Origin of the sequence: Paraburkholderia sp. RL17-337-BIB-A (assembly GCF_046025895.1) — a bacterium.
Classification (GTDB): Bacteria; Pseudomonadota; Gammaproteobacteria; order Burkholderiales; family Burkholderiaceae; genus Paraburkholderia; species Paraburkholderia fungorum_C.
In genome coordinates, this window is the sequence record NZ_JARESY010000004.1 from 749,176 (window position 1) to 859,067 (window position 109,892).

At 61.2% G+C, this 109,892-nt stretch carries 103 protein-coding genes and 21 pseudogenes (1 of these 124 running past the window's edge); 60 read left to right on the forward strand and 64 right to left on the reverse strand.

Annotated elements, in window-relative coordinates:
• Together P0D84_RS48420 and P0D84_RS48425 are read left to right on the forward strand one after the other, a co-directional pair.
• Positions 1–551 carry the 3' portion of a fumarylacetoacetate hydrolase family protein gene (locus P0D84_RS48420; protein ID WP_408351616.1) on the forward strand. 637 nt of this gene lie to the left of the window's left edge, so 551 of the gene's 1,188 nt are visible here — the last part of the coding sequence; its start codon lies beyond the left edge, outside the window; the stop codon is at positions 549–551.
• A 51-nt stretch (positions 552–602) separates the two neighbouring features.
• On the forward strand, positions 603–2,045 hold the full coding sequence (locus P0D84_RS48425; protein ID WP_408351619.1) for an aldehyde dehydrogenase family protein: 1,443 nt from the start codon (positions 603–605) through the stop codon (positions 2,043–2,045).
• Positions 2,046–2,112: 67 nt separating this feature from the next.
• On the opposite strand, the pseudogene P0D84_RS48430 reads toward P0D84_RS48425, so the two are convergent.
• The 4 genes and pseudogenes from P0D84_RS48430 to P0D84_RS48445 form a co-directional block, all read right to left on the reverse strand.
• Positions 2,113–2,540 (reverse strand): annotated as a pseudogene (locus P0D84_RS48430) (transposase); the annotation flags it as partial.
• Between the two features lie 105 nt (positions 2,541–2,645).
• Positions 2,646–3,104 (reverse strand): annotated as a pseudogene (locus tag P0D84_RS48435) (IS5 family transposase); the annotation flags it as partial.
• 960 nt (positions 3,105–4,064) lie between these two features.
• A pseudogene (locus P0D84_RS48440) lies at positions 4,065–4,226 on the reverse strand (transposase); the annotation flags it as partial.
• A gap of 826 nt (positions 4,227–5,052) precedes the next feature.
• Positions 5,053–6,426 (reverse strand): IS4 family transposase, encoded by a 1,374-nt coding sequence (locus P0D84_RS48445; protein ID WP_408343210.1) that lies wholly within the window; start codon positions 6,424–6,426, stop codon positions 5,053–5,055.
• Between the two features lie 483 nt (positions 6,427–6,909).
• Between P0D84_RS48445 and P0D84_RS48450 the strand changes: the two genes are divergently transcribed.
• The 3 genes and pseudogenes from P0D84_RS48450 to P0D84_RS48460 form a co-directional block, all read left to right on the forward strand.
• Positions 6,910–8,007, forward strand: a complete 1,098-nt coding sequence (locus P0D84_RS48450) for a TIGR03118 family protein (RefSeq protein ID WP_408351625.1) — start codon at positions 6,910–6,912, stop codon at positions 8,005–8,007.
• Positions 8,008–8,336: 329 nt separating this feature from the next.
• On the forward strand, positions 8,337–9,503 hold the full coding sequence (locus P0D84_RS48455) for a porin (protein ID WP_408351628.1): 1,167 nt from the start codon (positions 8,337–8,339) through the stop codon (positions 9,501–9,503).
• A gap of 350 nt (positions 9,504–9,853) precedes the next feature.
• Positions 9,854–10,213, forward strand: a pseudogene (locus P0D84_RS48460) (RuBisCO large subunit C-terminal-like domain-containing protein); the annotation flags it as partial.
• 44 nt (positions 10,214–10,257) lie between these two features.
• Here the strand turns inward: P0D84_RS48460 and P0D84_RS48465 are convergent.
• Positions 10,258–10,453 (reverse strand): annotated as a pseudogene (locus P0D84_RS48465) (MFS transporter); the annotation flags it as partial.
• Positions 10,454–10,702: 249 nt separating this feature from the next.
• Between P0D84_RS48465 and P0D84_RS49220 the strand changes: the two are divergent.
• From P0D84_RS49220 to P0D84_RS49165, 3 genes and pseudogenes are all read left to right on the forward strand, one after another.
• Positions 10,703–11,373: pseudogene (locus P0D84_RS49220) on the forward strand (aldehyde dehydrogenase family protein); the annotation flags it as partial.
• A 28-nt stretch (positions 11,374–11,401) separates the two neighbouring features.
• On the forward strand, positions 11,402–11,758 hold the full coding sequence (locus P0D84_RS49225; protein ID WP_494478253.1) for an aldehyde dehydrogenase family protein: 357 nt from the start codon (positions 11,402–11,404) through the stop codon (positions 11,756–11,758).
• A gap of 100 nt (positions 11,759–11,858) precedes the next feature.
• Positions 11,859–12,275, forward strand: a pseudogene (locus P0D84_RS49165) (Tn3 family transposase); the annotation flags it as partial.
• A gap of 550 nt (positions 12,276–12,825) precedes the next feature.
• Here the strand turns inward: P0D84_RS49165 and P0D84_RS48480 are convergent.
• The 4 genes from P0D84_RS48480 to P0D84_RS48495 all read right to left on the reverse strand — a co-directional run bounded on the left by P0D84_RS48480 (position 12,826) and on the right by P0D84_RS48495 (position 16,370).
• Positions 12,826–14,511, reverse strand: coding sequence for a putative bifunctional diguanylate cyclase/phosphodiesterase (locus tag P0D84_RS48480; protein WP_408351634.1), 1,686 nt, complete (start codon positions 14,509–14,511; stop codon positions 12,826–12,828).
• 614 nt (positions 14,512–15,125) lie between these two features.
• Complete coding sequence (locus P0D84_RS48485; protein ID WP_408351637.1) at positions 15,126–15,488, reverse strand: putative quinol monooxygenase; 363 nt, start codon at positions 15,486–15,488, stop codon at positions 15,126–15,128.
• A gap of 64 nt (positions 15,489–15,552) precedes the next feature.
• On the reverse strand, positions 15,553–15,741 hold the full coding sequence (locus P0D84_RS48490; protein WP_408351640.1) for an SDR family oxidoreductase: 189 nt from the start codon (positions 15,739–15,741) through the stop codon (positions 15,553–15,555).
• Between the two features lie 275 nt (positions 15,742–16,016).
• On the reverse strand, positions 16,017–16,370 hold the full coding sequence (locus P0D84_RS48495; RefSeq protein ID WP_408351643.1) for a hypothetical protein: 354 nt from the start codon (positions 16,368–16,370) through the stop codon (positions 16,017–16,019).
• Between the two features lie 111 nt (positions 16,371–16,481).
• Between P0D84_RS48495 and P0D84_RS48500 the strand changes: the two are divergent.
• Positions 16,482–17,060 (forward strand): annotated as a pseudogene (locus tag P0D84_RS48500) (IS6 family transposase); the annotation flags it as partial.
• Positions 17,061–17,601: 541 nt separating this feature from the next.
• Positions 17,602–18,870, forward strand: a complete 1,269-nt coding sequence (gene ltrA / locus P0D84_RS48505) for a group II intron reverse transcriptase/maturase (protein ID WP_459252241.1) — start codon at positions 17,602–17,604, stop codon at positions 18,868–18,870.
• Here the strand turns inward: ltrA (P0D84_RS48505) and P0D84_RS48510 are convergent.
• Positions 18,857–19,852 (reverse strand): IS5 family transposase, encoded by a 996-nt coding sequence (locus P0D84_RS48510; RefSeq protein WP_408351649.1) that lies wholly within the window; start codon positions 19,850–19,852, stop codon positions 18,857–18,859. The genes ltrA (P0D84_RS48505) and P0D84_RS48510 overlap by 14 nt on opposite strands.
• Positions 19,853–19,975: 123 nt before the next feature.
• Positions 19,976–21,325 carry an IS4 family transposase gene (locus P0D84_RS48515; protein WP_459252212.1) on the reverse strand — a complete coding sequence of 450 codons (1,350 nt, stop codon included), beginning with the start codon at positions 21,323–21,325 and terminating at the stop codon, positions 19,976–19,978.
• A 389-nt stretch (positions 21,326–21,714) separates the two neighbouring features.
• Between P0D84_RS48515 and P0D84_RS48520 the strand changes: the two genes are divergently transcribed.
• The 6 genes from P0D84_RS48520 (at position 21,715) to P0D84_RS48545 (ending at position 29,647) form a co-directional block, all read left to right on the forward strand.
• A complete protein-coding gene (locus P0D84_RS48520) occupies positions 21,715–22,554 on the forward strand; it encodes a hypothetical protein (protein ID WP_408351652.1) in 840 nt (279 codons plus the stop codon).
• A 1,384-nt stretch (positions 22,555–23,938) separates the two neighbouring features.
• Positions 23,939–25,111 (forward strand): NHL repeat-containing protein, encoded by a 1,173-nt coding sequence (locus P0D84_RS48525; protein WP_408351655.1) that lies wholly within the window; start codon positions 23,939–23,941, stop codon positions 25,109–25,111.
• An 867-nt stretch (positions 25,112–25,978) separates the two neighbouring features.
• Positions 25,979–27,289 carry a group II intron reverse transcriptase/maturase gene (gene ltrA, locus P0D84_RS48530; protein ID WP_408340808.1) on the forward strand — a complete coding sequence of 437 codons (1,311 nt, stop codon included), beginning with the start codon at positions 25,979–25,981 and terminating at the stop codon, positions 27,287–27,289.
• A 402-nt stretch (positions 27,290–27,691) separates the two neighbouring features.
• Positions 27,692–28,651 (forward strand): reverse transcriptase domain-containing protein, encoded by a 960-nt coding sequence (locus P0D84_RS48535; RefSeq protein WP_408351658.1) that lies wholly within the window; start codon positions 27,692–27,694, stop codon positions 28,649–28,651.
• Entirely contained in the window at positions 28,648–29,370 is a 723-nt protein-coding gene (locus tag P0D84_RS48540) for an IS6 family transposase (protein ID WP_408351661.1), read from the forward strand. Before P0D84_RS48535 ends, P0D84_RS48540 begins: the two co-directional genes overlap by 4 nt.
• Positions 29,318–29,647 (forward strand): response regulator transcription factor, encoded by a 330-nt coding sequence (locus tag P0D84_RS48545; protein WP_408351664.1) that lies wholly within the window; start codon positions 29,318–29,320, stop codon positions 29,645–29,647. The genes P0D84_RS48540 and P0D84_RS48545 overlap by 53 nt, the downstream gene beginning before the upstream one ends.
• 1,191 nt (positions 29,648–30,838) lie before the next feature.
• On the opposite strand, the pseudogene P0D84_RS48550 reads toward P0D84_RS48545, so the two are convergent.
• Positions 30,839–30,961: pseudogene (locus tag P0D84_RS48550) on the reverse strand (LemA family protein); the annotation flags it as partial.
• Between the two features lie 311 nt (positions 30,962–31,272).
• On the opposite strand from P0D84_RS48550, the gene P0D84_RS48555 reads away from it, so the two are divergent.
• Together P0D84_RS48555 and P0D84_RS48560 are read left to right on the forward strand one after the other, a co-directional pair.
• The gene (locus P0D84_RS48555) at positions 31,273–32,124 is read left to right on the forward strand and encodes a hypothetical protein (protein ID WP_408351667.1); all 852 of its coding nucleotides are present in this window, start codon (positions 31,273–31,275) and stop codon (positions 32,122–32,124) included.
• A 246-nt stretch (positions 32,125–32,370) separates the two neighbouring features.
• Positions 32,371–33,029 (forward strand): annotated as a pseudogene (locus P0D84_RS48560) (nitroreductase family protein).
• A gap of 21 nt (positions 33,030–33,050) precedes the next feature.
• Here P0D84_RS48560 and P0D84_RS48565 read toward each other — a convergent pair.
• From P0D84_RS48565 to P0D84_RS48585, 5 genes are all read right to left on the reverse strand, one after another.
• Positions 33,051–33,731, reverse strand: a complete 681-nt coding sequence (locus P0D84_RS48565; protein ID WP_408351669.1) for a universal stress protein — start codon at positions 33,729–33,731, stop codon at positions 33,051–33,053.
• A gap of 180 nt (positions 33,732–33,911) precedes the next feature.
• Entirely contained in the window at positions 33,912–34,136 is a 225-nt protein-coding gene (locus P0D84_RS48570) for a LemA family protein (RefSeq protein WP_408351973.1), read from the reverse strand.
• Complete coding sequence (locus P0D84_RS48575; protein ID WP_408351672.1) at positions 34,046–34,525, reverse strand: hypothetical protein; 480 nt, start codon at positions 34,523–34,525, stop codon at positions 34,046–34,048. The genes P0D84_RS48570 and P0D84_RS48575 overlap by 91 nt, the downstream gene beginning before the upstream one ends.
• 107 nt (positions 34,526–34,632) lie before the next feature.
• Positions 34,633–35,142, reverse strand: a complete 510-nt coding sequence (gene phaP, locus P0D84_RS48580) for a TIGR01841 family phasin (RefSeq protein WP_408351675.1) — start codon at positions 35,140–35,142, stop codon at positions 34,633–34,635.
• Positions 35,143–35,186: 44 nt separating this feature from the next.
• On the reverse strand, positions 35,187–35,876 hold the full coding sequence (locus P0D84_RS48585) for a CBS domain-containing protein (protein ID WP_408351678.1): 690 nt from the start codon (positions 35,874–35,876) through the stop codon (positions 35,187–35,189).
• Positions 35,877–36,222: 346 nt separating this feature from the next.
• On the opposite strand from P0D84_RS48585, the gene adhP reads away from it, so the two are divergent.
• Entirely contained in the window at positions 36,223–37,248 is a 1,026-nt protein-coding gene (gene adhP / locus P0D84_RS48590) for an alcohol dehydrogenase AdhP (RefSeq protein ID WP_408351680.1), read from the forward strand.
• Positions 37,249–37,383: 135 nt separating this feature from the next.
• Here the strand turns inward: adhP and P0D84_RS48595 are convergent, their stop codons facing one another.
• From P0D84_RS48595 to P0D84_RS48610, 4 genes are all read right to left on the reverse strand, one after another.
• A complete protein-coding gene (locus tag P0D84_RS48595; RefSeq protein ID WP_408351683.1) occupies positions 37,384–37,650 on the reverse strand; it encodes a UDP-glucose 4-epimerase in 267 nt (88 codons plus the stop codon).
• A gap of 88 nt (positions 37,651–37,738) precedes the next feature.
• Positions 37,739–38,389 carry a BON domain-containing protein gene (locus P0D84_RS48600; RefSeq protein WP_408351686.1) on the reverse strand — a complete coding sequence of 217 codons (651 nt, stop codon included), beginning with the start codon at positions 38,387–38,389 and terminating at the stop codon, positions 37,739–37,741.
• Positions 38,390–38,464: 75 nt separating this feature from the next.
• Positions 38,465–38,896 carry an Hsp20/alpha crystallin family protein gene (locus P0D84_RS48605; RefSeq protein WP_408351689.1) on the reverse strand — a complete coding sequence of 144 codons (432 nt, stop codon included), beginning with the start codon at positions 38,894–38,896 and terminating at the stop codon, positions 38,465–38,467.
• A 125-nt stretch (positions 38,897–39,021) separates the two neighbouring features.
• Positions 39,022–40,062, reverse strand: a complete 1,041-nt coding sequence (locus P0D84_RS48610) for a zinc-dependent alcohol dehydrogenase family protein (RefSeq protein ID WP_408351692.1) — start codon at positions 40,060–40,062, stop codon at positions 39,022–39,024.
• A gap of 75 nt (positions 40,063–40,137) precedes the next feature.
• On the opposite strand from P0D84_RS48610, the gene P0D84_RS48615 reads away from it, so the two are divergent.
• A complete protein-coding gene (locus P0D84_RS48615) occupies positions 40,138–41,907 on the forward strand; it encodes a bifunctional aminoglycoside phosphotransferase/ATP-binding protein (RefSeq protein WP_408351695.1) in 1,770 nt (589 codons plus the stop codon).
• 109 nt (positions 41,908–42,016) lie between these two features.
• On the opposite strand, the gene P0D84_RS48620 is transcribed toward P0D84_RS48615, so the two are convergent.
• The 4 genes from P0D84_RS48620 to P0D84_RS48635 form a co-directional block, all read right to left on the reverse strand.
• Positions 42,017–42,763: a beta-ketoacyl-ACP reductase gene (locus P0D84_RS48620; RefSeq protein ID WP_408351698.1), complete on the reverse strand. Its 747-nt coding sequence runs from the start codon at positions 42,761–42,763 to the stop codon at positions 42,017–42,019.
• Entirely contained in the window at positions 42,753–43,181 is a 429-nt protein-coding gene (locus tag P0D84_RS48625) for a hypothetical protein (RefSeq protein WP_408351701.1), read from the reverse strand. Before P0D84_RS48625 ends, P0D84_RS48620 begins: the two co-directional genes overlap by 11 nt.
• A gap of 174 nt (positions 43,182–43,355) precedes the next feature.
• The gene (locus P0D84_RS48630) at positions 43,356–43,814 is read right to left on the reverse strand and encodes a universal stress protein (protein WP_408351704.1); all 459 of its coding nucleotides are present in this window, start codon (positions 43,812–43,814) and stop codon (positions 43,356–43,358) included.
• Positions 43,815–43,876: 62 nt separating this feature from the next.
• On the reverse strand, positions 43,877–44,212 hold the full coding sequence (locus P0D84_RS48635; protein WP_408351707.1) for a hypothetical protein: 336 nt from the start codon (positions 44,210–44,212) through the stop codon (positions 43,877–43,879).
• A 411-nt stretch (positions 44,213–44,623) separates the two neighbouring features.
• Here P0D84_RS48635 and P0D84_RS48640 point away from each other — a divergent pair, with 411 nt between their 5' ends.
• Positions 44,624–44,998, forward strand: coding sequence for a TraR/DksA family transcriptional regulator (locus P0D84_RS48640; protein WP_408351710.1), 375 nt, complete (start codon positions 44,624–44,626; stop codon positions 44,996–44,998).
• A 140-nt stretch (positions 44,999–45,138) separates the two neighbouring features.
• Positions 45,139–46,257: a PAS domain-containing sensor histidine kinase gene (locus tag P0D84_RS48645; RefSeq protein ID WP_408351713.1), complete on the forward strand. Its 1,119-nt coding sequence runs from the start codon at positions 45,139–45,141 to the stop codon at positions 46,255–46,257.
• Here the strand turns inward: P0D84_RS48645 and P0D84_RS48650 are convergent.
• Positions 46,223–47,053, reverse strand: coding sequence for a potassium channel family protein (locus P0D84_RS48650; protein WP_408351717.1), 831 nt, complete (start codon positions 47,051–47,053; stop codon positions 46,223–46,225). The two genes, P0D84_RS48645 and P0D84_RS48650, sit on opposite strands and share 35 nt — an antisense overlap.
• A gap of 358 nt (positions 47,054–47,411) precedes the next feature.
• Between P0D84_RS48650 and P0D84_RS48655 the strand changes: the two are divergent.
• Positions 47,412–49,000: pseudogene (locus tag P0D84_RS48655) on the forward strand (oleate hydratase).
• A 69-nt stretch (positions 49,001–49,069) separates the two neighbouring features.
• On the forward strand, positions 49,070–49,249 hold the full coding sequence (locus P0D84_RS48660) for a hypothetical protein (RefSeq protein ID WP_408351720.1): 180 nt from the start codon (positions 49,070–49,072) through the stop codon (positions 49,247–49,249).
• 53 nt (positions 49,250–49,302) lie between these two features.
• Here P0D84_RS48660 and P0D84_RS48665 read toward each other — a convergent pair whose 3' ends face one another.
• The 11 genes from P0D84_RS48665 to P0D84_RS48715 form a co-directional block, all read right to left on the reverse strand.
• Positions 49,303–50,148, reverse strand: coding sequence for a F0F1 ATP synthase subunit gamma (locus P0D84_RS48665; RefSeq protein WP_408351723.1), 846 nt, complete (start codon positions 50,146–50,148; stop codon positions 49,303–49,305).
• Entirely contained in the window at positions 50,145–51,722 is a 1,578-nt protein-coding gene (locus P0D84_RS48670; protein WP_408351726.1) for a F0F1 ATP synthase subunit alpha, read from the reverse strand. The genes P0D84_RS48665 and P0D84_RS48670 overlap by 4 nt, the downstream gene beginning before the upstream one ends.
• Complete coding sequence (locus P0D84_RS48675) at positions 51,700–52,449, reverse strand: F0F1 ATP synthase subunit delta (RefSeq protein ID WP_408351728.1); 750 nt, start codon at positions 52,447–52,449, stop codon at positions 51,700–51,702. The genes P0D84_RS48670 and P0D84_RS48675 overlap by 23 nt, the downstream gene beginning before the upstream one ends.
• 9 nt (positions 52,450–52,458) lie before the next feature.
• Positions 52,459–52,707, reverse strand: a complete 249-nt coding sequence (locus P0D84_RS48680) for a F0F1 ATP synthase subunit C (protein ID WP_012427417.1) — start codon at positions 52,705–52,707, stop codon at positions 52,459–52,461.
• Complete coding sequence (locus tag P0D84_RS48685) at positions 52,704–53,402, reverse strand: F0F1 ATP synthase subunit A (RefSeq protein WP_408351733.1); 699 nt, start codon at positions 53,400–53,402, stop codon at positions 52,704–52,706. The genes P0D84_RS48680 and P0D84_RS48685 overlap by 4 nt, the downstream gene beginning before the upstream one ends.
• Positions 53,399–53,677 (reverse strand): N-ATPase subunit AtpR, encoded by a 279-nt coding sequence (locus P0D84_RS48690; RefSeq protein ID WP_408351736.1) that lies wholly within the window; start codon positions 53,675–53,677, stop codon positions 53,399–53,401. The genes P0D84_RS48685 and P0D84_RS48690 overlap by 4 nt, the downstream gene beginning before the upstream one ends.
• Complete coding sequence (locus P0D84_RS48695; RefSeq protein WP_408351739.1) at positions 53,670–53,987, reverse strand: AtpZ/AtpI family protein; 318 nt, start codon at positions 53,985–53,987, stop codon at positions 53,670–53,672. The genes P0D84_RS48690 and P0D84_RS48695 overlap by 8 nt, the downstream gene beginning before the upstream one ends.
• Positions 53,984–54,442, reverse strand: coding sequence for a F0F1 ATP synthase subunit epsilon (locus tag P0D84_RS48700; protein ID WP_408351742.1), 459 nt, complete (start codon positions 54,440–54,442; stop codon positions 53,984–53,986). The genes P0D84_RS48695 and P0D84_RS48700 overlap by 4 nt, the downstream gene beginning before the upstream one ends.
• Complete coding sequence (gene atpD, locus P0D84_RS48705) at positions 54,439–55,926, reverse strand: F0F1 ATP synthase subunit beta (RefSeq protein WP_408351745.1); 1,488 nt, start codon at positions 55,924–55,926, stop codon at positions 54,439–54,441. The genes P0D84_RS48700 and atpD overlap by 4 nt, the downstream gene beginning before the upstream one ends.
• 149 nt (positions 55,927–56,075) lie before the next feature.
• Complete coding sequence (locus P0D84_RS48710) at positions 56,076–56,513, reverse strand: hypothetical protein (RefSeq protein WP_408351748.1); 438 nt, start codon at positions 56,511–56,513, stop codon at positions 56,076–56,078.
• Between the two features lie 22 nt (positions 56,514–56,535).
• Positions 56,536–57,048, reverse strand: a complete 513-nt coding sequence (locus tag P0D84_RS48715; RefSeq protein ID WP_408351751.1) for a flavodoxin family protein — start codon at positions 57,046–57,048, stop codon at positions 56,536–56,538.
• Positions 57,049–57,354: 306 nt separating this feature from the next.
• Here P0D84_RS48715 and P0D84_RS48720 point away from each other — a divergent pair, with 306 nt between their 5' ends.
• The 5 genes and pseudogenes from P0D84_RS48720 to arcC all read left to right on the forward strand — a co-directional run bounded on the left by P0D84_RS48720 (position 57,355) and on the right by arcC (position 60,872).
• Positions 57,355–57,594, forward strand: a complete 240-nt coding sequence (locus P0D84_RS48720; RefSeq protein WP_408351754.1) for a hypothetical protein — start codon at positions 57,355–57,357, stop codon at positions 57,592–57,594.
• 36 nt (positions 57,595–57,630) lie between these two features.
• Positions 57,631–59,091, forward strand: a complete 1,461-nt coding sequence (locus P0D84_RS48725) for an MBL fold metallo-hydrolase RNA specificity domain-containing protein (RefSeq protein WP_408351757.1) — start codon at positions 57,631–57,633, stop codon at positions 59,089–59,091.
• 78 nt (positions 59,092–59,169) lie between these two features.
• A pseudogene (locus P0D84_RS48730) lies at positions 59,170–59,837 on the forward strand (amino acid permease); the annotation flags it as partial.
• 7 nt (positions 59,838–59,844) lie between these two features.
• Positions 59,845–59,949, forward strand: a pseudogene (locus tag P0D84_RS48735) (ornithine carbamoyltransferase); the annotation flags it as partial.
• Between the two features lie 9 nt (positions 59,950–59,958).
• Positions 59,959–60,872 (forward strand): annotated as a pseudogene (gene arcC / locus P0D84_RS48740) (carbamate kinase).
• 77 nt (positions 60,873–60,949) lie between these two features.
• On the opposite strand, the gene P0D84_RS48745 reads toward arcC, so the two are convergent.
• Positions 60,950–61,429 (reverse strand): hypothetical protein, encoded by a 480-nt coding sequence (locus P0D84_RS48745; protein WP_408351760.1) that lies wholly within the window; start codon positions 61,427–61,429, stop codon positions 60,950–60,952.
• 947 nt (positions 61,430–62,376) lie between these two features.
• On the opposite strand from P0D84_RS48745, the gene P0D84_RS48750 reads away from it, so the two are divergent.
• The 5 genes from P0D84_RS48750 (at position 62,377) to P0D84_RS48770 (ending at position 66,420) form a co-directional block, all read left to right on the forward strand.
• Positions 62,377–63,780 carry a bifunctional enoyl-CoA hydratase/phosphate acetyltransferase gene (locus tag P0D84_RS48750; protein WP_408351976.1) on the forward strand — a complete coding sequence of 468 codons (1,404 nt, stop codon included), beginning with the start codon at positions 62,377–62,379 and terminating at the stop codon, positions 63,778–63,780.
• A gap of 177 nt (positions 63,781–63,957) precedes the next feature.
• Positions 63,958–64,074 (forward strand): SDR family oxidoreductase, encoded by a 117-nt coding sequence (locus tag P0D84_RS48755; protein WP_408351763.1) that lies wholly within the window; start codon positions 63,958–63,960, stop codon positions 64,072–64,074.
• Between the two features lie 139 nt (positions 64,075–64,213).
• The gene (locus tag P0D84_RS48760; RefSeq protein WP_408351766.1) at positions 64,214–65,050 is read left to right on the forward strand and encodes a universal stress protein; all 837 of its coding nucleotides are present in this window, start codon (positions 64,214–64,216) and stop codon (positions 65,048–65,050) included.
• A 42-nt stretch (positions 65,051–65,092) separates the two neighbouring features.
• Entirely contained in the window at positions 65,093–65,596 is a 504-nt protein-coding gene (locus tag P0D84_RS48765; RefSeq protein ID WP_408351769.1) for a universal stress protein, read from the forward strand.
• Entirely contained in the window at positions 65,593–66,420 is an 828-nt protein-coding gene (locus P0D84_RS48770) for a universal stress protein (RefSeq protein WP_408351772.1), read from the forward strand. The genes P0D84_RS48765 and P0D84_RS48770 overlap by 4 nt, the downstream gene beginning before the upstream one ends.
• 107 nt (positions 66,421–66,527) lie before the next feature.
• Here the strand turns inward: P0D84_RS48770 and P0D84_RS48775 are convergent.
• A pseudogene (locus P0D84_RS48775) lies at positions 66,528–67,003 on the reverse strand (universal stress protein).
• 322 nt (positions 67,004–67,325) lie between these two features.
• Here P0D84_RS48775 and P0D84_RS48780 point away from each other — a divergent pair.
• The 4 genes from P0D84_RS48780 to P0D84_RS48795 all read left to right on the forward strand — a co-directional run bounded on the left by P0D84_RS48780 (position 67,326) and on the right by P0D84_RS48795 (position 71,512).
• Positions 67,326–69,470: a sensor histidine kinase gene (locus P0D84_RS48780; protein WP_408351775.1), complete on the forward strand. Its 2,145-nt coding sequence runs from the start codon at positions 67,326–67,328 to the stop codon at positions 69,468–69,470.
• Positions 69,467–70,114: a response regulator gene (locus P0D84_RS48785; RefSeq protein ID WP_408351778.1), complete on the forward strand. Its 648-nt coding sequence runs from the start codon at positions 69,467–69,469 to the stop codon at positions 70,112–70,114. The genes P0D84_RS48780 and P0D84_RS48785 overlap by 4 nt, the downstream gene beginning before the upstream one ends.
• 191 nt (positions 70,115–70,305) lie before the next feature.
• A complete protein-coding gene (locus P0D84_RS48790; protein WP_408351780.1) occupies positions 70,306–70,737 on the forward strand; it encodes a response regulator in 432 nt (143 codons plus the stop codon).
• Complete coding sequence (locus P0D84_RS48795) at positions 70,730–71,512, forward strand: helix-turn-helix domain-containing protein (protein ID WP_408351783.1); 783 nt, start codon at positions 70,730–70,732, stop codon at positions 71,510–71,512. Before P0D84_RS48790 ends, P0D84_RS48795 begins: the two co-directional genes overlap by 8 nt.
• Positions 71,513–71,647: 135 nt before the next feature.
• Here the strand turns inward: P0D84_RS48795 and P0D84_RS48800 are convergent, their stop codons facing one another.
• Positions 71,648–72,634, reverse strand: a complete 987-nt coding sequence (locus P0D84_RS48800; protein WP_408351786.1) for a zinc-dependent alcohol dehydrogenase family protein — start codon at positions 72,632–72,634, stop codon at positions 71,648–71,650.
• Positions 72,635–72,851: 217 nt separating this feature from the next.
• Between P0D84_RS48800 and P0D84_RS48805 the strand changes: the two genes are divergently transcribed.
• Positions 72,852–73,883, forward strand: coding sequence for an Acg family FMN-binding oxidoreductase (locus P0D84_RS48805; RefSeq protein ID WP_408351789.1), 1,032 nt, complete (start codon positions 72,852–72,854; stop codon positions 73,881–73,883).
• Positions 73,884–73,910: 27 nt separating this feature from the next.
• Here P0D84_RS48805 and P0D84_RS48810 read toward each other — a convergent pair whose 3' ends face one another.
• On the reverse strand, positions 73,911–74,186 hold the full coding sequence (locus P0D84_RS48810; RefSeq protein ID WP_408351792.1) for a DUF1488 family protein: 276 nt from the start codon (positions 74,184–74,186) through the stop codon (positions 73,911–73,913).
• A 334-nt stretch (positions 74,187–74,520) separates the two neighbouring features.
• Here P0D84_RS48810 and P0D84_RS48815 point away from each other — a divergent pair, with 334 nt between their 5' ends.
• The 3 genes and pseudogenes from P0D84_RS48815 (at position 74,521) to P0D84_RS48825 (ending at position 75,749) form a co-directional block, all read left to right on the forward strand.
• Positions 74,521–74,814: a c-type cytochrome gene (locus P0D84_RS48815; protein WP_408351979.1), complete on the forward strand. Its 294-nt coding sequence runs from the start codon at positions 74,521–74,523 to the stop codon at positions 74,812–74,814.
• Positions 74,815–74,860: 46 nt separating this feature from the next.
• A complete protein-coding gene (locus tag P0D84_RS48820; RefSeq protein WP_408351795.1) occupies positions 74,861–75,235 on the forward strand; it encodes a DUF3564 domain-containing protein in 375 nt (124 codons plus the stop codon).
• 43 nt (positions 75,236–75,278) lie between these two features.
• A pseudogene (locus P0D84_RS48825) lies at positions 75,279–75,749 on the forward strand (hypothetical protein).
• Between the two features lie 37 nt (positions 75,750–75,786).
• Here P0D84_RS48825 and P0D84_RS48830 read toward each other — a convergent pair.
• Positions 75,787–75,999 (reverse strand): annotated as a pseudogene (locus P0D84_RS48830) (TolC family protein); the annotation flags it as partial.
• Between P0D84_RS48830 and P0D84_RS48835 the strand changes: the two are divergent.
• Positions 76,000–76,155 carry a hypothetical protein gene (locus tag P0D84_RS48835; protein ID WP_408351798.1) on the forward strand — a complete coding sequence of 52 codons (156 nt, stop codon included), beginning with the start codon at positions 76,000–76,002 and terminating at the stop codon, positions 76,153–76,155.
• Here P0D84_RS48835 and P0D84_RS48840 read toward each other — a convergent pair.
• Positions 76,152–76,343, reverse strand: coding sequence for a DUF2964 family protein (locus P0D84_RS48840; RefSeq protein WP_408351801.1), 192 nt, complete (start codon positions 76,341–76,343; stop codon positions 76,152–76,154). The genes P0D84_RS48835 and P0D84_RS48840 overlap by 4 nt on opposite strands.
• Before the next feature lie 373 nt (positions 76,344–76,716).
• Here P0D84_RS48840 and acs point away from each other — a divergent pair, with 373 nt between their 5' ends.
• The 3 genes from acs to P0D84_RS48855 all read left to right on the forward strand — a co-directional run bounded on the left by acs (position 76,717) and on the right by P0D84_RS48855 (position 80,199).
• Positions 76,717–78,693, forward strand: coding sequence for an acetate--CoA ligase (gene acs / locus P0D84_RS48845; protein WP_408351804.1), 1,977 nt, complete (start codon positions 76,717–76,719; stop codon positions 78,691–78,693).
• Between the two features lie 107 nt (positions 78,694–78,800).
• The gene (locus tag P0D84_RS48850) at positions 78,801–79,406 is read left to right on the forward strand and encodes an acetate uptake transporter (protein WP_408351807.1); all 606 of its coding nucleotides are present in this window, start codon (positions 78,801–78,803) and stop codon (positions 79,404–79,406) included.
• Positions 79,407–79,455: 49 nt separating this feature from the next.
• Positions 79,456–80,199, forward strand: a complete 744-nt coding sequence (locus P0D84_RS48855) for a YoaK family protein (protein ID WP_408351810.1) — start codon at positions 79,456–79,458, stop codon at positions 80,197–80,199.
• A 375-nt stretch (positions 80,200–80,574) separates the two neighbouring features.
• Here P0D84_RS48855 and P0D84_RS48860 read toward each other — a convergent pair whose 3' ends face one another.
• Entirely contained in the window at positions 80,575–80,823 is a 249-nt protein-coding gene (locus P0D84_RS48860) for a hypothetical protein (protein WP_408351813.1), read from the reverse strand.
• 329 nt (positions 80,824–81,152) lie between these two features.
• On the opposite strand from P0D84_RS48860, the gene P0D84_RS48865 reads away from it, so the two are divergent.
• The 6 genes from P0D84_RS48865 to P0D84_RS48890 all read left to right on the forward strand — a co-directional run bounded on the left by P0D84_RS48865 (position 81,153) and on the right by P0D84_RS48890 (position 87,493).
• Positions 81,153–81,956: a hypothetical protein gene (locus P0D84_RS48865; protein WP_408351816.1), complete on the forward strand. Its 804-nt coding sequence runs from the start codon at positions 81,153–81,155 to the stop codon at positions 81,954–81,956.
• Between the two features lie 208 nt (positions 81,957–82,164).
• A complete protein-coding gene (locus tag P0D84_RS48870) occupies positions 82,165–82,923 on the forward strand; it encodes a hypothetical protein (protein WP_408351818.1) in 759 nt (252 codons plus the stop codon).
• Positions 82,924–82,989: 66 nt separating this feature from the next.
• A complete protein-coding gene (locus tag P0D84_RS48875; RefSeq protein WP_408351821.1) occupies positions 82,990–83,256 on the forward strand; it encodes a hypothetical protein in 267 nt (88 codons plus the stop codon).
• 373 nt (positions 83,257–83,629) lie between these two features.
• Positions 83,630–84,886 (forward strand): cation:proton antiporter, encoded by a 1,257-nt coding sequence (locus tag P0D84_RS48880; protein WP_408351824.1) that lies wholly within the window; start codon positions 83,630–83,632, stop codon positions 84,884–84,886.
• 115 nt (positions 84,887–85,001) lie between these two features.
• Complete coding sequence (locus tag P0D84_RS48885; protein WP_408351827.1) at positions 85,002–85,706, forward strand: potassium channel family protein; 705 nt, start codon at positions 85,002–85,004, stop codon at positions 85,704–85,706.
• Positions 85,707–85,789: 83 nt separating this feature from the next.
• Positions 85,790–87,493, forward strand: a complete 1,704-nt coding sequence (locus P0D84_RS48890) for a SulP family inorganic anion transporter (protein WP_408351830.1) — start codon at positions 85,790–85,792, stop codon at positions 87,491–87,493.
• Between the two features lie 221 nt (positions 87,494–87,714).
• On the opposite strand, the gene P0D84_RS48895 is transcribed toward P0D84_RS48890, so the two are convergent.
• The 3 genes from P0D84_RS48895 to P0D84_RS48905 are packed head-to-tail and all read right to left on the reverse strand — an operon-like array spanning position 87,715 to position 88,845.
• A complete protein-coding gene (locus P0D84_RS48895) occupies positions 87,715–87,936 on the reverse strand; it encodes a hypothetical protein (RefSeq protein ID WP_408351833.1) in 222 nt (73 codons plus the stop codon).
• Positions 87,933–88,700, reverse strand: coding sequence for an IS21-like element helper ATPase IstB (gene istB / locus P0D84_RS48900; protein WP_187620143.1), 768 nt, complete (start codon positions 88,698–88,700; stop codon positions 87,933–87,935). The genes P0D84_RS48895 and istB overlap by 4 nt, the downstream gene beginning before the upstream one ends.
• A complete protein-coding gene (locus tag P0D84_RS48905) occupies positions 88,687–88,845 on the reverse strand; it encodes a hypothetical protein (RefSeq protein ID WP_408351836.1) in 159 nt (52 codons plus the stop codon). Before P0D84_RS48905 ends, istB begins: the two co-directional genes overlap by 14 nt.
• Positions 88,846–88,985: 140 nt before the next feature.
• Between P0D84_RS48905 and P0D84_RS48910 the strand changes: the two genes are divergently transcribed.
• From P0D84_RS48910 to P0D84_RS48920, 3 genes are read left to right on the forward strand one after another with little or no spacing between them, the layout of a single operon-like run.
• Positions 88,986–89,327 carry a helix-turn-helix domain-containing protein gene (locus P0D84_RS48910; RefSeq protein WP_408351982.1) on the forward strand — a complete coding sequence of 114 codons (342 nt, stop codon included), beginning with the start codon at positions 88,986–88,988 and terminating at the stop codon, positions 89,325–89,327.
• 53 nt (positions 89,328–89,380) lie between these two features.
• The gene (locus P0D84_RS48915) at positions 89,381–89,614 is read left to right on the forward strand and encodes a hypothetical protein (RefSeq protein ID WP_408335305.1); all 234 of its coding nucleotides are present in this window, start codon (positions 89,381–89,383) and stop codon (positions 89,612–89,614) included.
• On the forward strand, positions 89,611–91,665 hold the full coding sequence (locus P0D84_RS48920) for a recombinase family protein (RefSeq protein ID WP_408351839.1): 2,055 nt from the start codon (positions 89,611–89,613) through the stop codon (positions 91,663–91,665). Before P0D84_RS48915 ends, P0D84_RS48920 begins: the two co-directional genes overlap by 4 nt.
• 29 nt (positions 91,666–91,694) lie before the next feature.
• On the opposite strand, the gene istA is transcribed toward P0D84_RS48920, so the two are convergent.
• The 5 genes from istA to P0D84_RS48945 form a co-directional block, all read right to left on the reverse strand.
• Positions 91,695–92,399, reverse strand: coding sequence for an IS21 family transposase (istA, locus tag P0D84_RS48925; RefSeq protein WP_459252226.1), 705 nt, complete (start codon positions 92,397–92,399; stop codon positions 91,695–91,697).
• An 825-nt stretch (positions 92,400–93,224) separates the two neighbouring features.
• Positions 93,225–94,244, reverse strand: coding sequence for a hypothetical protein (locus P0D84_RS48930; RefSeq protein WP_408351842.1), 1,020 nt, complete (start codon positions 94,242–94,244; stop codon positions 93,225–93,227).
• Between the two features lie 24 nt (positions 94,245–94,268).
• Positions 94,269–94,523 carry an RNA recognition motif domain-containing protein gene (locus P0D84_RS48935; protein WP_408351845.1) on the reverse strand — a complete coding sequence of 85 codons (255 nt, stop codon included), beginning with the start codon at positions 94,521–94,523 and terminating at the stop codon, positions 94,269–94,271.
• 218 nt (positions 94,524–94,741) lie between these two features.
• The gene (gene ppk2 / locus P0D84_RS48940) at positions 94,742–95,557 is read right to left on the reverse strand and encodes a polyphosphate kinase 2 (protein WP_408351985.1); all 816 of its coding nucleotides are present in this window, start codon (positions 95,555–95,557) and stop codon (positions 94,742–94,744) included.
• Between the two features lie 403 nt (positions 95,558–95,960).
• Entirely contained in the window at positions 95,961–96,542 is a 582-nt protein-coding gene (locus P0D84_RS48945) for a hemerythrin domain-containing protein (RefSeq protein ID WP_408351848.1), read from the reverse strand.
• Positions 96,543–97,156: 614 nt separating this feature from the next.
• Between P0D84_RS48945 and P0D84_RS48950 the strand changes: the two are divergent.
• The 5 genes and pseudogenes from P0D84_RS48950 to P0D84_RS48970 all read left to right on the forward strand — a co-directional run.
• Positions 97,157–97,735, forward strand: a pseudogene (locus tag P0D84_RS48950) (IS6 family transposase); the annotation flags it as partial.
• 541 nt (positions 97,736–98,276) lie between these two features.
• The gene (ltrA, locus tag P0D84_RS48955; RefSeq protein WP_459252242.1) at positions 98,277–99,557 is read left to right on the forward strand and encodes a group II intron reverse transcriptase/maturase; all 1,281 of its coding nucleotides are present in this window, start codon (positions 98,277–98,279) and stop codon (positions 99,555–99,557) included.
• A gap of 74 nt (positions 99,558–99,631) precedes the next feature.
• Positions 99,632–100,729 carry an IS5 family transposase gene (locus tag P0D84_RS48960; protein ID WP_408351854.1) on the forward strand — a complete coding sequence of 366 codons (1,098 nt, stop codon included), beginning with the start codon at positions 99,632–99,634 and terminating at the stop codon, positions 100,727–100,729.
• A gap of 137 nt (positions 100,730–100,866) precedes the next feature.
• Positions 100,867–101,271: an HNH endonuclease gene (locus P0D84_RS48965; RefSeq protein WP_408351857.1), complete on the forward strand. Its 405-nt coding sequence runs from the start codon at positions 100,867–100,869 to the stop codon at positions 101,269–101,271.
• A gap of 114 nt (positions 101,272–101,385) precedes the next feature.
• Positions 101,386–101,583 (forward strand): annotated as a pseudogene (locus tag P0D84_RS48970) (DDE-type integrase/transposase/recombinase); the annotation flags it as partial.
• 187 nt (positions 101,584–101,770) lie between these two features.
• Here P0D84_RS48970 and P0D84_RS48975 read toward each other — a convergent pair.
• The 12 genes and pseudogenes from P0D84_RS48975 to P0D84_RS49030 all read right to left on the reverse strand — a co-directional run bounded on the left by P0D84_RS48975 (position 101,771) and on the right by P0D84_RS49030 (position 109,585).
• A complete protein-coding gene (locus P0D84_RS48975; protein ID WP_408351860.1) occupies positions 101,771–102,103 on the reverse strand; it encodes a hypothetical protein in 333 nt (110 codons plus the stop codon).
• Between the two features lie 113 nt (positions 102,104–102,216).
• Positions 102,217–102,354: pseudogene (locus P0D84_RS48980) on the reverse strand (ATP-binding protein); the annotation flags it as partial.
• Between the two features lie 38 nt (positions 102,355–102,392).
• Positions 102,393–102,653 (reverse strand): site-specific integrase, encoded by a 261-nt coding sequence (locus P0D84_RS48985; RefSeq protein ID WP_408351863.1) that lies wholly within the window; start codon positions 102,651–102,653, stop codon positions 102,393–102,395.
• 474 nt (positions 102,654–103,127) lie between these two features.
• A pseudogene (locus tag P0D84_RS48990) lies at positions 103,128–103,924 on the reverse strand (IS5 family transposase).
• Positions 103,872–104,141 carry a type II toxin-antitoxin system RelB family antitoxin gene (gene relB, locus P0D84_RS48995; RefSeq protein WP_408351866.1) on the reverse strand — a complete coding sequence of 90 codons (270 nt, stop codon included), beginning with the start codon at positions 104,139–104,141 and terminating at the stop codon, positions 103,872–103,874. Before relB ends, P0D84_RS48990 begins: the two are co-directional and overlap by 53 nt.
• Before the next feature lie 701 nt (positions 104,142–104,842).
• A complete protein-coding gene (locus tag P0D84_RS49000) occupies positions 104,843–105,091 on the reverse strand; it encodes a hypothetical protein (RefSeq protein ID WP_408351869.1) in 249 nt (82 codons plus the stop codon).
• A 445-nt stretch (positions 105,092–105,536) separates the two neighbouring features.
• On the reverse strand, positions 105,537–105,920 hold the full coding sequence (locus P0D84_RS49005; protein ID WP_408351872.1) for a hypothetical protein: 384 nt from the start codon (positions 105,918–105,920) through the stop codon (positions 105,537–105,539).
• Positions 105,921–106,111: 191 nt separating this feature from the next.
• Positions 106,112–107,329 carry a hypothetical protein gene (locus P0D84_RS49010; protein ID WP_408351874.1) on the reverse strand — a complete coding sequence of 406 codons (1,218 nt, stop codon included), beginning with the start codon at positions 107,327–107,329 and terminating at the stop codon, positions 106,112–106,114.
• Between the two features lie 16 nt (positions 107,330–107,345).
• Complete coding sequence (locus P0D84_RS49015; RefSeq protein WP_408351877.1) at positions 107,346–108,218, reverse strand: hypothetical protein; 873 nt, start codon at positions 108,216–108,218, stop codon at positions 107,346–107,348.
• Positions 108,219–108,362: 144 nt separating this feature from the next.
• Complete coding sequence (locus tag P0D84_RS49020) at positions 108,363–108,683, reverse strand: type II toxin-antitoxin system RelE/ParE family toxin (protein WP_408351880.1); 321 nt, start codon at positions 108,681–108,683, stop codon at positions 108,363–108,365.
• On the reverse strand, positions 108,680–108,949 hold the full coding sequence (locus P0D84_RS49025; protein ID WP_088176933.1) for a type II toxin-antitoxin system ParD family antitoxin: 270 nt from the start codon (positions 108,947–108,949) through the stop codon (positions 108,680–108,682). The genes P0D84_RS49020 and P0D84_RS49025 overlap by 4 nt, the downstream gene beginning before the upstream one ends.
• A 186-nt stretch (positions 108,950–109,135) precedes the next feature.
• Positions 109,136–109,585 carry an SET domain-containing protein gene (locus P0D84_RS49030; protein WP_408351883.1) on the reverse strand — a complete coding sequence of 150 codons (450 nt, stop codon included), beginning with the start codon at positions 109,583–109,585 and terminating at the stop codon, positions 109,136–109,138.
• Between the last annotated feature and the right edge of the window lie 307 nt (positions 109,586–109,892).

A 109,892-nucleotide genomic window follows, 5' to 3' on the forward strand; every position in this document is an offset into this window, starting at 1 on the left:
AAATCGTGCTGGCCGTCAACGGCCGCGGCGAGATTGTCGGCGCGACGCTTGGCAACGACGTCAATCTCCGCGACATCGAAGGCCGTTCTGCACTGCTGCTCGGAAAGTGCAAGGACAACAACGCGTCGTGCTCGATCGGCCCGTTCGTGCGCCTGTTCGACGGCCGCTTCACGTTCGACTCGGTGCGCAACGCGAGCGTGTCGCTGCGCGTCGAGGGCGCGGACGACGACTTTGTCCTCGACGCCGTGAGCCACATGCGCGAAATCAGCCGCGACCCGGTCGACCTCGTTGCGCAGACCTGGGGCAAGCACCATCAGTATCCGGACGGATTCATGCTGTTTCTCGGCACGATGTTTTCGCCGATTCTCGATCGCGATGCGCCCGGTGCCGGCTTTACGCATCATCTCGGCGACATCGTGACGATCTCGGCGCCGCAACTCGGCGCGCTGGTCAACACCGTGCGGTTGTCCACGGAAACGACGCCGTGGACGTTCGGCGTGCGTGCGCTGTACGCGAACCTTGTCGCACGCGGGCTGATGCACGCGCACTGAGCGCCGCATCACGATACGACTGAATCCGATTTATTTATTCGAAACAACGCTATGAGCCAGTTTGCAAACTACATCGACGGACAATGGGTTGAGAGCGACAAGGTTTCACGCAACGTGAATCCGTCGAACCTCGACGACGTGATCGGCGAGTTCGCACAAGCCGACGCCGGCCAGACGCATCACGCGATCGCCGCCGCCCGCGCCGCCTTTCCGGCGTGGTCGCAGTCCACGCCCCAGCAGCGCTTCGATCTGCTCGACCGGGTCGGCACCGTCATCCTCGAACGCAAGGCCGAACTCGGCCAATTGCTGGCACGCGAGGAAGGCAAGACGCTGCCCGAGGCGATCGGCGAAGTCGGGCGCGCCGCGCAGATCTTCAAGTTCTTCGCCGGAGAGACGCTGCGCGCCGGCGGTGAGATTCTGCCATCCGTGCGCCCGGGCATGACCGTCGAGATCACGCGCGAGCCGGTCGGCGTGATCGGGCTGATTACGCCATGGAATTTCCCGATCGCGATTCCGGCATGGAAGATGGCGCCGGCCCTCGCTTACGGCAACTGCGTGGTGATCAAGCCTGCGGATCTCGTGCCGGCATCGACGTGGGAACTCGTGCGCATCATCTCGGAAGCGGGCGCGCCGCCTGGTGTCGTCAACCTCGTGATGGGCCGTGGCTCGGTGGTCGGCGAGGTGCTGGTCGAGTCCGACGGCATCGATGCGATCAGCTTCACCGGCTCGGTGGTCACCGGCCGCGCGATCGGCGCGAAATGCGTACAGCGCGGCAAGAAGTTTCAACTCGAAATGGGCGGCAAAAACCCGATGGTGATCCTCGACGACGCTGATCTCGATGTCGCGGTCGAAGCGTGCATCAACGGCTCGTTCTACTCAACGGGTCAGCGCTGCACCGCGTCGAGCCGGCTGATCGTGACGGAAGGCATCCATGACCGTTTCGTCGACGCGATGAAGGCTCGACTGGAGAAGCTGCGCATCGGCGACGCGCTGGACCACGCGACGCATATCGGCCCCGTTGTCGACGAGCGGCAACTGGAGCAGGACGAGCGTTACATCGGGATTGCGCGCGAAGAAGGCGGCACCGTATTCGGCGGTGCTCGGGTGGAATGCGCGACGCGTGGCTTCTTCCTCGCGCCGGCGCTGGTGACAGGCACAACACCGGAGATGACGATCAACCGGGAAGAAGTGTTCGGGCCGGTCGCATCGGTCATCAAGGTGAAGGACTACGACGCGGCGCTGGCGGTAGCAAACGATACGCTGTTCGGACTGTCGGCTGGGATCTGCACGACGTCGCTGAAGTACGCGAACCACTTCAAGCGCAACGTGCAGGCGGGGATGGTCATGGTGAACACGGCGACGGCCGGCGTCGACTACCATGTGCCGTTCGGCGGCCGCAAGGGATCGAGCTACGGTCCTCGCGAGCAGGGTAGCTATGCGCGCGAGTTCTACACGACGGTGAAGACGTCATACGTGAATCCGGGCGCGGTGTAGCAGCCTGGGCGGCGGACCTGCCGGCCGTCGCTACAGCCTCGCCATACGTTAGTCGGACCTGCAAAATTCAATTTGCGTAGCGAGCTAAGCCGAGGGTGTGTCCTGTCGGCGAACGAGAATCAGCCCATGGAAAGCGGTTGTGGCGAGCAAGCGCTGGCTTCAACGTGAAATTGGCGAGCCGGTGCAGCAACGCGAGGATAAAAAATACGGGCCTCATGCCCGGGCGGACGATGGCGCGCAGCAACCAGCGCAGGTTGTAGCCGGCAGCACACAGTACCGCGTGCTGCGCATCGCCGGTTTGCCCTTTGAGCCAACAACGCCGCATGCCGTGGTCGTGCTTCACATGGCCGATGATCGGCTCGATCGCCTGCCGTCGCTTGAGCCAACGTCGCTGCGTGCTGGTTAGGGTTTGTATTTGCCGCGATGAATAAGTTCTACTGATGACACTTCGGCGTCAACGCCACGAAACCCGAGATCGACCAAGACGGTCTTCGGTTGCGGTGTACCGGGCAGATCCTGCAACAGAATGGCGTAGTCCGCATTAAAAGCGTCACTAGAGGGTGTTAGGCACTTGGACAGTCGGCGCAACATGTACAAGCCGTTGGCCGGCGTGATGTGCACCGCCAGCAGCAGACCTAACGTGTCGACAGCCATATGGACTTTGCTGCCTCGCTTGCGCTTGTGACCGTCGTAACCCGCGCGCGGTCCGCTCTCGCAGGTGGACTGCAGGGTGCGCCCATCCAGGATCACCGCACTGGGCTGACCCTGACGCTCCTGCGCGACCCGAATTACGGATCGCAGATCACTGACCATTGCCTCGAAGCAGCCCGCGTTCAACCAGCGTTGCGTTTGCTGGTAGACCAACTCCCATGGCGAAAAATTGGTCGGCAGCATACGCCACGACGCACCCGCCCGCGCCATCCAGCGCAACGCATTGAACATCTCGCGCAGTTCATACCGCCGCTGTGGCGCATCTTCATTCATCAACGTTAGATAGGGAGCCGCAAAGCTCCACTCTTCATCCGAGACATCTGTAGGGTATGGCTTGCGTTCTGTCATTCCGCCAGGGTACCAGGTCTGGCGAAAAGTGCCTAACACCCTCTAGTCCGCAAGTAAAAATGTCACTTGCCGCGAGCGAAGTCTCCCGCCGAGAGAATCTGCTGGAAATTCAATGGACTTGCCCGTGCGAAGTAAAAGTGTCACTGCCACTGTTCAGAGACTGCTTTGCTTCGAGTCACCTAAGCGACCGTCTACGGTAAAGCCGAAGCAACCGGGGCTGTAACAGCCTCTCTACGGACCGAGGCAGTCGAAACGCCTAGAATATCCAACTGACACCGAAGGCATTCATCACGAAGGCTGAAGCGGTCCCGAATCGTTTCCATAGAGGCGTGGCGTACCGCGTCCATCGTGGCGCCGCTTTCGCATACTTGCGCTATTCGAGTCGATGAGTTGCGCCTGCGAAAAGAAATCGACCAGCAATCCATTCTGACCATCCCGCTGCGACGCGCATCCCCAAATTGGCCACGGAGCCGCCATCACATGACCACCGCCACGCATTCGATTGACCACCATACCGTCCACGCAAACGGCATCTTCGGAGGCGAAGATATGAGTTTTTCGACCAGCTATTCCCGCGTTTTGATCAAGCGTCCAGAAACAACATATATCGTTTTGCCCGGCCGAGACATTGCATGTTTATGTAATCCGAGGAACGTCCACGTGCCTGGCCTCGTTGCTCAACAAGCGTCGAGCGCCGATACCCTCGCTGTACTGGTTCCAGATTCATGTAATAGCCGTCCTTCGCCCCGCCAACTATCATCAGAAACCTGGCACTATGAACGGTTCAATTCAGACACTACGGCTTGGCGATTGCGGCGGAAGCTTTTAGCGCCGACCGTTGGTCTTCCGATCCCTTCGCGATGATCGGCAAGACCAATTACCTGGTTTTCCGAACCTTCGAAATCCGGCGTCCGATCAAGTTTCGATTGTGTTGAAAAAGTCGTGTTTTGGATCAGGACGCAGGATGCGGATCATGAGCTCCGGATCAATCGCTGGCCGCCCCATCGGACTGTAGAACGGCGCGAGATGCTGGCGTAGATCGCGCAAATCAAGGAAGTGATCGATATCTCTCAACAGGTGTTCGCGAGGGGCGTGATTATCGAGGTTATCCCTCACACTCAATACGGCCCGCGATAACTTCGAACCTGCGCACCTTTTCCGGCGGAACCGCCGTGACGACTGTGCCGTCAATTGCAAGACGCAGGTGCTTCGCTCCACCACGGTGTTGGGTTCCCGCGAACCACCCAGCGTGGAACTGGCACATTTTCAATGTGCTCACCGCAGTCGATCGTCTCCTTCCGAACAGTGGCGTGAGACAGGGTGTGCAAGCCGGTGAGATCGGCGACATTGCGTGCAGCAGATCGGTAGGAGACGGGAGCGCCTTGCTTCGCACACGGGCATGCAAGCTCCGGCGTACGCCTTCCCGGTAGCAAAATTTCTATCGGGCCCTCGGGAATCGAAGATCCGCCGATTCATCATTCTCGTCGAGCGGTTCGGGGGTGCACAAGCACGATATCCCACGGCACTCGAACTTTGACGCTGCCCAACGCGGTTGCAAACACCCGAGGGCGCCAGTCTTTTATGCGGCGGTATCGCCCGCAATGTCAGCAGCGGCGCCGTCGAGCATCGTAGGCGCGGATCTGATCTTGAACCACCACTTGTTGAAGACTGGAAAGCAGGCTTCTTGCCTCAGACATCGACAATCCAAAGTCAGACGGGGTAGCTCCTTCGAGCGGGCGCTGAAACCTGGGTAACGGCACTTTCTCGTCGGTACCTTCCCGCTGCAGGTAAATCGTCCAGTGCATATCCATTCTTCACCTCGCCGAACGGGTGTCGAAGGTAGCTTTGGGCAAAAACTTCGTGCTCCCCCGGTTTTTGTCCGGTCCAAAAATTAACGATCTCCAACAGCTGCCGTACCCCACTCGTGGAGCTGAGCTTTACCCACAAGTTACGGACCTGAAGCAAAGATGCGGAACATCTCGGTGATTTCGTGCAAGACGAGGAAGCCTCGCCAGATGACCGTGGCGCCGGGTGGTGGATCGTGGCGGCGATTCAGGTAGCCGCCCAAGGCGGCAATCCATCGTATCGCCTGGTGCAGCGACGGCACCGTGTCCGGTGGCCGGGTGGTTCGATGCATGCGGCAATACAGGGCTTGCCATTCGACGGGCTGGAGGACCGCCTCACAAGGCAGGTCACCGTCCAGCCGCGCCAGCAGCGTGGTGTAGAGGATGCGCCAGGCAATGACCGCGAACAGGGAGGTAGCCCGAACAAAGCGTTCGAGCGTGCCGAACTGGCGGGCCTCGATGCGGCAGCCGCTCTTGAGTACCCGGTGCCAGGTCTCAATCGTCCAGCGCCGTGCGTACCATTGCAGCCGCTCAAGTGCCTGCCCGGGCGAGTGCGTGGGCACCGAGGTGAGCAGCATCCATTCGAGTGGCTCGATACCGGCAGGCGGTTCGTCCTCGATGACGTGCACGGCGAAGACGTCCAGCTCGGGCAAGCGGGTCCGTGTCTGAGGCGGTCGCAGACGTACGCATGCGTATCGCAATGTCAGGCATGCGGTGCGCTGGGGACGACTCCCTTTGGCTGGCACCAGCAACTCGGTGTGACCTGCTGCGGGAGCGTCCAGTACCGCCTGCCAAAGATAGCGCTGGGGATGGCGGGCGCAGCGATTCCATGCCGCGCGCACCAGCCAGTCCACCCCGTCCGGGCGTTGCGCAGCAAACAGTTCATAGACATCGCTTTCGCGATCGCCGATGCCAATGAGTTGCGTGTGCTCACAACGCGACTTCAGTGCCGACAGGTGCGCAAGTCCCTCGATCCACTTGATGCTTTCCTTCTCATGGATGGGGCGGGATTTGCGCTGCGCGGCGCTGCCCTGGGTTCCTTCACGACGTGCCCACGTCTTCATGCCCAGTACCCCGAGCGGCAAACCTTCCGGACTGACCGCCAGCAGGCTGTGCATCAAGAACCCGCGCTCATTGCCACCGGTACAGCGCCCCAAACCATCTGTGGCAGGCAGATGCGTCAGGTTAAATTCGGTGGTGTCCTGTATGGCCAGCACCACCGGGATCTGCTCCATACGGTCCAGCGTCTGCGCGATATGCGGCGCCAGTACACCGTCAGTGTCGACCTGGTCGTTGTCAAAGAACCGGTAGGCCGCCTTCAGTTCAGCAGGCGACAGCGCCTGCGGCAGCGATGTGTGAGGACTAGCGGACAATTGTCGGGCCAACGCCACCAGTCGGGACGATAGACGTGCGTCACCGAGATTCGCCGATGCGAATTCGTCGCTCGCCCAGTCCGTCGTATCGTCGTCGATCGCCAATCCGCTGCCACCGCTTCAACAGATTGGACGAAAGTTAACATCGTTCGATCCAGTTTACAACCGGACTTGTGGGTAAAGCTCAGCTCGTGGAGCGGGGGTAACCATCTTGCTAAGCCGTCTGCCTTCTGAGGATGTGCGTGCTCGCACGGTGAGCCAGTCAAGGCGATCTGCAGCTGCCGCTGAAAGTCAATTGCCATGTGGGCGCCGCGAGTGAAGATCAACGTCCGTGCGCACCACCGCCCACAAGTTGAATCTCAGGTGGTTCAAATACGGATCGCACGGAATAAACACGCGTGCTTGATCGTTCAATCCGCAATGACGCCGCACCGCCGACGCGAAGGTCGCGGGGCAAGGATGCCATCGACGACATCGACGCCGTCGCGGGTTGGTGCGCTCGTTCAGAACAGAAAAGGGTCGACGCGCGTGGCAGTGGTCGTGCCGCGTGGAGACTATGCGCAAATCATTTAGAGTTCAGGAGGTGACATGCATAAGCATAAGCTTGCAACCGTGTTCTCGCTTGCTGGAGCGGCCACGCTCGCACTTGCTGCGTGCGGCGGCAATTCGAACAACAACATGCCCACACCGACCGCCGGTACCTTCAAGTCGACCGTTCTCGTGTCCGACGGCAGCGTCGCCGCGCCGCACGTCGACCCCAATCTGCAAAACGGCTGGGGCATCGCGTTCGGTCCGACTACCCCCGTTTGGGTATCGGACAACAATACACAGAAGTCGTCGCTGTATGACGGCAATGGCGTGGTGCAGTCGCTCGTCGTCACACTGCCGCCGGCTGCAAGCGGTCAACCCGCGAGTCCGACCGGCATCGTTTTCAACGGTACGACGGACTTCGCCGTCACGGCGAATGGCGCAACCGGCAACGCGGCGTTCATTTTCGCCACCCTCGCCGGAACGATCGCGGCCTGGTCGCCTAAGGTACTGGCGATGCAGGCTGTCACAGTTCACGATGACGGCGCGGGCGCAGCCGAATACACAGGCCTTGCGATCGCCAGCAACGCCGGCGCAAGCACGCTGTACGCCGCCGATTTCCATAACGGAAAAGTCGATATGTTCGACAAGACTTTCACGAAAATCTCGGCTGCGGGTGCCTTCAGCGATCCGAACGTACCGGCGGGTTTTAATCCGTTCGGCATCCAGGCCGTCGGCAATACGATTTATGTGGCGTATGCGAAGCTCGGGCCGGATGGTCACAGAGATCAAAGCGGTGCTGGCAACGGCGTGGTGGATGCATTCGATACCGCCGGCCACCTGGTCAGGCGCATCGCCTCAAACGGGCCGCTCAATTCGCCGTGGGGGATCGCCATGGCGCCGGCCAATTTCGGCGCGTTCAGCAACGACCTACTGATCGGCAACTTCGGCGACGGCACCATCAATGCGTTCGATCCTGCGACTGGCGCGTCGAAAGGGCCGCTCACGCAGGCCGATGGTGCGAAGGTGACGCAGCCCGGACTCTGGGGCCTGGCGTTCGGCAACAACGTCGACAACCAGCCTTCCAACACGCTGTTTTTCGCGGCAGGTCCGACGGCGACGACGGGTGTATATGGACGCATAGATTCGTCGATGTAGCCGGCTGAAAGTCCAGGCGCTCGGTGCGGGTTCGTCACGCGTGGCGCGAGAGACCGCGAAGTGATACGCCGCGAAACGCGCCAGAGCGCCCATCAATATCCTCCCGATAACTGATCTCGGCTAACGCTTGTTCAGCCGCAGTCGCCCACGTTGTGCGGAGCTGCGAGAACTCTCGCGGACTCGTTTTCAGAAAGTCAGAGGAATAAATCGGGCCGGCGTTCGTTTCGTCCATTGGCTTTGATTTCCCTTCTTCTTCCGCTTCGGCATCGTCGGACCTGCTCGCGCTTTCCACGCGCTGCGGGCGACGCCGGCATCCTGCGAGTTTGCTTATGAAAAAAGTCATAGTGACATGTGCTTTTGTTGTGTCTGTCCCTGCCGCGCACGCGCAAAGCAGCATTACCTTATACGGCATCATTGACGAGGGCTTCGAAGCAATCAGCAACGCACCTGTTGCCGGCAGCAAAAGCGGCCGCAGACTGTTCCGACTCGATGCCAACAACGGGCTGAATGGGTCCCGTTGGGGACTCAAGGGATCCGAAGATCTCGGCGGCGGCCTCAAGGCGATCTTTACGCTCGAGAGCGGCTTTGAACTCAACACGGGAAATCTCGCGCAAGGCGGCGATGAATTTGGCCGTCAGGCCTTTGTTGGGTTGTCGAGCGACCGGTATGGCGCCGTGACTCTCGGGCGGCAATATGATCCCATCATCGACTACGTCGGCATTTACGAGTTCGGTGATTCAAATCTTGGCTCGGACCACGCGGCACATCCCGGCGACCTCGACAATTTCAACTTCACACGTCGCCAGAACAATTCAGTCAAGTACCAGAGCCCCAACTACGGCGGTTTGAGTTTCGAAAGTCTCTATAGCTTCGGCGGCGTGCCAGGCTCGCTTGCAACCAACCAGGCGTACTCTTTCGGAGCCCATTTCGTGAGAGGCCCGCTTGGGATGTCCGTGGCATATTCACACGTCAACAATCCGGCGGCGTCCTTGTTCGGGAGCAACCCAAGCGATACCGCGACTTCGAACGGGCTGACCGCGAGCCCGATCTACAGCGGCTATGCGTCGGCAAGAACTTACCAGGTAGTGGCGGCCGGCGGTTCTTACAGGTTCGGACACGTCGTCGTGGGCGCGACCTATTCAAACATTCGCTATTCGAACATTACCGCGCTTAGTGGCAGCAGTGCGGATTTCAACGACGCGGAAGTCAGCCTGCAGTACCTGATTGCCCCGGATTGGTCGGTTGGAGCGGCCTATAACTTCCTGAAAGGGAACGCCGTGACTCAGGCCATTGGGGGCGCCAAATACAATCAGCTCTCCGCCGGTGTGAATCACGCGCTCTCCAAGCGCACCGATGTCTATATTTCAGGTGCATGGCAGACGGTTAGCGGAGACGACTCGACCGGGCACGCGGCGGTCGCGAACATCGCCGATTTGCCACCTTCTTCGAATCGTCATCAAGCGGTCGCTCGGGTCGGAATCCGGCATAAGTTCTAGACTTACTGTGTGATCCGCCAATGCGGCCCGCCGAAAGCCGTTAAGTACCGGGCAAGAATGTCGGTATCGCCGACGCTATCGACGCTACACGACCGGCGAAAACGCCACGCCCATGGAAAAGTTGACCGCGACGGCCGTCATAATACGGACCGCGCGGTTTTCTTGGGCTCTGTCGCATTAACGCAGGCGAGGTAAAAATTTCGAGGCGCACGAAAATGCTCTGGCCACACTATGAAGAAGGCAATGACGCCTCGAACGACGCTTGCTCTCGGATATCGCCAAGGTTCCGAAGCGGCGGCACTATCCGCTTGAAGTGATCCTGCTATGCGCGCGATGGGAAGCTCGCGCGTCTCGCCGGCGTCGACCATCTGCATGTCGGCGGAATCGACAGCAAGTTTTATCAGGCGAACGAAGAGGTGACGCAGTCAATCAAGGACTACCTCACGCCGATGTTCGGCGGCTATACGGTGATGCCGGCGGTGTCGTCCGCGCAGTGGGCCGGCTCGGCCATCACCACCTATGCGGCAACCGGCACCATCGATTTTCTGCATATGGCGGGAGGCGGCATCATGGCGCATCCGCATGGCGTCACGGCGGGGGTGCGCAGCATGCAGCAGGGGTGGGAAGCGGCGCTTGCGGGCGCCGACCTCATCGAGTACGCGAGCTCGCGGCCTGAATTGCGGGCGGCGGTCGATAAATTCGGCAAGTAGGCTGCAGGCGCCGCTAACAGATACCGGCGTCGACACCACAATCAGCAAAACCGCAGCCAGCGAGAGCATGGCGTGTTCGGACGGAAAGAACAATCGTCCAACTACCGGGGCGACGAACAGCAAGACGAACAGATCGAACAAATCCAGTGCCCAACCGAGGCACGAGGCCACTACTGCACCCATCACTTGCCGCTGGTTTACCGCGGGCAAGGCGGCGCCATTCTGCGCTGCTACGGACATCGTCATCTCCTTGAATTTCAGCGGGACGTCTTTTGATCGTCCCTGTTTTAAGGCACGTTCTGGATTGCGTGCTGGTAGTGTGCTAAAAAAGCTTTATCGACCGGCCACCGGGAGCGCCGTCGTGCTCGACGCTGAGCTCGGGTAACCTCGCGCGAGCATCGCGTCGGCGATCTTTTCGGCCATCCAGGTGCTGAACGCCGCGCCGTTCGATGCAACGAAGGACACCACTACCCCGACCAGGAAAGCTTGATGAACGCACAACACTGGATCGCCGGCACGTGGACCGGCACGCCGACGCAGCCCGCAATCGACCCGGCCATCGGCGAGCCGATCGGACTGTATGCCGATGGAGGCGCGGCAGAGGCGGACGCGGCGATTGCCGCCGCGCGCGCTGTGTTCGATCGCACCACGTGGGCACAGGACGCGCGGCTGCGGCAAAACGTGCTGCTCGACTGGGCCACGGCGCTGGATGCAAAGCGGGCAGAACTGGCGACGCTGATGGCGCGCGAGAACGGCAAAGCGATCGCGCAGGCGCACGGCGAAATCGGCGCGGCGATCTCGGAGGTCCGCTATTACGCGGGGCTTGCGCGCCATTTGCCCGGCATGGCCGCGGCCGCCGACAGCATGAAAAAGCTTTCGCTCGAACTGGGCGGCAAATCATGCTGCGTGGTGTTCGATGATGCCGATGTCGCCGCGATCGCGCCGCGCGCCGCGTGCTCGTGCATGCCTCGAAAGTGCAGCAGATGCGCGAGCAATTGGCAGCCGCGCTGGCCGCGCTGAAGGTCGGTCCGGGAAGCGACGCGGCGACCGATATCGGCGCGCTGATCGACCACCGCACCCGCGATGCGGTCAATGCGACGATCGAGCGGGCGTGCGAAAGCGCGGACCGTGTGCTGCTACGCGGCGTGAGCCGCGGCAACGCGTTCCTGGCGCCGACGCTGGTCGAGCATGGCGATCCGAAAGCGTTTTTCTGTCAGGACGATCTTCGGGCCGTTCGTCACGCTGGAGACCTTCGAAGACGAAGCCGAGGCGCTCAGCAAGGCCAACGATACGGTGTTCGGTCTCTCCGCGAGCGTATGGACCCACGACGTCGCGCGTGCCTATCGGATCGCTCGGGCACTGCGCAACGGCACCGTGTGGATCAACGACCACAACCGGTTATTCGCCGAAGCGGAGACCGGCGGGTATCGGCAAAGTGGCCTCGGCCGTCTGCACGGGTACGATGCACTGGCGGACTTCACCGAACTGAAAGACTTCTGCTTGAATGCGGGCGTGCCGGAGCAGTTGGAAACGGTGGGCCCGTAGGCGATGCCGCGCGAGCCGCACGGCCGGAAACGTGCGTCGCGGGCCTTTTATCAAAGCAGCCGTCACGGAAACGCACTTAATGCATGCCGATTCTGTCCTCTCTGCCCAGCACGGGACCTCCGGCATGAGAGTTCTCGAATGGCTGAAGACGCCGCCGGCGCGACACAGCCCGACGACGCTTACCGAAACCGTCGTGAAGGTTCGGTTCCTCAAGAACTCGGTGCGCACACGTGGGTACTCGACGCCGTGCCGATCGAAAAGCAGCGTGCATACGCGCAGCGCATCCACGCTCGCCGTCCTGCGAAGGTTCGTGAACTCAAGGAATCGACCCGCACATTGAGCTAATTTTTTTTCCTGGGGGTCACGCTGTTCGAGTTGACGGACGCCCTCCTCCCTCCTCTGTCAGGCAGGACGCAGGGTCTCGGACCTTGTGCGGCAGGCCTACGACCGTACGGTCCGGCAGGCACGCTCGGCTGTCGAATACCGGCAACAACTGCTCGCGATCAAGGCGTTGGTTTTAGCACGAAAAGGACGAATGCCCCTTCTCAGGGTCTTCGGGCACGACGTCTAACACGCAGTTAAGGGGCGCTGTTTCGTCAGGTTCGATGATGGCAGCGAGACCAGCATATGAGCCGGCATGGCGCTCAAATAACGCTAGAAGTTCAGGGCGTAGTCCGTCACCGCTTTGGGCTGCGAGAGCGTGAAGCGAGAGAAATGGCAACATGGTTAAACTCCAGTCAGTGAAAGACGGGGACGCGGTGTCGATGAAAGAATTGACGTATCGCGGGCCTGCGAGTTTGAGCATGGTTCGAGCGTACCGTGCGGTGTTCGCCGACCTCGGCAACTGCCGGACCGAATCTTCAGGTTATGGCAGCAGTCCGGTACCAGCACTCCGTTTCTTGCTATCTAATCCCTTGTGAAGGCCCAATTGGGCCGCTTCGGTTGCAGCGCATCGCAGTTAGATATCGGGTTGCTGGCTTTCGCACGCGTGAAGACGCGCGGAGGCAGATGCCGGTTCATCGGGCGTAACCAGAAGCAACGCGAACCGGGCGCCTATGCGTCGACCGCTAGCGCGATCCGCTTCGTGTGCCCTGCGACGACGAAAGCGCAGTCGGCGCCGGGCCAAACCGCGCCTCAGCATAAGGCTCGATGCGCGCTGCCGACACCGGCTTGCCGATGAAGTATCCCTGCGCGGCATCACACCCGAGTTCCCTGACGAGAACGAGTTGCGTTTCGGTCTCGATGCCTTCCGCGACCGTTCCCATGCCGAGCGCGCGCGCGAGCGCCACCATCGCTTCGACCATCGCGCGTGCCTGGTGACAGGTCTCCTCGACGGTGAGCCCCTGCACGAACGACTTGTCGATCTTGATGCGATCGACGGGCAGCTGTGTAAGGTACGCGAGGCTCGAGTAGCCGGTGCCGAAGTCGTCGAGCGAGACGGTCACGCCGAGCCTTCGCACGGCCGAAAGCGAGCGCGACGCCGCGACGAAGTCGCTCATGATCGCAGTCTCCGTCACTTCGATGTCGAGTACGGAAGCGCACACGCCCGACGCCTCGGCCGCCTCCGAAACCAGTGCGACGAGATCGCAATTCTCGATCGTCGTGGCCGAGAGATTGACGGCGATCTTGAACGGCATGTGGTCCGTTGCCTGCCATTGCGCCGCCTGACGGAACGCGAGGCGAATTAACCATTCGCCCGTCGCCTCATAGGCTGGCGATTCAAGCAGCACGTCGAGGAAGTGGGCCGGCATGAGCAGGCCCAGTTGGGGATGGTTCCATCGCAGAAGCGCCTCGGCGCCGTAGATACGGCCCGTGCCCAGGTCCAGTTGTGGCTGGTAATGCAGTTCGAACTGATGCGCAGCGCTCGCGCGTTCCAGATCCGCGCGCAGCCGCAGGCGATGCGAGAGGCGCTGCGCATCCTCCTTGCCGAACGACCACACGTGCGAGCCGCCTACGCGCTTCGCGTGATACATCGCAGTGTCCGCGTTGCGTAGCAACTCGCCCGCATCCGACGCCGACACGGGGTAGCGCGCCACGCCGATGCTCGCGCCCACCGATGCCCGCACTGAAGGTGTCTGGATAGGTTCGCGCATGCGTAATATGACGTCGCGCGCAACACGCGCGGCCTCGCCCTCGGGCGCGTCGACGAGGAAAATCACGAATTCGTCGCCGCCGATACGCGATGCATGGGAGCGTTCGGTGAGCAAGTCCGAAAGACGCTCGCCGACGACACGCAGCACTTCATCGCCCGCCGCGTGGCCGAACGAATCGTTGATGTCCTTGAAGCGGTCGAGGTCGATGAAGAGCAGATCGACGGAATCGGCCGCGCCTTCGTCGACGAGACGGTTCAGGCGCATCAGCAGTTCGCGCCGGTTGATGAGCCCGGTCAGTTCATCGTGCGTGGCTTGGCGCGACAAGAGTTCGGAGGTCGCGTGCGCTTCGGTGACGTCGCGAACCAGCACGGTGACGCCGTCCTCGCATGGAAACGCCCGCACTTCGAACCAGGTACCGAGCGGCGCGTAGAAGTCAGTCGCGGTGCTGGGCAAACCGGTCTCGGCCGCCTGCCGATAGGCCGTTTCGTAGCTCGACCCAATGAGGTCCGGGTATTCGGCCCAGATCTCGTGACCCAGCAGGTCCGTCGACCGGCGCTTCAGCAGTCGCGCCGCGGTGCGGTTAATGTTTCGAAACTTCCACTCCCGGTCGAGCGACATCACCCCGTCCGTGATGTGGTCGAGCACTTGAAAATCTTCCATGCCTTTGTCCCCCTTGATGGACCGGTGCCACGGTCCCACGCTATGTCTGAAGTCGCCAACATTGCGTATCGTAGGAGGATGGACAGTGTTTGTGAACTGAAAAGCTTCGCCGAGCAGGGACGCCACCTGATCAGATCTGCCTGCTCCGTCGCGTCGGCAAGACGCCACTGCTCGATGCTGAGCGAATGCAACAGGCCCGCACGAAGTCCGGCGATCTTCTACGACTCGGCCGCGACTGCTTTCCTGTAGCTGCCCGGCGCCCACTTCCCAAGATCGGGTGGGCCACGTGAAGCTCCACTGGTGTGACACATATCGGACAGGGCATCGCATCAAGCGCTGCGAAGTGCGCTACGCCCTCATCGAGCGCACCGAGGCGTTCGAGATCGCTCCAATACTTCCGGTCAAGCATCGCCGGGGAATGGCTGGCTCGCGTCGCATCCTTGCGCAGTGCACCCGTTGATTCGACAATCTGACCGCGAACGTCACGCAACTGAGAGGCAGCCACCGGTTGAATCCGCCAGGCGAAAGCGGTCATCAGCTGCTTCCTCGGTTCGTACGCTTGCTTAAAAAATCGAGCAACAATCAAGTCGTTCAGCGGTCGAGCCCTTCGTCGCTCATTCCCATCGTCTGAAGCCATCAAACAGCGTCATGTACACAGCGCCCATTCCATCGAGCTTGCCCCGGGCCTCTTCGTCCGGTGTGCCGTAGACAACAAAGCCAGCCGGCGTTACGAGTGACATGAACCTATCTGCGAAGCGTCCGAATGTCTGGTCGATGTGCGTCACGACAGCCGCCGAGTCGCGGTAACGCTCAAAAACGTGAACCGTGCTCTGATCGGAACTTACGCTGTACTCGTATGCGAGAGCGCCCGCTTCCTTCCTGGTTTCAGCCACGATTTCCACGACCAGCTTCTTAAACTCGTCAAATCGTCCAGGCTTAACGGAAACTGTGAAGATCCAGTAAATTTCTTGATGCATTAAATTCCCTCCTTGCAAAACGATCCGTGCCGGTCTGCGCTAGCGCAAACCAGCGGCGGAATGTTCAGTGAATATGACTGCCGCCATTCACGTCGATCGTGGCACCTGTCACATATCCGGAAAGGTCGGATGCGAGGAAAAGACATGCACCCGCAATCTCGACCGGTTTCCCAGCGCGCTGCAACGGGATACTCGTTTCGATCTCTTTCTGCCTCTCCGCAGACATCCCATCCAGCATGGCCGTCTCGGTCACTCGTCGCGATCGTGCCACTGCGTTTCAATGATCCGGACGTGTTGTTAGCGAACGCGTGCCCTGACCAAACTCCCGTCTGCCACTGGGCGGCAGCAAGGTTGCGACGAGCTTCGTCAGAAAGCGCTTGATCAGGCGTTACCTGACCGCCTGATCTGACCGTTTTCGCCGCAGCGTTAAGCGCCGGGAAACGATTGAGCGGGCTCGTTGACTCCGACCAAGACGTCATCGGTGAAATTAACAAGATAGCAGTCATGGCGATCGCGAGCGTTATTTTTTTACTTTGTGAATTCGTAATTTTTAAAATCTGACATCATGTCGTCAAGCGCCTCCAATGCAGCTTTATTCGCAAGGGCGTTTGTGCAACCAAGAGTTGTGCAATTCGAATCCGTTACCGTGTGCATGTATCGGTCTCTTTGCTGAATTTTTGAACCAATAGGCCGCATGGTGGCAACCGCCCATCCCACGCCGATTGTGGAACCGGCGCCCCTTGACACTGCCGCATTTGTTTCAAGCACTATTTCATATTTGTTTGAATATTTGCAAAATCCATCGGGTACATGGTCACCGATTTCGGTGTCAATAATATTTTTACGTTGGCCTCTCCATAGTGCTGCCAGTGAAATTCGCAAGCATCAACTCGTTGAACTCCGGAAAGAAGCAATGCTGATAGAGTAAGTAAGCGAAGAGTGGGAATGGCAAAGGTAGGCGAGAGTTCGATCCAATCAATCTGGTGGGCGGCGATGAGCAAGAGGAAGGGTCTGGAGGGGTTGTTCGATGGCCGGCATTTTGATCGGGAGATCATTGTTCTGTGTGTGCGCTGGTATCTTCGCTACAAGCTCAGCCTGCGCGATCTGGTCGAGATGATGGCCGAGCGGGGATTGTCGCTGGCACACACCACGATCATGCGTTGGGTAAAGCGCTTTACGCCGGAGTTCGTCAAGCGCTGGAACCGGTTTGGCATACCCACTGGCCGGTCATGGCGTGTTGACGAGACCTATCTGAAGACTCGTGGCAAGTGGGTCAATCTCTACCGGGCGGTAGATCGGGTCGGCCAGACAGTGGACTTCATGCTCAGGGCAAAACGCGATGTGAGCGCGGCCAAGGCCTTTTTCAGCAAGGCCATCAAACATCAGGGCCAGCCACCGGAGACGATCACGCTCGATGGGTATGCCGCCTCGCACCGGGCCGTGCGCGAGATGATCGCTGACGCTCTGCTGCCTGAGGGAACGCAAGTGCGCTCCTCGAAGTATCTGAATAACGTGATCGAAGTGCGACACGAGGTCGCTTACAGAAGTTGTTCTCCCTTCTCGCCATATCGAAGGAGAGAACCACCGGTGTCACCCGGTGAATCCAGGGGCCTGAATCAAGAGCGGCTCTGACAACGTAACGAAGCGCCGCAAGGCGCGGGGTATCAATCGCGAGAGGCGTACCCTTCTGGCAGCCATACGCCGGATGAGTGCCAGATAGTCGGTATGGTGAAAACATTTGAATCTGCAGTAGGGTCGTTACGTTGAACGAGCGGAAATGGCTATTGCGCTCGAACCAAAACGGTACTGGAGGTGGGAACAGCGTCTTTCGATTACGCGTTCGTGACCCGCATACCTCCCGGCCCAGAGCAGGCACCTAACCCGACGTACTTCCATAAGCGGAACGTGGAAACCCCGTATCGCTCCCTTCGGGACAGCAGGCTGCGAGGTCTGCCCATGGCGGTGCGGGCACAGGATCGGGGAAAAAGCGAATGCCCGGCTGTAATGGACGGGATACGGGTTGCAACATCACCCGACGCGAAAGCGGGCAGACTTCCTCGTGGTCTCTCCTCACCAGAGAGTTTGCAGAACCATCTAAACGGAAGGAAAGCAAATGAGCGCAGCAACACGGGCGCGTGCACCTTCGGGCGTGGCGTGGAACGGCATCAATTGGGCCGATGTTCAACGTCAGGTAAGGAGGCTGCAATCGCGTATGGTGAAGGCGGTACAGGCCGGCCGCCATAACAGGGTAAAAGCACTGCAATGGCTGCTGACCCATTCGTTCAGCGGCCGTGCATTAGCCGTGAAGCGGGTGACTGAAAACAAAGGCAGGAACACCCCCGGTGTGGACAAGGTAACGTGGAAAACACCGGTGGCAAAGGCCAACGCGATTGCGTCGTTGAAGAGGCGGGATTATTCGCCCCTTCCACTTCGGAGAGTTTTTATTCTGAAGAAAAACGGTAAGACGAGGCCGCTCGGCATACCCGTGATGAAATGCCGCGCCATGCAGGCGTTACATCTGCTGGCGTTGGAACCCGTTTCGGAAACCACCGCCGATCTGAATTCTTATGGGTTCAGACCGGAACGCTCTACTGCTGACGCTGGAGGACAATGCTTCATTTCTCTGGCAAAAAAGGCGAGTGCGGAATGGGTGCTGGAGGCCGACATCCAAGGCTGTTTCGACAAAATTTCCCACGACTGGATGATCGCCAATATCCCCACGGACAAGGTGATTCTAAAGAAGTGGCTCAAAGCGGGATACGTGTATCAAAACGAACTCTTCCCCACTGACGCCGGCACCCCGCAAGGGGGAATTATTTCCCCGGTGGCAGCCAACATGACGCTCGATGGCCTCGAAGCTATGCTCGCGGAAAAATTCCCGCGAGCGAAGCAGAGAGGACTGAAAATGAACATGGTGCGTTACGCGGACGACTTCATTATTACCGGCCACTCGAAGGAGTGGCTGGAACATGAAGTCAGGCCGGCAGTAGCTGAATTCCTGGCGGAACGCGGGCTGGTCCTATCACCAGAAAAGACCAGGATAACGCACATCAAGGATGGGTTTGATTTCCTCGGATGGAGCATTCGCAAGTACAACGGCAAGCTACTGATGAAGCCGTCGAAAGCGAACGTCAAGGCACATCTTGACAAAATTCGTGAAATCATCAAGGCCAACAAGACGGCTAAACAGGCGAACCTGGTAAAGCTGCTCAATCCTGTTTTACGAGGATGGGCGAATTACCATAGCCATGTCGTCGCCAAGAAAGCCTTCGATCGGGTTGATCACGAGGTCTGGTCAATGCTATGGCGATGGGCGGCCAGAAGGGGCTTTGTTCGGATAGGTATGAGTTCCCATGCTGCGGACGCAACTATAGATTTTTGACGGAAACGGGCCTCCCAAAGGAATTCCACAGGTTAATGATGTTGGCGATGATCACGCCTTCGCTCTCCTGCGACGCGATCTTCTGCGTCAGGAGGGTGGCACCAATGCATCGCTTGATGCGTGAGATCTGCGCTTCGACCAGCGCGCGTACGCCATATCCATATTTCTTGTGGAACGCATAGATGCCTTTCTCATCGATGTATTTGACGATCTGATCATGCCAGCGGGTCTGGTCGTTGCCGTGCACGACGGCGTGAGCCGGCGGTGGAATGACGGGCGTCACGCCCGCGCTTGAGAGCGCTTCGGTGCGCTCGATGCTGTAGTACGCGCCGTCCGCGATCACCCGGTCGACTGGCAGATCCGCCGGCAGGACCGCGTCCATTCCTTCGCTGTCCGATACTTCTGTCGTGGTAATGCTGATCGCGTGAATTTTCATCTCCCCGTCGATCGACAGATGCATCTTGCGCCACGGTGTTTGCGTCGCCTTCCTGCCGTACTTCTGTTCGTACCACTCACTCGCGCGCCCGAAGCTCAGCCCCGTGCTGTCGACGATCATGCTCACTGCTTCGCCGCGCGCGAGCCGTCTGGCCAATTGCTCGCAGCGCTGCGTGACACTCACCTCGAGCGCCGCGAACCGGTCGCATAGCTGGCCCGAACTGGGCACCGGAATGTCCAGACCCCGGGTCGCCCAGTAGTCTTCCATATACCCCGTGATCTGCCGCATGCCCCAGCCAAACAGCCGGTAGAACGTATAGATCAGCTCGATGTACGCGGTGGTGTAGGTCGGCTCGCGCCCCGACACGCCGGGCGCACGGACTTTCGCGTTAATGAACTGCGCCTTCAGATCGCCATCGGCAACATAGAGGCTGATCATGCCGCGCTTTCTCAGACTCTGGTTGTACGCGCGCGCATTCGTCACCCGGTACCCGGGCTTCTTGCGCTTGCGCGCTTCACCCTGTTTCAGCCTGGCTTTGTATGGCATGATCTGGACTGACTTTATGATGGTGTGCTTCTACACAATCCGCCCAAACTTCGCAATACCCCCCATCCGAACAAAGCCCATGGGCAGGTGCTCTAACAGGCATAGCCAGTTAGGCGCATCGGCTTATACACAATTTCCAGCGTGACCGCCGGCACGTAACTTCTGCAATGTCTTGGCAGCGACATGAACCTCTTTGAGTCCCAGCCAAATAGCTTTCGTGCCGGGTTCGCCATCGCCCTTGCGGCCGAGGAATCCGCCCAGGCGCGCGATCAGGCGCAGCACCTCGTTGAGCTTGGGCTTGTCCGGCTGCTTGACGTCGGTCAGCAAATACGCGCCACGAATTTCATCGACATCGAAGAACAGTTCGGCATCCAGATCGGGGCAACTGCGACCCATGTGCATCAGACGGACGATTCGCCAAGCCACGACCAGAAACAGCGCCAGCGCGCGTTCGAGCCGTTCGATCGCGCCCAGTTGCAGCGCCTCGACCCGGCAACCGTTCTTCAGCACGTTGAACAAGATCTCGATTTCCCAGCGCGCCCGATACCAGTCGATCAGTTCAATCGCTTCCTGCAACGTCGTGGCTTCGCGGTTGGTCAGCAAGCGCCATTCGATCGGCTTGACGCCGCCTGGTGCATCAAACTCACGCGCCACCAGACACGTGGCCGCAACGCTCTGACCAACGCCTGCCGGCAGTTCGATGCGCCGCAACCATACGTGCTGACGCACCTGGCGCGCCTTCACGCCGTGACGCGAGCCCATCGTGAAGGCAATCTCGCCCAGCGGTGTGCCTTCTGTCGTCGCTGTCCATAGCTTGGCTCCCTCGGGCAGCGCGCGGTCGTGGGTCGAGCGAATCAGCCAATCCGCCGGCGTGCCCAACTCCTGCGCCCGCACCATCAGCGCGAGCATGTCTGCCTCGCGATCAGCGACGTACACCAGTCGCGTGTGTGGCAGGCTCGATGCCGTTTCCGCTACGCGCTCGTAACCCTCGATCCAGCGCAGGCTTTCCTTGAGGCCGCCGCGCTGGCCCTGCGCGTCCTTGGGCTCACGCGCCCACATCCATGCGTCGAGTACACCCAGCGGCACCCGCTCAGGCGTCACCGCATAGGTCGGATGCAAATACATCCCGCGCTGCATCTCATAAGACAGTGGCCCAAGGCCCGCGGCCTGCCGGCCGTTGAAATCCAGTTCCGTGGTGTCCTGCAGGCACAACACGACCGACTGAGCGGCCATTCGTTGCTCGGTCTGCCGCCAGTGCGGTTCCAGAATCGCACTCCACTCGACCTCGCCGTTGTCGAAGAAGCGGTACGCCGCCATCGTCTCGCCCCAGCCCCGACACGCCTGCGGCACGCCAGCCGTCGGCTTGGCCGCCAATCGTTCCATCAATGTCCTCGCTCGCTTGTTCAAGCGCGCGTCGCCAAGGTCGAGGTCAGCAAATTCGGTTTGCGTCCAGCACGGTGCTTCCAGGGCCAAGGCGTTCACGCAAAAAGCGAGAGTAAACGCGATGCGCCGAAAGTTTACAAGCCCCCGTCGATCTCATTGCCCGACGACGGTTTGTTCCGGCCTACGGTTGCGGAGGGCTGACTTGTGTATAAGACGATGAGTTAGGCGATGACCACGCCCATAGGGCGTGGATTTCGATTTGTCATTAAAAAGAATATCGCTTTCAGCTATCAAAAGCACAGCTTCATCTCCGCTCCTTTTCCGCGATAATAGGGCGCTATCTAACCTGTGCTATTTCCATGACATATTACATACCGCTCCGTCGCTCATTCGGTCTCGCCGCTCTCGCGTTCGTTTTGCATGGTTCCACTGCGCTCGCGGACACGACGGTGCCCTCACTATCCGGCGTACGCGGCGCCATGCATACTAGTGACGCCCAAAAGATGTTCGATCAATCGATGAACGGTGCACCACAACCCGACGGCTTCGACGCAAAGCTTCCCGCCGGCTTCACCACCGCATTTCTCGTCGAACAGCTGGCGCCGGGTCAGGACGCGCGGAGCGTCGTGTTGTCGGGCGCGAAGCCCTGGCCGCTGCGGCCGAACAGCTACGTCGCCATGATCTGTCTTGCCAACAACCCGGAACTCGCCGCCTCCGCCCTGAAGTACGCACCTCCCTCGTGCGACACCCTCGGCAGCGACGATACAGACCCGCGGCGGGTCTGGTTCGGCGTCTTCGAAAGCAATGGCTCCGGCGCACCGCGGCTCGTGGCGCGAACTGAGGCGCCCGTCGCCACACCGACCGACTGGCGCGACACGAACATCGACCGGCCGGACAAGCTCGACGCGAGCGACACAGGAAGCGAACAGGAGGCCATGCCGTCCAGCTGGTCCCGTTTCGATCTCGCTGCGTACCAGCTCCGCACGGGCGAATACGCGTTCGGCGTGCGCGCAGGATGGAACGAGGGTTACGCCGGGGGCGGTGCGGATTTCGAAGCGCTGTATCTGTTCGTGATCGACGGGAAGTCACTGCGCGTGGTCTTCGCCCAGCCGATGGCTTTCGACAAAATGCTCGCAGGCGATTGGCATAAGGACGGCACACGGAGCCACGATGTGTCGGACGCAGCGGATGCGCTCACCATTCTTCCCGCCATGACCGGCGGCTATCACGATCTCCAGCTTCGGGAAAAAGCCGGTGGAAAGTGGCGGCGCACGTTCAAATGGTCCGCAGCGCAACAGCGATATGCGCCTAATCCCTGAGGGCAGCCGATCTGGGACGACCTGTGTTGTGGGGCAAGCGAGCTTAAGCGGGGTCGCCAGACCACAAATGTTGAAGAACGCCGGCTAGCTTGCTTCCGACGATTCGTCGCTTGTGACAGGAAACAGCTTCATTGGCCGACACTGAGACTTCGATTCCGCGGACTTGAGCGTTTTGGAAGCCATGTCTGCAGGTATGCGGATTTCGCCTGCTGCGTGAAAACGCATCGGCCCACGCCTTGACGAGGTCGGCCAATTCCAGACCGTTATCCGCTGCATCGCCGACATCGGCGCGTTCCGACGTGGGCACTGACCAATGTCTGCAGATGGCCGCGAACTGCTCGTCGTCGCCGACAAAGCCCCACGCCAGTCAGCGATCTATGCTGACTGCAGCATCTACCACTGAGTTACCCCCTCCGGGGAGGTTCGCTCCGAACCGACAGGCAAAGCAACACAGCTCCTACCGTGACCAGTTCGTCTCGGTCGTCAGATGAGAGTTTCTCCCACTCGCGAGCGGCCCAGTCTGCAAGCGCGCCGCACGTACCGCGCAGTGTCTGGGTAAGTGACAGGCCTGCAGCAATCCTATCCTCAAACAGTTGCGTGACTTCCCACTCGGTCATGGTGCCCTCCCTTGGTCAGGTCGACGATAGACGAAGAGCGAACGCCCGTGGACCTACCAGACTGGGTAGGTTGCGGGCTCATGCGTCATCCCGCCTGCTTGCCGTGGAAGGCTTCCACTTGCGCATTCTCGCCGCAGAGCGTCCGCGTATGATCGAGAGGTATTTCAACATGGAGTCGCGTGCGCCTGAATGCCTGCAGTCGACCCCTTCGAGTCGTTCAGTCCACATCGACGAATGTCTCCTTGCTGTCTCACAGGAGCACATCGTGAGTGACGCGACGTGTTTCCGCCGCATCACTTAGCCAACGGCCGAACTGGGACCTTTGCTCTGCGGGCGACGCTTCTAACGTCGATCTGTTCGCTTGCGAGGGCTTTCAAGTCAAGGCCGAGTGTAGCGCCAAGTCAGCACTTAATGCAGACCTGTCGGACCTTTGTCGGATTGAACGGCGTCTGGCGAGCCGTCAAGAAACTTCCATGCGTTAGTCGGACCAAATGGACTATATATATACGACGGTCGGGGTGAATGGTCGTACGGCGCAACGGTAACAGCCGTTGATTCCGGCTCACGAGCACCGCAGTAACGTCGCACGGAAAGGTGCGGCGCCGAATGGTCGCAACCGGTCTCTTCCTCGATAGACCAGCTGGGGATACGAAGCATTAGCATCATTTCCCGGGACGACACATTCCCGACGGATCCATGCCTTCTCGATGCTCCCTGTTTGACCTCCTCGGCCACTGATTGCAGTCAACGCCACAAGGAGTGAAGTCATGAAAAAGGCAGCGAAGTGGGTAACGCACTTGCAGGCTTGCATTGCGGGCGCAGGTCGGACATCACTATTTCGACATTCGTGTTGGCGCTTCTTTTTAGGTTGCGTCTCATTGGTCGGCGGACTGCTGTTGGCCGGGAGCCCACCTCAGGCTATGTCGATCACAGGGGGCGATATCCTCGTCGTCGACACGGGCGCCAACAAACTGTTCCGGGTGGACCCGGTGACCGGCGTGCGCTCGGTCATCAGCGATTTCTCTAATCCGGCGCAGGGCCCCCTAGGTCAACAGGCCCTTACCGGCGTTGCAATCGGCCGGGGGCAGATTTTCGTCACTGATTTGTTTACTGGTATTTTCGGCGTCGATCCTCGCACCGGCAACCGCGCCCTCCTAAGCAATTTCAATCAGGGTGCCGTTCAGGGAAACCTCTACACTGGCCTGGCAGTGGATGCGTTCGGCAGGGTCGTCGCAAACCTGCAAGGGGCGCATTATGGTGTTGTCCGTGTCGCCCCCAGAACCGACACCCGCGTTATTGTCTCTGACTTCGCGAATCAGGCTCAAGGAACAGTCTTGACCTGTTGTCAGATTACGGACCTTACCCTCGGCCAGGCGGGGGCGATTCTCATCGGCACGAATCACATTACCGGCGCCGGCGGCCAGTCTGCGATCTATCGGGTCAATCCGGTCACGGGTTATCGCACGCTTCTGAGCGATTTCACCAACCCGGCACAGGGTGCCGATGTGGTCGACCTGTCCTTTTCAGTCGGTCTGGCCGTGGAGCGCTCCGGGCAGATCCTGGCTAATTCGGGCGGAAGCATATATGCGCCCAGGAATCTGCTCCTGAGGATCAACCCGATCACCGGCAATCGCACCCTCCTCAGCGATTTTGATAGCCCCCAGCAGGGAACGTTGGGCGTGTTCCTCAAGGGTCTCGCAATCGAAAAGTCGGGGACCATCATTGTCGGCGCTGGGATCGCGGGGGCCGCCGACGCAACGCAACTGTTCCGGGTGAACCCGCGGACAGGTAGACGTGTCTTGTTTAGCGACTCTACTAATCCGAGACAGGGACCAAGCTTCGGCGTGGTTACTTACATCGCAGTGGCACCAGATAACGAGGGCTTTTATGCTCTTCCGCCTGCGAATTTGTTCGACAGTCCGTTCGGCCCTACCAAGTGATGCACAGATAACGGGAGTTGTTGATGAGGGGATTCACCGCTGCCGGCCAGCCCGATTGATGCGCGGCCGGTAGCCCTGTGAGCTAGGTGATCATTACCGCTGCCTGTTCACTCCGAGCGTCTCGTTAAGGCCTCGCAACCGTCATTCAAGTCGCGTAGATGATCGTCCGCTCATGGCGTGCGCCGTGCAAAGGCGGCGCTTTCCCAGCGGGTGCAAGCCCCGCCCGGCAACCGCTCCAGCCGGAAGCAACCGGAGCAATCGTGGAGGTAACGAAGCGGTTGAAGCCTTCGGTGAAGCGTGTCACGAAATACGGTGACAGCGCGAGTGTGCAGGCCGTAACGCGAGTGAAGTGCGCCAGTACAAACTGGCAGGAGGTAGTCGATGAAAGTTCGATGCAGCGAAGGTCTAGCAAACCACGCTGACCCCGAGTCATGCGGTGGCTGTCGTGAGGCATCCATCGAAGCGTTGACAGGGGAAACCGGCAGGCCAGCCATTGAGCCGCGTAATCAGGAATTCGGGATGCCGACGGAGTTTCACTTCTCGGAAGGCAACACGGAACATGGCGTTAGATGCGAGTCATGTGACGATCCCGCGCGGTCGGAGACCCTGCGCATGTCGGGAAGCTTCCTGCACAGGAACTGGGAGATCTCATCGGCATTCGGGGCCGTTTGCCCGGATGGGGCGGGGAAGGCCACAAGCCGTACGCCCGCCGTCTACGTCGATGAGAAGTCGGATGCGTCAGTAGTACCTGAGAAGTCGTCGAACAAAGGGGTTCCCCCTGCGGAGGCGATGGAGGGAAGGGACGCAGCCAAGGGGAACACTGGAAAGCCTCCCGCGCCCCGGACACAGAGCCGGGCCGGCGCGTCGATGGGACTTGAAGGTGTACGCGAAGTCGCCCGCCGGGATCGGCGGACGAGGTTCACGGCATTGATGCACCACATCACGCCGTCGCTGCTGGTGGAGAGCTTCTACGCTTTGCGCCAGAACGCAGCGGTGGGTGTGGACGGAGTGACGTGGCGGGAATACGAGGGAGTTCTCTATACGCGGGTGCACGAGCTGCATCGGGAGATTCATACCGGTACGTATCGTGCACAGCCATCGCGGCGGGTATACATCCCCAAAGCAGATGGCAGACAGCGGCCACTGGGGATTGCTTCCCTGGAGGACAAGATCGTGCAACAGGCGGTTTCGACCGTACTAGGTGCGATCTATGAAGCGGACTTCCTTGGATTCTCATATGGGTTCCGTGTCGGGCGCGGCCAGCACGATGCGTTGGACGCGCTCTACATTGGAATCAAGACGCAAAAGGTGAACTGGATTCTCGACCTGGACATTCGGGGGTTCTTTGATGAAATCTCGCACGAATGGATGGTCAAGTTTCTGGAACACCGGATTGCGGACAAGCGGCTACTGCGGCTTATCCACAAGGGGCTGAAGGCAGGGGTGGTCGAGGACGGCCGTAGGATCGTGAGCCAACGGGGCTGCCCGCAAGGGTCTGTGCTGTCCCCAATGCTCGCGAATGTGTACCTTCACTATGTTCTCGATCTCTGGGCGCATCGCTGGCGGAAAAAGGAAGCGAATGGCCGCGTCATCGTCGTGCGGTACGCCGACGATACCGTGCTAGGTTTCCAGCACGAACACGAGGCCAGACGGTTCCTGGCTGCGGTAGAAGAGCGACTGGGCAAATTTGGGCTGGCTCTCAATGCTGAGAAAACGCGCCTGATTGAGTTCGGTCGATATGCTGCGGAGCGTCGGCGCGTGCGTCACCTTGGCAAGCCAGGGACGTTTGACTTTCTTGGCTTTACCCACTGCTGCACTCGCAGCAGGCGGGGTGCCTTCGACATCCTGCGTCTGACGGTCAAGAAGCGCATGCGCGGTACCCTGAAGGCGATACGGGAAACCCTCCTGCGTCGTCGGCATGAGCCGATAGCTGTTGTGGGGCGTTGGCTCGGACAGGTCTTGCGCGGGTACTACAACTACTTTGCGGTGCCTGGCAATATCTACCGCCTCAACGGATTTCGCGCCGAGGTGGAACGGGCCTGGTTGTGTGCCCTGCGACGACGCAGCCAGCGGCCTCGCATGCCCTGGCCGCGCTTCGCGCCGCTCATTGAGCGCTTTCTGCCCCCGTTGCGCCTTGTCCACAATCATCCGCTGGAGCGTCTTCGCGTCATGACCTAAGGCAGGAGCCGTATGCCTTAATTGGGCACGTACGGATCTGCGCGGGGGGCGGCGGGCAACCGCCGTTCCTACCGCAACCGCCGAGCAAGCCTCGAAAAGGACGATGCGCAGGCCGACCTGACTGCCATATCGGGGAAGGCTGATACGGCTGGGTGAACGAGCAGGCAGGACGCCCAGTCGCTGCGCCGGGGTAGTGGCGACAGCATGCACACAAGGGAAGCGCACGCAACACGGGAAGCCCCCTGGCGTGGTCAGGGATGACCAACCGGACGCCCGCGAGGGACAGGCCGGGCGCCTTGGGGTGACGGAGAGGCCCGTATTACCGTTGAAGCCGGTGTAATGCTGGTGGAGGAAAGGGGCCTCAGTTCAAGACAGACGCAATACGTAGTGAGGACGTGGAGATTGGGCAACCTATCAACTCCGATTCGTGTTCAGAAGCTGCAGATGGCGTTACACGCGAAAGCGAAGGCAGAAGCCGGGTACCGCTTCTACGCTCTGTACGACAAGATCTATCGTGAGGACGTGCTGGCGCATGCGTACGCTCAGTGTCGCTCGAACAAGGGCGCGCCGGGTGTCGATCGGCAAGACTTCACGGAGGTCGAGGCGTATGGGGTGCAGAAGTGGCTCGGCGAACTGGCGCTTGCGCTCAGGCAGGAGAGTTACCGGCCGGCCCCTATCAGAAGAGTGTTTATCCCGAAGGCCAATGGCAAGCTAAGGCCACTGGGCATCTCGACCTTGCGAGATCGGGTGTGCATGACAGCAGCGATGCTGGTGCTCGAACCGATCTTCGAAGCGGACCTTCCACCAGAGCAGTACGCCTACCGCCCGGGGCGCAATGCCCAGCAAGCGGTGATCGAGGTGGAGGAGCGGCTGCATAGAGGGCAAACGGACGTTGTTGACGCCGACCTGGCGGACTACTTCGGAAGCATTCCCCATGCCGATTTGATGTTGTCGCTTGCGCGACGCATCGTTGACCGGCGCGTGCTGCATCTAGTCAAGATGTGGTTGGAGTGCGCCGTTGAAGAAACCGATCACCGAGGCCGGAAGACACGTACGACCGAGGCCAAGGACCGCAGGCGAGGCATTCCGCAGGGCTCACCCATCTCACCACTATTGGCGAATATTTACATGCGCCGGTTTGTGTTGGCATGGAAGAAGCTCGGGCTTCAGCGAAGTCTTGGCAGTCGAATTGTGACCTACGCGGACGATCTAGTGATCCTGTGCAAGCGAGGCAAAGCTGAAGAGGCCCTGTCGCGACTGCGCGAGATCATGGGCAAACTGAAGCTGACGGTCAGGTTCTGTCGCAATAACGATGCCGCGTTAAAGTTCGGGATGCACAAACTTTGCTTCGGCTCACGATGAAGAAGACCGCGATACCACGAACGGCCCTTGCTACAGGCATTGCGAAGGTTTTGAAGCGGCTTCATTATCCGCTGGATGTGATGCTGCTGTGCGTGCGATGGTATGTGGCCTATTCGCTAAGTCTTCGCAATCTCGAGGAGATGATGTCTGAGCGCGCCATCGGCGTCGATCATTCGACGGTGCATCGGTGGGTGATCAAACTGCTACCGTTGTTCGCAAAGACGTTTCGCAAGCACAAACGCCCGGTGGGCACGAGCTGGCGCATGGATGAAACATATATCAAGGTCAAAGGCTCGTGGAAATACCTGTATCGCGCCGTGGACAAGGCGGGTAACACCATCGACTTTCTGTTCAGGGCCAAGCGGGACAAGGCCGCCGCGCGCCGCTTCTTCGATAAAGCCATCGCTCAGAACGGCGTACCCGAGACGGTGACCATCGACAAAAGCGGTTCCAATCTGGCGGCGCTTCATGCGGTGAACGCCGAGCGCGAGACGCCCATCAAGGTCCGGCAGGTCAAGTATTTGAACAACGTGGTGGAGCAGGACCACCGGGCCATCAAACGTCGCACTAGACCGATGCTCGGGTTCAAGGATTTTGACTGCGCGCGTGTCATTCTGAGCGGCATCGAAGTCATGCACATGATCAAAAAAGGACAGATGCAGGACTTTGGCAAAATCCAACTGTCCGCCGCGCAGCAGTTTTACTCGCTCGTTTCATAAGCAATACATAACAATTGCGTTTCCTCGTCCATCGCGCCTTACTGCGACAAAACCTATATATTCCCACCAGCGCCTCACCAGTCGTGAACTCGATGTCTTTCTCCGCATTGCCTGCGGACAATCTCTGTCCGACATCGCAAATACGCTCGGCGCAAGTGTAAAGACGATCGGCTCGCATCGGGCAAACATTCTCGAGAAGATGGAACTGCTTCACGACGTCGCCCTTGTGCGTTATGCCGTAATCCACAAGCTTATCCCGGAAGACGATCTTTGTTGAAACTCCCAGCCAGACAGCTGCGTCACGCAGCGCGCTGGCAGTGGTACTGGAGTCATCTGTGGAATTCGCGATACGCTGCAAAGCGGCGATCAACGCTGACGTGACACGTGGCCATCGGAAAAAGTCGACCCGTTATAGATAGTCCGTCCCGCTCTCATCGATACTGGTGGGACTGGCAGCTCGCTGCCAGTCAAGGCGGGACATGCACCCGTGGACTACGAATAAGTCGACCCAATTATAGATGGCCACACGCCCTAGTCGCGGCCTAACGGCTGCTTCCGAGGTGCAACCGCCGTTCCTCGCTGCGCGTCGGACAGTATGTGTTCGTCGTGGATTGAAACAGTGGGCCGAAGGCGCAATGTCGCGGCCGCGCTTGTCGTTTTCACAGCCTGCCATGTGCGGAAAGAATCTCGAGTGCCCGCGCCGCCCTATTGAACGCACATCCAATAGCCGCTTCGGCGCTGTAGTGTACGCAACGTGCGATGCGTCTCAGAGCGTGCGCGGCAGTCCGGATATCAAGGCGAACCTCGTACCGACTACTTCCTGAGCGCTGGCCCAAATGCTCGATTGCCAGCTGACAATCCGAGAAGTAGGTACCGTACAGTTGAAGGCGCAATAGTTGCACGGCCGCTTCTGCCTCTAGGGATGCGGTTCCCGGGAGCCCGAGATAGGTTATCTGCATGCCAATTCCCATCGTCAACTCCCGGTCTAAATCGCTAAATCTTGCGAACGGTGCGTAGCCGTTCGTTGGATCATCGCGCCGATCCGGTCGGGCTGGTTGACTCTGATCAACGAAATGACGGTACTGACCTGCCGGTCAGTTGTTCTTTCCCACGGTATCGCCAGGCGATGAGGTTTCATGCCGAAAGTGGTCGATACGTGGTCTGAGGAGTTCCCGCACGACGGGATGGTCGAAGCCCAGGTATCAGGTGCCCGTCCGGAATCGCGCCATCATTGATAACCATGTCCGGTGACTTACGGGGCTGCTCCGGAGTCCTGAAACGGTATGGGTTCGCCTGGTTCGGTGCGATCAAGCGTGTGGTGTACGGCGTCAACTACTGTGTCCACCGGCGCATTGACTTATCAGAATTGCAACTCGCGCTGACCTGTTGCCTCACGTAGCTTGCTATCCGCCGGATTGTCCGGCGGGAGCGGCACGAGGTTCGGAACCAGAACGGCGCGGCGCTGCTACTGGTTGACGATCTCCGACCAGCTTGCCTTCATCTGCTCGTCCTGCTGCTGGATAGCGTTGTAGCCGCATCCGGAAACCGTCAGGACGATAACAGCCAGCACACCAAAACTTCGGGTGCGCATTGAACCTCCCCTTCTTTTGATAACCTACATGGACCGCTGATGAGGGAACGCATCGACACACGTCACTTTGCGCAAGCCGGCTTATCCCTGCCCTAAACAGTATTCGCTGTGAACGTGGGTTCGTTGATCCCAGTCAAGCCCAGGAGAACTGCCCGGCGCCACGCTATCCTTGCCTATGCAGAAACGCGTTCAATCGCGTACCCGCCCTGATCTGAACTCGCCCTACACGCGTGCGTATGCTTCGCGAGGCAGCACAAAGTTGGCACGGGTGTCGCGCGACAGGTATAAGGCAACCTTAAGCAGGAGACGGCATGTGGTACGCGTGGCTCGAAACACAGCGCAACCTGATGCGGATGCTTGACACATGGATGCTGCCGGTTGCCGATGGAAACAGGCAGAAGGCGGGCGAGTCGCGATTCGCCGCGGTCGGTTACGACTGGATCTACCGCCTGATTCAACCGCCACCAGAGCCGCCCCCTTTCGGCATCCCGACAATACGAATCGGCGAACGGGACGTTCCTGTTGTCGAGCAGGTGATCGACCGCACACCCTTTTGCGCTCTACGCAAGTTCAGCGGCGCTCCGGACGTTGCGGTGCCCGTGCCGGAACGGAGCGACCCGGCTCCAGACATATTCCTCTGTACGCCGCTGGCGGCCCACCATGCGGTGATGTTGCGAGAAACGGTTGAAACGCTGCTGCAGGACGGTAACGTGTACGTCACCGACTGGGCCACCGCACGCGACGTGCCGTTGGACGCGGGCCCATTCGGGCTCGACGACTACGTGCTCGTCATCCAGCGTTTTCTGCGCGCGGCAGGAAGTGTCGCCCTGCATGTCGTTGCCGTCTGTCAGGCAACCGGTCCCGCGCTAGCGGCAACAGCGCTGTCGGCAAGTGCTGGCGAGGCGCCTCCGCGCAGCATCACGCTGATGGGTGGGCCGATCGATGCGCGTCTCGCGCCGACTCCGGTCGACAGGTTTGCTCGAACCCATAGCCTCGACTGGTTTCGCAACGTGGTGATTGACACGGTCCCGCTGCACTACCCTGGTGCCGGCCGGCGCGTCTACCCAGGGTTCATCCCAGCACGCCGCGATCGTCGCCGCCCACCCGGACCGACAATGGGCACTCGAAGCACGCTATTGGGCCAGCCAGCACTCGGGCGATGAGCGCGCGATTGCAAGTGCGCTGCAATCGGATAGACGCGATCGCGACGCCGGAAAGCAGCCGTTTCGTGCCCTTGCGTGACAGGTATTTGTGTTATTGGCGTAGAGCGCCTTCGCAAGCAAAGGTCCGCTCCGACTGACCTGCATCAATGGCTGATAGGGATTCCGGGCTAACGTGGAATGACACCCGTCCAGGGCAGCGCGGCTCCGCCGCGACCACCCCCCGGGGATACTCTAACGGAGTCCGATATGACCGACATGCCACTCCTCGCATACCAGGCCGCTCCCGTCTTGCGCCTTCACTTGCGAAGGGCGAAACACCCGCCATCATCACGCTGCCCAAGGCCGATCTGAACGGGGGCGTGCCGCTGATGACCGCGCTCGCGCATCGCGCCAGTTGCCGGGCGTTCGCGCCGACGGCATTGCCGCTCACCGTGCTGGGCGAGTTGCTCTGGGCCGCCGACGGGATCAACCGGCCGGCGGCAGGCGGCCGTACCGCACCGTCGCCGCACGCGTTCAATAAAATCGACATCTACACCGCGCTGCCCAACGGCGTGTACCGTTACGAAGCGCCGAACCACCAACTTGTCCTTAAACAGGCAATCGACGCGCGCGGACAGACTGGCTACCAGGACTTCGTCGGTGAGGCGCCGCTCGATCTCGTCTACGTGGTTCGCACATCGCGCTTACTGGCGATGCCCGCGCAACAGCGCGAGCGCTTTTCCGCTGTGACAGCCGGAGCCATTGCACAGAATGTCTCCCTGTATCGCGCGTCGGCAGGACTGGCCAGCGTGATCCGTGGCTGGATCAACGCGCGGCTGCTTGCGGATGCCCTGTCGCTCAATGAAGACGAACTGCCGATACTCGCCCAGACAGTGGGATTCAGCGCAGCCGAACGCCAGGTGTAGTGACGGCGCAGTGACGGCGGCTTACACGCGCGAAGGTATCCCGTCCAGATCCTGTGGGAACCGAACCAGAAGCACCGGAACGTCCGCGTGCCGCAAGAACGCTTCAGCAACGCTGCCCAGCAGCCACCGGCCGATGCCATGCCGGCCCTGCGTGCCCATCACCACGAGGCCGGCGCCCTGGCGTTGCACGCTACGGGCGAGGCAGTGAGGGATGTCGTCCGCTGCATTCTCTGTCTCCTCGATCTCGGTCTCGCCGGGGACGCCACGTGTGACCATCGCCCGGCGCGCCTCCTCAAGAGCAATGCGGCCGTCGTCGCGTAGCACTTTACGAAGCTGGTCGGGATCGAAATAGCCTGCGTACCGAGACATGCACCACGGATGGACGACATAAACCGCGTGAAGCCGCGCGTGCGTGAGCTGAGCAAATTTGAGCGCCTCGTACAGCGCCCATCTGGACGAGTCGCTGCCATCCAGAGCCACGACAATCTTCTGATACATGAACTGTTCCTCATAGACGTTGCAGGAAGCCCACTCGACGTCTTGATACTGCTCGTCGCTGCAGGTAACTGGATGATCGGCGCGAATGGTTGCAGTCGCCTGACCTGCGTCAAGCGATCGTATTACGTCCAGGATGGCAGTGTCTTCGGATTGAGCGAAGAGCTGCCGACGGAGCCCGCCGGCGAAGCGCAGCAGGAAAACCATAAGCCAGGTAACGTTGTGGATGGCGCCGGGCCGACTGCGAAACCTTCGCGCAAGCGCAGCACCGCGACACGCAGGCGCGAAAACGCTGACGGCGGCAACCGGGCCACCGGATGAAAGCGAGCGGTGTCGAGAGTGGCAAACCGAGAGTAATAACGGCGCCCGCATCGCGTGCGGGGGCTTTCACACTCGCAGCGAGCCGCGCAGCGTGCCGAAATCGGTGCGCGGCTGCCGCGTCACCGTCTCGGCGGCAGCGCTGAATTTAGGCCGCTCATGCAGCGCCAGGATGCGCGCCTCGACGTCACGCGGGAAGACGCTCAGGCTGGCGTTATAGCGGTCGACTGCCTCGTCGTACGCTTTTCGTGTGACGGCGATCTGCCTGTCAACCCCGCCGAGTTGCCTGGACAGCGACCTGAAGCGGGGTCTTTGTGAAAGTGCCTGTCATTGGCCGACTCGACCAGAAGACGTGATAGCACATCGCCCAATTGCCGCTGTGCAATCTCAAACCGCTGGAATGCAACCCGCTCCACCAACGCCCCCGGGGCTGTTCGGATGCAGTCCGGGTCGGCTTGCGCGGCCTGCACTGCCCCGCCAAGCGTTTCGTTTCGATTCGCCACCGGCTGTATCAGCCCGATCAGTTCCCTGGCGAGTCCAGCACGCTTCTCGTACTGCTGAAGGACCTCCTTCAGTGCGGCACTCACCTCGGCATCGTCCGCAGGCACGCAGCGAGGCAGGCAGCCACCGAGCAAAGCGACAACGGCGAGCGACATGACAGCCCATGCGATAGTTTTCCTCATCTTGACCTCGATGCGCGTCGGCTCCGCCGGCCCACCTCGCGCCCGCGAAATCCCGTCCAGCAGGCTGGTTGGAAAGTCAATCTTTGCGACTTTGAATCGGAAGCCCGCTATTCCGTGTGCATCGGCTGTATCGTCTTCTTTTCCGGCCGCTTCTTCTCGCGTTCAGTGGTTGCTGTTGCCGTTGCTACGTGCCCGGCTGCCGGTGTCGGGGGCATCGCCGGCTCTGCTGGCACGTCGCACACCAATGACCGAGTCGCAAGGCTGCCGAGCAGGCTGTCCGCGAAATGCGGTTGCCTGCCTGCGCCGACCCGCTGCGGCGGCGCCGAGTCCCGCTGAAGATAGGACACGATCGCGAGGAACTGCCGACTGTAAGATAACGCCTGGGCGAACCCCGCGGGCGCAAGCAAGGTCGGCAGACAAAGCACTTCCGGCAGATTGTCCGCGACACATGTCCGTGCAAGGGCTTCCTGAGCTTTAGCCAGTCCGAATCGGATTGCCTGCAGATTCAGCGCGGTCAGCCGCTCAAAAGCGTCGAAGCACCCGGTCGTGATGCCGAACAGTTTGTCGGAGCCATCGCTTTCCATATTGAGCCATTGCTCGGGAATGATCTGAGCCATCACACCTCCAAAGTTGAATGCCGAACCGTTTCGGTCGCCGTCTGCTAGATGCCTGGCATCACCGGATAAGGCTCGGTGTGATCCTCCACACGCTTGACGCCGGGTATGTTTTGCGCCGCCACACGAACCGCTTCGACGGCTTCCATCGAATGGAAGATGCCCCACAGATGCACGACTCCGTCGGTAACGACGATATTGCGTCCGGCGAAGCTCCACTTACGACCCGCAAGTTCGCCCATCAACATCGCACGGATCTCCCCGTCGGAGAGCGTCACATCCGTTGCCGGCTCATCTGGTACGCTCGCCAGCGCCTGCACGAGATTGGCGCGGCTCACGATGCCCACGAGCCGGCCCGCTTTCGTCACGGGCACGCGTTTGATGCGCCGCGTCTCGAGAATGCCGGCCACTTCGCCGAGCGGTGTTTCGGGCTGAACGGTCACGACGTCCGTGGTCATTACGTCGCGCACGTTCGCCGCATGGGTCTTGATGTAATCCCGTGCTTCATGGCTCGCGGACCAGAGATCGAGCCACGAGGTTCGCGCGCGCTCGTCGGTGCCGATTTCGCTGCGGCGAAGCAGATCGCCTTCGCTGATCATGCCGGCGACATGGCCGTCCGGATCCAGGACCGGCGCGCCGCTGATGCCGTTGTCGACAAAAATTCGGGCGACCTCTCGCACGGTCATGTCGGGTGTAACCGATATAACGTTGCTGGTCATGACATCAGATGCACGCATGGTAAGCCTCCTGCACAGTTAGGATCTTTCAATTCTTGGGACCGGCCCGTTTGAGCCGTCATTTTCCGGACGCTGGTCAGCCCCCGTGTGATTTGAGATTAGGCCGGCACGGCGTCCTGCTGTTTGACATGGATCATCTCGAAGGCCGTTGCGTGCACCTGTCATACGCCACGCGAGCAGTGGCTCGACTGAGGCCATCACGTCACCCCATTACCCTCGCGCAGACAGCGAACCACGGCAGCCTGATTTGCAAAAAAGCGCGTGGGTGTTGGATGATCCAAGTCAATTGCGCCGCATCCGCGAAGGAGATACTGGTCGCCACCCAATCACCATCCGGAGAAAGGCCATGGCCCAACTTATGAAAGCTGCTGTCGTTCACGAATTCGGCGCTCCGCTACGTATCGAAGAGGTCCCCGTCCCGAAGCCCGGGCGCGGACAGATTCTCGTCAACATCAAGGCATCCGGCGTATGTCACACGGATCTGCACGCGGCTGACGGCGACTGGCCGGTCAAGCCGACACTGCCCTTCATTCCCGGCCACGAAGGTGTCGGCTATGTCGCCGCAGTCGGCGAGGGCGTCACCCATGTCAAGGAAGGCGATCGCGTGGGCGTGCCGTGGCTTTACACCGCCTGCGGTCATTGCGAGCATTGCCTTGGCGGTTGGGAAACGCTGTGCCAGGAGCAGCAGAATACGGGCTACTCGGTCAACGGTGCCTACGCCGAGTACGTGCTGGCCGACCCGAACTACGTCGGCCATCTGCCGTCGGCTGTCGCGTTCGAAGATATCGCTCCGATCCTCTGCGCGGGCGTGACAGTGTACAAAGGTATTCGCATGACGGACACACGGCCGGGTCAATGGATTACGATTTCGGGGATCGGCGGCCTGGGCCACGTCGCGGTTCAATACGCTATTGCGATGGGCCTGCGCGTGGTCGCGGTCGACATTTCCGACGGTAAGCTTGCGCTCGCCCGCGAGCTCGGCGCAGCGCTCACGTTCAACGCTTCGGAATGCGACGCCGCGGCGGCGATCCAGAAAGAGATCGGCGGAACGCACGGCGTACTTGTCACCGCCGTATCGCGCAGCGCTTTCGCTCAGGCGCTGGGCATGGTGCGCCGTGGCGGCACCATCGCACTGAATGGACTGCCGCCAGGTGACTTCCCGCTGCCGATCTTCTCAACCGTGCTCAACGGCATCACCGTGCGCGGTTCCATTGTCGGTACACGCAAGGACTTGCAGGAATCACTCGAATTCGCCGCGCAAGGCCAAGTCCGCGCTCGCATTCATCTCGATCGGCTCGACAATATCAATCATGTTCTCGCCGAACTGAAGAGCGGGAACGTCGATGGCCGCATTGTGCTGAAGATCGACTGAGCGGCAAAATTGACGAAAGACGCGGCGCGAGCGCCTGACCGTTCGCGCCTGACGCCCTCGCATGACCTCTCTGTTAACGGTTGAACGTGAAAAGAGAGACGCGCGAAGTGATAGATAAGGAGGGGGTGACAGAAATCACTCCGGCTTAATAGAACATCCGTGTGGCGGAACCGACAACGTGTTCGACATCTTGAGCCTCACCCATTCCATACCTTCGCGCAAACCCGCCAGGACGGCTTCGCGCTCTGTCGGAAAAATACTGCTGTGCGTGAACTCGTGTTTGAAGATTCCCTCTGGCGTGTGATGGCTGAGCTGGATCGAGCAGTCGAAGCCGCCCGCTGTGCGATGTGTGGTTGCGGCGACTGACCAGTCGCCGTCGCCCACGCTACCCGAAATCGTCATGAGTCGCTCCCTTTTGATGCGTGGTCAACGAGCCGCGCGGCGGGCGCCGCATCCGCGGCGTCGCCCCTGCCGCAGCAAGCGCGCGTACCTATCCCACCGTCAGATTATCGACGACTGCATATACGCCCGGCGCGGACCATGCCGCTCCGCGTGCAGCCGATCGTTCGGCAGCGGAATCAACCTTCCCCGTGAGGGTAACAGTGCCCTCATGCACTTTGATCTCGATGTGCTTCGCTTCACGATCGGCGTGGCGTTGGAGCGCCTGACTGATCTGCTCGCCGATATCCTGCGCAGCAGCGTCCCCGCCGATGCGAATCAGGTTCGATACGCCCGTCACGCCGCGCATATGCGAAACCGTGCGGGTGGCGACATGGCTCTGATAGGCCCGGTCGACTTCGCCGCGCAACGTCACCCAGCCTTTTTCGACCTGCACCTTGACGGCCTCTTCACTCAACGCGACGGTCCAGCGCAGGATCGTGCGAACGGCGTTGGCGATGTCTTCATCGGTTCGCACGTCCGTATGCATCAGGCGGATATCCATTTCCACCACGACGGCCTTGACGCCTGCCACGCGCTGCGCCGCTTTCTCCGCAGCCAGTTTCTCGGCGTAGCTGGTCGGATGCCCGGACAGCGTGACGACGCGCTCACGCACTTCGACGCCGATGTCCGTGCTGTCGACGGCCGGGTCCCACGCCAATTCGTCTTCGACCTGCCGCTTCAATTCCATGTCCGACTTCATTGCCTGCTCCTTGATGGCATGCAAGGGATTGCAGCCGCGCCGGAACGTGCAGCCGTGCGCCCGGCGCGGCCCCGATCAATTGATCGGCAGGCGTTTGCGCTCGGACGCCGCTTTCTTGGGCAGCGTCAACGAGAGCACGCCGTCCTTGTACTGCGCGGCCGCGGCGGCTTCGTCGATCTCGCTCGCGAGCGAAAACGACCGGCTGACAGCGCCCGAATAACACTCGCGCCGAATTACCCGTTCGCCGTCTTTCAGTTCCTTTTGACGCTCGACCCTCGCACTGATCGATACGAGGTTGCCGTCGATTTTCACGTCAATATCGTTCTTCTCGACGCCCGGCAATTCGGCTTTCACCGTGTACCCGGTATCGCTTTCCGTCACATCGACCTTGATATCGGCCAGCGGCGCGTCGCCACCCGCGCCGCCACGCAGCGGACGAAATAAGCCCTGGAACAGCTCCGACATGGGTTCGAGCGGAAACGGGTCAAAACGAGTCAAGTTGCTCATCGTGTCACTCCTGAAATCATCCATGGACGTCATGGATACTGGATGGGTTGAATGGTACGGCCGTGTGGATCACCGGCGTACCGGCTTTCTTTCCTGACAGCTCGTGGGTCGAGTCTTCTCGAGCGCTAGGACACCTTGATGATGACTTTCAGCGCATGCGTCTCGGCCGCGCGGCCGAAGGTGTCGTAAGCGCCTGCGACATCTTCGAGTTGGAAGCGGTGCGTGATCAGCCGCGCGGGGTCGATGCGGCCCGAGCGAACGGTTTTGAGCAGCATCGGCGTGCTCACGGTATCGACGAGGCGCGTCGTGATCGCAATGTTGCGATCCCACAGTTTCTCGAGGTGCAGATCGGCTTTCACGCCGTGCACACCCACATTCGCGATCACGCCGCCCGGCGCAATAAGCGCCTCGCACAACTCGAACGTGACCGCTATGCCGACCGCCTCGATCGCGCAATCGACGCCCGTCTGTTCCGTCAGCTTCGTCACGGCGGCGACCGGATCAGCGTGGCCGTTATCGATACACGCTGTGGCACCGAAGCGGCTCGCGACTTCAAGACGGTTCGGATCGTGGTCGATCACGATGATCTGCGCCGGCGAATAGAACTGCGCGGTCAGCAGCGCGGCGAGACCGATCGGCCCGACCCCGACAATCGCCACCGTGCTGCCGGGCTGAACCTTGCCGTTCAGCACACCGCATTCGAAGCCGGTCGGCAGGATGTCCGAGAGCATCACGAGCGCTTCTTCATCGGCGCCGGAGGGGATCGGATACAGGCTCGTCTCGGCGTGCGGAATGCGCACGAACTCGGCCTGGGTGCCGTCGATCCTGTTGCCGAGAATCCAGCCGCCGGTGGTGCAATGCGAATACATGCCGCGCCGACAGTAGTCGCATTTGCCACACGACGAAATGCACGAAATAAGCACCCTGTCGCCTCGTTTGAACGCCGACACCGCAGCGCCGACCTCCTGCACGATGCCAACCCCCTCATGGCCGAGAATGCGTCCTGGCTCACAGGTCGGCACATCGCCTTTCAGAATGTGCAGATCGGTGCCACAAATCGTGGTGCCCGTCATCTTGACTATCGCATCGCCTGGTGCGGCCAGCTTTGGAATGGGCCGTTCATCAAGCGATTTCTTGTCCGGACCGTGATACACGAGCGCTTTCATAGGTGCTGCCTCCGTTGATCGAACCGAGCCTGCTGTACGACTCACTCTAGGCTGGCTCACGCGGCGCCAATTGACATGAGTCAAGCGATGCGTATCGGCGGCCGCGCAGCGAAATGGATGACCTCGGTCAATTTCCGCCGACCGCGCACGCCTATGCTGGACGTGCCCTCAATGTTTGCGGAGCCGATCATGGCCGATCACTTCTCTTTGCCACCTCACCGGCCGCTACATGCCAGACAACGCGAGCATCTCGTGCAACGAGGCTCGCGCGCCATCGACCGGGCCTTGCAACGGCCCTGCGCGTACCGTCATCCCGCAGGCCGCATACGCCGGATCGAAACGCATATCTCGGTGGTCTACCTGGCTGGCCGCTACGCCTACAAGCTCAAGAAACCCGTCAATCCTGGCTTCGTCGATTTCACGCGACCTGCTGTGCGGCGGCGCGCGTGCGAAGACGAAGTCCGGCTGAACCGCCGCCTTGCGCGCGAGCTGTATTGCGGTGTCGAAACGATCGTGCGGAAAGGCCGTGTGTACAGGTTCGACCGGCAAGGGCGTGTAGTCGAACACGCGGTCAGGATGCGGCGCTTTGAAGAGCGCGAAGTATTCGGGGCACTGCTCGCGCGCGGCGCACTCGGCTTTGCGGAGATAGATGCGCTGGCAGAACGCCTCGCCGGATTTCACCGCTGCGCGGCGCGCGCCGCACCAGGCGGTAACTTCGGTTCGGCGTCCGCTGTGCGCGGGCAAATGCGAACCGTGCTGGACTCGTTCGAACGGGCGACCGGCACACCTGTGCCGGGCACGCTTCGTCGCTGGTGTGACGCCGAAGGCACGCGCCTTGCGGGACATTTCGAAGCGCGTCGCGCCGGTGGCTTCGTGCGCGAATGCCACGGCGACCTGCACCTCGCGAACGTGGTGCGGCGCGGCAAGCGCGTGCTCATGTTCGATTGCATCGAGTTCAGCGATACCTTGCGATGGATCGACGTGGCAAGCGATCTGAGCTTCCTGCTCATGAACCTGCAGGCGCACGATCGGGACGACCTCGCCGCCCGGTTACTGAACGGCTGGCTGCAACGGACGGGCGACTTCGCCGCGTTACCGGCGGTTCGTTACTACATGGTTTATCGCGCACTGGTGCGTGCTCTGGTGGTGGCGTTAAAAGCGCGCAGTTGCCCGACCGGCGACGGAATCGAACAGACGAACCGCTATCTGCAACTCGCTGAACGCATGATTGCGAAGCCGCGTCCTTATCTATTGCTATGCCACGGCTATTCCGGTTCGGGCAAATCGGTGGCGAGCGAGGCGCTCGTCAGTCTGATCGGTGCGATCCGCGTGTCCAGCGACATCGAACGCAATCGCCCATGCCCGTTTGCGCCGGCCGATACGCGACCCTTGCCTCGCGCCACCTATTCGACGCACGCGATCGATCGCCACTACGGCACGCTGCTGGCGCTCACGCGGCAGGCGCTCAGCGCGGGCTACCCGGTGCTGGTCGACGCCACGTTTCTGAAGCGCGAGCACCGGTCGAGCTTTGCGGCGTTGGGAAATGCACTGTCGGTTCCTGTCATCGTGCTGGATTTTCACGCGCGGACCTGCCTGCTTGCGGAACGCGTCGGCAAGCGCGCCGCGCAGGCGCATGCGGAGTCGGACGCCGGACCGGCGGTTCTGGTCAGGCAATTGGCGAATGAGGAACCACTCAGCGTAGAGGAGATGGGCGACACCGTGTATTTCGATACCGAAGTGCCGCTCGGCGCCTTTGCGCATATCGGGTACTGGCAAGCGTTGCTGGAACGGCTGGACGCGCTGGAAAGGCAAAATAGGGCGATGCCGGAGGTGGCCCACGCGTGAGACAGGCCGCGTCACGATTCGCGACGCGGCCCGCAGTGGTGGCCCTGAGGAGCGAAAACCTGATTGGAGATCGATTGAAGACGCGGCCTGGCTGCCCCGCCCCCCTCCTTCAGCCCATGTGCATGCCGCCATTGATAGCGATGTTCGCGCCTGTGACGAAGCCCGCGTCGTCAGAACAGAGAAATGCGATCAGAGCAGCGACTTCGTCAGGGTGACCCAGGCGGCCCACCGGAATCTGCGGCAGGATCCTCGCTTCCATCACGTCCTTCGGTACGGCGGCGGTCATGGCGGTCGCGAGGTAGCCTGGCGATACGGTATTGACCGTCACGCCGTGTTTCGCGACTTCCAGCGCCAGTGACATGGTAAAGCCGTGAATCCCGGCCTTCGCCGCCGCGTAATTGGTCTGCCCGAACGCGCCGCGCGCGCCGTTCACCGAGCCGATATTGACGACGCGCCCAAAACCCTGCGCAACCATTGCGCCGAGTAACGGCTTGGTCATATTGAACAGCGCGTCGAGATCGGTGCGCAGCACCGCATCCCAGTCGTCCTTGTTCATTTTGGCAAAGGTCGAATCGCGCGTGATGCCGGCATTGTTGATCAGAACGTCGACCGAACCAAATTCGTTCAGGACGCGCTCGGCACAGTGTGCGCATGAGTCGAAACTGGTCACGTCCGCTTCGTAGGCGTGAAAACGGCGGCCGGCGTCGAGTTCGTGCATCAGCCAGGTGGCGACGTGATCGTTACGTTCCGAGTGCGACATGGCGACCACCATGCCTGCGTCATGGAGGCGCCGGCTGATGGCGGCGCCGAGTCCGCCCATGCCGCCGGTGATGAAGGCAACGCGTTTAGCCGACATGCCGGTCTCCTTGTGCCGCGCGGCTGCGTGCCGCCGTAGGAGGCGCTGCCGAATTCATGTCCGGTCCGAACTCCGCGCGGCCGTCCGGCGCGTCTCTGACTGTTTGCTCGAAACGCTGCATCCATTCCTGCAGCGGCATCGTCGTGGAAGTCATGCCGGCGCCCGTCTGCCATTCTCCCCTCCACGCCGCTTGCCATCTGGCGAACGCGTCGCGCATGCCGTCGATGCAGGCGTTTTGCTGCTTGACCGCTGAAACCAGACCCTGTTGCCAGAGATTGGTGGTCGCCGCCAAATACTCGCGCAGCATCTCCAACTCACAGGCTTGCTGGCGGCCTTCGCGCCAGACACTCAGCATGCATAGTTCAAGTCCCAGATTCGCGCGATACAGATCGAGCGGGCTGGTAGATTCAGTTGCCATGATGGTCCTCCGGTGGTTTCGGGGTGGCACGCGAGCGCGCCCGCGATTTTCACTGCCGTTGATCGCGAGGCAGCAGTCTGTCCAATGTAGGCGGTGTCGTCGGAGGCCCGTTGACCTGTATCAAGCGTGCGTCTGAACAGACCTCGCGTGCGCCCTACCTCGCCTGGACTGCGCTCAGCCTTCGGCTGCGGTCTCCCGAACCAGAAGTACAGGACATGGCGAATGGCGCACGAAGCGCTCGGCGACGCTGCCAAGCACCATGCGTCGCATGCCGCGCCGTCCATGGGTGCCCATCACCACGAGATCCACGCCACGCCGATCGACACAGCGCGCGATACAACTTGCGATGTCCTCGGCGATGCCTTGGGTCTCGAGAATTTCTGTATCGCCTGCCACGCCGAGCGCTTGCATTTTCGCGAGTGCGTCGTCCAGCAGGCTGCGTCCGACCTGGCGCGCGGCGTCGGTCAGCAGATGGGGATCGCACGCGCCAGCGTAGGTGAACGCCGCCGACTGATCGAGGACATACAACGCCGTCAGTCTGCCGCGTGCCAGTTTGGCCACGCGAATCGCTTCGTTGAGCGCCCGTTTCGACCCTTCACTGCCGTCCATGGCCACCAGAATGTTTGCGTACATGATTTCCTCCTCGTAACAGATTGCAAAAGAACCGGGGCAGCCTCGGTGCCGACGCGGGATGATCAGGAGCGAGTGCGCGCCGGACTCCGTTCGAGCTGCTGCTCAGCGGAATCGAATGCGGCCCGTACCGCCGCGTTTGCATCGATGTCCAGACAGTGCCCGATCGGGACGAGCTCGCCATTGCGCATGATCAGATCAAGCCGGGCGTCGAACAGCGGGCTGCGCTTGTATTCGGCCGGCACGTCGGCCCCGAAACGCTCGCGCGCGGCGCGAATGGATTCAATCGCCAGATGGCAGCCAGAAATGTATTTGCTGAAACGTTCCAGACGCACCAGTTGCGAAGCCGCCTCGGCTTCGATCTGCGACGTCCCGGCAAAACCGAAATAGACGATTTGCATGCCGACTCCCATATTCCTTCTCCCAAGCGTGCAGCGTTTTCGCGCGGGCTCCGCAACGATGTCGCGCCACCGCAGTGGCGCCGCTAGTGCGGCAAGATACGGCTGCGGGATGATTGGATGATCGGCTCGAACGGCCCGGACCACTTGACTTGCATCAAGACATCAAGCTGATGTCCGCCCACAATTGCCTGACTGATCAAGGTGGCATGGCAGCGAGTTGAATCCTGCGTTGGCCACTGCCTTGAGGCGCTACCCTGGTATAAGCATTGGGGAGGGACGACATGGCGGCGCATCGGTTCGATCTATGCCGCGCATGGCCGGAGGCGATTCGCGTAGGCGGGATACGGGACGGACAGCGCGGACCGATCGGCGTCTGCGCTCCGAAGTCCGCAAACATAATTGGAGGCTGTCATGCTGTTAAGTGCAAGAAGGCAATCGGAGCTGCGCGATTTGCTGACGCGCCGGGAAACGGCGTTGCGTTCGGCGCTGGCTCGCGACGGAGTGAAAAATGACGATCAGTCGTACGCGGAGCTCGCCACGCCGGTTGGCGATGAAGGCGAGCGCGCCTATGCCGAGCAGGTTCTGGATGAGCGGTTGGCGATGTCTGGCCATCTGGCAAGCGAGCTCGAAGCGATCGCTCGCGCGCATAGGCGGCTGCAGGCGGGTACGTACGGAATCTGCGTCGACTGCGACGAAAACATACCGCTCGCGCGACTGCTCGTCTGCCCCGCCGCGACGCGCTGCGAAGCATGCCAGGCTAGCCACGAGCATGCGCTTCGCCGCTAGTTCCGGCGCGGTGGGTCGTTTGAACCATGCATCGATGATCCGCGAATCCGATGCTCCCTCGAACCACATTCCAGAGCGCGCCCTGTGCGCGGATGCTAACCTTTCGGCAAACGGCGTGCAACGTGGGTCGGGAGGTAACGGTGGATTTCAACTGGAACGATGCAAAGCGCAAGGCTGGCTCGGCAAATGACTCCGAGGTCCCGCTGGAGGACCGCTATCAATTGCTGATCGATGCGGTCCAGGACTATGCGATTTTCATGCTGGATCCAGCCGGCCGCGTGGCGAGCTGGAATAGCGGCGCACGCAAAATCAAGGGCTATTCCACCGACGAAATCATCGGCCGTCATTTTTCTCTTTTCTATACGCCTGAAGACGTCGCCTCCGACAAGCCTGGGCGTGAACTCGCCCTTGCCGCCGCCCGTGGCCGAGCGGAAGATCAGGGCTGGCGCGTGCGCCGGGACGGTTCACGCTTCTGGGCGGATGTCACGATCACCGCGGTGCACGATCCGTCCGGCGAGCTGCTCGGCTTCGCCAAGGTCACACGCGATATGACCGAGCGCATGCGGCTGGCCGAACTCGAACACAGCAGCGAATTGGCGGCGCAGATTCAGAGTACGCGCGAGGATGAACAGAAGCGCATCGCTCGCGAATTGCACGACGATCTCGGCCAGCAACTGACGGCTCTCAAAATGGGCATCGCCGCGCTGGAAGCACAACTGGCGGCGAGCCACACCAGCCCTGCCGCGCTAGCCACAACGAGCGAACTGCAACGGCAGATCGACGCCATGATGGCATCGCTGCGGCGCCTCGCGGCTAATCTACGACCACCGATGCTGGACGACCTCGGTCTCGCCGCCGCTCTCGAGTGGCTTGCCGATGATTTCACACATCGCTACGACTTCGAGACCATCGTCGAAGCCGACCTCGACGCGGCGCATTTCACGCCGTCCGCCTCAACCGCGATTTTCCGCATCGTGCAGGAAGCGCTGACCAACGTCGTGAAGCATGCCAAGGCAAGTCACGTGCTGATTGCGATATCGACCAGCGTCGGCACCTGCACCGTACGTATTGAAGACGACGGCCGTGGCACGGAGCTCGACGATAAGCGCAGGCCACGCTCATTCGGTTTGCTCGGCATGCGCGAGCGCGCGCGCCAGCTGGGCGGTTCCGTTCGGATAGACAGCACACCCGGCGCCGGCTTCCGGATTGCCGTTCATATCCCCCTCAACGCGATCCAGGCAGGCGATCAGGTTCGGTAGCCCCTTCGTCGAGGTGCGCCGGGGTGCCGATGCGGCCCACCTCCCTTCGCAGCGCCGCGATTTCCGCCTGCAAGGTCTTGATGTCACGATGCATTTCACGGCGCAGCAGGCGCTCTTCCTGTTCGATGAAGATCGCCGCAATGCTCGCGAATACCAGCGACAGCAGGCCGTAGCCAAGCAATACCACGAAGGCCGCAAACACGCGCGACGCCGGCGTGGTCGGCGCCATGTCGCCGAAGCCGACCGTCGCGCTACTTTCGAATGCCAGCCAGACGCCCTCGGCATAGCTGTGCACGCTCGGCTCGAGCCAGTAAAAGCCGCCCCCCGCCGACGCCAGCAGGACCGCAGCGGTTCCTAACAGCAGAAGTAAGCGATTGGGCGAGAAAAACGCACGCAGCGACACGGCGATGCGGGCCGCCACCAGTCCCACGAACAGAATGCGCAGCACCCATTCGAGCGACGACCACGTGGACACGCCCCACGCGACGCTGGCCGCTGCGCCCATCGCGATCAACAGGTCGTAGCGGTTTCGCACGAGAAACCGCCTGGGTTTGCGGCTCAGATGCGCCATCCAGGCGAGCGAAACGGCGAACCCTGCCGACATACAGGCATAGAGCGCCCTGCCCGCCGGATGGAGCAGCGGCGAATCGACCGCCAGTTCAAAGTAGAAAGCGGGAATGGCGAGCAGGCTGAATCCGAACAGAAGCCACTGGAGCCAGCGCCATGCACGTACCGCACGCGCGTTGTCATGGGGATCGACACCACCGAGGCCCGCAATGCGAAAACTCTCTTTCATTTCGCCACCGCATTCGAGGTTAGGACGCTGATTGACCACGTAGACGACGTCCTGCGCTGAACCAGCGTACGAGCGTGCCTTCAGGTAACCTTGATAAAGATCACGAAACAGCAAAATGCGCCGAAGTGATGCGCGCACGGGCGGCCGTAACGGATCGAGCGAATCCGTCGGCGTCCTGCGCGATCGACAGCGCCGCCGCAAGCATTGCTTGATCCAACTCAATCGGAACGCAAGCACCACGGGTATGTTGAAGCAACGTCCACCACGCGCCTCGCGGCGGTCCGGCTGCATTCCGACAGTGACGAACATGAAAAGGAAAATCGACGTGCAACACTCTGACCCGATTCACGCGCCGGTATTGCGCGCTGACGCCAACCTCGACGGCCACAGTCCTGACAGTGGCAAGTTCTATCTCGTCGGCGGCGGTATTGCTTCGTTGGCGACCGCGACGGGCACATACGCGGCTGCGACATCGCCATTCTTGAAGCACTCGACAAGCCCGGCGGCAGCCTGGACGGCGCGGGCACCGCGGAAGGCGGCTATGTCGTCCGCGGCGGTCGCATGCTCGAAAGCAAGTATCTGTGCACCTACGACCTGTTCTCGTCGATTCCGACGCTGGATGGCAGCAAGAGCGTGACACAGGAGATTTTCGACTGGAACGAGACAATCAGCACCTCATCGAAGTCGCGACTCGTCAGAAACGGAAAACGCGAAGACACGCCCGTTTATGGCCTCGATGAAAGGCATCTGCTGACGCTCGGGCGGCTAACGATCGAACCGGAGGTCATGCTCGGCGACAGCCGGATCTCGGACCATTTCGAATCGTCTTTCTTCGAGACCAATTTCTGGTTGATGTGGTGCACGACGTTCGCTTTCCAGCCCTGGCACAGCGCGGTCGAATTCCGGCGCTACCTTCTGCGTTTTGCGCATATGTCCGCTGGATTCAACCAGTTGCATGGCATCATGCGCACGGTCTACAACCAGTACGACTCGATGATCCGGCCGCTGCGCCGCTGGCTGGACGACCACGGCGTGACGTTCCGGCCGGACACCCGGGTGACGAATCTGCTGTTCGACGAAACCGGCACAGAAAAGCGGGTGCGCGGCATCGTCTGCGAACGCGCGCATGAACGCGTCGAGTTGCCGGTCGGGCCGACGGACAAGGTCATCGTGACGCTCGGCTCGATGACCGCCGCTTCCAGCCTGGGCGACATGGACCGCCCCGCCGCGTTGAATGCCGCCGACGCCACGGGCGCCTGGCATCTCTGGAAAACCATTGCCGCGGGCCGCCCCGAGTTCGGCCACCCGTCCGTCTTCGCGGATCATATCGACGCATCGAAGTGGCTCTCGTTCACCGTCACGTTGCGCGACCCGACGCTGTTCCGGCTGATCCGTGACCTGACCGGCAATGTGCCGGGCGAAGGTGGCCTGATCACGCTCGCGGAGTCGAGTTGGCTCGCGTCTATCGTTCTGCCGCATCAGCCACATTTCATCGGCCAGCCCGCGGACGTGCAGGTGTTATGGGGTTATGGTTTGCGCGTCGACAAGCCCGGCGATTTCGTGACCAAGCCGATGCTGGCCTGCACGGGCCGGGAAATCCTGACGGAGATTCTGGCCCATTTGCGGGTGGAGGCGGAGTCTGCCCGAATTCTCGACCACGCCAACTGCATTCCCTGCCTGATGCCGTTCATCACGAGCCAGTTCCTGCCGCGCCGCCGTGGCGACCGGCCTGCCGTGGTGCCCGAAGGCTGGCATAACCTTGCGTTCACCGGGCAGTTCTGCGAGTTGCCCAACGATGTCGTGTTCACCGTCGAGTACTCGGTGCGTTCGGCGCAGAATGCGGTGTATGCACTGCTCGGACTCGATCTCGCTGCACCGGAGGTCTACAAGGGCCGGCATGATCCGAGGGTTGTCTACAAGGCGTTTTCTACGCTACGGGACTGCTAGTCAATGCCATGCAGCGTGCGGCCGCCTGTCCTGGCAGCGCACGCTTACGACTATCAGCGAGGTGATCGGATGGACGTCGACGGCGGGCCGCAGACCAAAAACGTTCGGACGCTGCTCGCACGTCTGAAGGAGCATCGGTTGGCGCGCGTCGGCCCGGGCCTCATCGCCGGTGTCGCCGACGACGACCCGAGCGGCATCGCCACGCTGGTGATGGGTGCGGCCGCGGTGCTGATACTGCTGCCGGCTTAGAGGCGAACACTGCGAGTCGACGACTTGCGCGCGGCCGCAGGTGGCGTCACTGTTCAAACCGCGCTCGCGGCACCCGCCGCCAGCTCGACAATATCCGCCGTGATTTCGTCCTGACGGACCTGGCGGTAGTTTTGCGTCAGGGCTTCGAGCGTCTCTTTCACGTTGGCGCGCGCGGCCAGCATGGCGCGCACGCGTGCTTCGTTTTCTGCGGCAAACGAAAGCATCAATGCCTCGCACAACTCGACATACACATAGGCTTCGACCAGCCCGGCAAGCAGGCGCCCGGCGGGCAATGTGAGCAACGGCGGCTGGCTGCTCCGCGCCACCTCGAAGCGCGAAAAATCGAACGGAATCAGACGATGTTCGACGATCTCGATATGCGCCGCGATGCCGGGCACCGCATGAATGACCGTGACATTCGTTACGGCCCGCCGCTCGAGACGCCCGTAAAGCGCGTCGGTGATACGGTTGGCCAGGGCGGGCACATCGTCGGCATGGGACGCTGCCGGCGAACTCCAGGCAAATGCGAGGTGGCGTCCGCTGGCGGCGATCCCGCCACGCGTTCCCACGAGCAGAAGCTCGCAGTGCGCTGTCGCGAGACGGGGCAGCACGTGGTCGAGGATCTGTTCATTGAATGCGCCGACAAAACCCTGCTCCGCGCACAGCGCGATGGCGATCTGCGCGGCATCTGCCGGCGCACGCGCGGGCGCCCCGGCACCGTGGGCAAGTACGGCGCCGATCGCCGCACCGACCGTCGAAGCCGACGAGCGGATGCCAGGCAGCCGCTTCTGTGCTTCGCGCGAGCGCGCTGCCGCAATCCCGCGCATGGCGCCGATCACGGCGTCCAGCTGCCGGGCAGTGGCGCTGCGCGATTCGATTTCGGAGAGTTTGCCGCTCATCGCACATTGCCGATGCCGGACGTGCCGGTCGCTGCCGGCGGCGTCAACTGCTGGACGAGCTCGCGAACCGCGGCGACGAGCTCAGTCTGAAGCTCGGCGTCGAACGGCGCGGACGGTGAGCGTGCGCGGGCTTGCGCCAGTTCCGATTGCACGCGCGGGCTCTGAAGCCGCGCGGTCAGTTGGGTGCGCACCTGCGTGACAATCCCGGCCGGCGCCGCATCGAATACGCCCTGCGACAGCGCGGTCAGCAGCGCGATTTCATCGATGGTGCGCAGAGCGCTGAAGCGCGGCTGTGCAATCAGCGCGCGGATGCGTTCCCCGCGCGCGATCTTGCCGGCGACACGCGCGTCCGTCAGTCCCCCGAAGCGGCTAAACATTTCCAGCTCGAGAAACTGCGCGTAATCGAGGCGCAGGCGGCCCGACACCTCGCGTAACGCCGGATGCTGCGCCTTGCCACCGACCCGGCTCACGCTCAAGCCCACATCGACCGCCGGCCGCTGGTTCGCGGCGAACAGCGCGGCGGCCAGCACGATCTGCCCGTCTGTGATCGAAATCAGGTTGGTCGGGATATAAGCGGAGAGGTTACCCATATCGGTTTCCGCAATCGGCAGCGCGGTCAGCGAGCCGCCCCCCAGCTTGGACGACAACTTCGCTGCGCGTTCAAGCAACCGGGCGTGAACGTAAAAGATGTCGCCCGGATAGGCCTCGCGTCCCGGCGGTTCGCGTGTCAGCAGCGCCAGCTCGCGATGCGTCGCCGCGTGTTTCGTGAGATCGTCGATGACGACTAGCGCGTGCTGTCCCCGGTCGCGAAAGTACTCGGCAATGGTGAAGGCCGCGAACGGTGCGATCCACTGCAGGCCGGGCGCCGATGCCGCGGCGGCGACAACGAAGATGCAGCGCTCGGGGGCGCCATACTGACGCACGGATTCGATCACCCGCTGCACGCCGGTCGTGCGCTGGCCGATCGCCACATACACGCAGATCATGTCCGACTGCTTCTGATTGACGATCGCGTCGATGGCTAATGCGGTCTTGCCGGTGGCGCGGTCCCCGATAATCAATTCCCGCTGCCCGCGGCCGATCGCGAACAGCGCGTCGACGAGGAGCACGCCGGTTTCGACCGCCTCGCTCACCAGGTCACGCTCGATGATCGCCGGCGCCGGCCGTTCAACCGCCATGCGCAGCGCCGCCACGACAGGCTCGTCACGGTCGAGCGGCCGCCCGAGCGGGTCGATCACGCGCCCTAGCAGCCCTTCTCCCACCGGCACCTCCAGCACGGTGCCGGTGCGTGTCACGCGCGTGCCAGCTTCGACCCCGGTCCCATCGTCCAGCAGCACGACGCTGATAAGGTCTGCGTCCAGCGTGTGAGCAAACCCCGTTGCGCCGCTGTCGAAATGGAGCAGTTCATTGAGGGCCGCGTCCGGCAGTCCCGAGACAAACGCGATGCCGTCGCCGAACCGCTCGACGCGTCCGAGCGTTTCAGCATACGGCTTAACCGTAGTGCGGGCCAGCGTGTTGCGCTGCGCTGTGAGCCACGGATCTTCGGCCATGTCAGCTGGGTACATGAGCGTCATGCAGCAGCGCCGCCCTGATCTGCGTAAGATCGGCGCCGAAGCTGTTGCGCACCACGGCATGAGCGGCCCGCAGTTCCAACCCGGCGATCAGTTGCGGATCGACCTCGATCTCGAGCGACACCGCCCGGTTCAGACAGCCCGCGAGCACAGCACGGCAATGTTCCAGCTCCTGAGGACTCAGCGCACGCGGCGCGGCTAGCGTGAGCGTCACACCGTTTCTGCCGAGCTGCGCGCGAACCGGCTCGGGGAGTTGTGCCATGGCGTCGGCGAGACCATCGATGAAGCCGCTCACGCGCACGCTCTCCGGCAACTTCGCGAGCAGCTTTGCCGCGATGTCGACGGCGAGCTGGGTGGCCCGGACCGCGACGAGTTTGTCCTGCTCGACGCGCGCGGCTTCGGCTTCGGCGTCGGCGGCCGCGCGCAGTCTGTCTGCATCGGCATGCGCGGCAGCGAGTAATGCGGCCTTTTCCGCCGCCGCTTCGGCAGCCACCGTTTTCATCGCGTCGCCACGAGCAGCGACAAGCTGCTGCGCCTCGCGAGCCGCCGTGTCGCGCTCGAGCATCGCAGCGCGCTTCGCCGCGTCGGCGTCCGCGATCAGCGTCTGCGCCGCCTTCTGTCGCTCGGCGATGATCCCCGCGACCGGGCGGAACAGGAAGCGCGCCAGCAGCCAGATCAGGACCAGGGCATTGATCGTCTGTAGCGCGAGCGTCGACCAGTCGATTCGCATGACCGCCGCCTATTTCACGAACGGGTTGGCAAACAGCAGGAGCAACGCGATCACGAGGCAATAGATCGCCATTGTCTCGATCATGGCCAGCCCGACGAATAGCGTGCGAGACACGGTGCCGGCCGAGTCGGGCTGCCGCGCGATCGCATCCATCGCGGCCGCAACGGCGCGGCCTTCGGCAAGCGCCGGGCCGATCGCGCCGAACGATACGGCGAGCGCCGCAGCGGCGATGCTGACGATTTCAATGAGATTATTCATGAGGCTTCGCCCTTTTTCACACTAACGGGATGATGGGTATCGCTGATCGCCGCACCGATGAACACCATCGACAGAACGGCAAAGATGTAGGCTTGCACGGCGCCCGTAAGCAGGTCCAATGCCATCAGCGGAATGGGAACGAGCAGGCCGGCGAGCGAAAGAATGATGCCGATCACGAACACCCCGCTCATCACGTTGCCGAACAGGCGCACGACGAGGGAAAACGTGCGCGTGATCTGCTCGACGACGTTTAGCGGAATCATCACCCAGCTCGGCTCGGCAAAAGCAGCGAAGTAGCCCGCCGTGCCACGCGTGCGAATGCCGTAGAAAATCGTCGCAGCCAGCACGATCAGGGCGAGCGCGACATCCGTCTCAAGGTGCGCGGTGGGGGGTGTTACACCGGGCGCCAGTGCGCACCAGTTCGCGATCAGCACAAAGAGGAACAGTGTGCCGATCAAGGCGCGATAGGTGGCGGGACCGGTTTGCATAGTGTCGCGGATCTGCTGATCGATGGTCTCGACCAGCAACTCCAGCACGGTTTGCACCTTGCCCGGCGTGAGCGACAGGTCGCGGGTCAGCCAGACGGACACCGCGGTCGTCAGGACGATGATTGCCCAGGTCGCGAGAACGGGCTCGGTGATCGAGAGCGGACCGAGATGCAGAAGCGGCGCGGTGGCCAGCGGCGAAGCTGTCATCGCTGGTCTCCATAGCGCCGCATTGCGATGGCGCGTGCGAGCAGAAAGCCGGCCATGCCGGCAAGCAGCGCCAATGCGCCGACGTGCGCGAGCAGGAACAGCAGCACACCGGTGAGGGCGAAGCGGGCAAGCTGTAACGCCAGCGCTGCGGCCGCGCGGCCCTCGACGAAGAGCGGCCAGTTCCAGCGCAGCGACATGAAATGCCACGCGCCGGCCAAACTGCCGAGCGCGAGCCCCACGGCCAACTGCGCGATCATTTGTAGCGGACTAGTCATCGCGCCCCCGTTGCTGACGATGCATCCACTTCCATGCCGACCAGAAGCCGATCGCGGCGCCGATCATCAGCAGCGGTGCCGAGAAGAACACGCGCGTGCCGAAGGTCCGGTCCAGCCAGTGTCCGAGCGCGAGTCCCATCAGCGTCGGCAGGACAATGGCCCAACCGAGAATGCCAATCTGGCCGAGCCTGCTCCCTAGCGACGGCTCCGGTTCCGCGCGTCCGCGCGAATCGAGCCTGGCGGCCTGGCGGGCCGCGCCGGCCATCCGGTCGTCAGGCGGTTTGCGCTCATCGGTCCGGTGGAGATTCATGGTGGATTGGCTCCCATACTGGGTCCGTCGGGTCCGTCCACGCCCGGGCTCGGACGTAGATAGCGCAACATCTGACGCACGGCGCGAGCATGCAGTCGCAATTGCTCGACACGGGCACGCCGCGCCGCATCGTCCTCCTCGGCATGGCGGCTGCGGACCCCGGCTTCCAGACTTTCCAGCGAATCGCCTGCGATTGCTTCGCGGCAGGCAATCGATATCTGGACGCCGCGCGACACCAGCAGTACGCCGCCATCCACCGCGCAATAGCGCGTCGTACCGTCCGAGCAGGTCCAGCGGACCACCGACGGCGTCAGCAGCGTCACGAAATCGGCATGTCCGGCGCGGATGCCGAACGAGCCGCTTTCGTCTTCCGCGCGCAGGGACACGATCTCGATAGCGTCGAACCACACCCGCAACGGTGTCGCCACAGTCAGGGTCAAAGGCGCGGCGCTCATTGGACAGGCTCCATGCCGTGCGCCGCCACATCCTGCGAGGCGACGGCCTTTTCCTTGCGGCGGCCTTCGTCGAGCGTGCCGATCATATAGAGCGAGCTTTCCTGCCACGTATCGCACTCGCCGGCGAGAATCGCCTTGCAACCGGCGATCGTGTCGGCGACCGCCACGGAACGGCCTGCTTCGCCCGTGAAGGCTTCGGTGACCGCGAACGGCTGCGTGAGAAAGCGCTGCAGGCGCCGCGCACGTCCTACGAGCACGCGGTCTTCGGCGCCCAGTTCCTCGATTCCGAGCAAAGAGATGACGTCCTGCAACTCGCGGTAGTGCTCGATGATCCGGCGCACCTCGGTCGCGACCGCCGCGTGCTCTTCGCCGACCACGAGCGGATCGAGCAGGATCGACGACGATGCGATTGGATCGATGGCGGGATACATGCCTTCCCCGGCCATCGCGCGGGACAGCACGACCATGCTGTCGATGTGCGCGGCAATCGCGGTCACGGCGGGATCGGTGAAATCGTCGGCGGGCACGTAGACGGCCTCGATTGCGGTGACCGACACGTCGCCGACCGAAACAATGCGCTCCTGCAGACTCGCGACTTCGCTTGCCAGCGTAGGCTGATAGCCGACTCTCGAAGGCATGCGCCCCAGCAGGCCCGACACCTCGGCACCCGCCTGCACGAAGCGGAACACGTTATCCATCAGCAGCAGCACATTCTGGCGACGTTCGTCACGGAAATATTCGGCGATCGTCAACGCCGTAAACGGCACGCGCCAGCGCGCGCCTGGCGGCTCGTTCATCTGGCCATACACCAGCACGGTGCGCGCCAGCACGCCCGACGTGCGCATGTCGAGCAGCATCTCGTGCCCCTCGCGCGAGCGCTCGCCAACGCCGGCGAACACCGAAATGCCCTGGTAGCGCTCGACCATCGCGTGGATCAACTCCATGACCAGCACGGTTTTGCCGACACCCGCACCGCCGAACATCGCCGCCTTGCCTCCCTGGGCGAGCGGCGCAAGCAGGTCGATCACCTTGATGCCGGTCGAGAACAGCGTAGTCGTCCCGGTCTGCGCCGCGAGCGGCGGCGCAGCGCGATGAATCGGACGGCGCTCGATCTGCGCGGGAAGTGCGGGACCGTCGTCACGGGTCGTGCCCGTCACGTCGAGGAGCCTCCCGAGCACCGCCTCGCCGACCGGCGCCTCGATGGGACCGCCACACGCACGCACGCGCGCGCCGCGCCGCAGTCCCGCCGTCGATTGCAGCGCCAGCGCGCGCACCATCGTTGCGCTCAGATGCGTCTGCACTTCGGCCAGCACCGGCGCGAGATCGTCCGACAGGATCAGGAGCGCGTCGTCGATGGGCGGAAGCTGATTCCCCGCAAACCCGACGTCGACGACCGCGCCCCGCACAGCGACTACGCAGCCGTCGCTTTCGTCGCTTATGGCGGGTTGTCTTGCTGATGACGGTGCTGTTGCATGAGTCGACATAATCGTGGATCCTTGCGGCCGCTTCCCGGACAGTCACAAGATACGTCCGCGATCGGCCGATAAAGTGACTTCCATCAAACGTATGAGAAATGACGCCTCGCGATAGCTCGCGATACCTGAACAGGAGACTGACTACTCCCTGCCCACTGTCACGAAGCGCCGACGAACGAGCGGAAATTCATTTCCACCGCGCGGATCTGCTCGGCGCAACTGCTGTACAGCCAGCCCGCGCTGCCGTCCGTGCGATACATACCCCGGCACATGCCTTTGAGGCTGATCGTGGTGCCTCCACTCTCATCGGTCGTTCTCGTCGCCCACACGTAGACGGCGCCGAACATGTGTGGCTCGGCGGTTTCGATCGCCGTTTCGTCGGCGCGGCGGATCGGCGTCACCGAACGCTCGGCGATATATTTTTTCGTCAGGCCCCACAAACGATCGCAATCAACGCGACCGGAACAGCTCACCGAAGCCTGGGCGCGCGCCTCTTCGAGCTGGATCTCAGTATCGCGAAGAGCAGCAACGCGTGTCTGCGTGGTGCATGCCGCGAGCCCGGCGATGGTCAAGGCCAGAATCAGTCTGTTGTCCATGTCCGCGCATTCCCCGGGCGAATCAGCACATCCATTCGAAATTCTCGGATCTGGCAAGGCGGTGCTTAAGTCCACTGACAAAAGCCGCAAGCGCAACGTGTGCGCCGTGATGGACCTCGCTTGCAGTGACCTTGCATTCAGCGACAGCCGGCTTGCCCACAATCTGCTGCATCTCATGCAGCGCCTTGTCAGCGCCTCGTCCGCCGAAGCTGCAAAAGAACGCCACCTGCGGCAGCCGCGCTCGATTCTCCATGAGGTACGAACGCACCGGGGCCGATACCGAACCCGCCCACACCGGCGAGCCGATGACAACGAGGTCGTACGCCGAGACATCCAGCCCCGCCGGTACGATTTCAACGTGCCGCTTGCGGATGGCATCGACCAGCGAGCGCAGATAACCGCCGGGTCCTTCGCGATTGCTGCAGTCGCAGATCTCCTCGAGATCGGCGCCCAGCATCCCTGCAAGCGCCGACGCGAGTGAACGCGTGGTGCCGGTGCGCGAGAAAAAGACGACAAGAACCTTAGCTTCGGACATTTCGATCTCCGTACCACGTGCCGGTATGCGTTCACATGCGGGATTCGCAGTGCATGCCACGAGCATAGGTGCGGCGGGAAGAATTCTCATGATCCATGTCAAGCGTCCAACTCGACCATCATTACTGCGCCATCGATGTGTAGGGAATCCCTTACACCAACGCAGGACGCCCTACGCCAAGCTCAGCGTCACCTGATTTCTATCGACCCTGCGCTGACCAATACTGAATTTCAGGACAGCAGCCATTGATTGCCTCGCGATGCCCTCGAAGAGCGCGCGGAGCGCAGACCTGCAAGGAGACCGGCCATGCCGAACGTCACTTTTTCCGTCCGCGCCGCAGCGCTGGCCGGACAACCGCAAGACACACGCGATGCCGCCAGCGAATTCGATGAAATCCTCGCACTGGCCCGTGAGGCCGGCATGCTGATCACGCTGGACGGGCAAATCGGCCGCGAGAAATACCAAAGCATCGCGGGTTCGCTGCACGCCTTCAAACGCTTCGCTGAAGCGTTCTGCGAAAGCCTCGGCCAACGCGCGGCAATGTGACGAGCGTGCGGCTCATCCGCCAAAAGAGGTGAGGCAATGAAGCTGAGTTTTCTGGGTGCGGCAGAAACCGTCACCGGCTCGAGGTATCTGCTGGAGGGAGCAGGCCTTCGGGTGCTGATCGACTGTGGGCTCTTTCAGGGCACAAAGAATCTGCGGCTGCGCAACTGGGGAGCGTTCCCGGTTCCGGTCGAAACGCTCGATGCCGTGATCCTGACGCATGCCCACCTGGATCACAGCGGGTATCTGCCGGTCCTCGCGCGGATGGGTTATCGGGGACCGGTCTATTGCACCCGAGGCACCCGCGATCTGTGCGAAGTAATGTTGCGCGACAGCGCCAGACTGCAGGAAGAAGAAGCCGCCTTCGCCAACCGCCATGGATTTTCGAAACATCATCCGGCGCTGCCGCTATACACGCTTGAAGATGCCGAAAAGGCGCTTCAATTGCTCGTGCCACGCGAGTTCGATGTACCGAAACGGCTGAACGAGCAAGCGTGCTTCCGGCTGTTGCCGTCCGGGCATATTCTGGGTGCTGCCCGCGTCGTGGTGTGTATGGAAGGCAAGGTGATCGCCTTCTCGGGCGACGTTGGCCGTCCGAAAGATCCGATCATGCGCGCGCCGATGCCGCTTGCGCACGCCGACTATCTGGTGATCGAATCCACTTACGGGGATCGTCTGCACGAGCCGGGCGATCCGGCCATCGAACTCGCCGAGGTCTTTGCACGCACCTTCCGCCAAGGCGGTGTGGTTGTGATTCCGTGTTTCGCGGTCGGCCGTGCGCAATCCATTCTTCACTACATCGCCCGTCTGAAGGCGGCCGGACGGATGGCCGATGTGCCGGTTTATCTCGATAGCCCGATGGCGTCGAGCGTCACGCAACTGTACCGGCATCACGTCGGCGAGCATCGCCTCACGATGACCGAAGCCAACGCGATCAGCAGCGCTGCCGCAATGGTGCGTACCGTCGACGAATCTAAAGCCGTCTCGGCCCGGCACGGTCCGATGGTGGTAATCGCCGGCAGCGGGATGGCGACCGGCGGACGAGTCGTCCATCACCTGAAGGCGTTTGCATCTGATAGTCGCAACACCATCGCGCTGGTCGGCTACCAGGCTGCCGGCACACGCGGCGCGGCGCTTGCCGCCCATGTGCCCGCGATCAAGATTCACGGCGACTATGTGCCGGTGCGGGCTTCGGTCGTCACGCTTTCGTCGCTGTCGGCCCATGCGGATTACCGGGAACTGACGACATGGCTCGGCTCCATCTCCGTGCCGCCGGAGCGAACGTTCGTCACCCACGGCGAGCCCGGCGCCGCTGACGCGCTGCGGCGTCATCTGGAAGAAACCCTTCACTGGCGCTGCGAGGTGCCCATCTACCTCGAAACCGTCGAGCTGCCCGGCTCGGATGCCGACACAGCCATTCATCCGTGCGCGGCCACCACCATGTCCACCGTCGAAGCGGCTGATCCAGATCAACTGACCAAGCCGCCCGAAGTGACCTAATCAACGTATGTTGAAATTACCGAGGTCGTGTCATGAAAAATCTGGCGGATTCATTGGTGAGGCCGTCGGCACCCAGATGCACGCGCAAGCGTCGGCGAGTTCGTCGGCTTCAACTCGGCGTGGGGTTACTGGGTCAGCGCGTGGATCGGCAAAGTCGGCTATCTCGTCATCGTATTCGGCACACTCGGCTATTTCTTTCCGGTGTTCGGCGACGGCAACACACGCGCCGCTGTATTGGGCGCCTCGATCGTGCTATGGGTCATGCACGCGTTGATTCTGCGCGGCGTACGCAGCGCGGCAGTGCGAATGCGATCACAACCGTCGCCAAGGTCATCCCGCTGCTACTGTTCATCCTGCTGGCGATCGCGGCATTCAGAAGCCACATCTTCGCGCAGGACTTCTGGGGCAGCCCGAAGCTCGGCGGCGTGTTCACACGGGTCAAAGGCACGATGCTGATCACCGTATGGGTATTCATCGGCATCGAGGGCGCAAATGTGTTTTCGGCCCGCGCGCAACGTCGCGAGGATATCGGACGCGCAACGATGCTCGGTTTCGCTGGGGTGTTGCTTCTGCTGATGGCCGTTTCGCTGCTGTCGCTTGGCATCGTCTCGCAGAGCGATCTGGCCGCAATGAAGAACCCGTCGATGGCTGGCGTGCTCGACAAGGCCGTCGGCACCTGGGGAGCGGTGCTGATCAGCATCGGGCTACTGGTGTCGGTTGGCGGTGCGCTGCTCGCGTGGTCTGTCCGCACTCGAAGTCAGCGACGAAGTCTTCGAGTCGAATGCGTCGATTGTGTTTTCGCAGGCTGAAAACCGCATGCATACGATCAAGGCAGTACTCGTGGCGACACTGGCTTAAGGAACCATTATGCGCATCCTGATTGCACTCGGCGGCAACGCACTGCTTCGGCGCGGCGAGCCGATGACGATGTCACACCAGATCGCCAATATCCGCCGCGCCGCACAGCAGATCGCGCTGCTGGCCGACGGCAACCAGCTGGTCGTCGCGCATGGCAACGGCCCTCAGGTCGGCCTGCTGGCATTGCAGGCCGCCGCCGCTGGCGCAGCTTGCGCGGCACCGCTCGATGTGCTCGATGCCGAGTCGGAAGGCATGATCGGCTATCTGCTCGAGCAGGAACTGGCTAACGCATTGCCGCCGCAGCGGCAAGTGGCGACGCTGCTGACGCGCGTCGAGGTCGAGGTCGACGCCGGCGATTCAGCCTTCACTCTTCCCACCAAGCCAATCGGTCCCGTTTATACGGAGGCAGAGGCCGAACGTCTGGTCATCAGCAACAGCTGGACCGTCGCTCGGGACGGCGACGGCTTCCGGCGCGTCGTCGCATCGCCAAAGCCGCAACGTATCGTGGCTCTTCAGCCCATTGAATGGCTGCTTGACCATGATGTCGTCGTGATCGCGGCGGGCGGCGGAGGCATTCCAGTAACGGTTGCAAGCGATGGCAGGACTCGCTCCGGTGTAGAGGCCGTGATCGACAAGGACCTGTGCAGCGCCTTGCTTGCGGCTGATGTGGGCGCCGACATGCTACTGATCGCGACAGATGTCGATGCGGTTTTCGCCGACTGGCACACACCTTGCGAGCGCGTGCTGCGCGAGATGTCGGTAGCGGGACTTCGGTCAATGTCCTTCCCGGCCGGCTCAATGGGGCCGAAAGTGGAGGCAGCGTGCGAGTTCGTCGCGCGCACTGGCCGGCCGTTATCGGCTCGCTTGACCGCATAGAGGAAATGGCGCACGGCACGGTGGGCACACGCGTCACGCGCATGTAGGCATCGTCAGAAAAGACAAGGCGGTCGTTCGGCGCTGCGTTGGCCAGCACCGTCGCAATGTCTTCGCCATCCCGCGCTTAATCGGAATGGGGACAGCCTCGTCGCGGCGTGTGTTCATGCTGCCGCTTTGAGCGCCAATTGCGGCGAAGTCCGGCGCGCAATACTACAAATAGCCAGTACGAAACAACAACCGCCGCGAAAGATAGACCCCATACATAGCCGACGAGCTGCCAGAACTCGGCGAGCCTCCCGAGGTTCACCGACGCCACATATCCAGTCACGTCGTCGGCCGCATCCGCGAACGACGCCCGATACATGAAGAATGAACGGCAGATAGCGTCGTCCGGCTGTTTGGCCAAAAAAAGCGATCCGGCTGGCATTGCCCGTACCCCGGCACATTCCGGCGCCGCGATGCCGGCCAGGATCGCGCTGTCGATCGGCTGGTCGTAAACCGAACCTGCCCAAGTGACGGAAACTGCGATCACCGCGCTCAAGCCAACAATTTGTAATAGTCGGCGTACCCAAGGGCGCGGATTTTCTTCAATCACACGAATCATCACAGCGCTCCTTCGCTTCTTCCTGACACCAGAACGCGTACAAACCGATTTGCCCGCTCGGAGCGCGATTGAGTGACGTCGATATCCCGAGCGACGTATCTCAAGACACGGCCTCAGGGTACCTACCGGCCAAACTATCGATGCCGGAATGGGCCGCGCCGATTGCGCTGCACTGCTATGGGTCACGCATATATCCGGAGAGCCCGCCAGCGTTCAGAGGCACCGATGGCAAGGAGAGTGGCGATTGCCGGCAGGGCCATTGTGGTGATGTCGATCAGCATGTGTGCTTCTCCTTTGAGTCGTTACGTACTGGCGGCTGCGGGAACTTCTAAAGACGATGGTCCGCCATCGCAGTAGACCTGCGAAGTTCAGTGAGAGGTTTGCGCTATATCAAACCATGCGCAGCCGCCTGGCTCGGCTACTTACCCGCCAATCTGCCTGCCCTGCTCGTGCGGCATCGCCCGTCCAAACTGACGCGTGCCAGATTTCAGTCACGTTCACTTCGAATTCCCCCAGCGACATTCTCATTGACAAAAATCAACGGCAGCAGCTACCGAGCGTCTACAGTCCAAGGGGGCGTCGGCACGGAGCGCGATCACATCGCGCCATGGCGGTCCGTCTACAAGATTCACAACCTGTCCGATGCCGATGTCACGTTCCTGTTGACGAGCGGTGGTCACAACGCGGGCATCGTCAGCGAGCCTGGGCATCCGGACCGGCACTTCAGGATGAAACTCAGGGCGGCCGACGATCTTCGCATTGGCCTCGAAGAATGGCTCGCCGATGCGAAGATCCAGGACGGATCGTGGTGGCCCATATGGAGCGAGTGGCTCAAAGCACATTCGAGTACGCAGCTCGTGGCACCGCCGCCGATGTCGCTCGACGCGAGCGGTCATGCGCTCGCGGACGCACCCGGCTCTTACGTTTTTCAGGTCCAGGAGGCATCGGTGAACGATATCCTGTTGCGAAACCGGACGTTCGATGAACTTGAGATCGGCGAATCGGCATCGCTTGTGCGCGTAGCTTTGCAGAATGACATCGATCTGTTCGCCGCCATTTCCGGCGACGTCAATCCCGCCCACATGGTTGCCGTAGTCGCATCGGGCGATCGGTTCGGTCATGTAGTGATCCACGGGATCTGGACCGCAGGATTGATCTCCGCCCTGCTGGGCACGAGGCTACCCGGCCCCGGCACCCTCTATCTCGACCAGACCTTGCAGTTCCGCCATCCGGTCGCGCCCGGCGACACTATTACCGCTACCGTGACGGTCAGGGAAAAACGCCCGGGCAAGCACACTGTGCTGCTCGACACCTGTTGCACGAACCAGGCCGGCGACACCGTCCTGTTGGGGACTGCAACGGTCATTGCCCCCTCGGCTTCGGTTGTATGGCCATCGGCACCCCGGCCGGACGTCTCCGTACGCCGCCATAACCGCTACGAGGCATTCATCCGGGAAGCGCGCGTGCGTCCCGCACTGCGCATAGCAATCGTCCATCCGTGCTCCGCGGAAGCCATCCAGGCAGCGATCGACGCCCGCGACGAAGGCTTGCTCGATCCAGTACTGATCGGCCCGGAGGCAAAAATCCGCGCGGCTGCCGAGGCAGCGAATGTGAGCCTCGACGGCGTACCGATTGAAGCAGTTGAACATAGCCACGCAGCCGCCGCACGTGCGGTCGAAATGGGGACGGCCGGTCAGGTTGCCGCCTTGATGAAAGGTAGTCTGCATACGGACGAACTGCTCGCTGCTGTCGTTGCGCCGGCGTCTGGCTTGCGCACCGCGCGTCGGATCAGCCATGTCTATGCGATGGATGTGCCGGCCTATTCGAAGCCGCTGGTTGTCACAGATGCTGCCGTCAATATCACGCCATCGCTCGAACATAAGCGTGACATCTGCCAGAATGCAATAGACCTGCTGCATCTGCTCGGCGTCGAACTGCCGCGGGTTGCGGTGCTTGCCGCCGTGGAAACGGTCAACGCAAGAATGCCGACCACGCTCGACGCGGCCGCCCTTACCGTGATGGCAGCACGTGGCCAGATCACCGGGGCGCTGGTTGATGGCCCGCTTGCTTTCGACAACGCCATCAGTTTTGCTGCAGCGAGGACCAAACAGATCAATTCGCCCGTCGCAGGTCAGGCGGACATTCTGCTGGTCCCGGATCTCGAAGCGGGCAACATGCTCGCAAAGCAACTTGTGTACTTCGCCGGCGCCGATGCAGCGGGCCTCGTGCTCGGCGCCCGCTTGCCGATCATTGTGACCAGCCGCGCCGACAGCGCTCGCGCTCGCCTCGCTTCCGCGGCGCTCGCCAAGCTGGCCGCCGAACGCGCTCCGGGAGGACCGATCTGGTCATGAGCGCCCTACTTCTCCTGACGTTGAATCCCGGCCCTTCGACAGTCAAGCTCGGCCTATTCAGCGTGCTGGACCGTGACGCATCGAGAATCGGCCATGGCGTGATCGATTTACGGCACCGGCCGCTGCGCCGATCTGGCTGCGCGCCGCATTCATGCCCACACGATCTTCACCGGTGCGGTGAAAACCACGATCGAGGAGGTCGGCCGGATCGCCACCATTCTCGCGAGCGACGCAGACATGACGGTGACCGGCTCGACGGTCTACGCGGACACGGGCTTTCATGTCATGGCTTGAGCACGGATTGCCATCGGCGCACCCAGATGAAGTGTCGCGCGCTACTGCGCCGTTGATCTGAATCAACGCCGGCGCCTGGCTGGCTCCTAGACTCAGATCACGCGTTCATGCGCCCCTCACCCACTTCTGGAGCATTGCAATGACCTACAAAACCATCGTCGTTCACCTGGATACAAGTGAGCGCGCGCATCCCAGGCTGGAACTTGCCCTGCGGCTCGCCAGGCAGTTCGACGCCTATCTGACCGGCGTGTTTGCCGTGTTCTCGCCCGATCCGCGTTCGCTCTACGTGATGGCCGGAACCGCCGAATACTATGGCACGCATGAACAGCTGCGCGCGGAACGCCGTGGCGCGCTCGAACGGCTCTTTCATGCGGAATTGAGCCGTGCGGAAGTTGCCGGCGAGTGGATCGCCGACGACGCCCCAGCTAGCCTCGCCGTGCCGCGTCACGGTCGTTGCGCCGATCTGATCATCGCCAGCCAGGACGCCCCGCACGATCCGGAATCGTACGTCGGCGACTATTTTCCTGAAAACCTGATCATGTCCGCGGGCCGCCCGGTATTGCTGGTGCCGTACGCCAGCAGCGTGACGTCGCCCGGTGCGCACGTGATGGTCGGCTGGGACGGGAGCCGCGAAGCCACCCGCGCGGTACACGATGCGCTGCCGTTCATGCGCGCGGCAAAGACCACCACGGTCGTCACCGTCAACGGCGAGCGGGGCGAGCCGCGCCCGCGCATTCCGGGCGCGGATATCGCGACCGTCATCGCGCGGCACGGCGTCAACGTCGAGGTCAAGGATATCGAGGCCTACACCGGCGCGTCGATCGGTGACGCGCTGTTGTCGCAGGCATCTGCGATCGGCGCGGATCTGCTCGTGATGGGGGGTTACGGGCACGCTCGCTGGCAGGAACTGGTGATGGGCGGAGCCACCCGCACGATCCTCAAATCGATGACCGTGCCGGTACTGATGTCGCATTGATGAACCGCAGCCTCGAGTCCGTTCCATTCAGGAGAGTTCACCATGTATCAACATATCCTGGTTGCCGTAGACGGCAGTGAAACGTCCGCGCGCGCCCTTGACGCAGCATTGCAGCTCGCGCGCGACACCAGCGCAAAACTGCAACCCCTTTTTGTCGTTGACGTCCCCATGCTGGTATATGCCACGCCCGGCACCGACCTGACACATGCCCGCAATGCACTATTGGAGCAAGGCGAAAATGTAATCGCAGACGCCGTCGCGAGCATGAAGCGAGCCGGCGTGCAGGGCACGCCGCGCATCGCCGAGACCGAACTGGCAGGCGACGACATCGCCCATTGCATACTGCGCGCCGCAAGCGAGTTCAAGGCCGACCTGGTGGTAATGGGCACCCACGGGCGGCGAGGCGTCCAGAGGCTGGTGCTCGGCAGTGTCGCCGAACGTTTTCTGCGCATCGCGCAGTGTGCGGTGCTGATGATATCGGCGCATAACGCCAAACCCGTGGCAAGCAGCGTACAGGCAGCCGAACCGATCAAGGAACCGTCATGACCTGCAAAACCCTGCTGGTGCATCTCGACGACAGCACCCATAGCGCCGCGCGAATCGAATTCGCGCTTGAACTGGCCAGCCGGCACGACGCGCATCTGATCGGCCTGTACGTGGTTTGTCAGGATCTGACGCAGCCGATGTTTCTTCACGGCGAACGCGCGTTGTTCGCGACTCGCGAAGCGCAATATGATGCCAACCTCAAAGACGCGCAAGCGCGCTTTCTGGCGGCGGCCGAACGCGCCGGGCGCAGCGTGGAATGGCGGGCGCCGTCAGGGCCGGCGGTGGAAACGGCAGTCCTGCACGCGCGTCACGCCGACCTCCTGATCCTCGGCCAGGATGATCCCGACGACCCTTCGTCCTATATTGCACGCCACTTTGTCGAGGACGTGCTGATGGCCTCGGGCCGCCCCGCGATCGTGCTGCCCTGTGCCGGGACTGTCCGTTCGTTTGTCGAAAACGTCCTGATCGCGTGGGACGGCAGCCGCGAGAGCGCCCGGGCGATGGCCGATGCCTTGCCGCTGATCAAACGCGCGAAATTCGTCACCGTGATGACCGTACAGCGGCACCCGGATAGTGAAGCGCCAGCGGGCATCGACGTCGCCGCCTGGCTTGAGCGGCACGACATCCAGGCGGGATTTTCGGCCACACCCAAGGTGGCCGGCGTCCCCACGGGCGCGCTGCTGCTGAACATGCTGGCCGATCATCATATCGATCTGCTGGTGATGGGTGCATATGGACATACGCGCGTGCAGGAACGGCTACTCGGCGGCGTCACACGGACCATGCTTCAGTCGATGACCGTGCCGGTGCTGATGTCGCACTGATCTGGCGATTCAGGAATTGCGCGCGAAAAACCCCTCGCGCAAATTCAAGCGCCCGGGTTGGGCGTTTTTTATTGGAGCCTCGGCTCCCTCAACGCACCACTGCACCATTACAGGCTCGACGGGATCTCGTCCATGTCCCGTTCGCGCCGAACCAGTAGAACGGGCATCTGGGCCCGCCGCAAAAATGCCTCGGCGACACTGCCGAGCAACATCCGGCCGATGCCATGCCGCCCATGCGTGCCCATCACCACGAGATCGGCTTCGCACTCTTGCGCCGCACGGCAGAGGACGGTGACGATGTCTTCGCCATACGCGTCAATCGTTCGGGTCAATCCGCGCACGTTGCGCTGCTCAAACAACGCGCGGGCGTCTTCGAGCGCGCCATCGCTGCTCCAGTCGCCGCTGTACCGATTGCCTGCTCCTCGATTAATCCAGTTCCTACGTCGACCATTTGCGCAACATGTTCGGCGACAAATATCGCCGTCACCGTTGCCTGCACCGCTTGGGCGATTTTTAGCGCTTCTTCGAGCGCGAGTTTCGCGGCCTGGCTGCCGTCAATTGCTACGAGAATCCGTTTGTACATGATCTTCTCCCTGAATTCGCGTCCGTCCCGAACCGGCGTAGTTATCAGGCGGCGACGAACTTTCAGTCTGCAGTTCGCAGAACGGAATGCGCTTGACGACGATCAAGCGCCGACGGCTTGCTGTCTGCCAACCTGCCTGTACGGTGCGACTCCCATGGCGAATTCGCGGCATACTGGCCCGATCCGTGCAGACCGGGGACAATACGCAATGCACGTGTTCTACCGGTTGGTCGCAACTAAATAAAATCATAGTGACGTTCCCGATCCGCGCCTGTGCCATTAACCAGGGTTGCGGATTGCCTCACCATCCCATGAGGCGCACATGCCCTTTCGCGGTAAGACGCCGTTTGCCAAGAGATTGCTTTCGCCCATGCGGGTTGTCCCTCATGAACGGCGTCCCGTGCTTGTCGCCGCGCTCACATTTGCTGCCGTTCTCGTGGCCGCGCTCGGTGCGTGGCGCTGGGCCGGCGAACAGTCATTGCGCGCCGCGAACCACCGCTTCGAGCAGAATACCGCGCATATCACTGCTGATCTGCGGCGTGAGTTCGCTACCGGCGAAGCGCTGCTGCGCGGCGCGGGCGGCTTGCTCTCCGCCGCGCCGGCGGTCGATGCCGATGCCTGGCGCCGATACGTCGCGCAACTCGATCTGGACGAAACGTCGTCGGTTGTGCGCGCGCTTGGCTATGCTGAGGTTGACGCCGCCGGTGTTGCCCACCTGACGGGCGGCACCGGCAACATGGCCGGCCAGGCCGCCGCGCCACAACCGGTCGCGCCGGTCACCCAGATGGCGCCGGCCACGGTCGATGCGATGCCGGTCGGCTACGACCTGGCTGGCGCTCCCGCGAGCCGTATGGCGTTGCTGCACGCCATTGATAGTGGCGCAAGCGCGCTCGACGCGGACGCGGCGCCGTTCGGCGATACCGGTTCGAACGCCCACCCGCGTCTTTACCTTTATTTTCCGGTGTATTCGGACGCCGGCTCGCCACCGACGCCACAAGCGCGCCGTGCGGGCATCAGGCGGCTACTGGTAGCGGCGCTGGACACCGGCCGCGTGTTCGATAACGCCCTCGCCCGGCAACGGCGCATTGATCTGCAGGTCTTTAGCGGGACCCCTGCCGCGTTGCTTTATTCGTCCGCCGCGGGAAATGACGACCTGGTGGAGACGGCGCCTGTCATCCGTAAAACCGATACCTTGCGAGTCGGCGGTGTGCCTATCACGCTGTCCTTCACGGCGAGCGGTCGCTATCTGCGAGCCGAGGACGAATTTGCAGAAACGACGGTGCTGATCGCCGGTGTGGCGGCAGCATGCCTGTTCAGCGCCTTGGCCTTCCTGATAGCACGCGAACCCGGCGGCGGATCTGTTGCGACGAGCAAGGCGCGCAGCCAGTCGACCCTGAACGAGGCACGCATGATGGGGATCATCCGGTCGTCGATGGAGGCGATCATCACCGTCGACGAGCGACAGAACATTGTTATCTTCAATCCAATGGCCGAACAGGTTTTTGGATGCTCCGCGATGGAAGCGGTCGGCGCCTCGCTCTCGCGCTTTATTCCCGAGCGCTTTCGCGGGGGACACGAGCGGCATGTCGAACAGTTCGGTGTGACCGGGGTTTCCGACCGGCAGATGGGCAAGCAGCGTGTGCTGTTCGGCTTGCGGGGCAACGGCGAAGAGTTTCCTATCGAAGCGTCGATCTCTCAGATCCGCGACGGCGATGGCAAGCTGTACACGGTCATGCTGCGTGACATCACTGAACGGATCAAAGCGGAAAATGCGCAGCGGCGATCGCGCGAGGAACTGCGCGAACTCTCGGCAAATCTGCAAAAAGGTCGCGAGGAAGAAAAAACCCGCATCGCACGCGAGCTGCACGACGATCTCGGGCAGCAATTGACTGCCCTCAAGATGGACATTTCCTCGCTCGAACAGGAGCTTGAAACTACCGTCGAGCCGCGCCTGCTGCAACAACTGAGCGGAATGCGCCGGCTGATCGACGCGACGGTCGCCTCCGTGCGCCGCATCGCTGCCGACTTGCGTCCGGTCATGCTCGACGATCTCGGCCTGATTCCGGCGATTGAATGGCTCGCCAATGACTTTACCAACCGCTACGGCATCGACGTGGAGCGGCGGATCGAAGTCGGCAACGCCAGCTTTACACCGGGGGGCGCGACGACGCTATTTCGCATCGTGCAGGAAGCGCTGACCAATGTCGCCCGGCATGCGGAAGCGACGCTCGTCACGCTGACGGTGCATGTCGAGGGCGGCGTGTGTGTTGTGCAAATTGCGGACAACGGTCAGGGCGCGAGCCACCCGTCCTCCTCCGCGGAGAAATCGTTTGGTTTGCTCGGTATCCGCGAGCGTGCGCACATGCTCGGCGGCACGGTCGAAATCCATACTTCCAGCGGCAAGGGCTTCAGGTTGACCGTTACCTTTCCAGTCTTGGCGGTGCAACAACAGGAGATGCAAACATGACGCGAGTGTTGATAGCCGACGATCACGCTCTGGTGCGTGATGGCCTGCGGCATATCCTGCAAGGCGCAAGCGGCTTCGAGGTGGTCGGCGAGGCCAATGACGGCGCCAGCACGATTGCGCTGATCCGCGCGAGCGCTGCGGACGTGCTCGTGCTCGATCTGTCGATGCCGGGACGCAACGGCGTCGAGCTGATCAAACAGATCAAGGACGAAAAGCCGGCGCTGCGAATTCTCGTGCTCACCATGCATGCAGAGCAGCAGTACGCGGTACGCGCTTTCAAGGCGGGCGCCTCAGGGTATCTCACCAAGGAAAGCGCCAGTGCCGAACTGGTGACCGCCGTCACCAAAGTCGCAAGCGGGGGCGTTTATGTCAGTCTGGCGATGGCCGAGCGTTTTGCGCAGAGCCTGAACGAACCCGCCGACACGTTGCCTCATCAGCGCCTGTCCGACCGGGAGTTCGATGTGTTCCGCCGCATCGCCGCAGGGCAAACCCTCACCGAAATCGCCGCGGAATTGTGCGTCAGCAGCAAGACGGTGAGTACCTATAAAACGCGCATTCTCGAAAAAATGCAGATGCCGCATGAAGCCGCATTAGTGCGTTACGCGCTACGCCACAAGCTGCTCGGAGACGACGACGAAATATAGATCTGGATCCGGGACGGCGCACAGGCCGGCGGCTTAGATCCAATCGTCACATCAATTTCCCGGTCGCGCGGCTACATCCACCCTCACATTCAACCTGTGTAGGAAATTCCCTACACGCCTTCGCGCTCGCCTACCCGAAGTTCGTTCGCCGCCGATTTTATTTTGAGACGGCGAGGCCGATACTTCGAGCCATGAACTCAAGCCCGTCCCAACAAGCACTGCGTGTTTTCCTCGTTGAAGACACGATCCCGATCAGACAACGGATGGCGGCGCGCTTAGGCGCAATCGACGGTGTTGAGATTGTCGGCGAAGCCGAGGAATCAGGCACCGCGCTCGCCGGTATCGACGCTACCGCAGCCGACGTCGTAGTCGTGGATTTTCGCCTGACTAGCGGCACCGGCATGGAACTGCTGCATAGCCTCACGCAGAGTGCGTCGCGGGTGATTGCCATCGTGCTGACGAATCATTCGAGTGCGTGGTTCAGGCAGGCGTGCCTCGCCGCCGGCGCGCAGTACTTCTTCGACAAGACGAGTGAATTCGATCTTGCGTGCAACACGATCCAGCGGATTGCCCACGAGCCTGGCGCACGTGGCCTCGAATACACAGGAGCACATCATGTCTGACGTCGCCGAATATTCCGAAATCATGCCGCTTCAGCGTGTCCCGCTACCGGCGTCCGGCCATTCCGCGCCCGCACCGTCAGTGCATTGCCGCCCCGCCGCGCGCTGCTCAAGCTGCTCGCTGCGCGCGATCTGCATGCCACAAGGCTTGACGCCGGCCGAACTGGAGCGCATGGAGTCGCTGATGTGCGCTTCGCGTACGATCAAACAGGGTGAATCGCTATACCGCGCCAACGATTCGTTCCAGAGTATCTATGCGGTGCGCGCCGGTTCGTTCAAGACCGTCGTCATGCATCGCGACGGTCGCGAACAGGTCACCGGCTTTCATCTGGCCGGCGATTCGCTCGGTCTGGACGGCGTATGTTCGGGCAGGCACAGCTGCGATGCGCTCGCCATCGAGGACAGCAACGTCTGCATTATCCCGTTTCATCTGCTCGAAGTCATGTGCCGCGAGGTGAAGGTCGTGCAGCAGCACGTCCATCGTCTGATGGGCGGCGAGATCGTTCGCGAGGCAACCCTCATGATGCTGCTGGGCACGATGTCCGCCGACCAGCGGGTCGCCGCCTTCCTGCTGAACCTCTCGGGAAGGCTCAAGACGCGCGGCTACTCGCCCGCCACATTCAATTTGCGCATGACACGCGAGGAGATCGGCAGCTACCTGGGGATGAAACTGGAAACCGTCAGCCGCATGTTTTCGAAATTTCAGAAGGACGGTCTGGTTGATACGCATGGCAAACAGATCAGGATTCTCGACCTCGAAGGCCTCGCACGCGTCTAGGCCCAGACACGAGATGCACGGGGCTAGACGAGGCAGCTTCGATTGATACCGGGTTTTAGCGGCGATCCCTCGAAAGGTGCGTGTTCCGGCGGCACAGTTAGCCGCCTCTTTTTCGTGCCGGAGGATCGGGGTGCTTTAGCGGATCGACAGCACCGCCGCACCCGTCAGCTTCCCCTGGCGCAGATCGCTGAGCGCCTGATTGGCATCGCCCAGTGCATACGTCGTCGTTTCGATCTGGAGCCGTGTTTGTCCGGCTACCCGCATGAAAGCAGTGCCGTCCTCGCGCGTGAGATTCGCTACCGATACTACGCGCCGCTCGCCCCACAGGAACGCATAAGGGAATGACGGAATGTCGCTCATGTGAATGCCCCCGCACACGACCACCCCACCCTTCGCAACCGCCTTCAGCGCGGCCGGCACCAGCGCGCCCACTGGCGCGAACAGCAAGGCAGCATCGAGTTCGACCGGCGGCGCTTCATCGCTGCCTCCAGCCCATGAGGCTCCGAGACGCAGCGCCAACTGCTGGGCGGCAGCGTCGCCCGGACGCGTGAACGCATACACCGACCTTCCCTGATGGCGTGCAACCTGCGCAACGATATGCGCGGCCGCGCCGAATCCGTATATCCCGATTCGTGGTGCGTCGCCCGACATGCTGAGCGTGCGGTAACCAATCAGCCCCGCGCATAGGAGCGGAGCCGCTTCGACGTCGGAATACTGCGCCGGCAAATGAAAGCAATACCGGCTGTCGGCGACTGTCCGTTCCGCATAGCCGCCGTCGAGCGTATAGCCGGTGAAGCCCGGGGCGTCGCAGAGGTTCTCGCGCGCGCTCAAACAATAGCGGCAGTGCCCGCACGTGTGCCCGACCCAAGGCACACCGACGCGATCGCCGATCGCGAAGCCCGTGACGTCGGCGCCCAGCGCCACGACCGTACCGACGATTTCATGCCCGGGAATCACCGGCCGTTTCGGATGCGGCAGTTCGTGATCGATCAGATGCAGGTCGGTCCGGCAGACACCGCACGCGTGAATGTCGATCAATAGTTCGCCGACGGCGGGTACCGGTTCTGGAACCTGCATATCGCTCAGCCGCGATTCGCTGCCGTCGAACACCATTGCGCGCATTGCGTTCTCCTCGATCGGACCGCGAAACCGCGGCAGCGGGACTGAAAAGCGCTGCTCAAGCGCCATCATTCATTTCACTGCAATTCGAGCACTGGCGCTTGATCTGAGTCAAGCCGCACATGACGGCATCTGACACGATGGCTTCACGAGATGATCGACAGCCGCGTAGCGCATGCACGGCTGGTCACCGATCGTAGAGACGCGCAGGAGGCCCTGAATGAACGCACTTCCCGAGAACACAGCCTGGTCGGTCGACGAGCATCAACTCGCCCCGAATGCCGGTATCAAAGAAAAACTGCGGTTTGCACTGCGATACGCAGTCCTGGCGCCGTCCAACCATAATACGCAGCCCTGGCATTTCATCGTCGACGGTGATTGCGTCACGTTGTGCGCGGACCGTTTGCGCGCGCTGCCGGTGGTCGATCCCTTTGACCGCGAGCTGATCATCAGCTGTGGCGCGGCGCTTTTCAATCTCCGCGTTGCGCTGAGCCGCTTCGGTCTTGCTTACGCGATTACGCTGTTTCCTTCGTCGGTCGACGTGGACGTGCTGGCGCATCTGCGGATCTTGCCCGATGGCCGTTGCGACGCCAGCCTTGCACCGCTATTTGACGCAATGCTGCGGCGGGTCACGACCCGTGAAACCTTCGCTGACGAGTCCATCCCGGTCGAACTCCAGTTGCGGCTCGACGAAGCCGGCGCCGCCGAGGGCGCGGATATTGTCTGCGCCGGGAATGCGGCCCTCCGCGAGCGTCTGGCCGCGCTGGTCGCTGAAGCAGATCATGCGCAATTCGAGGATCCGCGCTTCCGGCGCGAGCTCGCGAGCTGGATCCATCCGAAACGCGGTCAGGATGGCATGCCTGCGTTGTCGCCGGGCATGCGCGTCCTGCTCGATCTCGCCGTGCCCCTGGTAGGTTCGGTGATTCGCACATTCGACCTGGGTGGCGGCATGGCGGCCGCCCATCACACGCTGGTCACCGGTTCGCCGTTACTGCTGTGTATCGCCACCGGAGCGGACGATGCCGCCGCGTGGCTGGCAGCAGGTCAGGCGCTCGAACGGGTGCGGCTGACCGCCGCGGACGCGGGTATCACGGCGTCCTATCTGAATCAGCCTATCGAAGTGGCTTCACTACGCGACACATTGCGTGGCGCCCTGAATCTGGACGGCATACCGCAATTGCTGCTGCGTATCGGCCGCGGCCGGCAGGTTCCGCATTCGCCGCGGCGTCCGCTTGCCGAGGTCGTATCGTAGGGACGAAGCGGCCCGCCGAGGGCCACTTCACTCGCAAAAACGGAAGTAGCCGCTGTGCAGCATGACCGGCCTGGCACCCACTTCGTCCAGCAAGCGTCGCGCAGCCTGTTCGATTGGATAACGGTGAGTATCGAACGCGGCGATCAGGTCGTCTTCACGTAATGACGCTGCACCCAAGTGATCTTCGAGCGCCTCCGCGGTAATCGCGCACTGAACCCGCACGCCGTCGATCTCTGCCGGAAAGGCGATGACCAGATCGCGAGCGCAATATTCCGGACGTTCCTGGGGGAAGTGAATATTCATGACCGCAGCCTGAAGATGTGCGTGGCGCTAAAGACGCCATCATGCGAGCGACTGCAATGCTCATACGGCAAACAGCAGAGAGTGCCGCCACGCGTGGCGCTCACCTGTGAACAGAATAGGCCTCGTTTGCCGGTTGCCGAATTTTCGCCGGCGATCAGCATTGACTCAAGTCAAGTGAGCTCGTGGGCTGCGCGTAACGCACGAGAGACGATGGCTTGATATGCGTCAATCGCAAGGGCGACACCGACTCTACACTAAACTCAGAACCTGTCCTGGAGTGTGTCTCGTGAATGCCCCGCCCCTGCACTATCTCACTGCAAGCATACTTGCGCTGTTGCTGGCAGCAAGCGCAGCCGCGCTTGCCCAGTCCGAGCCGACAGCGCTAGTCGATCAACAGCATTGCATGTTCTGCCATACCAGGGATGCGCCTTTTCTCGCGCCTTCGTTTGAGCAGATCGCAGAGCGCTATCGCGGCGTGCCAAACGCCAGCGTGATGCTTGAGCACAAGCTGCGACTCGGCGGCAAAGCCCACTGGGGTGACATGGCAATGCCGCTGCCAGCGGACCGCGGCGGCCCGTTGACACCCGAAGACGCTCACACCTTGATCCAGTGGGTTTTGAGTCAATAGCGGCCCAGTTCGTTTGCACCTGTTCGTGGAATGTACGGAGAATCTCATGCGCCTCACCATCCACCTCGATACGTTCGACCGTATCAATCCGATGGCATTTGTCATCCTGTGGCTCGACAATGAAACACGCCAATGGTCACGCGAGGGTCATATGGGACTCGAATTGCCCGAATGGGGCAACTTGCACGTCGATTGTGGCAACACGCTCGTCTGCGGGCCGCACGATTCGACGCCCTATTGCATACTCGAAGGGCTCGATCTGAACGCCACGTCTGGACCATTCGAGGGCGAAACCGGCCGCGCACAATGGTGCTCCGATGCGGGCAGATCGCTGATGACAGGCCATTGGCACGTGCAATGTGTCGACAACGAGAACACCGAGCCGGAAGACGGCATCTTCGCCGCCGACGACAACCCGTGAGCGTTGCCGGCCTTGCCCACCTTGAGGAGGTGCTACCGTGGGAATGACTACCAATCTGGACGGCGTGCGTCATGCATACGGGCTCTGCTTCGTGCGCGCGCCCTAGGCCTACTTCACCCGCTTGAAGCTCGACCAGCAATGGGGCGATGGCTGGGAACGGATGCCTTATGAACAGCACGCCGGCCCCCCTTATACCGACAGTCCCGACCAGATCCTGACCGTCGCCTTCGACGGTCCGCTGTATTCGCCCGATCTCAGCTACGACGGCAAGCAGCGCTGCGTCAACGAAATCAATCGCGGCGAAGCACCATGGCTACGTACACAAAGTTATGTCGGCAATGCACCGATTCACATCATGGCGGGCGTCACGCTCGAGTCATTCGTGGAGCAGGTCGAACTCGCGGGCGGTCACGTGTTTGCGCCGCTCGGTTGGGGCGCATTGCGGCTCGAACCGGATGAGCGCGCAGCCTCATCGGATACGCCGGGTCCGTCGTGCGGCACGGTCAAAGCCTGAAGCGTCAACACGCACTAACTAACCGCGACTCACCGAATCACCGCCTGATCGCGACAAACCGCGCGCTATCCCAGCCCCCTCCCAACGCCACATACAGTGCCACCGTATCCTGCAGACGTTGCGCCACACACTGCAACCACGCGATTCGCGCCTGATGAAACTGGCTGTCGGCGACCAGGATCTGCAGATACCCGATCGTGCCGGCGCTGTAGCCCGCCTTGATCAGCCTTAGCGCCTCGGCGGCGGCACGATGATCATTCAACTCGAAATCCGTTCCGAGCGTCGGGTTCTTCAGTTTGACGAATTCGGCGTCGTCGATCGCAATGAATCCATTTTCGGCGTAGATATCTTCGATGTGGCAGTTGGAACTGCGAAACCCGGCGTGCGCCTTTCGGCGGCGTGCTAGGAGTCGGCTTTGCCTGTGGGGTTCAGCAGCAGGACGAAGCAGACCACGCCGCCAATGAGCGCGGTCGCGCCGTAGTGAACGAAGTCCGTCCGATCGAACAGTAGACCGCGGATCAATCCCGCCAGACCTGCTAACGCGACAAAGACGGCAACCGCTGCACCGATGATTCTGGGTTCTGCCCGGATCATGATCTCTTCCTTGGCTCAAGGCGCGCGGTTCTGAATTGACGTGACTGTTCGCGCGCCGTCAATGACGACTTCATCATCGACCTGGACAGGGTATTGCGATTGATTTGCATCAAGAAAGGCCGACCAGCACTCGAGGCATCGCATCTCTTGATGTGAATCAAGTGCATCGTCAGCCTGACCGTCATAGTTGCCATATACACACACGCTGATTCATCGCAGGCACCCATTCCCTCGTGTCTGCCATGCAGCCGTCGCCGTTCCCGCGCCAGAGTCCCAGACGCGCCGGCGCACGCATCATGGCCACCAAGAGCCCCCACTAGCGACTATGCGCCCGATGCGTCGTCGCCCCTTGACTCATATAAGGAGACTATGGATGTCTACCGTCGAACTTAATCAACCCAGCTCCACTGCGCCACCTATCACCGTGCTCAAGCACGCGGCCATCGACGGCATGGAGGCTTACCGCGCGCTGGTGGCCGAGGCCGAACGCGATCACGAAGCGTTCTGGGCACGCCTTGCCAGAGAACATCTCAAGTGGCGTCGGCCATTCACGAAGGTCCTGAACGATGCAAACGCGCCGTTCTATCAATGGTTTGAGGACGGCGAGCTCAACGCTTCATACAATTGTCTGGATCGCAACCTCGTCAACGGCCTCGCGGATAAAACCGCCATTGTGTTCGAGGCCGACGACGGCAAGGTCACGCATGTCACGTATCAGGCGCTCTATCACCGCGTGTGCAGACTCGCCAACGCGCTGCGCGCGCGCGGCGTGAGGAAAGGCGACCGGGTGGTGATTTACATGCCGATGTCGGTGGAAGGCGTCGCCGCCATGCTGGCGTGTGCACGCATCGGTGCGCCGCATTCCGTCGTGTTCGGCGGCTTTTCCGCCAAATCGCTGCACGAGCGAATGGTCGATGTCGGCGCCGTAGCCGTGATCACGGCCGACGAACAGGTGCGCGGCGGCAAGACACTGCCACTCAAGACGATCGTCGACGAAGCGCTTGCCATGGGTGGCGCCGAAGCCGTTAAAACGGTCGTCATCTATCGGCGTACGGGTGGCCGGATCCCCTGGATCGCGGGGCGTGACGCGTGGTTGCATGAGCTTGAACGAAACCAGCCGGATACCTGCGAGCCGGAATGGGTCGGCGCCGAACATCCGCTATTCGTGCTGTACACATCAGGGTCGACCGGAGCGCCCAAGGGCGTTCAGCACAGCACCGGCGGTTATCTGCTGTGGGCCGCCGTGACGATGAAATGGACCTTCGACATCAAGCCTGCCGATGTCTTCTGGTGTACCGCCGACATCGGCTGGATCACCGGTCACACGTATATCTGCTATGGCCCGACCGCAGTGGGCGCAACCCAGGTGATCTTCGAGGGTGTGCCGACCTATCCTAATGCGGGCCGCTTCTGGGACATGATCCAGCGCCATCAGGTCAGCATCTTCTACACCGCGCCGACCGCCATCCGGTCTCTCATCAAGAGCGCCGACGCTGACACCGCTGTGCATCCTCGCAGCTTCGACCTGAGCAGTTTGCGCATTCTCGGTACGGTCGGCGAACCGATCAACCCGAGTGCATGGAACTGGTACGCCGAACATGTTGGCGGTGGCCGCTGTCCGGTGCTCGACACGTTCTGGCAGACCGAGACGGGCGGCCATATGATCTCGCCGCTGCCGGGCGCTACGCCGCTCGTGCCGGGATCATGCACGCTGCCGATGCCGGGCATCGACGCGGCGATCGTCGACGAAGCCGGCAACGAAGTGGCCAACGGACAAGGTGGCGTACTCGTCATCCGCAAGCCGTGGCCGTCGATGATCCGCACGATCTGGGGCAATCCTGAGCGCTTCCGTAACGGCTATTACCCCGGCGAACTCGGCGGCAAGCTGTACCTCGCCGGCGACGGTGCGATTCGCGACCGGGACACAGGCTACTTCACGATCACCGGCCGTATCGACGACGTGCTGAATGTGTCCGGCCACCGGATGGGTACGATGGAAATCGAGTCCGCGCTGGCGGCCAATCCGCTTGTCGCCGAGGCCGCGGTCGTCGGCCGTCCGGATGAAACGTTCGGAGAAGCCATCGTCGCGTTCATTGTTCTGAAAACGGCGCGGCCCACCGGTGCTGAGGCTAAGCGCGTAGCGGACGAATTGCGCGCCTGGGTCGCCAAGGAAATCGGTCCGATAGCGAAACCGAAAGACATCCGGTTCGGCGACGCCATGCCCAAGACGCGCTCCGGCAAGGTCGTGCGCCGGTTGTTGCGCTCAGTGGCGAAAGGCGAAGTGATTTCACAGGATACCTCGACCGTCGAAAATCCGGCCGTGATTTCCCAGTTCGCCGATTCGATCTGAGCGATCCGACGTTGCTATGTTCGATTGTGATGTGACCGTGGCGCGGCGCCTGTCTTCAGGACAGGCGCGCACACGGCATCTACTTCTGTTTGCATGAGGAATTCATCATGAATATCAAAGCTCCTAACCCCGCATCACTCGGCCTCGCCGGTTTTGCGTTGACGACCTGGCTGCTCAGCATGATCAACGCCGGCTGGTTCGCCGGCGATTCGATGGGCATGGTGCTCGCCGTCGCTTTCGCTTATGGCGGCACCGCGCAGATGCTAGCAGGACTCATGGAAATACCGCGCGGCAATGCGTTCGGCGCAACGGCCTTTCTGAGCTACGGTGCGTTCTGGTGGTCGTTCGCCCTCTTCGTGCTGTTCCTGCACGGCGCCGTGCCTGCGGCGTTCATCGGGTGGTATCTGTTCCTGTGGGGTGTGTTCACGCTCTATATGTGGGTGGCGACATGGCGCGCGCCGCGTGCGTTGCAACTGGTGTTCCTGTCTTTGTGGATCACTTTCTTCGTGCTTGCAGCGAGCGAATGGACCGGTCTTGGATGGTTGCATCACGCCGGAGGCTACCTCGGTCTGGTGACAGCGTTGCTGGCTTTCTATCTGTCGGCGGCGGAGATCATCAACGAGACACATGGACGCACGGTGTTGCCGGTTGGCGCCGTTGCCCAGGATCTCGAAGTGACTGTGACGGTCACCGAAGGACTCCGTGGCGCCTGAAAATTGGCGGCGGCCAGCGCGGCGCCGCTCACACGGATAAACACTCCACGTGCCGATCAACTATCTTCGAGGATTCACGAAACCCGAGCGCAGCGATTCGGCGAATCTCCGCCTCGGACGATCGCTCGCTTTCGTCGCCGGCGCGGCCAACGCCGGCGGTTTCCTCGCCGTGGGGCAGTACACCTCCCATATGTCTGGCATTGTGTCGTCGCTCGCCGACAATCTCGCGCTTGGCGAAATCAATGCAATCGCGGTGGGATTAAGTTCCTTGCTGTCATTCCTCTTCGGGGCCGCCACGTCCGCAATCCTGATCAACTGGGGGCGCCGCCGGCAACTGCACAGCCGGTATGCAATGCCGTTGATGGTCGAGGCTACGCTGCTCCTCTGCTTTGGTCTGATTGGCTCGAATCTCGAGGCCCATCACGTCGTTTTCGTGCCGGCAACGGTCTGTCTACTGTGCTATGTGATGGGGCTGCAGAACGCCATGATCACAAAGATTTCAAAGGCAGAGATACGTACGACGCACGTCACCGGCCTTGTGACGGATATCGGCATCGAACTAGGCAAGCTCTTTTACTGGAACGCTGGAGCAACGGCCGGCAGCGCGGTCCGTGCGGATCGCCAGAAATTGATCCTTCTCGGATCGCTCTTGGCGTCGTTCCTCGCTGGCGGCCTTGCGGGCGCCGTAGGCTTCACGCACTTGGGGTTCGTGTCCACCGTTCCTCTCGCTGTTGTACTTCTCACTCTCGCTGCTGTGCCAGTCTTCGACGATATGCTAGCGCAGCGTCGTTAAATTATTTTCTTCGCAACACCGCTGTTCCGTGCCGTTTGGCCCCTGTTTCCCTATGCCCAAAGTAAACCCGACGACTTGGGTCGCGACTACCGGGTGACCCTTCCCCGCGACTGGAGCCCAGTCTGGAACCAACGCGTCGTTTTCCGCCGCCAGGGCAACCTGCGTTAAACGGCTCATTGAACGAAGGGTATTTTCTATCCATTACTGGTTTTACTTTCGCTTGTCGTCGCGCTCCTCGGCTCTTTTTCACTGAACGGAACTGTGCTGCCGAATTTTCTCAGTGCCGAAAGCAAGGCAACGTCGACACTGACTGCTCTGTGGCGCCATCGCAATGGAATGGGTATCTCGTCGATTCACCTTTTTGGCCGTGGCGGCTCAGTTAACAAAGAGACGTCCGCACATCGCGGGCGACGCGGCAACGGGCGGAAACACACACCACGAACCGTCGTGATGCAGGAAGAATACGATCGTCAGAGGTCCGGTCGAAGTGCATCCTTCCAGTCGCACATAGCGACCGTGCGTTGCGAGCATCCGACCAATCTGCGTCACCCGCGCCGGCATCGAAAGCGTAGGCGCAAACCATTTATCCACAAGGTATCGCAGGGAAACGTAGTTGCTGTTCATGGCGTGCTCCTGACATCCGGTTGGCCTGGGACGGAAAGTCGTTTCCACAGGTCTATGAAACTATTATTGGATGGGCACTCGCGAAGTTAAATCAGAGCGGCCTCAGAATGACGTAGCCGAACGCTACGCTCTGTAGGCGTTCGCCTACGCAGCACCTACCGCATGGCGCGTGTAACTCAGATAGTCCCAAGGGACGTACCCCGCGCGCTTTCGATGCGGTGGCCTCTCTTGCCGGCAAGACGTTTGATATGGCGCAACCGTTTCCTGAAACTCGCATCCATACTAGCCGAACGCGTGGCGGAAACTGCGCTCTCGCAGAAGGAATTTTCTTGAGCTCAGCACACGTGATCGCCCGGCGAACTCTCACGATCGAGCCACGGCGTGCCGGTGATGACATCTGCGGGTGGGCGATAAAATCGCTATTCACCCGCGAACGAGTAAAACACCCGTATTCTCCAGACAAGCTTAAGAACAGAATGCGCATCCTGAATGAAGAGCAGGAGAGGTTGCTCGATCCGATCGACCGGATCTCAGAGATCCTGTTTGGCCTGATCATGGCGGTCACCATCATCGGCTCACTGTCTATTGCGACGGCTGGGCAAACCCAGGTGCGCACCGTCACGTTATCCGCACTTGGCTGCAATCTCGCGTGGGGTTTGGTCGATGCGGTGATGTACCTCATGCGGACGGCGACTGAGCGCACGCATAACCGACTTGTTGCAAAACAGGTGCGTGGGGCGGATCCAGAAATTGCTCGCCAGTTGATCGCCAGGTCGTTGCCGGCTCATGTCGCAGCCGTAAGCGGCCCGGAGGAAATCGAAGGAATGCGGTGTCGACTGGGCAAGCTACAGTTTGAGGGTCAACCCGTTTTGCACACCAGAGATTTTCTCGAGGCATGCGGAATTTTTTTTCTGGTTGTCTTAGCCACATTTCCGGTGGTGCTCCCGTTTCTGCTGACGACTAACGTCATGCTGGCCATGCGCCTGTCGCGGATCGTTACGTTAGGAATGCTTTTTCTCGCGGGTATGAAGCTTGGGCATTACGCAGGGTATGCCAAGCCTGCGCGGACCGGATTGGTGATGGCCTTGCTCGGCGCTGTACTGATTGCGATCGTCATGGCCCTGGGTGGCTGAATACGGAAGACAGCCAACTGAACAGATACTGGACGCTTAAGACGGTATCCAACGCGTGCTAGCCGAATTTTGGCGCGACTTGCTGAAGTTGATCGGCAGACGTCGGGGATCAGGATCTTCCTTCTGTCTGACGCAGATCAACGGGTGTACCGCCAGGCCTTCGATAATCAGATATGTCGGTTGTGCAATTTTGATCAGGAGACTAGCGGTGGCCACCACGTTCACAGACCTGTCGAAAGCCGCACTACTCGTAATCGCGTGTGTAACTACCGCAGCGGCGTTTGATGTTGTCGCTCAACCTGCGTCCGCTACTCGTGGCACGATGCCTCATCAGATGTTCAGTCACGACGAGCGTGTCGAGTTCTGCGCGCAAATGCGCGGCGCAACCACGGCCGAGGAACTGCAGGCCATTGCCCAACACATGCACGATACGATGGTTGCGCGCGCGAAGGAGCAAGGTCTCCAACTACCGCCTGGCATGCAGAACGAAGCGCCCATGATGGGACGCGGCGCCGCCACTACCGGTATGGGCATGGGAGGCAACATGGCTGGCATGGGTTGCGCCCCCGACGCCGGCAACACGAGCGGGCTCGTAGCCTCGCCAGCTGCCGCTCTGCCGGCGAAGCAATACAGGGGCATAGACTATGTCACGGGTGGCGTTGGCGAAGATGAAGCCGCCGCGCTGCGTGCCGTGGCGTCGCGATACAGCATGCGTGCGAGATTCACATCCAGTTCGGGCGAGTTTCTGTCCGGCGTGAAGGTCCTTCTGAGACAGGTCAACGGCGCCCTGATCTTCGTCGCCACCACTGACGGCCCCTATCTTTACGCACAGATCCCGCCTGGGCACTACCGAATCAGCGCTGTATCCAACGGCGTGGAACGCGCGAGCGATATCAATATCCCGTCGCACGGTGGCGTCAATGTCGCGCTGACATGGCCGATGGGCAACCCGGATTCCCCGAATTGACCGACGGAAGCGGCGAGTGTCGCGTACAGGTTCGGCAAGGTGGCTACATTCAGAAAGGTGAAGCGTATGGAACAACCGCTCACGAGCCTTACGGCGCCGATTCTGTCAGCCGACTCGGCTATCTGGTTTTCGGCCTACGGGTTCGGCTGGGGATATTGCGCGTTTGCGCTTCCTTCTCAGGTTGTTTGTGAGTGCCTGGGTGCTGCGGATGACAGCCCCAGACAACTGTTGCTGGCCTTTCAGCTTGGAAAACCACGACTTCTGGCTGCGGTGGAACGTACAGTACGCCCGGGCGCCGGCAGTCGGCTGTCGCTTTCCGCCAATGATCTCTGACGCGGCGTTGCCACTCCATCGAGAAACGGGGAGCGCTGTGTCACCGACCTGCGCATGTCGGCCATCAGCAGCACTCTAGTCGAAGCTGCCATCCAGCATCCTGAAGAGTTGCCCCGAGCTCATCCGGAATAGACTTGCCACGGCGCGTCAAATCAGCGTGCGGCATACCAGTGACAACCTTGCATCAGGCGCCGACCCGCGAATCGTGAGGCGCTGCCGATTGACGGGCGGGCTCCTCCGGCATGAACCCGCGAGTTGATTCAGGTCAATGTCCACCGGTCCGTTCGGCGCCTAATGAATGACGACGCCGTCGCTGAGTCGTTACGCGCGGATTCTGTAAAAGCGCAGACAGACATAAACGGAGACTTGACTCATGGTCCTTATCGCCGCGTTCATCGCGATCGTTTTCCTCTACAGCCTGGTATCGCGGCGGCTGGAGAAGACGGTCCTCACCGCGCCGATCCTTTTCACCGCGGCCGGTGTACTCATGGCGGTTTCACCTGAAGTGCTAAACGAACTGGCGCTTGACCGGAAAAGCCTGTTGCTGGTTGCCGAACTGGGACTGGTCATGACGCTTTTCACCGATGCTTCCCGCGTCGCCCCGCGTATGCTCAAGGGGCACACCAATTTACCCGTTCGCCTGTTAAGCACGGGCATGCTGCTGACAATCGCGCTCGGCGCGCTGTGCGCGATGATCGTTCTCAGGACCCTCACCTGGTGGGAAGCCAGCATCCTTGCCGCGATTCTGGCTCCGACCGATGCCGGGCTCGGGCAGATGATTGTGAACAGCAAGCTCGTGCCGCAACGTATTCGCCAGGCGTTGAACGTTGAGGCGGGTCTTAATGATGGGCTCGCGGTCCCCTTCATGATGTTCTTTATTGCGTTGGCAGTGGCCCAGGAGGAGAGCGCTGGCGGCTCAGTGCTCACCCGCTTTCTCGTCGAGCAGATCGGCTACGGAACGCTGGTCGGACTTGGCGTCGGGCTTGCGGGTGGCTGGTTGCTAGGGCTTGCCCGCCGCAGGGAATGGATGGCCGAACCGCTCGCGCAGCTTGGCGTCGTGGCCCTGCCGCTCGCTTGCGTGCTCGCTTCGGAGGCCGTCGGCGCGAGCATGTTCATTGCTGCATTCGTCGCCGGACTTTCTGCTCAAGCGGGCTTCAGCGAGGTTGGCAAACACAGTGTCGAGTTCACCGAGGAATGGGGGCAACTCTTCAACTATTTCGTCTTCTTTTTCTTCGGCTTGCTCGTTACCCGGTTCTGGGCCGGATTTACCTTTGCCATCGTAGCCTACGGCGTGCTAAGCCTGACCTTGATTCGCATGGTTCCGGTGGCGATTGCGCTGAGAGGCACGGGCCTTGGCCGGCCGACCATACTATTCATGGGCTGGTTCGGCCCACGAGGACTGGCGTCCATCGTCCTCGGACTCGTCTATCTCGAGGGAGAAACCAACCTGCCGGGAGAATCGACCATCAAGCTTGCCGTCACAGCGACTGTACTACTCAGCATTTTCGCTCACGGGCTCACCGCGCTTCCTGGGATCAGCCGCTACGCGACAACAATTACGAAGTTGAACGATGATGCGCCGGAGCATGAGCCGACCGGTTCCGGCAGAAAAGAAGTCGAGGCGAGCTAAAACACCCGGACGGCCCCTCTGTTGCGTTTTCCCGGCTGCACCGCAGCCTGAGCCGCTGGGAACAACGTCGCAGCGATAGAGCAGATGCGCAGGTTAGTTAGACCCCGGAGCGACAATGACTCACGCGCATCAAGTGTTTGATCGTGCCGCGCATCTGCGTATTAGCAGCATGGCGGCTCTTCTGGCGCTTGCCGTCCTCGCTGTATTCGTCGTTCCATTCACCGTCGCGCCGACGAGCGTTCTGGCCAGGATTGCCCAGGATGTGCTGCTGTCGCTGGTTCTGGCGAGCGGCGTGGTGGCGGTATCGGATCACCGCGCACATCTGGTTCCCATCGCCATTGTCGCCGGTATTGCGATCGTGGTCCGCTGGACGGGATGGCTCTTGCCACTGGGGGCGGCAACAGCGCTTCGCGACGAAACAGCCCTGGTTGCGCTCGGTCTGCTTGCAGCGGTCATCGGAATCAGGGTATTCGGCGCCGGCACAGCAACAATCGACCGGATACTTGGGGCGATCACACTCTACCTACTGATCGGGGTTGTCTGGTCAGAGGCATACCAACTCATCAGCATCCACGATTCCGCGGCTTATATCGGAATCTCGCACGGCAACACGCCTGCAGATCGCTCGACGTGGATCTACTTCAGCTTCGTCACGCTCACGACCGTCGGTTATGGCGACATCACACCGGTCGCTCATGCAGCAAGGTCGCTTGCGATTCTCGAGGCGCTGATCGGTCAACTCTACCCGGCGATTGTACTGGCGCGACTGGTGTCGTTGCAGGTCGCCGGAGGCGAGCCGCTCGGAGGCAAACGAAGTTGATCTGGATGAAGCCCAGTGTGCGCCTATTCTTCAAGAATGCGATGGATGGCGTATCCGTTTAAGGTTCTCCTGAGGGTTTAGAAATGCCGGCCACCAGCGTCGAGTCGAAAAAAGTGTCCTGGCTGCTTCGATTATTGCCTGCCGCCACGTGGCTGCGAACGCTTGCGGGTGCGTCGCTACGTTCCGACGTGGTCGCCGGAATCACACTTGCCGCGTACCTGTTGCCGGCTGGCGTAGCCGATGCGTCTCTGGCAAACCTTCCTCCTGAGGCGGGGCTCTACGCCTGCCTGTTCTCAGGGTTGCTTTTCTGGCTTTTCTGCGGTTCCAGGCACACGGCGATCACAGTGACTTCGGCGCTTTCGGTACTCGTCGGCTCATCGTTGGGCACGGTCACGGGCGGAGATGTCACGCGTTTTGGCGCACTCGCAGCCTGCACGGCACTACTGGTAGCCGGCATGTCGATCCTGGCTTCGCTCGTGCGCGCTGGCAAAATCGTCAACTTCATTTCCGAAACCGTGCTCGTCGGCTTCAAGACCGGCGTGGCGTTGTTCATCGGCAGCACGCAGTTGCCCAAGCTGTTCGGTTTCAAGGGCGGCCATGGTGATTTTTGGGAGCGCATGGCCGATTTCTTCACCCAGGTCGGCCAGACGAACCGAACAGCGCTTGCGATGGGCGTCGTTGCGCTGGTCGTGCTCGTGTTGGGGCAGCGGTTCCTGAAGAACAGACCCGTGGCGCTGCTGGTTGTGATCGGCGGCGTCGTGGCCGCGTCACTGATGGACGCTGGCGCAAAGGGCGTGAAACTGCTTGGAACCATTCCGCAGGGGCTGCCGGCGCTTGGGCTTCCGGCCGTCCACTGGAGCGATGTGGACGACCTGCTGCTGCCGCTGGCGATGGCGTGCTTCGTGCTCGGGGCAGTCGAGACGATCGCCATCGGTCGTATGTTTGCACGCAAGCATGGCTACCGGCTTGACGCGAATCAGGAGTTCCTGGCCCTTGCTGCGGCGAACGTCGGCGCCGGCATGGGTCAGGGGTTCCCGGTTTCCGGCGGGATGTCGCAATCCCTGGTGAACGAAAGCGGCGGCGCACGCACACCGCTCTCGGGTCTCGTCGCGTCACTGATCATTCTCGTCGTGGTGCTCTTCTTTTCGGACCTGCTTCGTAATCTGCCGCAACCGGTGCTGGCAGCGATTGTCCTCGTCGCGGTGGCCGGGTTGTTCAAGTTTGACGAAATGAAGCGGCTCTGGCGCTTCGATCGCAGAGAGTTTGCGATCGCTGCAGCGGCGCTCGTCGGCGTACTCACCACGAGTCTGCTGCGCGGCGTGCTGATCGGCGCGGTGATTTCCATCGTACTGCTGTTGCGGCGCGCGTCCGAGCCGCCTGTCGCAGTGCTCGGACGCGTCCCTGGAACCGAACTTTACGGCAACATCGCACCCAACCCCGAGAACCTTCGTACCGAGGGTGTCTTTATCTTTCGCGCCGACGCGGCGATCCTGTACTTCAACTGCGAGTTCCTGTACGACCGCTTTCTCGAATGGCTGGCACAGGAAACCGGGCCGGTCAAGCTCGCGATCTGGAGCTTGTCGACTGTCGCCGCCGTCGACCTGGCCGGCTCGGAGATGCTGGTACAACTACGTGACGAGCTGGCTCAACGCAGCATCGTGCTGGAACTCGCCGACGCCCGCGGTCCGGTGCGCGAAGATCTGCGCGCAGCCGGGCTTGAGGCTCACTTCGGACCGATCGAAGCCAACGCGTCGATCGCGGGGATCATTCGCGCCAAGAAAAGCTGATCCCGGCAATACGTGATCGTGGTGATGATCGGTAGACCATTCCTATGGTATGGGCAAAAAAACGACCTTCGGACGCGGTCCCGTGTGGGTCGACACACGAAGGAAGGCGTGTTGTTGGCGGCGGTGTAAAAGCGACATTAAACGGCGGCGCAAGGTTCAGTAGATGCGCCAACAACCGTGAACGGTATTGGCGCCAGTGATCGAGCGTGCGGGGTCGTCAGTCAGAAGGGATCTGCCGCGTTGTCACGAGGGTGAGGGTTTCCAGGAGGCGCACGCTGCTCGCGCAGCAGTTCGTTGAGCGCAATCTGATAGTGCGCGACGATGCGCTCGCGTAGATCGTCGATGAGTTCGACGACGGCGAGCGCCTGATCGGCGGACCAGTTGTCCGGGATCAGGAAGTCGAGCCCGTGACTGATGCGCGAAGGCAGGTGAAGGCGCTTCATGATTTCTTCTTCTCCATGCGTGCCGCGCTGCGTTTCTTTGTGCGCTGCTCGGCCCGTTCACGTGCCTCCTTTACCCGGTAGGACTCGCCTTCGATCGCGACGACTTCGGCGCGATGCACCAGCCGGTCAACCAGCGAGACGACGCAGGCGGCGTTCGGAAACACTTCCGACCATTCTGCGAACGGCCGGTTTGTAGTGACGACGGTGCTCGCTGCGCCATATCTGCGGCTGATCAGTTCGAACAGCAGGTCGGCGTGTCGGTTCGAGTAGGACAGGTATCCGACCTCGTCAATTACAAGCACGTCAGGCGTTGCGTAGCGGTGCAGCCGTCGGCGTAACGCTGAGTCACTGTCAAGCGCGGCGAGCTCACCGAGCATCTGGCCAGCGGTTGTGAACAGCGCGGTGTGCCCGTTGACGAGCGCCTGGTATGCGAGGTTCAGCGCCAGGGTCGACTTGCCCACGCCGTTCGGGCCGATCAGTACGACGTTGGCGGTGTCCCTGACGAACTCGAGCGACATCAGTTCTTCAACGGCGGCCCGGTCGCAACGCGTGGGCCACGCCCAGTCGAAGTCGCACAGCGGTTTGAAGCTACCCAGATGGGCATCCCGGATGCGTCGCTCGAGCGAACGGCGGGCACGCTCGTCTTCTTCCCACTGCAGCAGCGGCGCAACCCAGCCGGCGTCAGTGAGATCCGGCCAGTGTGCCAGCAGCCCATACAGGCGCAAGGCGTTTGCGCGCTCCTGCAGGTTCTCAGGCGAGCTCATCAGCACCTCCCGTTATCTGGTCGTAGATGTCGAGCCGGTGAGGGGTCACCAGCGTGTCCTTGCTGCGCACGTGCTCGGGCAGGTTGACCGTAACTGGCGGCGGTACCTGGCGCGACTCGCGCCGACGCTCCAGCGCCAGACGCACCGGATTCTGGTGAGGCGCGGCATCGCTGGCGAGCGTTTCCTCGATCGCTGCCTGCAGTTCGGCCGCGCCATAACGGTCGAGCAGCCGCAGCAGGCGATGATCCTGCCTTCAGCGACAGCGACTTCTTCGATCCCCGGGATCTGGTTCAGGTCCGTTACGAAATGCTGCGACGCGTACGCGTGGAAGGGCAAACCATCGCGGATGCCGCCGCACACTTCGGAGTCAGTCGGCCGACCTTCTACAAGGCGCAGGCCGACTTCGAGCGCGACGGCCTGGCTGGGTTGCTGCCGGTCAAGCGCGGCCCGCACGGACCTCATAAGATCACCGATGAGGTGACGCGCTTCATCGAAGAAGCGCGCGCGACTCACGTTGGGCTGGAAGTGCAGGAGCTGGTCGATCGGATTGCGGGGCGGTTTGGCCTGGCGGTGCATCGACGCACCGTGGAGCGCGCCCTGGCGCGTTTTAAAAAAAAACGACGGTAAATCCCCCCGTAACGGCGCGCGATGCCCAGTCCCTGAGCCGATGCTACGAGGTCTTGCGCCAGGAGGTTCTCGATACAGGCGGAGGTGGTCCCACGCTGATGCGAGGCCGGGCGCTGTTCATGTTCAAGGGCATGGCGGTCTGGATGAAGTCGGTGACCGAAGCGTTTCCGTTTAGTCCATTACCGGTCACGCGCCCGAGCGGGCTGAATCTGCCTGTCGGTCTCGAACAGAACCTGATCGTCATTGTGGCGGCGATGGCAATTGCGACAGCGGAGGTGATGGCATGACCGATCAGACGCACGCGAAAGTTCAGGCCCGGCATCTGAAAAGAAGCGCCTACCTGTATGTCCGCCAGTCCACGTTGCGACAGCTGTTCGAGAATACCGAGAGCACTGAGCGCCAGTACAACCTGCGACAGCGCGCGGTCGCTCTTGGATGGCGCATTGATCAGGTGGTTGTAATCGACTCGGACCTCGGCCTGTCCGGCGCGTCTGCGGTTGATCGCCTGGGGTTCCAGCGTCTTGTCGCCGAGGTGAGTCTGGGCCGCGCCGGGATTGTGATGGGCCTCGAGGTGTCGCGCCTGGCGCGCAATTCCACCGACTGGCATCGGCTACTGGAGATTTGCGCACTGGCCGACTGCCTGATCCTTGACGAGGATGGCGTCTACGATCCCGCGCACTTCAATGATCGGTTGCTGCTCGGCCTGAAGGGCACGATGAGCGAGGCTGAGTTGCATGTCATGCGGGCACGACTGCGCGGCGGAATTCTCAACAAGGCACGTCGCGGAGAGCTGGAGATGCGGCTGCCCATCGGCTTTGTGTATGACACCGAGGCACGCGTGCGTCTGGATCCCGACGCACGTATCCAGGAAAGTATCCGGCAGCTCTTCCGCACGTTCCGGCGCACCGGTTCGGCCACGGCAACGGTCAAGGCATTTCGCGTGCAGGGTCTTCTGTTCCCCCACCGGATTTACCGCGGGGCACGAAAGGGCGATGTGCAGTGGGGCGAACTGGATCACTCACGTGTGCTGTGGGTCCTGCATCACCCGCGTTACGCAGGTGCATACTGCTTCGGGCGCACGCGCTATCGAAAGCATCCCGATGGTCAGACGGTCTCCGTCCGGCTGCCCTCTGCGCAATGGGTGTCGCTGATCCCTGACGCCCACGAGGCCTATGTGAGCTGGGAAGAGTTCGAACAGAATGTTCAGGTGTTGCGCGAGAATGCCCACGCACTGGGCATCGACCGGGAAAGGGGGGCGCCACGTGAGGGGCCGGCGCTGCTGCAGGGCCTGGCGATATGCGCCAGATGCGGTGAGCGAATGACGGTGCGCTATCACGTCCAGGGCACCCGCAGGGTGCCGGACTACATGTGCCAGCGTCACGGCATCGAACATGGGCGGCCGGTATGCCAGCATGTTCACGGTGGCGAGCTTGACGATGCTGTTGGCAGGTTGCTCGTGGAGACAGTCACGCCGGTCACGCTTGAGGTCGCGCTGGCGGTACAGGAAGAACTTGACAGCCGTTCTGAAGAGCGCGACCGACTGCACCGCCAGGAGTTCGAGCGGGCACGCTACGAGGCCGATCTGGCGCGTCGCCGCTATATGCAGGTGGATCCAGCGAATCGATTGGTTGCGGACTCGCTTGAAGCGGAATGGAACCATGCGCTTCGCGCTCTCGCCGAAGCTCAGGATTGCTACGAAAAGAAGCGTGAGGCTGATCATGCCGGACTTGACGACAAACAGCGTGCGCGCATCATGGCACTAGCCAGAGACTTCCCTCGTCTGTGGAACGATCCGCGCACACCTGATCGCGAGCGAAAGCGCATGGCGCGACTGCTCATCGCTGACGTGACTTTGCTCAAGGGTGCAGACATCTGCGTTCAGATACGCTTTAACGGCGGCGCCACGCATACGCTACATGTGCCGCTATCCATGCCAGCGTGGATATTACGGCAGACCCCACGCGCAGTCGTTGCCGAAATGGACCGGCTTCTCGACGAGTACACCGAGGGTGAAACGGCGGAGCAGCTGAATCGTCAGCAGCTCATCTCCGGCTGGGGTAAGCGGTTTAATTCCAGAATGATCACGCGGATTCGGCTGTCCCACGGGCTACCGAGTCATCATGACAGGCTGCGCGCACGTGGAATGCTTACACAAGACGAGATCGCAGAGCGGTTGGACGTGGCGCCGACGACCGTCAAGAGCTGGCGTCGTGCGGGCCTGCTTGTAGCGCACCGTTACGACGACAAGGGCGGATATCTCTTCGAACCTCCGGGCGCCGACGCACCAGTAAAGTTCCAGCATCAGGGAAAGACCCGTGGCCGACGCTCGGCCGCATAAACACCAACGCAACCGACATATGAGGTGCACTATGCAGCGTAGCCCTTCTCGTTTCCTCTTGCCACTGCCACCGGACGGGGCTCGTAGTGATGATGCGCGGCGAACGCGAGCAGCGTCGGGTTGAAGCGGATCGCATCGCCCTGGCGCTCGAGCACAGCGCTTTTGAGATTGTCGTAAAGGAGGACCTTCGGCAAGCCGGACCATGCCGCAAACGCACCGGCGTGGCCTGCCAGGAAGCTGTCCATGCGCGCATCGAGGAAGAAACGCAGATAGATCTGCCGCGACCATGACAGCACCATCACGAAGGCCATCAGCGGCCGACGCGCGCGGCCGATCTGGAGATGGTCGAAATGCGCCCAGTCGACCTGGCCCTGTTCTCCGGGCAGCGTGCGCAGGCGCAGATAAGCCTCAGATATGGGACGCGGACGGTGAAGTGCGACCTGGTGCCGGAAGTGATGAATGTTGCCACGGTAGCCGCGCTCGGTGACCATCGCATACAGCCGGCTGGCCGTGAGCGACGGAAACTTCTTCAGCGTCTCATGGATGAACGGCAGGTAGGCATCGATCTGCGACGGTCGAAGCATCCCGCCGATGCGGGGCAGACCGGCCTGCGCAAGTACGCGCTGGACGGTGCCGCGGTGTACGTGCAACTGGCGCGCGATGGTGCCACAGCGCCACTTCTCGACGTGGTAGTAGCGCAGGATCTGCGCCTCGAGTTCAACTCCGATGGTCATGGGTCACTTCCTGTGCAGTGAGTAGCAGTACGAACATCACGGAAGACCCGACGGCGCAGTGGCCCGAGGCGTACGAAGCCCGGACAGACGCAGTAGCAGAAGTGGCAATGCTCAGGCACAGATGGGGCGGTGGCGGGTACCGCCGCTCTTGCCGCCGACGTCGTCGAAGTCGGTGCCAGTAGAGCATCGGCGGCAGGCACAGCGGAACCCTGATGCGTCACTTTATTCTGGCGGCTGCGATAGCGGCGCATCCGTTCGGCGTGCGCAAAGCGGCCGTGACGACTGCGCTGATAGCGTTGGCCGGCCACGCGCATGCTGGCCTGACGTGCGAGCTCAGAGCAGTCGCCGTCGCAGTAGATCTGGCCGCGGTCGCAACGGCGGCAAACGATGACCTGCGCCCGACAGCGGGCACACACAAACAGGCGGCCTGTGGCCGGCATCGGCAATCCCCGTCAATGCCGAAACGGTATCGACGGGACTGGTGGGCCGTGCCATACTGGACCGGCACCCGTGCCCCGTGCGCGTGTGGGGCTCGACATCGGAATGAACTTGGCGGTTTGAGCCGGTGTCGGGCCTGTTTCTTCGGCGGTAAGCCTCCTTCTACCGCATCCCGACTTCAGCGTCACCTCTTCCTGAAACGAGCCGCGTCGGGTGCGTCTGCACTCGCCCTACGGGATCCTTCCGACGCACCCAGTACCGCCCTCCCGCTCTTCGCGCCAACCACTACCAAACCGCTCAGCAGAGCACGACCATTCCGTATCTCTGATCGACGCCGCCGTTTAGTGTCGGTTTCGAACAGCCGTTCACACGTGTAGAACCTAGCGGTTATAGCAGCTCGCGCATTGCCTGATCGAGAAGCAATCCTCCCGGCAGCAGTTCGGCACGCGCAAACCGCACAAGCGCTATCGCACGCACTTGAGGCGGCCTGGTCGGAACGTGCGCGATGTGGAATTCGAGCTCATCCGCGGCTTGCACACTGTCCTTCGTCTGCACTACATTCATCCGGTCCAAGCGAATTTTCTTTTTGCTGAGGTGGACGTGCCTGTCTGGTTCCATCAGAACCTGGCAGACCCCGTCAAGTTGACGCTCAAGCGCGTCCGTTGAAACTCGCAGGTCACCAAGGCGCTGGGAGTTATCTTCAATCTGTGCCTGCAGTTGAACGAGTTCTTCATGTGCAATAGAAGCACCACCCCCACACACGGAATCCATGCCTGTGCCTTCGCGCTGTAGCAACAGCAAGCGGGTCTTGAGCAATGCGCGGCCCTTGTCGAGTGCATCGCGACGATCTTTCGCCAATTTGGCCAGCCCCGTGAGCGCTAGCTGGTCGATCACTCGCCTGACGATCTCCCGTCGCAACTCCGATTCCGATCGACCGCAGATCATGACACGATGGTCACCAAAGCAAACCGTAGTTTGCGCAACATCACGACGTACCGCGTTTCCCTCAAGGGCGACACCTAGTACGTGACGTTCAGTCATCGCCATTCCGAGCACCGCGTAAGCGTGTTCCGAGTCCGGATTCTGTGCGAAGTACGCACGTAACTGTTCCGAGCGGCTGATCCTTCCCGTCAGTTCTTCCGGCTTGGCGAAAAAAGCACGCATGTAGAGATCCGAAGCCCATGTGCGTGCGCTGGCTTCATGAGGTGCAGGTAGGGATGCGACCAGGGCGGTCGCATATCGGAGCGATGCCGCGACCGCTGGCGCCAGATGTTCCCGGCAGTGCTGTGCCATTCCCAGTCGAGGATTCAGTGCCATAATCCGGTCGATGGCTTCCGTAGCCTGTTCCGGTTGATGCCGCTTAGTGCGAGCGTCGTCATTGCTTCGCAGCCAATTGAAAATGCCCATGTCGGCCCCCCCTTCGGGTTCACTTCACTCGGAGCGGTCCTTCATGACCTGGACGTTTATTTTTCGTTTTTTCCAGAACATATTGTGCACTCGGGGCTGCAGACGACGGAGCATTTCCGGATCCAGGCCTTCGAAGTTCACCACCACTGCGGGTCGTGAACCCTCACCTGGAATATGCTTGATTCTGTCGAAGGGCGGGAAACCATACCGCGTCAGAAACTCCTTGATCTCCTGATCGCTGGTGCCTGTCTCGATGTTGCCAATCCACAAATCTGCCATGATGTTCCTCGAGGCTGATGCCCGGTCATATCTGGTCCGGCTCACCGATCGGCTATTGGGCCGTTACGGCGCCGGACTCGACCGCCGCATGCGGATTCCACTGCACTCCGTCGCCAAGCGACGGTCGTCTATCTAGCAAGGTACGTTGACGAGAAGCGTACGGCTTGATCCTGGTCAAGCCCTCGGCTGAGGCTTCGCGGCATTCGGGATCGCATTTGTCAAAAGTGATCGGCAATAATCTTGAACGGATAATCGGAGTCCTGGTAGTCGCCGCGCTTTTGCCGCCTGGGCAGTTGCACTTCTTGCCGGGGCACCGTCTCGTATGGAATCCGGCTGAGCAGATCACGGATAATGTTCAGGCGAGCCCTTTTCTTGTCGTCCGATATCGCCACCGACCACGGCGCGCACTCCGAGTCCGTCGCCGCGAACATGTCGTCACGCGCACGTGAATAGTCGTACCAGCGGCGATAGGACTCAAGGTCCATCGGAGAAAGCTTCCATACCTTGCGGCCATCCTCGATTCGAGCCTTGATGCGCCGAGTCTGCTCGTCCGGACTGACTTCGAGCCAGTACTTCAACAGGATGATGCCCGAGTCGATCATCGCCTTCTCGACACCTGGCAGATCGTTCAAAAAGCGAACCGCCTTCTGCTCCGAACAAAACCCCATGACACGCTCGACACCCGCACGGTTGTACCGGTTGCGATCAAAAATCACCACCTCGCCGGCCGCCGGAAAATGCGGGACGTACCGTTGTATGAACATCTGGCTTTTTTCGCGTTCGCTGGGCGCAGGCAACGCAACCACACGAAACACGCGCGGACTGACGCGCTCGGTGATCGCTTTGATCGCCCCACCCTTACCCGCTGCGTCACGGCCCTCGAACACAATGCAGACCTTCACTCCTTCGCGCACAACCCACTGCTGCAGATTGACCAGTTCGACGTGCAAGCGCCGAAGTTCCTTTTCACAGTCCTTATTGCTCAGCTTGTCGCGCACGGGACCATTCTGATCTGATTGACTGGCGGAAGACATTTGCGGATCTCCAATTTCACACACCCTGCAATGACGCAAAATGCAATGGAAGAACTCTGACACGATTGCCCTCCACGGCGCTATTAGCGGAACGACCCCGCGTATGCTGCGCCGCTCCGCTTTGATCATTCCGTTGCGGCTTCTATCGTCTTGCGCTCCACGAAGTCATTCCAGTCTCCGGGCTGCACAAAGGACTGCATTGATCTATGTCAAAGCAACCGGGCCCGACGAGGAGAGGCCATGTCGTGCAGGCGGTGTCAATGCCTACGTCGAAAGGTCCTTACGAAGCCGCAGCCACGCACTTATTTCATCACCGAGTCCGCCCGCTGCGAACATTCAACCCGCCAGTTCAAACGCCTTCCTCTTTTCCACGCTATCTCCTCGTCCGACTCACTTCATCAGGTCAGGTCCTTACCTCCGGAATGATATTGGCGATCATACGGTACAACTTGTCGAGGTCATCCTCCAACTCAACGCCCTCGAAAGGATCGCGATTCGCGCCGAAGGCCGCATCGACTTCCGCCCAATCTTCGGCGATCAGCGTGCGCAGGGCAACAGGCAAGACTACGTCCTCTTCTATTCGACGGTGGTTCGCGTAGAACGTGACGTACTCCTGGACCCGACTACTTAACGCCGGGAGTGCGGAAATACCCGTTAGTTCATAACGGGTCAGGGCGTCCTCAAGTTCTCGAACCTTGGCCTCACCTTCGGCATGCTGCCGATCGAGATCGTTCAGAACATCGTCGATTTCAGTGGTCCTTGCGCGGATCCGTGCGAACAGATACCTTTCCTCCTTCGGATGATGAACCCGTTCTGGATATTCGCGAATGTAATATAGGATCGACCGAAGCACCGCGAGACCCGGCGCTGTGCTGCCATTTTCGCGCAGGCGGACAAACTGAAGCATTCCGCCGATCGCCGTGGTCAGTTGCTGATGCTCCCTGAGGATGATACTGACTGCACCCTTCCTTCCCCAACCGGTCATGGGAAGCTCCATCACGTATGAACGGGCGTCCCGGCGCCCCGCCCCTTCTTGCGACCAGACTGCGTGCTGGTTCCGTTGCTTGCGCCGATGCGTCAAGGGTGAGTGCGATAAAGGCTGACGACATTGATCGGAGTCAAATGATGTGTGTTTTGTGAACTTGAGGACCGGAAGCGTAGCCTGCCGACTGCACCTTGCGCCACCCGTCGTTACGGTCATTCAAAATGACCTGCCACTCTGAATACATTGACACTACAAACCCATAAATTCTTCTGTGGGACAAGGCAACCCTCAAACCTTGCTTCGCCATCCTTATCGCTTTTCACTGTGGCCAGTTCGTCGGTCAAGCCGCCCAAACTTCGAGATGTGAGCCGCATTCGTGTTACAAACAATGGGCGCGGGCAGATGGCACGGTGGTGCGCAAGTTAAACGGATAGCCCGACGCGACGTAGTACGGAGGAGGCTACGATCTGAGAGACAGGTTTAATCGGAGCCAGCCGTGCGCGTGTCGTCTGACCGCTACCGTACAGACTCACCCGTGCCGATGGGGGTTCTGGTGCAAATAGGATCGGAGAATCGGTTAGAGTTGTCGGAGCAAAACGAACTGATGACCGGCGATGAGCAAGTTGAAATGTCTGGAGGAGCTGTTCGGTGGACGCCATTTTGATCGGGAGATCATCATTCTGTGTGTTCGGTGGTACCTGCGCTACAAGCTCAGCCTACGCGATCTGGTCGAGATGATGGCCGAACGGGGTTTGTCGCTGGCTCACACGACAATCCTGCGCTGGGTGAGGCGTTATACGCCCGAGTTCGTCAAACGCTGGAACCGCTTTGCTACCCCTGCGGGTCGCTCGTGGCGTGTCGACGAGACCTATCTGAAGATTCGCGGCAGGTGGGTCTACCTGTACCGGGCGGTGGATCGGGGTGGCCAGACGGTGGACTTCACGCTCAGGGCGAGGCGCGACGTGGCCGCGGCCAAAGCCTTTTTCAGCAAGGCCGTCAGGCATCAGGGCCAGTCGCCCGAGACCATCACGCTCGATGGTTATGCGGCCTCGCACCGCGCGGTGCGCGAGATGAAGGCCGATGGTCTGCTGCCTCAAGACACGAAGGTCCAGTCCTCAAAATATCTGAACAACGTGATCGAGGTGCGACACGAGGTCGCTTACAGAAGTTGTTCTCCCTTCTCGCCGTATCGAAGGAGAGAACCACCGGTGTCACCCGGTGAATCCAGGGGCCTGAATCAAGAGCGGCTCTGACAACGTAACGAAGCGCCGCAAGGCGCGGGGTATCAATCGCGAGAGGCGTACCCTTCTGGCAGCCATACGCCGGATGAGTGCCAGATAGTCGGTATGGTGAAAACATTTGAATCTGCAGTAGGGTCGTTACGTTGAACGAGCGGAAATGGCTATTGCGCTCGAACCAAAACGGTACTGGAGGTGGGAACAGCGTCTTTCGATTACGCGTTCGTGACCCGCATACCTCCCGGCCCAGAGCAGGCACCTAACCCGACGTACTTCCATAAGCGGAACGTGGAAACCCCGTATCGCTCCCTTCGGGACAGCAGGCTGCGAGGTCTGCCCATGGCGGTGCGGGCACAGGATCGGGGAAAAAGCGAATGCCCGGCTGTAATGGACGGGATACGGGTTGCAACATCACCCGACGCGAAAGCGGGCAGACTTCCTCGTGGTCTCTCCTCACCAGAGAGTTTGCAGAACCATCTAAACGGAAGGAAAGCAAATGAGCGCAGCAACACGGGCGCGTGCACCTTCGGGCGTGGCGTGGAACGGCATCAATTGGGCCGATGTTCAACGTCAGGTAAGGAGGCTGCAATCGCGTATGGTGAAGGCGGTACAGGCCGGCCGCCATAACAGGGTGAAAGCACTGCAATGGCTGCTGACCCATTCGTTCAGCGGCCGTGCATTAGCCGTGAAGCGGGTGACTGAAAACAAAGGCAGGAACACCCCCGGTGTGGACAAGGTAACGTGGAAAACACCGGTGGCAAAGGCCAACGCGATTGCGTCGTTGAAGAGGCGGGATTATTCGCCCCTTCCACTTCGGAGAGTTTTTATTCTGAAGAAAAACGGTAAGACGAGGCCGCTCGGCATACCCGTGATGAAATGCCGCGCCATGCAGGCGTTACATCTGCTGGCGTTGGAACCCGTTTCGGAAACCACCGCCGATCTGAATTCTTATGGGTTCAGACCGGAACGCTCTACTGCTGACGCTGGAGGACAATGCTTCATTTCTCTGGCAAAAAAGGCGAGTGCGGAATGGGTGCTGGAGGCCGACATCCAAGGCTGTTTCGACAAAATTTCCCACGACTGGATGATCGCCAATATCCCCACGGACAAGGTGATTCTAAAGAAGTGGCTCAAAGCGGGATACGTGTATCAAAACGAACTCTTCCCCACTGACGCCGGCACCCCGCAAGGGGGAATTATTTCCCCGGTGGCAGCCAACATGACGCTCGATGGCCTCGAAGCTATGCTCGCGGAAAAATTCCCGCGAGCGAAGCAGAGAGGACTGAAAATGAACATGGTGCGTTACGCGGACGACTTCATTATTACCGGCCACTCGAAGGAGTGGCTGGAACATGAAGTCAGGCCGGCAGTAGCTGAATTCCTGGCGGAACGCGGGCTGGTCCTATCACCAGAAAAGACCAGGATAACGCACATCAAGGATGGGTTTGATTTCCTCGGGTGGAACATTCGCAAGTACAACGGCAAGCTACTGATGAAGCCGTCGAAAGCGAACGTCAAGGCACATCTTGACAAAATTCGTGAAATCATCAAGGCCAACAAGACGGCTAAACAGGCGAACCTGGTAAAGCTGCTCAATCCTGTTTTACGAGGATGGGCGAATTACCATAGCCATGTCGTCGCCAAGAAAGCCTTCGATCGGGTTGATCACGAGGTCTGGTCAATGCTATGGCGATGGGCGGCCAGAAGGCACCCTAAAAAAGGCGCCCGATGGATAAAAAGCAAATACTTCAGGGCCAAAGGTCTACCAGGTTGCTGAAATACCGGCGGTCACGTCATCGCGGAAAGCCTTTGAAGCGTTGATAGAAGGACCCCACTTGCCCCCTGGAGATCATGCGCGGCGCCGACACGTTCACCGAGAGTTTGTTTTCCATGCGCAAGCTGAACGACTTCGTTCCGATGTCACATCCGCTGCGTGCGATTCGCGTCATGGCGAACGAAGCGCTAGCGAAGATGGATCGGCTGTTCGCGGGGATGTACGAAGCCGACATCAAGGGTGGGCGGCCGAGCATCGCACCGGAGAAGTTGCTGCGAGCAATGCTGATCCAGGTGCTCTACAGCATCCGCTCGGAGCGCCAACTGATGGAGCAGGTGCAATACAACCTGCTGTTTCGCTGGTTCATCGGCTTGGCGATGGATGATGTGGTGTGGGTGCCCACGGTCTTCACGAAGAACCGTGAGCGGTTGATCAAACACGACGCAGTGATCGAATTCTTCAACGAAGTAGTGGCCATCGCTGAGAAGAAGGACCTGCTCTCGGGCGAGCACTTCAGCGTGGACGGCACGCTGATCCAGGCGTGGGCGGGACACAAGAGCTTTGTGCGCAAGAACAGCGACGATCAGGACAATGACGGCGGCAGCGCGGGCGAGTTCAAGGGCGAGAAGCGCAGCAACGAGACGCATCAGTCGAAGACCGATTCCGATGCGCGTCTGTATCGCAAAGGCAAGACGGCCAGCGAATTGCGGTACATGGGCCATACGCTGACCGATAATCGGCATGGCCTGGTAGTCAACGCGCGCGTAACACGCGCTGACGGGCATGCCGAGCGTGAAGCGGCCAAGATCATGATCAACGATGCGCGGCAAGCGGCAGAGGATGCAAACGCAGAAATCACGCTGGGTGCGGACAAGGGTTACGACGCAGAGGAATTCATCGAAGCCTGCCAGCAGATGAAGGTCACACCGCACGTTGCGCAAAACACCTCGGGGCGGCGTTCGGCGGTGCCCGATACGATTGCCTCAAGCGTGGGCTACGCCATCTCGCAGCAAAAGCGCAAGTTGATCGAACAAGGTTTCGGCTGGGCGAAGACCGTGGGGCGCATGCGCCAGGTGATGGTGCGTGGGTTGAAGAAAGTGGATCAGATGTTCGTGTTGAACATGGCCGCCTACAACCTCGTGCGCATCCGATCCCTGGCACAAGTCCGCCCATAGTGGCGGAAAACGCGGCAATGAGGCCAGAAATTGGCCTTAAAACGCTAAACATGACATTGAATTCGCGTTGAAATTGCGCAAATGCGAAAATCTCGCGACGAGAGCCGCTTAAACGGAGCGAGGCCGCTTCCGATGGGGTGTATTTCCGCAGCCTGCTACGGGACTGGGTATTTGCCGCCACAGAAAAAAAAGAGGATGGCACGACAAGAGAGGTCACCTTGCTGAAAGAATCGGACACGCCGATAAAACGGCACATCAAGATCCGAGCGGGCGCAAATCAGCACGATCCGCAATGGGCACCATACTTCGAATCCCGATGGGGCCAGAAGATGCTGAACTCGACGCGCGGTCGCCGTAAGCTGTACCGTGTCTGGGTAAGGCAAGATGGCATGTGTTCCAACTGTCAGCAGCCCATCACAATGAACACCCGCTGGGATGTTACGCATATTGTGAAGCAAACTGACGGCGGCACGGATGCAGCAAGCAACCTCCAGGTTAACCATCTCAATTGCCGTAGAAATCCGCAGTACGCCGGAAAATGAAGTTGTACTACCGGGTGTCGACAGATGCCTTTGCAGAGGCTTGAGCCGTATGCGCCTAAAGGCGCACGTACGGTTCTTAGGGGGCAGCAGCGCAGCAATGCGCTGCTGCTACCCGACCAGGATCATCGAAACATCAAGTCCAGAACGAACGTGATGCTCGGATTCAAACGATTCAGGTGTGCGAAGACCACGATTTCAGGCATCGAGTTGATGCACCGCATCCGCAAGGGTCAGTTCAATCTCCGCACTCTCGGACTCAAGGATACTACTACTGCAGCCGCCGTCTGGAATGCTGTCCTGTTCAATAAATAAGGCATCCTTATGTATTGGAGACGTCTCGGCTTCACCGGCTGTTTGCACCAGAACCCTCACGCGCACCCGAACGGCATTGCAGCACATTAACAAAGAACCACACTTGAGCTTGCGCTTAACGGGGAAGCCCTTGTAGTAACCTTAATATGTTTTGCGGTCCGATAGCCCCGGATCACCGCGCGCGTCGCTACCATCCGTAATATGCGGGCCGCGGATTGCCGTAGTAGTACGGTGGGTAGCCGTAATAAACGGGGGCGGGATAGTACGAAGGCGAGGGCACCGACACGAACGTGCAGTTCTGGCCGGATGACGGCAGGGCATTTGGGATTGTCGCCGCGCCGACGCGGGTACTCGCTAAAGCCGATTGCTGACTCGCAGCAGATGCCGCTGCGGCGCTGGTACAGGCGTAGTAGCCACCGGCGCCCGGATAGTAGCTGTACGGGCCATAGTAGACGCACCCCCAAAGCGTCAGTGCACCCACCACAACAATTGGCCGGCCGATGATCTTTGCGCGAAGCATGGCCCCTCCTCGCATCGTCGATTCGTTGAAGCGTCGCGGGTCGCGGCGCAGGCATGCATCCATTCTACGCATGGCGAACAAACAGGACGCAGCGACGCGGGATCTTTGCCTTTTTACTCTGACTGTGATTTCGTGGTCAACCGGCTTCGCGTCTTGCGCATCGATTCACCGGCAAGCGTAATGCGATGAGCGTTTTGTACGAGCCGATCGAGGATCGCGTCCGCGACAGTGGGTTCGCCGATCGCGTCATGCCGGTCCGCTTCATCGGTAGCGCCAAGACCCGACGAACCTACTCCAGGGTGGAAAGTACCCGATACTCAACGAAGCGTATAAACGATTTGATTGCAGCGAGCCGCGTGTTCCGCGAATTTGCGCCGTTATGGCGCGTAGTCTCCAGGTGATCAAGAAAGGAGAGGATCATTGGCGCATCGATTTGCTCGAGATACAACTGGGACCGTTGAGTTTTGAGACGTCGACTGGCAAACTCCAGAAGCAATTTAAAGGCATATTCATACGATTCGCAGGTATTTTCACTAGCCCCGCGCTCCAATGGTAGACGCTACTGGAGGAATGCGGTGATATGCGGTGCAATCGGGGTCATGACATTGCTCCCGTAAAGAATGATTCACAGCAGTCGACGATACCCCTCATCAGTTCAGGCGTTGCCTCAAGATACCAATACGTATGATTGACGTTACAGTGACCGAGGTATGTGGACAATGCCACCATGTGTTTCGTGATGCGGTCCCGGCTATCCGGGCAGTTTTCAAGTGCCCTCACTGCAAATGTATGCCTCAATGACTGGGGTGTTGGCCGCGGTCGCGCTGGAGCACACGGAAAGCCAGCCGCCTTCGCGGCGGAGTCAAACGCTGTTTCGACGGCCTTTACACCTAAGGAAACGCTGATCAATGGACCAACTGCCCAAGTTGCAGGCGAGATGGCGTCGAATTTTCCAGCTGACGAAGCGAATCGACGCTCAATTCGGTGAATTGGATGCCTAAACGAGCCTCCCTGCGCGCATTTTTCATGCGCATGACGGATTGCTCCCATGGACCGATCGCAACAGATTTCGCGCAATCACCAGATTCGCCAGAGCGAACAGGCTGAACAGTTGCGCGGTGTTCTTGGCCAAGCCCTTGTATCGCGTCTTGCGATGGTCAAACAGGTTCTTGACGATATGAAACGGATGCTCAACCCGCGACCGGATCTGCGCCTTGGTTCGCTCGACCGCGATCATCAAGTCCTTCAGCGCTCCCTCCTGCATCGCCTTGATCTTTCCCCGCTTGGCAGTGACGTGCCACTTCACGGTCTTGCCCGCCATTTCCTCGCGCTTGTCTACGCCAATGTAGCCCGCTTCGGCGAACGCCTGCTCCTCATGTCGTGCAGCAGGGCATGCGCTTGCGATACATCCGACACGTTGGCCGCCGTGCCAACCACGCTGTGGATCAGGCCCGAATCGGCATCGACGCCAATCTGGGCTTTCATCCCAAAATGCCATTCGTTTCCCTTCTTCGTTTGATGCATTTCCGGGTCACGACTCTTCCCGGCGTTCCTGGTCGACGGCGGCGCTTCAATGATCGCCGCGTCAACCAGCGTGCCTTCCTTCATCATCAGCCCACGCTCACACAGCGAGATGCCAATCTCGTCGAACAACTTCCGTGTCAGTTCGTGTTCGATCAGCAGGCGCCGGAACTTCAAAAGCGTGGTTGCATCAGGCACGTTCTCGACTGCCAGATCGATGCCGGCGAAGGCTAGCAGCGCGATGCTGTCATACAGGGCGGTCACAAATCGAATTCTCGAACAGATCCAAGGTTGTGCCATGCTGCTGTGCGGGTAGATTCCCGCTGCGGACCTGTGCAACCACTTCCTGCGGCAGCCAGGTGTCTTCCATCGCGTCGATGCCCTTCTCGATCAACTGCTTGAGAAAAAACGACTGGCTGCGGCCTGTGGTTTCCGCCAGCACTCTCAATCGCTGTTCGATTGCCGGCTCGACGCGTACCGCGATGACTTGCGACCTGTTCTCTGACTTCCTTCTCAACCTCTACTCCTGATTGCGTCTGTGCGCCGCAGACCGGCGCATTCGCGCGCTGTTTTACCACAACCGGACAAAGTGGCGTCGGGTAGCGCAGATCATTGCCAGGCGAGGCATCGCAACGAAGCGAAACATTTGTCGATGCCCCGGCTAACCGCCGCGTCGTGCGGAGTGAGGAGAGCCACCGGCACTTTTCAGGCACCGGCACGCTCGCAAGGGCACCCGCGTACCGGTTCTCAAGATGTGTTTGCCAAAACGCATCGCAAAACCGTGCTATTCAGATAATCCTTCTCTGGGGTGTCCATTTAACCGGAGTGAGCGATTTGCCTCCACGCGCGATGGTGCCTGCCATCACTGATGTAGGGCTACCGCTTCCAGTACACATGAACCCGTCGTCCCCAAGCCGCCATCCTCTGGATTCCCACAGGACGTAGTCATTGTCGCCGCCCACGCAAGGCCATCACAGCCATTCGAGGTAGACCGGCAGTCTGCATCAGTCCGGGGCCAAGCCTGAAGCGCCCCAAGGGACTTGGGGTAGTGCGTGCTGGCGTGGGGCGTTCCCTTGCCGCAATCTACGCTCACCTCCGGTTAAATGGACACCCCAGACTGGAGTAATCGCGAACCGGCAATGACGCGAACGGCGGGCTGCCGCTAGGAATCCGCGCACAGGCCCGATGGGCAGCGACCTGTGCCGGCGTGCCACGCGCTCAGCGACTCCCGGGCGGTCGGGTCGAAAAGGTGCGCCGGTACTCATCGACTTCGAGCAACAGATGGTCGATTCGCTCACGTAGCTGGCCATTCTGCGCGCGCAGCGCGTCCGCCTCCCCGCTCGCCTGCAGCCGCACCGCATCGTTCTGCATCTTGAGAAACCGCTCGGTACCGACCAGCTGTTCGGCCGTCCGCGCGAGGGTTGTTGCGCCGACGCCGGCACGTTCGATCGACGTGCAATGAGGCAAAAGTAGAAGCAGCTTGGGCGCAACTGGTCGACGTCGCCCACCCAGCCGTTCGTGATGTCCATTCCGTTCGTACCCTATTCACCGCCGCGTGCGCAGAGCTCCGGCAACTTTTCGCTCGATCCGTCATCGCTACGTTGCGGCCCCGTCGGTGGACCCGCTCTGTTCGTTTTTCTTGCCCGCCGCTCGCTGCGCCGCCCTTCCGCACGTTTCACGACGTCCTCCAGAGATAGCACGTGTTCTGGCGTAGTACGACCAAAGCGCTTGTGATAACAATGCGCGATAAATTCCGACAGGGGGCGCTTCCACGGTTCCTGCTTCCCGTTACCCAGTGACCCGAATTTTCGGGGATTCAATCCCAGTTCGCGCGCCATCTGGATATGAGCATGGCTCAATCTGAAACGCTGTCTCGCTTCAAACCACGGCTGAAGCTTCGATGGTATCGGCATCAGTGTTCACCTCTGCGCCAGCTTGCGGCGGTCAACCGCCCCACCGCCGCGTAATAACGCGCCTGCGAAGTCGCAGCATTGTCGTTCTGATCCGTCTTCAAAATATCCAGCAGATGCTCCGCGACGACTGAGCCGATCGCGTGAACCGCGTCGTGTCGCGTAAGCCCTTCTTTCCCGAGGCGATGCATCGCGCGGACCACGGGCCCAAGATTCAGGGCGATCTGGTTTTCGACGATCGCATGTAGCGCAGCGTGTGCCGCGACCTTGGGAAGCTTGATCCGGGCAACGCGGTGATACGTTCCGACGAGAGTAATTCGCTCCTGTTCATCGAGTTCGAGCCACGATTCAGGTTCGGGTGCGCATTCGGGGTTGTACTCTTTCATGATGCTAGTCCTGTACTGGCCTTTTGCCTGCCGTAAAACTGGCGTCTACCGCTGCGTTGCGCTTCAGTTCAGTCATCGGCGGCATAACTGGCACCCGTCCTACACGACCCGGGGCGACCCGTTGACGACAACCCGCCGGGCCGCGGGCCGTTCGGGCACCGTCAATCCCGCGACCTGGATGCATCGCGACGTCATGTCGACAGATGATGCGCCAGCACCGTGGCGACGAACGAGTGCCCCGGAACGGCCGCAAACTGCGCCCTCAGACGCCTGTTGAGCTGGTCGCGTTCCATGCCGGAAGCAAGGGCCGCATCCGCCAGCGCACCGTACGCATCCAGCACATCGCTCCCCGTGATTTCGTACCCGAAGCCTGCGGCCATCCAGTGCAACGCTGCCGTGCCACAGGCCATCGCGAATTCAGGCTTGCGCTGCGCGAAATCGCGTGCGGCCCGCGTCAGGGTTCGCGGGTCGGTGGGGCCGCGCATCGCAAGCGACGCCGCCAGATCGAGCAGGCCAGCGTCCTTCGCGGCGGCGAACCATTTCCCCTCGGCGCCGGGACTGCTCGCGACCAGATCGTGGAGGATGCTGTCGGAACTCCTGTCCGGATATTTTTTCGCGATGGCACGGAATGTCGCGAGATGCGTGGTGGCCTGATTGGCCTCGATCGCGTAGCGCCGATAGGCCTCGCCCATCATGCCCGACGACAGAAGGATCGCTTCGCATTTGCGGGCGATTGCGGCAGTGGGCGCGTTCAGCCCCCTCGACGCTTCCGCGTAACGCAGTGCTTCAGCCGAACGATTTAATGCGATCAGTGCACCCACCCCGTACTGGCGATACCCCCACCAGTTCAGGCGCGCGCCATTCACGAGAGCGAGTAGTTCCTCATGGCGCCGGGCGGCATTGAGCGCACTCAGGCAGGCGGTGGTACCCGCGAAATGCTCTCCCAGTCCTTCAGCGCCCATCACGCGCGCTGTAACCGGCAACAACCTGTCTGCCCATAAGGACGCGATGTCGGGCGACGTACACAGGTCACCCCAGCGATCGCCCAGCTGTTCGATATACGGCATCGGGTCATCCTGGAGCGCGTCAAACAGGCGTTCCAGCCACCGCATCCGGACCGGAGCGGGCACGTCCACCCCGGCAATGACCGGCACAAGCGCGTCGATTGCGCGATTCACGGCGGTGCCAATTGCCCCCGACGAGCTGTCTACGTGTTCAAGCGCCGGCGAAAGCTTTTCGAGCAACGCGACCGCGCCGTCCGCAGCGAGAACAGGATCTGCGTGAGCGATCTGCCGGATTTCGATCAGGGCCTCCTTCAGACGCTGGATCGGCAATGCGGATTTCCAGCCGAAGGCGCCACGCCGGAACCGCGTGGCGAAAGCCCATTTGTGAGAGGTTGTGCGTGCCATGCTCCGTGGTGCCAGCTCAGCGCGTCTTCATATAGGCGGCGTACAGCGCCGTGTTGAGCGCCTGCAGTTCGCGCCGGGTTTCCAGCAGTTCGTGATGCCGGCCCTGACGCTCCAGACTTAGTAACTGGAGCATCACCTTCGCCGCCCGCTCGGGCGCATTTCGTCGCGAAGGCTCTGCCTGTCTGAACAGGGACGCGAGGCCGGCCTTTTCCGTGAGTACCCACGCCGGAAACCATGCGAGATCGTCAGTGTCGCGGGCGCCGTCGAACGAAGTATCGAAGGCGCGCCGCAACGTATTGACGGACGCGTCGCCAAGCCGGCTCAAAAGCTGGTCGAACCGGGATGGCGAAAGCCACGCAAGTTCCACCAGCAATGGCCACGCTGCGTCCAGGCCATCGAGCCGGTAGCGTGCCTCCGTTATCCAGCAAAGCGGCGCTGGAATCCGTCGCCAGGACGCGATACGCAATATCGCATCGGACGCCTCGGCCCACCTCGCAGCAAGCAGGAAGAGCGGCGCCGCGTGCGCATCCGCGTGGTCCGCACGGAAAGGCAGCGCAGCGGCGCGTCCGGCCAGTTCTGCCCAGAGCGGTGCGAGCCAGGTCGCCCCGGTCTGCCTCGGGAACGCACGCGCGACTGCGGGCTGAACTTCGTAAGATAGCGCCTGGCGAGCCTGCAGGGCGGCTTCGTGACGGTCAAACGGTACCGTCGATCGACCCTCGAGGGCATTGACGATTGACCCGAAATACACCTGGGCGACGTCGTCCGGATACTCGTTCGCAAGCGCCTGCAGCGCGCGCCGCGCGCCCGCGGCATCGTACCGCTGCAACGCTGACAGGACGTCATTGCGCAGCATCACGTCGCGGCTGTCGTTGAAAATGTCGAGCTGCATCCGTCGGATTCAGAACAGTTGGCTGGTCAGGCTGACGAGATTAATCCATTTGACCGCGCTTCTCAATTTCCTGTCGTGCTCATCGACTGACTCGACGATTGCGCGCCGACCGCTCGCGTCGGTGACCACGGTGCGGGCGCGTCATCAGTGGTCGTGTTCCGTCGGATCTGCGAAAGACGGTTCCCAGGCCTGTCCGCCGTAGAACACGCCAACGATTGACACCACCTCAGGATCCACAAGGTAAGCAATCACGGCTCGCTGCCGGTAGTGGGTCACGCGCAGGCCAGGCAACAGATCATCGCGCGGGACGCCGCGCTCAGGGAACGTCTGCAGGCGCAGGCAGAAACTAATGATGGCGTCGACGTATTGGGCCGCCGTGACGGGCGAACCCGCTTCACTGATGAACCGTTCGATGTCCTCAAGCTGGTCCTGCGTTTCCGGGGCAAACTGCACCCGGTAGTTCATGCGGCGCCCGAGCGCTTTTTCGCCAGATGAGCGCGCACCTGCTCGGGCGTGAGCGCGCGCGCGGGCTCCGCGCGCAACGCTTCGGCCGCAGGCACCACCTCGTCGCGCAGCCAGGCCTCGATGGCCCTGTCGCGGGCCGCGAGGGTGCGTAGTCCGTCGCGGATCACCTCGCTTTCCGAAGCATATTCGCCGCTGGCGACCTTGGTGCGGATGAGCTCGGCCATCTCGTTGGGCAGGGTAATGCTGAACTGCTGTGTGGTACGCATGGCGCTCTCCGGGCTGACAGGATTTAATCCTACTCCGTCGACGGGGGTGCTGGCAAGGCGCGCCGGCCTTGCGCAGATAACGTGTGACGGCTGCGTGCGACGGGACGGGACGACGCACAGCTTGACGGACCTTCCTGCGGCGAACCATTTCGAAGGAAAAGCTGGATGCGTCTGTCAGGAGCGCGCCTAATATCCGCTCGCCGGGGCCAGCATCGAACCGCTACAACTCTTCGCCCCACAGCGACAGGCATAGTCAGCGATCAGTTCGGGAGTGATCGCCTCATCGATAGTGAGTCCATAGGCGATACAAAGCTCGTCGCCCGGCATCACGTCTCTGAGCGTTTCAATAAAAACCCGCCCCCGCTCGTCCTCGATCGCCTCGCAGTTCGGCCGGCAGGAGTGGTTCAGCCAGCGGGCGCTGTTGCCCCCGACGCTGCCGTCGATCACGCGCCCGTCAGCCAGGCCGAAAATGAACGTGTGGCCGGGCATGCCGGATCGCCGGTGCCGCGCAGACGCCCGCCGCCACGACGTCACTTCGCCGCGGTATTCGAGGATTCGCCGACCGGCCGGAATCGCCTGTAGCGCGAACACGCCCCGCCCATGAACCGATGATTTCCTGACCGTCACGCGCCGCACGTCAAAACTCCTGATCCGTTGAAGGCTGCGAGCATAGCGAGCAGCGCGTGGCGCGGCAACCGGGGCCGTCGCGTCAGAACAACCTGGTCTGCCTGGGATCGCGTGGCGGGGGTCGGGACACGTCAGTCCGGCTGGTCTGTCGGCGTTTACTGCGCCTGCCTCCAACCCGCTGTAGCCGTGCCAGCATCAGGCATTCGCCTGCGCCATCGCTGAAGCGCAACTCGAACACGCCGGTCTCGCCCGCCGGACATGGCGCCGTTGCGCAGAACGACAGGCGCAAACCCCGCCGTTTCGCGCGGACAATCAT

Coding starts and splice junctions, on each gene's coding strand:
- P0D84_RS48725 (WP_408351757.1), top strand. CDS start 57,631: ATGAAGCTGAGTTTTCTGGGTGCGGCAGAAACCGTCACCGGCTCGAGG.
- P0D84_RS48875 (WP_408351821.1), top strand. CDS start 82,990: ATGGAACAACCGCTCACGAGCCTTACGGCGCCGATTCTGTCAGCCGAC.
- P0D84_RS48640 (WP_408351710.1), top strand. CDS start 44,624: ATGCTGTTAAGTGCAAGAAGGCAATCGGAGCTGCGCGATTTGCTGACG.
- P0D84_RS48720 (WP_408351754.1), top strand. CDS start 57,355: ATGCCGAACGTCACTTTTTCCGTCCGCGCCGCAGCGCTGGCCGGACAA.
- P0D84_RS48620 (WP_408351698.1), bottom strand. CDS start 42,763: ATGTCGGCTAAACGCGTTGCCTTCATCACCGGCGGCATGGGCGGACTC.
- P0D84_RS48565 (WP_408351669.1), bottom strand. CDS start 33,731: ATGGTTTTCCTGCTGCGCTTCGCCGGCGGGCTCCGTCGGCAGCTCTTC.
- istB (WP_187620143.1), bottom strand. CDS start 88,700: ATGAGCTCGCCTGAGAACCTGCAGGAGCGCGCAAACGCCTTGCGCCTG.
- P0D84_RS48795 (WP_408351783.1), top strand. CDS start 70,730: ATGTCTGACGTCGCCGAATATTCCGAAATCATGCCGCTTCAGCGTGTC.
- P0D84_RS48780 (WP_408351775.1), top strand. CDS start 67,326: ATGCCCTTTCGCGGTAAGACGCCGTTTGCCAAGAGATTGCTTTCGCCC.
- P0D84_RS48555 (WP_408351667.1), top strand. CDS start 31,273: ATGTGGTACGCGTGGCTCGAAACACAGCGCAACCTGATGCGGATGCTT.
- P0D84_RS48835 (WP_408351798.1), top strand. CDS start 76,000: ATGATCATTCAACTCGAAATCCGTTCCGAGCGTCGGGTTCTTCAGTTT.
- P0D84_RS48685 (WP_408351733.1), bottom strand. CDS start 53,402: ATGACAGCTTCGCCGCTGGCCACCGCGCCGCTTCTGCATCTCGGTCCG.
- P0D84_RS49005 (WP_408351872.1), bottom strand. CDS start 105,920: ATGAAAGAGTACAACCCCGAATGCGCACCCGAACCTGAATCGTGGCTC.
- P0D84_RS48615 (WP_408351695.1), top strand. CDS start 40,138: ATGAGTCAAGCGATGCGTATCGGCGGCCGCGCAGCGAAATGGATGACC.
- P0D84_RS48770 (WP_408351772.1), top strand. CDS start 65,593: ATGACCTGCAAAACCCTGCTGGTGCATCTCGACGACAGCACCCATAGC.
- P0D84_RS48540 (WP_408351661.1), top strand. CDS start 28,648: ATGAAGAAGACCGCGATACCACGAACGGCCCTTGCTACAGGCATTGCG.
- P0D84_RS48850 (WP_408351807.1), top strand. CDS start 78,801: ATGAATATCAAAGCTCCTAACCCCGCATCACTCGGCCTCGCCGGTTTT.
- P0D84_RS48800 (WP_408351786.1), bottom strand. CDS start 72,634: ATGCGCGCAATGGTGTTCGACGGCAGCGAATCGCGGCTGAGCGATATG.
- P0D84_RS48660 (WP_408351720.1), top strand. CDS start 49,070: ATGGACGTCGACGGCGGGCCGCAGACCAAAAACGTTCGGACGCTGCTC.
- P0D84_RS48805 (WP_408351789.1), top strand. CDS start 72,852: ATGAACGCACTTCCCGAGAACACAGCCTGGTCGGTCGACGAGCATCAA.
- adhP (WP_408351680.1), top strand. CDS start 36,223: ATGGCCCAACTTATGAAAGCTGCTGTCGTTCACGAATTCGGCGCTCCG.
- P0D84_RS48600 (WP_408351686.1), bottom strand. CDS start 38,389: ATGAAGTCGGACATGGAATTGAAGCGGCAGGTCGAAGACGAATTGGCG.
- acs (WP_408351804.1), top strand. CDS start 76,717: ATGTCTACCGTCGAACTTAATCAACCCAGCTCCACTGCGCCACCTATC.
- P0D84_RS49015 (WP_408351877.1), bottom strand. CDS start 108,218: ATGCAGCTCGACATTTTCAACGACAGCCGCGACGTGATGCTGCGCAAT.
- P0D84_RS48760 (WP_408351766.1), top strand. CDS start 64,214: ATGACCTACAAAACCATCGTCGTTCACCTGGATACAAGTGAGCGCGCG.
- P0D84_RS48670 (WP_408351726.1), bottom strand. CDS start 51,722: ATGACGCTCATGTACCCAGCTGACATGGCCGAAGATCCGTGGCTCACA.
- P0D84_RS48960 (WP_408351854.1), top strand. CDS start 99,632: ATGCGCGGCGCCGACACGTTCACCGAGAGTTTGTTTTCCATGCGCAAG.
- P0D84_RS48860 (WP_408351813.1), bottom strand. CDS start 80,823: ATGAACAGCAACTACGTTTCCCTGCGATACCTTGTGGATAAATGGTTT.
- P0D84_RS48880 (WP_408351824.1), top strand. CDS start 83,630: ATGGTCCTTATCGCCGCGTTCATCGCGATCGTTTTCCTCTACAGCCTG.
- P0D84_RS48765 (WP_408351769.1), top strand. CDS start 65,093: ATGTATCAACATATCCTGGTTGCCGTAGACGGCAGTGAAACGTCCGCG.
- P0D84_RS48675 (WP_408351728.1), bottom strand. CDS start 52,449: ATGCGAATCGACTGGTCGACGCTCGCGCTACAGACGATCAATGCCCTG.
- P0D84_RS48710 (WP_408351748.1), bottom strand. CDS start 56,513: ATGGACAACAGACTGATTCTGGCCTTGACCATCGCCGGGCTCGCGGCA.
- P0D84_RS48890 (WP_408351830.1), top strand. CDS start 85,790: ATGCCGGCCACCAGCGTCGAGTCGAAAAAAGTGTCCTGGCTGCTTCGA.
- P0D84_RS48785 (WP_408351778.1), top strand. CDS start 69,467: ATGACGCGAGTGTTGATAGCCGACGATCACGCTCTGGTGCGTGATGGC.
- P0D84_RS48840 (WP_408351801.1), bottom strand. CDS start 76,343: ATGATCCGGGCAGAACCCAGAATCATCGGTGCAGCGGTTGCCGTCTTT.
- P0D84_RS48715 (WP_408351751.1), bottom strand. CDS start 57,048: ATGTCCGAAGCTAAGGTTCTTGTCGTCTTTTTCTCGCGCACCGGCACC.
- P0D84_RS48695 (WP_408351739.1), bottom strand. CDS start 53,987: ATGAATCTCCACCGGACCGATGAGCGCAAACCGCCTGACGACCGGATG.
- P0D84_RS48820 (WP_408351795.1), top strand. CDS start 74,861: ATGCGCCTCACCATCCACCTCGATACGTTCGACCGTATCAATCCGATG.
- P0D84_RS48510 (WP_408351649.1), bottom strand. CDS start 19,852: ATGCCATACAAAGCCAGGCTGAAACAGGGTGAAGCGCGCAAGCGCAAG.
- P0D84_RS48790 (WP_408351780.1), top strand. CDS start 70,306: ATGAACTCAAGCCCGTCCCAACAAGCACTGCGTGTTTTCCTCGTTGAA.
- P0D84_RS48480 (WP_408351634.1), bottom strand. CDS start 14,511: ATGGAAGATTTTCAAGTGCTCGACCACATCACGGACGGGGTGATGTCG.
- P0D84_RS48485 (WP_408351637.1), bottom strand. CDS start 15,488: ATGCATCAAGAAATTTACTGGATCTTCACAGTTTCCGTTAAGCCTGGA.
- P0D84_RS48625 (WP_408351701.1), bottom strand. CDS start 43,181: ATGGCAACTGAATCTACCAGCCCGCTCGATCTGTATCGCGCGAATCTG.
- P0D84_RS49010 (WP_408351874.1), bottom strand. CDS start 107,329: ATGGCACGCACAACCTCTCACAAATGGGCTTTCGCCACGCGGTTCCGG.
- ltrA (WP_459252242.1), top strand. CDS start 98,277: ATGAGCGCAGCAACACGGGCGCGTGCACCTTCGGGCGTGGCGTGGAAC.
- P0D84_RS48680 (WP_012427417.1), bottom strand. CDS start 52,707: ATGAATAATCTCATTGAAATCGTCAGCATCGCCGCTGCGGCGCTCGCC.
- P0D84_RS48920 (WP_408351839.1), top strand. CDS start 89,611: ATGACCGATCAGACGCACGCGAAAGTTCAGGCCCGGCATCTGAAAAGA.
- ltrA (WP_408340808.1), top strand. CDS start 25,979: ATGGGACTTGAAGGTGTACGCGAAGTCGCCCGCCGGGATCGGCGGACG.
- P0D84_RS48455 (WP_408351628.1), top strand. CDS start 8,337: ATGAAAAAAGTCATAGTGACATGTGCTTTTGTTGTGTCTGTCCCTGCC.
- P0D84_RS48745 (WP_408351760.1), bottom strand. CDS start 61,429: ATGATTCGTGTGATTGAAGAAAATCCGCGCCCTTGGGTACGCCGACTA.
- P0D84_RS48450 (WP_408351625.1), top strand. CDS start 6,910: ATGCATAAGCATAAGCTTGCAACCGTGTTCTCGCTTGCTGGAGCGGCC.
- istA (WP_459252226.1), bottom strand. CDS start 92,399: ATGACCATCGGAGTTGAACTCGAGGCGCAGATCCTGCGCTACTACCAC.
- P0D84_RS48630 (WP_408351704.1), bottom strand. CDS start 43,814: ATGTACGCAAACATTCTGGTGGCCATGGACGGCAGTGAAGGGTCGAAA.
- P0D84_RS48595 (WP_408351683.1), bottom strand. CDS start 37,650: ATGACGATTTCGGGTAGCGTGGGCGACGGCGACTGGTCAGTCGCCGCA.
- P0D84_RS48945 (WP_408351848.1), bottom strand. CDS start 96,542: ATGACCGGTTGGGGAAGGAAGGGTGCAGTCAGTATCATCCTCAGGGAG.
- phaP (WP_408351675.1), bottom strand. CDS start 35,142: ATGGCTCAGATCATTCCCGAGCAATGGCTCAATATGGAAAGCGATGGC.
- P0D84_RS49225 (WP_494478253.1), top strand. CDS start 11,402: ATGGCGATCCGAAAGCGTTTTTCTGTCAGGACGATCTTCGGGCCGTTC.
- P0D84_RS48425 (WP_408351619.1), top strand. CDS start 603: ATGAGCCAGTTTGCAAACTACATCGACGGACAATGGGTTGAGAGCGAC.
- ltrA (WP_459252241.1), top strand. CDS start 17,602: ATGAGCGCAGCAACACGGGCGCGTGCACCTTCGGGCGTGGCGTGGAAC.
- P0D84_RS48700 (WP_408351742.1), bottom strand. CDS start 54,442: ATGAGCGCCGCGCCTTTGACCCTGACTGTGGCGACACCGTTGCGGGTG.
- P0D84_RS48975 (WP_408351860.1), bottom strand. CDS start 102,103: ATGCTTCGCGCAAAGATCATCGGCCGGCCAATTGTTGTGGTGGGTGCA.
- P0D84_RS48575 (WP_408351672.1), bottom strand. CDS start 34,525: ATGAGGAAAACTATCGCATGGGCTGTCATGTCGCTCGCCGTTGTCGCT.
- P0D84_RS49020 (WP_408351880.1), bottom strand. CDS start 108,683: ATGAACTACCGGGTGCAGTTTGCCCCGGAAACGCAGGACCAGCTTGAG.
- P0D84_RS48930 (WP_408351842.1), bottom strand. CDS start 94,244: ATGGGCATTTTCAATTGGCTGCGAAGCAATGACGACGCTCGCACTAAG.
- P0D84_RS48885 (WP_408351827.1), top strand. CDS start 85,002: ATGACTCACGCGCATCAAGTGTTTGATCGTGCCGCGCATCTGCGTATT.
- P0D84_RS48610 (WP_408351692.1), bottom strand. CDS start 40,062: ATGAAAGCGCTCGTGTATCACGGTCCGGACAAGAAATCGCTTGATGAA.
- ppk2 (WP_408351985.1), bottom strand. CDS start 95,557: ATGTCTTCCGCCAGTCAATCAGATCAGAATGGTCCCGTGCGCGACAAG.
- P0D84_RS48585 (WP_408351678.1), bottom strand. CDS start 35,876: ATGCGTGCATCTGATGTCATGACCAGCAACGTTATATCGGTTACACCC.
- P0D84_RS49025 (WP_088176933.1), bottom strand. CDS start 108,949: ATGCGTACCACACAGCAGTTCAGCATTACCCTGCCCAACGAGATGGCC.
- P0D84_RS48690 (WP_408351736.1), bottom strand. CDS start 53,677: ATGACTAGTCCGCTACAAATGATCGCGCAGTTGGCCGTGGGGCTCGCG.
- P0D84_RS48635 (WP_408351707.1), bottom strand. CDS start 44,212: ATGCAAATCGTCTATTTCGGTTTTGCCGGGACGTCGCAGATCGAAGCC.
- P0D84_RS48810 (WP_408351792.1), bottom strand. CDS start 74,186: ATGAATATTCACTTCCCCCAGGAACGTCCGGAATATTGCGCTCGCGAT.
- atpD (WP_408351745.1), bottom strand. CDS start 55,926: ATGTCGACTCATGCAACAGCACCGTCATCAGCAAGACAACCCGCCATA.
- P0D84_RS48935 (WP_408351845.1), bottom strand. CDS start 94,523: ATGGCAGATTTGTGGATTGGCAACATCGAGACAGGCACCAGCGATCAG.
- P0D84_RS48605 (WP_408351689.1), bottom strand. CDS start 38,896: ATGAGCAACTTGACTCGTTTTGACCCGTTTCCGCTCGAACCCATGTCG.
- P0D84_RS48520 (WP_408351652.1), top strand. CDS start 21,715: ATGCATACTAGTGACGCCCAAAAGATGTTCGATCAATCGATGAACGGT.
- P0D84_RS48525 (WP_408351655.1), top strand. CDS start 23,939: ATGAAAAAGGCAGCGAAGTGGGTAACGCACTTGCAGGCTTGCATTGCG.
- P0D84_RS48665 (WP_408351723.1), bottom strand. CDS start 50,148: ATGAGCGGCAAACTCTCCGAAATCGAATCGCGCAGCGCCACTGCCCGG.
- P0D84_RS48650 (WP_408351717.1), bottom strand. CDS start 47,053: ATGAAAGAGAGTTTTCGCATTGCGGGCCTCGGTGGTGTCGATCCCCAT.
- P0D84_RS48895 (WP_408351833.1), bottom strand. CDS start 87,936: ATGAAGCGCCTTCACCTGCCTTCGCGCATCAGTCACGGGCTCGACTTC.